Origin of the sequence: Magnetococcus sp. PR-3 (genome assembly GCF_036689865.1) — a bacterium.
Lineage (GTDB): Bacteria > Pseudomonadota > Magnetococcia > Magnetococcales > Magnetococcaceae > Magnetococcus.
Genome location: NZ_JBAHUQ010000003.1, coordinates 115,344 through 230,686 on the forward strand (window position 1 = coordinate 115,344; position 115,343 = coordinate 230,686).

General features: G+C 51.0%; 96 protein-coding genes and 1 pseudogene (2 of these 97 cut by a window edge). 47 read left to right on the forward strand and 50 right to left on the reverse strand.

The genetic code is table 11. The features are described from left to right. From V5T57_RS03450 to V5T57_RS03460, 3 genes are all read left to right on the forward strand, one after another. Positions 1-352: the end of a spore maturation protein gene (locus V5T57_RS03450; RefSeq protein WP_332889763.1), read on the forward strand. The gene continues 932 nt to the left of window position 1, outside the view; 352 of the gene's 1,284 nt are visible here — the last part of the coding sequence; its start codon lies beyond the left edge, outside the window; its stop codon occupies positions 350-352. A gap of 387 nt (positions 353-739) precedes the next feature. Continuing rightward, positions 740-940: a hypothetical protein gene (locus tag V5T57_RS03455; RefSeq protein ID WP_332889764.1), complete on the forward strand. Its 201-nt coding sequence runs from the start codon at positions 740-742 to the stop codon at positions 938-940. A gap of 159 nt (positions 941-1,099) precedes the next feature. Further along, positions 1,100-1,510, forward strand: a complete 411-nt coding sequence (locus V5T57_RS03460; protein ID WP_332889765.1) for a PilZ domain-containing protein — start codon at positions 1,100-1,102, stop codon at positions 1,508-1,510. Between the two features lie 565 nt (positions 1,511-2,075). Here the strand turns inward: V5T57_RS03460 and V5T57_RS03465 are convergent. The 9 genes from V5T57_RS03465 to V5T57_RS03505 form a co-directional block, all read right to left on the reverse strand. Next, positions 2,076-2,351: a hypothetical protein gene (locus V5T57_RS03465; protein WP_332889766.1), complete on the reverse strand. Its 276-nt coding sequence runs from the start codon at positions 2,349-2,351 to the stop codon at positions 2,076-2,078. A 564-nt stretch (positions 2,352-2,915) separates the two neighbouring features. After that, complete coding sequence (locus tag V5T57_RS03470; protein WP_332889767.1) at positions 2,916-3,089, reverse strand: hypothetical protein; 174 nt, start codon at positions 3,087-3,089, stop codon at positions 2,916-2,918. A 56-nt stretch (positions 3,090-3,145) separates the two neighbouring features. After that, on the reverse strand, positions 3,146-3,355 hold the full coding sequence (locus V5T57_RS03475) for a hypothetical protein (protein WP_332889768.1): 210 nt from the start codon (positions 3,353-3,355) through the stop codon (positions 3,146-3,148). A gap of 298 nt (positions 3,356-3,653) precedes the next feature. Next, positions 3,654-4,016 (reverse strand): STAS domain-containing protein, encoded by a 363-nt coding sequence (locus V5T57_RS03480; protein ID WP_332889769.1) that lies wholly within the window; start codon positions 4,014-4,016, stop codon positions 3,654-3,656. A gap of 246 nt (positions 4,017-4,262) precedes the next feature. Beyond that, positions 4,263-5,645, reverse strand: coding sequence for a MaoC/PaaZ C-terminal domain-containing protein (locus V5T57_RS03485; RefSeq protein WP_332889770.1), 1,383 nt, complete (start codon positions 5,643-5,645; stop codon positions 4,263-4,265). 9 nt (positions 5,646-5,654) lie between these two features. Further along, positions 5,655-6,671, reverse strand: a complete 1,017-nt coding sequence (locus V5T57_RS03490; protein ID WP_332889771.1) for a hypothetical protein — start codon at positions 6,669-6,671, stop codon at positions 5,655-5,657. Then, complete coding sequence (locus V5T57_RS03495) at positions 6,658-8,337, reverse strand: HAD-IIIC family phosphatase (RefSeq protein WP_332889772.1); 1,680 nt, start codon at positions 8,335-8,337, stop codon at positions 6,658-6,660. Before V5T57_RS03495 ends, V5T57_RS03490 begins: the two co-directional genes overlap by 14 nt. 11 nt (positions 8,338-8,348) lie before the next feature. Further along, positions 8,349-8,639, reverse strand: a complete 291-nt coding sequence (locus V5T57_RS03500; protein WP_332889773.1) for a hypothetical protein — start codon at positions 8,637-8,639, stop codon at positions 8,349-8,351. A 3-nt stretch (positions 8,640-8,642) separates the two neighbouring features. Beyond that, positions 8,643-9,617: a polysaccharide deacetylase family protein gene (locus V5T57_RS03505; protein WP_332889774.1), complete on the reverse strand. Its 975-nt coding sequence runs from the start codon at positions 9,615-9,617 to the stop codon at positions 8,643-8,645. Between the two features lie 188 nt (positions 9,618-9,805). On the opposite strand from V5T57_RS03505, the gene clpB reads away from it, so the two are divergent. Both clpB and ppk2 read left to right on the forward strand, forming a co-directional pair. Beyond that, the gene (clpB, locus tag V5T57_RS03510; protein WP_332889775.1) at positions 9,806-12,391 is read left to right on the forward strand and encodes an ATP-dependent chaperone ClpB; all 2,586 of its coding nucleotides are present in this window, start codon (positions 9,806-9,808) and stop codon (positions 12,389-12,391) included. Positions 12,392-12,563: 172 nt separating this feature from the next. Continuing rightward, positions 12,564-13,430 (forward strand): polyphosphate kinase 2, encoded by an 867-nt coding sequence (gene ppk2 / locus V5T57_RS03515; RefSeq protein WP_332889776.1) that lies wholly within the window; start codon positions 12,564-12,566, stop codon positions 13,428-13,430. Positions 13,431-13,509: 79 nt separating this feature from the next. Here ppk2 and V5T57_RS03520 read toward each other — a convergent pair whose 3' ends face one another. From V5T57_RS03520 to V5T57_RS03535, 4 genes are all read right to left on the reverse strand, one after another. Continuing rightward, on the reverse strand, positions 13,510-14,253 hold the full coding sequence (locus V5T57_RS03520) for an SDR family NAD(P)-dependent oxidoreductase (protein ID WP_332889777.1): 744 nt from the start codon (positions 14,251-14,253) through the stop codon (positions 13,510-13,512). A gap of 269 nt (positions 14,254-14,522) precedes the next feature. Then, positions 14,523-15,833, reverse strand: a complete 1,311-nt coding sequence (locus V5T57_RS03525) for a class I adenylate-forming enzyme family protein (RefSeq protein ID WP_332889778.1) — start codon at positions 15,831-15,833, stop codon at positions 14,523-14,525. 9 nt (positions 15,834-15,842) lie between these two features. Further along, the gene (locus V5T57_RS03530; protein ID WP_332889779.1) at positions 15,843-16,100 is read right to left on the reverse strand and encodes a hypothetical protein; all 258 of its coding nucleotides are present in this window, start codon (positions 16,098-16,100) and stop codon (positions 15,843-15,845) included. A 72-nt stretch (positions 16,101-16,172) separates the two neighbouring features. Continuing rightward, complete coding sequence (locus tag V5T57_RS03535) at positions 16,173-16,835, reverse strand: LuxR C-terminal-related transcriptional regulator (protein ID WP_332889780.1); 663 nt, start codon at positions 16,833-16,835, stop codon at positions 16,173-16,175. Between the two features lie 313 nt (positions 16,836-17,148). On the opposite strand from V5T57_RS03535, the gene pgl reads away from it, so the two are divergent. Continuing rightward, on the forward strand, positions 17,149-17,883 hold the full coding sequence (gene pgl / locus V5T57_RS03540) for a 6-phosphogluconolactonase (protein ID WP_332889781.1): 735 nt from the start codon (positions 17,149-17,151) through the stop codon (positions 17,881-17,883). 113 nt (positions 17,884-17,996) lie between these two features. On the opposite strand, the gene V5T57_RS03545 is transcribed toward pgl, so the two are convergent. The 3 genes from V5T57_RS03545 to V5T57_RS03555 all read right to left on the reverse strand — a co-directional run bounded on the left by V5T57_RS03545 (position 17,997) and on the right by V5T57_RS03555 (position 19,542). Next, positions 17,997-18,293 (reverse strand): hypothetical protein, encoded by a 297-nt coding sequence (locus V5T57_RS03545; RefSeq protein ID WP_332889782.1) that lies wholly within the window; start codon positions 18,291-18,293, stop codon positions 17,997-17,999. A gap of 339 nt (positions 18,294-18,632) precedes the next feature. Continuing rightward, positions 18,633-19,262 carry an MBL fold metallo-hydrolase gene (locus tag V5T57_RS03550; RefSeq protein ID WP_332889783.1) on the reverse strand — a complete coding sequence of 210 codons (630 nt, stop codon included), beginning with the start codon at positions 19,260-19,262 and terminating at the stop codon, positions 18,633-18,635. Continuing rightward, on the reverse strand, positions 19,246-19,542 hold the full coding sequence (locus V5T57_RS03555; protein WP_332889784.1) for a WGR domain-containing protein: 297 nt from the start codon (positions 19,540-19,542) through the stop codon (positions 19,246-19,248). Before V5T57_RS03555 ends, V5T57_RS03550 begins: the two co-directional genes overlap by 17 nt. A 390-nt stretch (positions 19,543-19,932) precedes the next feature. Here V5T57_RS03555 and V5T57_RS03560 point away from each other — a divergent pair, with 390 nt between their 5' ends. The 4 genes from V5T57_RS03560 (at position 19,933) to V5T57_RS03575 (ending at position 22,767) form a co-directional block, all read left to right on the forward strand. Further along, on the forward strand, positions 19,933-20,334 hold the full coding sequence (locus tag V5T57_RS03560; RefSeq protein ID WP_332889785.1) for a M67 family metallopeptidase: 402 nt from the start codon (positions 19,933-19,935) through the stop codon (positions 20,332-20,334). A gap of 8 nt (positions 20,335-20,342) precedes the next feature. Beyond that, the gene (gene larE / locus V5T57_RS03565) at positions 20,343-21,161 is read left to right on the forward strand and encodes an ATP-dependent sacrificial sulfur transferase LarE (protein ID WP_332889786.1); all 819 of its coding nucleotides are present in this window, start codon (positions 20,343-20,345) and stop codon (positions 21,159-21,161) included. 178 nt (positions 21,162-21,339) lie between these two features. Beyond that, a complete protein-coding gene (locus tag V5T57_RS03570) occupies positions 21,340-21,909 on the forward strand; it encodes an outer membrane beta-barrel protein (RefSeq protein ID WP_332889787.1) in 570 nt (189 codons plus the stop codon). A gap of 24 nt (positions 21,910-21,933) precedes the next feature. Continuing rightward, a complete protein-coding gene (locus V5T57_RS03575) occupies positions 21,934-22,767 on the forward strand; it encodes an SPOR domain-containing protein (RefSeq protein WP_332889788.1) in 834 nt (277 codons plus the stop codon). Positions 22,768-22,951: 184 nt separating this feature from the next. Here the strand turns inward: V5T57_RS03575 and V5T57_RS03580 are convergent, their stop codons facing one another. Further along, positions 22,952-25,051: a thioredoxin domain-containing protein gene (locus V5T57_RS03580; RefSeq protein ID WP_332889789.1), complete on the reverse strand. Its 2,100-nt coding sequence runs from the start codon at positions 25,049-25,051 to the stop codon at positions 22,952-22,954. 176 nt (positions 25,052-25,227) lie between these two features. Here V5T57_RS03580 and V5T57_RS03585 point away from each other — a divergent pair, with 176 nt between their 5' ends. Then, positions 25,228-28,914: an SPOR domain-containing protein gene (locus V5T57_RS03585; protein ID WP_332889790.1), complete on the forward strand. Its 3,687-nt coding sequence runs from the start codon at positions 25,228-25,230 to the stop codon at positions 28,912-28,914. A gap of 471 nt (positions 28,915-29,385) precedes the next feature. Continuing rightward, complete coding sequence (locus V5T57_RS03590; protein WP_332889791.1) at positions 29,386-30,666, forward strand: sensor histidine kinase; 1,281 nt, start codon at positions 29,386-29,388, stop codon at positions 30,664-30,666. Between the two features lie 45 nt (positions 30,667-30,711). On the opposite strand, the gene V5T57_RS03595 is transcribed toward V5T57_RS03590, so the two are convergent. The 5 genes from V5T57_RS03595 to fusA form a co-directional block, all read right to left on the reverse strand. Further along, on the reverse strand, positions 30,712-31,095 hold the full coding sequence (locus V5T57_RS03595; protein ID WP_332889792.1) for a hypothetical protein: 384 nt from the start codon (positions 31,093-31,095) through the stop codon (positions 30,712-30,714). A 261-nt stretch (positions 31,096-31,356) separates the two neighbouring features. Next, positions 31,357-32,214 carry a bifunctional methylenetetrahydrofolate dehydrogenase/methenyltetrahydrofolate cyclohydrolase FolD gene (folD, locus tag V5T57_RS03600; protein ID WP_332889793.1) on the reverse strand — a complete coding sequence of 286 codons (858 nt, stop codon included), beginning with the start codon at positions 32,212-32,214 and terminating at the stop codon, positions 31,357-31,359. Between the two features lie 1,028 nt (positions 32,215-33,242). After that, the gene (locus V5T57_RS03605; protein ID WP_332889794.1) at positions 33,243-33,866 is read right to left on the reverse strand and encodes a DUF5610 domain-containing protein; all 624 of its coding nucleotides are present in this window, start codon (positions 33,864-33,866) and stop codon (positions 33,243-33,245) included. Between the two features lie 75 nt (positions 33,867-33,941). Continuing rightward, the gene (locus V5T57_RS03610; RefSeq protein ID WP_332889795.1) at positions 33,942-34,148 is read right to left on the reverse strand and encodes a hypothetical protein; all 207 of its coding nucleotides are present in this window, start codon (positions 34,146-34,148) and stop codon (positions 33,942-33,944) included. A gap of 200 nt (positions 34,149-34,348) precedes the next feature. Beyond that, positions 34,349-36,424, reverse strand: coding sequence for an elongation factor G (gene fusA / locus V5T57_RS03615; RefSeq protein WP_332889796.1), 2,076 nt, complete (start codon positions 36,422-36,424; stop codon positions 34,349-34,351). A 675-nt stretch (positions 36,425-37,099) separates the two neighbouring features. Between fusA and V5T57_RS03620 the strand changes: the two genes are divergently transcribed. Both V5T57_RS03620 and V5T57_RS03625 read left to right on the forward strand, forming a co-directional pair. Beyond that, the gene (locus V5T57_RS03620; RefSeq protein ID WP_332889797.1) at positions 37,100-38,122 is read left to right on the forward strand and encodes an STELLO glycosyltransferase family protein; all 1,023 of its coding nucleotides are present in this window, start codon (positions 37,100-37,102) and stop codon (positions 38,120-38,122) included. Beyond that, entirely contained in the window at positions 38,119-38,823 is a 705-nt protein-coding gene (locus V5T57_RS03625) for a glycosyltransferase (protein WP_332889798.1), read from the forward strand. The genes V5T57_RS03620 and V5T57_RS03625 overlap by 4 nt, the downstream gene beginning before the upstream one ends. Positions 38,824-38,831: 8 nt before the next feature. Here the strand turns inward: V5T57_RS03625 and V5T57_RS03630 are convergent, their stop codons facing one another. Together V5T57_RS03630 and V5T57_RS03635 are read right to left on the reverse strand one after the other, a co-directional pair. Next, entirely contained in the window at positions 38,832-40,253 is a 1,422-nt protein-coding gene (locus V5T57_RS03630; protein ID WP_332889799.1) for a hypothetical protein, read from the reverse strand. A gap of 136 nt (positions 40,254-40,389) precedes the next feature. Then, positions 40,390-41,064: an NUDIX domain-containing protein gene (locus V5T57_RS03635; protein ID WP_332889800.1), complete on the reverse strand. Its 675-nt coding sequence runs from the start codon at positions 41,062-41,064 to the stop codon at positions 40,390-40,392. Here V5T57_RS03635 and pyrR point away from each other — a divergent pair. The 9 genes from pyrR to V5T57_RS03680 all read left to right on the forward strand — a co-directional run bounded on the left by pyrR (position 41,063) and on the right by V5T57_RS03680 (position 48,895). After that, positions 41,063-41,611, forward strand: coding sequence for a bifunctional pyr operon transcriptional regulator/uracil phosphoribosyltransferase PyrR (gene pyrR, locus V5T57_RS03640; protein ID WP_332889801.1), 549 nt, complete (start codon positions 41,063-41,065; stop codon positions 41,609-41,611). The genes V5T57_RS03635 and pyrR overlap by 2 nt on opposite strands. 44 nt (positions 41,612-41,655) lie before the next feature. Next, positions 41,656-42,645, forward strand: coding sequence for an aspartate carbamoyltransferase catalytic subunit (locus V5T57_RS03645; protein WP_332889802.1), 990 nt, complete (start codon positions 41,656-41,658; stop codon positions 42,643-42,645). Beyond that, complete coding sequence (locus V5T57_RS03650) at positions 42,642-43,928, forward strand: dihydroorotase (protein ID WP_332889803.1); 1,287 nt, start codon at positions 42,642-42,644, stop codon at positions 43,926-43,928. Before V5T57_RS03645 ends, V5T57_RS03650 begins: the two co-directional genes overlap by 4 nt. Positions 43,929-44,101: 173 nt before the next feature. Continuing rightward, complete coding sequence (locus V5T57_RS03655; protein ID WP_332889804.1) at positions 44,102-45,907, forward strand: DUF1538 domain-containing protein; 1,806 nt, start codon at positions 44,102-44,104, stop codon at positions 45,905-45,907. Then, positions 45,904-46,269, forward strand: a complete 366-nt coding sequence (locus V5T57_RS03660) for a P-II family nitrogen regulator (protein WP_332889805.1) — start codon at positions 45,904-45,906, stop codon at positions 46,267-46,269. Before V5T57_RS03655 ends, V5T57_RS03660 begins: the two co-directional genes overlap by 4 nt. 12 nt (positions 46,270-46,281) lie before the next feature. Continuing rightward, entirely contained in the window at positions 46,282-46,638 is a 357-nt protein-coding gene (locus tag V5T57_RS03665) for a hypothetical protein (protein WP_332889806.1), read from the forward strand. A gap of 188 nt (positions 46,639-46,826) precedes the next feature. Beyond that, positions 46,827-47,750, forward strand: a complete 924-nt coding sequence (locus V5T57_RS03670) for a dihydroorotate dehydrogenase electron transfer subunit (protein WP_332889807.1) — start codon at positions 46,827-46,829, stop codon at positions 47,748-47,750. Between the two features lie 37 nt (positions 47,751-47,787). Next, entirely contained in the window at positions 47,788-48,327 is a 540-nt protein-coding gene (locus V5T57_RS03675) for a DUF2059 domain-containing protein (protein WP_332889808.1), read from the forward strand. A 25-nt stretch (positions 48,328-48,352) separates the two neighbouring features. Next, positions 48,353-48,895: a DUF2059 domain-containing protein gene (locus V5T57_RS03680; protein ID WP_332889809.1), complete on the forward strand. Its 543-nt coding sequence runs from the start codon at positions 48,353-48,355 to the stop codon at positions 48,893-48,895. Between the two features lie 49 nt (positions 48,896-48,944). Here the strand turns inward: V5T57_RS03680 and V5T57_RS03685 are convergent, their stop codons facing one another. The 3 genes from V5T57_RS03685 to pyrE are packed head-to-tail and all read right to left on the reverse strand — an operon-like array spanning position 48,945 to position 51,009. After that, positions 48,945-49,229 carry a hypothetical protein gene (locus V5T57_RS03685; RefSeq protein ID WP_332889810.1) on the reverse strand — a complete coding sequence of 95 codons (285 nt, stop codon included), beginning with the start codon at positions 49,227-49,229 and terminating at the stop codon, positions 48,945-48,947. Positions 49,230-49,234: 5 nt separating this feature from the next. Next, entirely contained in the window at positions 49,235-50,305 is a 1,071-nt protein-coding gene (locus V5T57_RS03690) for a class I SAM-dependent methyltransferase (RefSeq protein WP_332889811.1), read from the reverse strand. Positions 50,306-50,361: 56 nt separating this feature from the next. Beyond that, positions 50,362-51,009, reverse strand: coding sequence for an orotate phosphoribosyltransferase (pyrE, locus tag V5T57_RS03695; protein ID WP_332889812.1), 648 nt, complete (start codon positions 51,007-51,009; stop codon positions 50,362-50,364). A 199-nt stretch (positions 51,010-51,208) separates the two neighbouring features. On the opposite strand from pyrE, the gene V5T57_RS03700 reads away from it, so the two are divergent. The 11 genes and pseudogenes from V5T57_RS03700 to V5T57_RS03750 all read left to right on the forward strand — a co-directional run bounded on the left by V5T57_RS03700 (position 51,209) and on the right by V5T57_RS03750 (position 62,911). Continuing rightward, positions 51,209-51,592: an FtsB family cell division protein gene (locus V5T57_RS03700; RefSeq protein WP_332889813.1), complete on the forward strand. Its 384-nt coding sequence runs from the start codon at positions 51,209-51,211 to the stop codon at positions 51,590-51,592. 184 nt (positions 51,593-51,776) lie between these two features. Further along, entirely contained in the window at positions 51,777-52,265 is a 489-nt protein-coding gene (gene rimP, locus V5T57_RS03705) for a ribosome maturation factor RimP (RefSeq protein WP_332889814.1), read from the forward strand. A 19-nt stretch (positions 52,266-52,284) separates the two neighbouring features. After that, entirely contained in the window at positions 52,285-53,805 is a 1,521-nt protein-coding gene (gene nusA / locus V5T57_RS03710; RefSeq protein ID WP_332889815.1) for a transcription termination factor NusA, read from the forward strand. Further along, entirely contained in the window at positions 53,783-54,481 is a 699-nt protein-coding gene (locus tag V5T57_RS03715; protein ID WP_332889816.1) for a DUF448 domain-containing protein, read from the forward strand. Before nusA ends, V5T57_RS03715 begins: the two co-directional genes overlap by 23 nt. Positions 54,482-54,485: 4 nt before the next feature. Continuing rightward, the gene (gene infB, locus V5T57_RS03720; protein WP_332889817.1) at positions 54,486-57,359 is read left to right on the forward strand and encodes a translation initiation factor IF-2; all 2,874 of its coding nucleotides are present in this window, start codon (positions 54,486-54,488) and stop codon (positions 57,357-57,359) included. Between the two features lie 68 nt (positions 57,360-57,427). Beyond that, positions 57,428-57,714 (forward strand): annotated as a pseudogene (locus tag V5T57_RS20855) (DUF503 domain-containing protein). Further along, a complete protein-coding gene (gene rbfA / locus V5T57_RS03730) occupies positions 57,711-58,082 on the forward strand; it encodes a 30S ribosome-binding factor RbfA (RefSeq protein WP_332889818.1) in 372 nt (123 codons plus the stop codon). Before V5T57_RS20855 ends, rbfA begins: the two are co-directional and overlap by 4 nt. Positions 58,083-58,084: 2 nt before the next feature. Then, entirely contained in the window at positions 58,085-59,047 is a 963-nt protein-coding gene (gene truB, locus V5T57_RS03735; protein ID WP_332889819.1) for a tRNA pseudouridine(55) synthase TruB, read from the forward strand. A gap of 28 nt (positions 59,048-59,075) precedes the next feature. Further along, on the forward strand, positions 59,076-59,345 hold the full coding sequence (gene rpsO / locus V5T57_RS03740) for a 30S ribosomal protein S15 (protein ID WP_332889820.1): 270 nt from the start codon (positions 59,076-59,078) through the stop codon (positions 59,343-59,345). A 75-nt stretch (positions 59,346-59,420) separates the two neighbouring features. Next, the gene (gene pnp, locus V5T57_RS03745) at positions 59,421-61,526 is read left to right on the forward strand and encodes a polyribonucleotide nucleotidyltransferase (RefSeq protein WP_332889821.1); all 2,106 of its coding nucleotides are present in this window, start codon (positions 59,421-59,423) and stop codon (positions 61,524-61,526) included. Between the two features lie 149 nt (positions 61,527-61,675). Next, on the forward strand, positions 61,676-62,911 hold the full coding sequence (locus V5T57_RS03750) for an MFS transporter (protein ID WP_332889822.1): 1,236 nt from the start codon (positions 61,676-61,678) through the stop codon (positions 62,909-62,911). On the opposite strand, the gene V5T57_RS03755 is transcribed toward V5T57_RS03750, so the two are convergent. The 4 genes from V5T57_RS03755 to metH all read right to left on the reverse strand — a co-directional run bounded on the left by V5T57_RS03755 (position 62,906) and on the right by metH (position 72,691). After that, positions 62,906-64,801: a tetratricopeptide repeat-containing sulfotransferase family protein gene (locus V5T57_RS03755; protein ID WP_332889823.1), complete on the reverse strand. Its 1,896-nt coding sequence runs from the start codon at positions 64,799-64,801 to the stop codon at positions 62,906-62,908. The genes V5T57_RS03750 and V5T57_RS03755 overlap by 6 nt on opposite strands. Positions 64,802-64,893: 92 nt before the next feature. Continuing rightward, a complete protein-coding gene (locus V5T57_RS03760; protein WP_332889824.1) occupies positions 64,894-65,886 on the reverse strand; it encodes a DUF1835 domain-containing protein in 993 nt (330 codons plus the stop codon). A gap of 123 nt (positions 65,887-66,009) precedes the next feature. Further along, on the reverse strand, positions 66,010-68,310 hold the full coding sequence (ligA, locus tag V5T57_RS03765; protein ID WP_332889825.1) for an NAD-dependent DNA ligase LigA: 2,301 nt from the start codon (positions 68,308-68,310) through the stop codon (positions 66,010-66,012). A 727-nt stretch (positions 68,311-69,037) separates the two neighbouring features. Then, positions 69,038-72,691 (reverse strand): methionine synthase, encoded by a 3,654-nt coding sequence (metH, locus tag V5T57_RS03770; protein WP_332889826.1) that lies wholly within the window; start codon positions 72,689-72,691, stop codon positions 69,038-69,040. Positions 72,692-72,864: 173 nt separating this feature from the next. Here metH and V5T57_RS03775 point away from each other — a divergent pair, with 173 nt between their 5' ends. Next, positions 72,865-73,362, forward strand: a complete 498-nt coding sequence (locus tag V5T57_RS03775; protein WP_332889827.1) for a hypothetical protein — start codon at positions 72,865-72,867, stop codon at positions 73,360-73,362. A gap of 217 nt (positions 73,363-73,579) precedes the next feature. Here the strand turns inward: V5T57_RS03775 and V5T57_RS03780 are convergent, their stop codons facing one another. Further along, positions 73,580-75,568, reverse strand: a complete 1,989-nt coding sequence (locus V5T57_RS03780) for a sulfotransferase (RefSeq protein ID WP_332889828.1) — start codon at positions 75,566-75,568, stop codon at positions 73,580-73,582. A gap of 535 nt (positions 75,569-76,103) precedes the next feature. On the opposite strand from V5T57_RS03780, the gene V5T57_RS03785 reads away from it, so the two are divergent. Beyond that, complete coding sequence (locus V5T57_RS03785) at positions 76,104-77,108, forward strand: ankyrin repeat domain-containing protein (RefSeq protein ID WP_332889829.1); 1,005 nt, start codon at positions 76,104-76,106, stop codon at positions 77,106-77,108. A gap of 278 nt (positions 77,109-77,386) precedes the next feature. On the opposite strand, the gene V5T57_RS03790 is transcribed toward V5T57_RS03785, so the two are convergent. After that, on the reverse strand, positions 77,387-78,493 hold the full coding sequence (locus tag V5T57_RS03790; protein ID WP_332889830.1) for an NAD(P)H-dependent flavin oxidoreductase: 1,107 nt from the start codon (positions 78,491-78,493) through the stop codon (positions 77,387-77,389). Positions 78,494-78,754: 261 nt separating this feature from the next. Continuing rightward, positions 78,755-79,807, reverse strand: a complete 1,053-nt coding sequence (gene ygfZ, locus V5T57_RS03795; protein ID WP_332889831.1) for a CAF17-like 4Fe-4S cluster assembly/insertion protein YgfZ — start codon at positions 79,805-79,807, stop codon at positions 78,755-78,757. 305 nt (positions 79,808-80,112) lie between these two features. Here ygfZ and thiC point away from each other — a divergent pair, with 305 nt between their 5' ends. Then, positions 80,113-81,531, forward strand: coding sequence for a phosphomethylpyrimidine synthase ThiC (thiC, locus tag V5T57_RS03800; protein ID WP_332889832.1), 1,419 nt, complete (start codon positions 80,113-80,115; stop codon positions 81,529-81,531). Positions 81,532-81,755: 224 nt separating this feature from the next. Next, a complete protein-coding gene (locus V5T57_RS03805; RefSeq protein ID WP_332889833.1) occupies positions 81,756-82,739 on the forward strand; it encodes an aspartate aminotransferase family protein in 984 nt (327 codons plus the stop codon). A 3-nt stretch (positions 82,740-82,742) separates the two neighbouring features. Here the strand turns inward: V5T57_RS03805 and V5T57_RS03810 are convergent, their stop codons facing one another. Continuing rightward, positions 82,743-83,369: a hypothetical protein gene (locus tag V5T57_RS03810; protein ID WP_332889834.1), complete on the reverse strand. Its 627-nt coding sequence runs from the start codon at positions 83,367-83,369 to the stop codon at positions 82,743-82,745. A 544-nt stretch (positions 83,370-83,913) separates the two neighbouring features. On the opposite strand from V5T57_RS03810, the gene V5T57_RS03815 reads away from it, so the two are divergent. Beyond that, positions 83,914-84,564, forward strand: coding sequence for a hypothetical protein (locus V5T57_RS03815; RefSeq protein WP_332889835.1), 651 nt, complete (start codon positions 83,914-83,916; stop codon positions 84,562-84,564). On the opposite strand, the gene V5T57_RS03820 is transcribed toward V5T57_RS03815, so the two are convergent. Beyond that, on the reverse strand, positions 84,561-84,827 hold the full coding sequence (locus V5T57_RS03820; RefSeq protein ID WP_332889836.1) for a hypothetical protein: 267 nt from the start codon (positions 84,825-84,827) through the stop codon (positions 84,561-84,563). The genes V5T57_RS03815 and V5T57_RS03820 overlap by 4 nt on opposite strands. Before the next feature lie 206 nt (positions 84,828-85,033). On the opposite strand from V5T57_RS03820, the gene V5T57_RS03825 reads away from it, so the two are divergent. Next, a complete protein-coding gene (locus tag V5T57_RS03825) occupies positions 85,034-85,960 on the forward strand; it encodes an IS110 family RNA-guided transposase (protein ID WP_332889837.1) in 927 nt (308 codons plus the stop codon). Between the two features lie 449 nt (positions 85,961-86,409). Here V5T57_RS03825 and V5T57_RS03830 read toward each other — a convergent pair whose 3' ends face one another. Beyond that, positions 86,410-86,724 carry a hypothetical protein gene (locus V5T57_RS03830; RefSeq protein WP_332889838.1) on the reverse strand — a complete coding sequence of 105 codons (315 nt, stop codon included), beginning with the start codon at positions 86,722-86,724 and terminating at the stop codon, positions 86,410-86,412. Positions 86,725-86,727: 3 nt separating this feature from the next. Continuing rightward, positions 86,728-87,048 (reverse strand): ribosome assembly RNA-binding protein YhbY, encoded by a 321-nt coding sequence (yhbY, locus tag V5T57_RS03835; RefSeq protein WP_332889839.1) that lies wholly within the window; start codon positions 87,046-87,048, stop codon positions 86,728-86,730. Between the two features lie 311 nt (positions 87,049-87,359). On the opposite strand from yhbY, the gene V5T57_RS03840 reads away from it, so the two are divergent. The 3 genes from V5T57_RS03840 to V5T57_RS03850 all read left to right on the forward strand — a co-directional run bounded on the left by V5T57_RS03840 (position 87,360) and on the right by V5T57_RS03850 (position 88,458). Next, positions 87,360-87,593, forward strand: a complete 234-nt coding sequence (locus tag V5T57_RS03840) for a hypothetical protein (protein ID WP_332889840.1) — start codon at positions 87,360-87,362, stop codon at positions 87,591-87,593. Positions 87,594-87,775: 182 nt separating this feature from the next. Then, entirely contained in the window at positions 87,776-88,063 is a 288-nt protein-coding gene (locus V5T57_RS03845; protein ID WP_332889841.1) for a hypothetical protein, read from the forward strand. After that, positions 88,063-88,458, forward strand: a complete 396-nt coding sequence (locus V5T57_RS03850; protein WP_332889842.1) for an RNA-binding S4 domain-containing protein — start codon at positions 88,063-88,065, stop codon at positions 88,456-88,458. The genes V5T57_RS03845 and V5T57_RS03850 overlap by 1 nt, the downstream gene beginning before the upstream one ends. 470 nt (positions 88,459-88,928) lie before the next feature. Here the strand turns inward: V5T57_RS03850 and V5T57_RS03855 are convergent, their stop codons facing one another. From V5T57_RS03855 to V5T57_RS03865, 3 genes are all read right to left on the reverse strand, one after another. After that, the gene (locus tag V5T57_RS03855) at positions 88,929-91,001 is read right to left on the reverse strand and encodes a CHASE2 domain-containing protein (protein ID WP_332889843.1); all 2,073 of its coding nucleotides are present in this window, start codon (positions 90,999-91,001) and stop codon (positions 88,929-88,931) included. 190 nt (positions 91,002-91,191) lie between these two features. Further along, positions 91,192-92,136, reverse strand: a complete 945-nt coding sequence (locus V5T57_RS03860; protein ID WP_332889844.1) for a DUF7354 domain-containing protein — start codon at positions 92,134-92,136, stop codon at positions 91,192-91,194. A 224-nt stretch (positions 92,137-92,360) separates the two neighbouring features. Beyond that, positions 92,361-96,740, reverse strand: coding sequence for a tetratricopeptide repeat protein (locus V5T57_RS03865; protein ID WP_332889845.1), 4,380 nt, complete (start codon positions 96,738-96,740; stop codon positions 92,361-92,363). A 797-nt stretch (positions 96,741-97,537) separates the two neighbouring features. On the opposite strand from V5T57_RS03865, the gene V5T57_RS03870 reads away from it, so the two are divergent. Further along, positions 97,538-98,512: a hypothetical protein gene (locus tag V5T57_RS03870; RefSeq protein WP_442918164.1), complete on the forward strand. Its 975-nt coding sequence runs from the start codon at positions 97,538-97,540 to the stop codon at positions 98,510-98,512. A 415-nt stretch (positions 98,513-98,927) separates the two neighbouring features. Further along, entirely contained in the window at positions 98,928-100,361 is a 1,434-nt protein-coding gene (locus V5T57_RS03875) for an adenylate/guanylate cyclase domain-containing protein (RefSeq protein ID WP_332889847.1), read from the forward strand. A 68-nt stretch (positions 100,362-100,429) separates the two neighbouring features. Here V5T57_RS03875 and V5T57_RS03880 read toward each other — a convergent pair whose 3' ends face one another. Further along, the gene (locus tag V5T57_RS03880; protein ID WP_332889848.1) at positions 100,430-102,040 is read right to left on the reverse strand and encodes a PilZ domain-containing protein; all 1,611 of its coding nucleotides are present in this window, start codon (positions 102,038-102,040) and stop codon (positions 100,430-100,432) included. A 211-nt stretch (positions 102,041-102,251) separates the two neighbouring features. Here V5T57_RS03880 and V5T57_RS03885 point away from each other — a divergent pair, with 211 nt between their 5' ends. After that, complete coding sequence (locus tag V5T57_RS03885) at positions 102,252-103,202, forward strand: MBL fold metallo-hydrolase (protein ID WP_332889849.1); 951 nt, start codon at positions 102,252-102,254, stop codon at positions 103,200-103,202. A gap of 439 nt (positions 103,203-103,641) precedes the next feature. Next, positions 103,642-104,604, forward strand: coding sequence for a sigma-54 interaction domain-containing protein (locus tag V5T57_RS03890; protein WP_332889850.1), 963 nt, complete (start codon positions 103,642-103,644; stop codon positions 104,602-104,604). A 140-nt stretch (positions 104,605-104,744) separates the two neighbouring features. Here the strand turns inward: V5T57_RS03890 and V5T57_RS03895 are convergent, their stop codons facing one another. The 8 genes from V5T57_RS03895 to V5T57_RS03930 form a co-directional block, all read right to left on the reverse strand. After that, positions 104,745-107,321 carry a mechanosensitive ion channel domain-containing protein gene (locus tag V5T57_RS03895; RefSeq protein ID WP_332889851.1) on the reverse strand — a complete coding sequence of 859 codons (2,577 nt, stop codon included), beginning with the start codon at positions 107,319-107,321 and terminating at the stop codon, positions 104,745-104,747. Positions 107,322-107,400: 79 nt separating this feature from the next. After that, positions 107,401-109,176: a hypothetical protein gene (locus V5T57_RS03900; protein WP_332889852.1), complete on the reverse strand. Its 1,776-nt coding sequence runs from the start codon at positions 109,174-109,176 to the stop codon at positions 107,401-107,403. After that, on the reverse strand, positions 109,169-111,562 hold the full coding sequence (locus V5T57_RS03905) for a mechanosensitive ion channel domain-containing protein (RefSeq protein WP_332889853.1): 2,394 nt from the start codon (positions 111,560-111,562) through the stop codon (positions 109,169-109,171). Before V5T57_RS03905 ends, V5T57_RS03900 begins: the two co-directional genes overlap by 8 nt. Positions 111,563-112,016: 454 nt before the next feature. Next, positions 112,017-112,358, reverse strand: coding sequence for a hypothetical protein (locus V5T57_RS03910; RefSeq protein WP_332889854.1), 342 nt, complete (start codon positions 112,356-112,358; stop codon positions 112,017-112,019). A gap of 50 nt (positions 112,359-112,408) precedes the next feature. Continuing rightward, the gene (gene fliS, locus V5T57_RS03915; protein ID WP_332889855.1) at positions 112,409-112,915 is read right to left on the reverse strand and encodes a flagellar export chaperone FliS; all 507 of its coding nucleotides are present in this window, start codon (positions 112,913-112,915) and stop codon (positions 112,409-112,411) included. Between the two features lie 102 nt (positions 112,916-113,017). Then, positions 113,018-113,386 carry a flagellar export chaperone FliS gene (gene fliS / locus V5T57_RS03920; RefSeq protein ID WP_332889856.1) on the reverse strand — a complete coding sequence of 123 codons (369 nt, stop codon included), beginning with the start codon at positions 113,384-113,386 and terminating at the stop codon, positions 113,018-113,020. Positions 113,387-113,489: 103 nt separating this feature from the next. Then, positions 113,490-114,926: a flagellar filament capping protein FliD gene (gene fliD, locus V5T57_RS03925; RefSeq protein ID WP_332889857.1), complete on the reverse strand. Its 1,437-nt coding sequence runs from the start codon at positions 114,924-114,926 to the stop codon at positions 113,490-113,492. Positions 114,927-114,980: 54 nt separating this feature from the next. Next, on the reverse strand, positions 114,981-115,343 hold the 3' portion of the coding sequence (locus V5T57_RS03930; RefSeq protein WP_332889858.1) for a flagellar protein FlaG. 18 nt of this gene lie beyond the right edge of the window; 363 of the gene's 381 nt are visible here — the last part of the coding sequence; the start codon falls outside the window, past its right edge; its stop codon occupies positions 114,981-114,983.

Sequence of the window (115,343 nt, forward strand, 5' to 3'; positions counted from 1 at the left end):
CCGGGCCAGTGGTGCTATGGATCTGTTAATTGGCCTACTCTCCCCCTTTACCAGTTGGATTGGGTTACCGGCTGAAGCCCTACCCATGGCTCTGTTACGCCCACTCTCAGGCTCAGGTGCCTATGGTATTGTGGCGGATACCATTCAAAACCCTGCCATTGGGCCTGACGGCTATGTGGGTATGCTGGTTAGTACCTTGCAAGGTTCTACAGAAACCACCTTTTATGTCCTGGCCGTCTATTTTGGTGCCGTACAGGTTAAGCGGGTACGCCATGCGTTAGCGACCGCTTTAACCGCTGATCTGGCGGGTATTTTAGCGGCCGTCTTTATTTGCAGTATCCTGTTTGCTTAAGGGCGCGAAAAACCCGTGTAGGCCACCGACAAGATACGCCACCGGTGACGGCTCGGTACCCTCTTTCCTAATTTACCAAGGGGGGAATGGTGACCATGTAGATGGATTGTGCAGGGCTCGGTTGCACCTGTATGCCCGTTTGATCGTATGATTGTACGGCATTCACCCTTATTGGGATGAAGGTTGAGCCATAACTGACATGATTGAGACGCCATTCACCCCAAGCTGCAACGGGTTATTGCCTACTTTGTGGGGGATGTGGATGGCACACAACGGCTGGATTGGCATTTGACGTTGGCAGAAAACCCCATCTATCATTCCAACTTCTCCGGTATTGGTGACATGTGCCAAGCCAATATGTGTGCCACACCTCAGCAGATAGCTTAGTTGGATCAACTCAACAAAGAGCGGACGATTGTGACAGGCCGTTGGGCTCTATTGGTCTTTTCACCCCGTGAAGCTGCCCTGACTGCACACTATGAAGCGCTCAAAGGCAACCGTCATCCCATGCACAATTTTTCAACTCTTGAAGCCGCTGAACCGTTCCTGAATATGGATCTCAGTCCTTATATTCCACACACCACCTAAAAATATTTTTCACGAATCACCTGATATCAATAACTTGCGTATATATAAAATGACATACGTATACAAAAAGAAGACAATACGTTACAAATAATCATGTAGGAAGTACGGTTTTTATACGGTAAACCGTTGGTCAGACCTTCAGCACCATATGTGGATACCATGTCATCCGTTACGTTAAGTAAATATCTCTTGATGGAAAAGCAGATTGAAGTTCCTAAGGAACGTCGAACACCCCGAGATGGTTTTTCGGGTGGGCGCCGGGAAAAACCCCGCTTTGTCTGTAGTGATAAGATGACCATTCACCTGGATGGTGAAGAACAGATCATGGTAACCGAGGTCGAGAACATCAGCTTCTCTGGCGTGCCAGACCCTATTGCTGATGGTATCTTTATCCCCTTTGAAACCATCCCCCCCCAGTTTCAACTGGGTAAGCGCGGCACCATTGAAATGACCCTGGCGGATGTGGACTTTATCTGTCCATGTGAAGTGGTGCGTCTACGGGAAACAGGTGTTGCGCTACGCCTGCTCAAACAAAAACACAAAAAACTGAACCATGATCTAACCGCTTAACCAGCTAGACCATGTCATCCATTGTGTCTTTTACAACCCTTAGGATCTCTTTTTTACTCGGGTTGAGTGGCATGCAGGGGTATACGGTTGTGCAGATAGGTGGATAGATCTGCAGGATCACCAACCCCATACATGATTGACCCATGGGTAGCGTATGGCAACGCCATGGTCAGCTCTCTCTAAATGGGTGTACCTATTTGGCCCATGGCACGTGACCTTATGAGGGTGGTGGCAGACGCTACCTTTCATCCACCCCCAAGTCCTAACCCCATTGGCGTAACCCTGAGATCATACAAAGCCATGATCTCTGAGCCATGGGTATGCCCAAACCCACCGGCGAGACAAGACCCATACAAGGTTGCGATCACCCAAAAATCTCCCATCAACACCACAGACTTTGATCACCATACAGATCTGTGGAGGTCAGGTGAGACTGAAGCCGCCATGGGGTGTCGCAAGGCCTCGATCACGCAGAGACACACCATCACTAAGTTGGGGGCTCCCCTCAAACGGATTGAGCATCGGGTACCCCCTTGGAGGGGTGCTTCATGATGCCCAGATGGGGTTATTCCCAATCGTCTTCAAAAGCATCTGCTGGTGGAAAAAGATCCTCATCATCAAACCAGTTGTCAGGACTGTGGCTCATGATTTCACAATCCACGCCTGAAACCCGCGCAGCTTCATCATACAACTTGGCAACAATGCGATCCAAACGACGCATTTCAGCATCTTCCAGTTGACCATTGTTGGCCATTTCCTGAAGCTGAATTAAAGTTGGATCGTTCAGTTGTGCAAAGATTTCACGACGCGCCATGGCATCGACAGTAAAGTCCTGGTGCATAATTTCATCCCCTCGTGCAAAGCGGAAATTTAAGCGAACACCAGACAAGAGAACAAAAAGCGGGCCAATCAATAAATAGCGCTTATGCTACTGTTTTAATTGGATATTTTATAGATACGAGAGAACTTGGTCATGCGGCAGCAACTGCCAGATAGGAAAAAAGAGACACCGCCAACTGGGAAAAAAGGGAACGGACGGTGCGGTGAGGAAGCGGCGGAAACCGCACCGTCCGTAATATGACCTCATGCCATCTGGTTCCTTAAACAGAACCAGCGGAGAAACGATTGAGGCACGAGATCCATCAACAGACTCATTTCGTCAACCTTGCAGCTGACCCCCACAATCCATGGGTCTGTCTGATGCCATGGCTGGTCTTGGACCATCCAGTGGTAGTTGGGTACATCCTTCCTGGATATACCTTGGCCTTCCTTGGCCTAAGCACCGTAGTGCCCGGGGAATCCTCCCCTTGTATGACAACGTTCTACCTAAGCAGCGGGTGGGAATCCTTTCCCGATCCATCCTTGGACCATGCCCTATGGCGTTCCTTCTGCCACATTGGTCTGCTTAAGCGAGTCCGCCGTCTAAAATCCGATAGCTACTTTTCGACCCTTTACGCTGATAGGTCGGCAATTGTGCGCCCGCTAGCCATTTATGCAGATCTTTTTTGGTCAACATAATCAAAGTCTGCGTTGCTGCGTTTTTCTCTGCATCTTGTGCATGATTGGGTATGGGGGACATCACACGCCTCCTTGGCCGAAGATCACGTGTTATGGTGATCTCACGCTTGCCATCTCCTAATCCGTGGAGAATGGACTTTTAAGTTTTGGATGACCAAATGCATCCGGCAAACCCTGATCGGCATCGCTTAGCATCTCCGGTAACTGTGCGCCGGAAATCAATGGTTGTTCACAAGGTTCTGAGATGGCATCTAAATAATCTTCGTATTGAAACAGATCCTTTTCTACTTCACTGGTCCATTCCATACGCTTTGCACGATTAACCATCTTAAACACACCTTTCCAACCTGCCTTTGATCAAGGCCATCCTACTACCTGGATCCAAACAGCATCCTGCTGTAAAAATCCTTAACCTTACCCCCTATACAGCACCATTTGTGCCATATATGAATAAAGCATTATTTACAATATGTTATGAGTATTTGCAGCAGACTTCACCCTGATTGCCAGGGCTCAGGTGTCGGTGTTATGACACCATAAAAGTAGGTGAGAGGTATAAAGCAAACCCCAGACCATAATCCGTATTTTTTAAGCAGAAAGCTGTGGATCAAAAAAAGCCCAATGGTTAGGCCATGACCCGCCCACCACGCATCTCTTTAATGGGGGCATGGATATCGGTTTCAGCAGTATGGCTTGCATGACGAATGGGATACAGGCGATGAAAATTGGCGATTTTTAAAGTGTGGAACACACTGTCGGAAGGATCACATAGGATAACATTTTGAAACCCCTGGGCATGATCGCGCAGCTGCAGCAAAGAGGCCAGCCCAGAACTGTCAATATAGGGCATTTTTTCCATATGGAACATCATAGGCTCACCTTGTGGTTGAGCCTCAATGGCCTTAAGAAAAGGGATTTGGCTTTTTGCATTGAGCGCTTCATCCATATGAATATGGATTTCACCCTTTTCGCTCCATACTTTGATCATAATCTTCTACCTGTGGTGGTCCAAGCCCCAGATCCCAGGATCCACCCCCCTCTCTATATCCTACATCATGACGATTTTATCAGTACTGATCAAGTCTTTTTTTAATGCATAAGTACCTGATATCACATAGTTGTGCAGGATATGACCTATAAACAGAACTAGAAATGACACATACTGACAATAGAGAAATTGTGAAAAAGATATTTTGTACATAGAAGGTATGTGGATTTAGCACTGCCCCTTTACCTAGAGACCATGCATGGTCGCAACCCAGGGCTGTATCACCTCTAAGGGTGGTTGGGGGGCCGGACCTAACAAACTCATATTCTGATCCGTATGTAACTTGGGTAAACGCGGCAGTTGGATATGAAACCGTTTATCGTGTTGATTCAGGTAGTGACACAGTGCTTCCCCCGCCCCTTTGGCCATGGCGTACTCAACCAAGCCTTTGGGTACATCGGTCACATAGATGGTAGAAGGATAAAAAACCTGTAACGGTTCACCATCTGTACGGACCAAACGCTCTAACGTTTGTAAAAAACCGTGTACATAAAACTGCTCAAAATAGGCCAAGCGCTGAGCATCCACCAAACCATGTGCCACACCACGACCAATTGGGGGTGTGGCAAAATAGTAGAGATGGCTGTAGTGCGGGTTTAGATCTTGGGGGGGGTGACACACATCCCATTTTAAGAGATCACAACATCCACCCGCTTGGGTGATCTCCTGGGCCACACGCTGGGCATCTTCTTGACCATGGGCATAGGTAATGGTCACCTGCCCTCCTCCAGCCGCAATCAACTTGGCTGCGACCTCACCCAAACCACGGGCGCCACCAAGCACAAGAGCATGTGTACCGACATAGGCTTGATGACCATAACGTTCCACCATGGCTTGTGCAGAGGGCTGTTCGACAGGTGGGGGTCGGAAAAAGGCCTGAACCGCTCCCTGCATCACGCCACCTTCAACTTCCATTTTAATGGGTGCTCGAGGAGAGCTGGCCCGTTTGACCCGGTAGCGCAACTGTGTTGAATGGGTTGCTTGCGCTTGGCGTTGCAGTTTAAACCCGGAAAAGAGGGAGTGCAGCCCTGGGCAGACCATACCAACCAGTTGGGTTAAGCCCAACAGCACCGCCAAAGCTTGCGGGTCATGGTACACACCCAATGCAGGAAAAAGTGCCTGTAACTGAGGTTGATCCACCGGTAACGGTACGGAGCCGGTCTGGTCTTTACACTGGTTAAAAAGAGGTTGCTGCGGCATAGAGACATGCGCAGGGGCGTGAGGTAAAGGATCGGACCCGTGATCACCCGGTGTGATCCATAAACTCATCCGTGGCCCACCATCATCCACCAGTTGCAGCTTAAGCCGTTCTCCTTCTTGCACCATGGGCGCAACACGAACCGGATCCTGTATAAAAACCGGTTGGGAAAAATGAGCTTCAATGGCAGCCAATGGGGGTAGCTTGCCCTGCTGGGCCAGATCTTCCAACAGAACAAAAACCAGATGCATACCATGCACCACCACTTGACCAAAAGGGGTCCGTCTGGCAGCAATGGTGTCTACATGCATGGGGTTGTAATCCCCGGAAAGCTGAGCAAAAGCCTGTTGATGATCCTGTGTAAAATTCATGGTCTCACTTCAAGGCAGACGGTTGGGACGGTCCTGGTCCCCATCAGCTCGGAAAATACGATGATCCTCCGGCCCCTTAAAGGCGTAGTACATACGTACATTGCGCTGTTCAAACGGTTCAAAATAGTTTGGAACAATCAAAACACCATCTGGATCCACAGCATGAAAACCCGCCTGTTTTAAGGGGGTATGGTCTGCTAAGCGCACCCAAAAATCGGCATATTCACACTGTTGCTGCGCCAACACCTCCAACAGCGCGCCACCACACTGTCCCAAATGCTCGATATCCCCCATATAATCCACCAACCGTAATGCCTTAGCCCCTTCATGTTCCACCTGACGGGTGGCCAGCAAGCCCACCACTTGATCATCCCGGACCACTTGAAACAGTGGATAGTGGTAGTAGGGATGTTCCAAAAAACGGCGGCAAAAATAGTCTCCACTTTTGGCAGGAACAGCAGCACCATTTAGGTTGGGCCATGTGGTCAGTGAGGCTTGATCTACCCTCTGTAATTGGGCATCCCCTTGCTTAACCTGGGGCAGCACAACTCCTTTGGGTACATGGGCCAGTTGCGGCTGGACCTGGGGATTAAACAGCACATATTGGGTCAGTTGGCCCGTATGAAAACGCAGCGCTTTGTACATGGGGGGGTGCGCGGTATTAATACCCACCACACCAATCCAGGCATGGGGCTCCTGCTTCATCACAGCACGCAACAGGCTTAACCCCAAACCTGCCACACCACAATCATCCCGAACTTTCCACAGCGCCAACCAGATCACATTCTGTCCATCCAAATGCGGATCATAACGGGTCAGGTTGATATAACCCAACACCCCCAACAGCTCCTCACCCCGCCATGCCACCATATAGTCATAGCCATCCCGCCCCACAGATTGATGTTGCCAATCAAACAGCCCCGTATGGGTGGCCATGATATGCCCTTTGGACCAGTGGGTATCAATAAAGGCCATAACACGATCCCGCTCGTGCTGGAGACAACGACGAACCTCAACCTTGGGCATGGGGTTGTACCTCTACGGACAAATGGGCGGGTTGGGGATAGGGTTGATGACAGTCCCAGCTAAAAAGATGCTCGGATATTTCCACCAAACCAGAGTGACGAAGATAGGTTAAACAGGGGGCATTACGGGGGGTGGGCAGATAGCGGGCCACCAGCTGTTTGGCGCCCTGAGCAGTAGCCCAGGCTACCGCTTGGGCCATTAACAGGTGCTCAATCTGACGCCCCATAACCCGACAACTGAGGATCAGATCGGTCAACACCGCCTGCTCACCTTCTAGGGCAACCGCCATAATACCGGTCAGGCCAGATGCCCCAAAACGGTCGGAAACCGATGCCGCCAACAGATGGTGATCCGTATGTTCAGCCCACTGGCTGATCTCCTGTTCGGAAAGACGGCGCGTGGCCATGTTCATTTGGTTGGTTTTGTTAAAGAGCTGCTCAATACGGGGCAAATTGGCTTTGGTGATAGGGCTTAATACCACCTGCATATCCAAGGTGCCTAACCAGTCACCATGGGAGCCCACATCCTCTTTAGCTTCCTGTCGGGCCCGTTCAGCCCGGATCATCTCAGCCCGTTTGCGGTCTTCACCACTTAACGCAGGTATTTCAAAACAGTCCATAGCCCGCAAAAAAGTGGCATACTCTGTGGGCTGTTTGGGCCACTCGGGTACCAGTACCTCAGGTAAAGCTTCCCGCACCCGGCCACGTTCAGCGGGGTTATCATCAATAAACACCACCGATTTAAGACCCAGATTGATCTCCTTGGTCAAATCCGCCACATTTTGGGCTTTATCCATCCAGTTTATACGCCAACCAGCCAGATCCGTTTTTTTCAGCACCATCTCCGGGTGGTTATCGAACGCTGCCAGGGCCACCTCTTCAGTATTTTTGCTCACAACCCCTACCAGGATGCCCCGTTTAATCAAACCCTTTAAAGCCCGTTGAAAATCCTGAAAAGCTTCTCCCGCATGATCATGCCCCCCCAGCCGAATGCCCTCCCAGCCAGTTTCCCCAATGATCCCGCCCCACATGGTATCATCCAGATCCACCAAGACCAGTCGCCTAGCGGCCCCTTGCAGGCCATCCACAGCCGCGAGAATATCCTTAGCCGCGGCTTCCAGCACACCATTGCCATAGGGGGTTTTGGTGGCATAACCCATGCGGGGAGAAGCCGCCTTGGGGCCCGCCACCTGTAACCAGGATTGGGCATCTAGAAGATGAATATTGGGGGCTTTGGCCAAACGATCTGCAAGTTGTAGATTGGCCTTGCTCAGCATATATCGCAACCCGATACCTGGTCTCCAATCCAACATGCCGTACCCCCGCTCTGCAGGGGGCATCACCCAACTGGCTACAAACAGGTGTTTAACCTGGGCTGCATGGTTTAGAAGCAACTGGGCAAAGCGATTGACCTCTTTTTCCAAAGCGGCTTCATCAACCGGCTCAAAATCCAAACCATCGGCAAAGCTGGGCAACACCCCTTCTGGGCGGCACCAAACCATCACCAACGCATCCCCTTGTTCCGGGGCTGCCGCTAAGGTTTGATACACTTGGCCAAAGGGGGTGAGTTTGGCTTCCATACAGTTTTGGTTTTGGCCGTGGTTCAGCAATCGGGCCAGGACGCTGGTGTTAAAGTCACTGATAAGCGTCAGAGCTGTCTTGGACATGGATTCATCCATTAGGCGTGCTGCGTGAGCCAGTTGGTTAGATTACCCAGCGTATGAAAATGGTCAGCATTGGCCTCATCGGCAATGGCATCCAACAAAGAGAGGGAGAGATCCAACTGCTCCTCCAACTGCTCTTCAACCGCGACAAAAAGATTGATCAAAGAGAGGGAGTCCAACACCCCACCTTCCCCAACCAAAATGGTCGCGGCCTGATCACCCTGAAGATGGTTCTCTGGGGGGAGCTGCCGGTTTAGTTCCGTAATGGCGTCGGCCAAAATGGTTTCAATGGTCTGTTGATTCATGGTTTATCTCTCTATGGCTTGCGCAACAAAAGTGGCTTGACCACTTCTGGGTAGGGCGTTGGTATCCAGTCTGGGCAGTGTCAGTAGGGTGTCGCGGTTAAAATCCACCGCTAAAGGTTCGGTGGTAACCGCCATGTCAAAACCATACGCCTGCAATACCTGTTGGGTGGTGGCATTATAACCCCCATATGGGTAGCAGAAACTGGCGAGGGATTGGGTCGCCCCCAGGGTATCCAAAAAGGTACGGGTTTTTTTAATATCCGCCCGTTGAGCCGCTTCATCCTGGTGGTTTAACCAATCGTGTTGATCACCATGCCCCCCTACATGCATACCGGCCTCAATCATCACCTTCAATTGGGCAGCATCAACATACAGTTCATTGGCAAAAGCTGCTTCATCGGTGGTCACAAACTGGCTGAACAGGCGGTGGGTGATGCTTTGACGCAGATCTTCTGGCAAAACATGTTGCAACATGCGCTTGAAATAGATCACCTCAGCCGTGTCATAGCGGAACGGCTTTTTCCACGCCGCTTCATAGTGGGCAACGCTCTCTAAGGCATGGGAGGTATGGGCCGCGTTCACGGCATCATTCAACGCACTTACCAGTGCATCTTTATGCTCAACACTGGCGAGAATAAAGTGGATCTTGTTGACATCCAGCACCTCCCGCCGGTCCACCGCACAAACAGGTGGAAAAAACGCACCTGTCAAACCTCGATCCATCAGGTGTGGGAAAACGTGCAGGTAGTGATCCAGATAACCGTCATCAAAGGTCAATAATGCGCTCTGTTCCGGGAGCGGATCCCCCCCCTTCATCGCCTCAGCCACCTGGTGCATACTGACCACATTATAGTGGTTCTGAATATAATCTAACTGACCTAAAAACCCATCCTTTTCAAGACCTTTAATCTCTGGGTACCGACTGTGCTTTAGTGGGCGCACGTAGTGGTACATGACGATATGTAGGGAACGGGACATGGTGTCATCGGCCTATGGCTAAGGGGTCATAAGGGGATATCAACCCCCTTGATCTAGCAATCAAAAAAGCAAACGGTGTACCACTTCCTTACCATCATCCCGAACAAAAACACCACGCCCCCCTTGTAGAATCTTTTCGCCGTACCCATCTGAATGCATGGAAGCACACCCCATAAAAGGATGGAACCATGCAACAGGAACAACTGACCAGCAAATCTGCCGAAGCCCTGAACAGTGCCGTAGGTTTGGCCGCTGAACGTGGCCAACAGTATGTGGAACCAGAACATCTGTTGCTGGCCATGTTGCAGCAAAAAGATGGGTTGATCCCTGCCTTATTAACCAAAATGCAGGCACCTCTACCTGCCTTGTCACAAGCCACCACCGCCACGGTAGATAACCTACCCCGTGTCGGGGGAGATGGTGCGGCACAAACCCTACCCTCCCGTCGTTTACAAAGTTTGTGGCGCGACGCGGAAAAAGAGGCGGCCTCCCTACGGGATGAATACACCTCCACCGAGCACTTCCTGCTGGCCATGAGTGAAATGCAAGAGGGTGCTCTGCCAGGTTTGTTCCGTCAGTTTGCCCTTAACCGCTCAAAAATATTGGATGCCCTTAAGAGCGTACGCAGTGGTCAACGGGTAACCAGCAAAGATCCTGAAGGCACCTTTCAAGCGCTTGAGAAGTATGCCCGTGATCTGACTGAGCTGGCCAAGAGCGGCAAATTGGACCCCGTCATTGGGCGAGATGAAGAGATCCGCCGCACCATTCAGGTTCTTAGCCGTCGTACCAAGAACAACCCCGTGCTGATTGGTGAACCTGGGGTGGGAAAAACCGCCATTGTAGAAGGGTTGGCACTGCGTATTGAACGGGGTGATGTGCCGGAGTCCTTAAAAACCGTACGTATTGTCTCACTGGATATGGGTGCCTTGGTGGCGGGTGCCAAATATCGGGGAGAGTTTGAAGAGCGGTTAAAGGCCGTGCTTAAAGAGGTCCAAGAAGCCGCCGGTCAGATTATTCTATTTATTGATGAGATGCACACCATCGTCGGTGCCGGTAAGACCGAAGGCGCCATGGATGCTGGCAACCTATTAAAACCAGCCTTGGCCCGTGGTGATCTACACTGTGTAGGAGCGACCACGCTGGATGAGTACCGCAAACATGTGGAAAAAGATCCCGCTCTGGAGCGGCGCTTCCAACCCGTCAAGGTGCTGGAGCCTAGTGCAGAGGCCACCATATCTATCCTACGTGGGATCAAGGATAAGTATGAACTCCACCACGGAGTACGGATTACCGATGCCGCCATTGTCGCTGCAGCTACCCTCTCCCACCGTTATATCAACGATCGCTTTCTACCCGATAAAGCCATTGACCTGGTGGATGAAGCCGCCGCCCGTATTCGTATGGAGATTACCTCCAAACCCCAGTTATTGGACACCCTGGATCGACAGATCCTACAGCTACAGATTGAACAGACCGCATTAAGTAAGGAAAAAGATCCTGCTTCCAAAGAGCGCCTATCCAAACTGGAGTCTGAGCTGGCTGATCTTAAGGAGCAGTCTCACACACTTACCATCCGCTGGACCCAGGAACGGGATGTCATTCAGCATGTGGGGCAACTGAAAGAAAAGTTGGAGCAAACCCGTCTACAACTGGAACAGGCGGAGCGCAATGGTCATCTAGAAAAAGCAGGGGAGCTACGTTACAGCACCCTACCCAAGCTGGAAACGGACCTGAATATGGCCGAAGAGGCCGCCGTTCAAGCCAAAGATAGTACCCTGCTTCGGGAGTTGGTGGATGAAGAGGAGATTGCCACCGTCGTGGCCCGCTGGACAGGCATACCCGTGGCCCGCATGTTGGAGGGGGAAAAAGAGAAACTGCTAAAAATGGAAGATCGCCTGCGCCAGCAGGTTGTGGGACAGGATACTGCGCTGGAGGCTATTGCCCGAGCGGTACGTCGCGCCCGAGCAGGTTTGCAGGACCCCAACCGTCCCATTGGTTCTTTCCTATTTCTTGGTCCAACCGGGGTGGGTAAAACAGAGCTGAGCAAAGCACTGGCCCAGTTTTTATTCAATGATAACGGGGCCATGGTCCGACTGGATATGTCGGAGTATATGGAGAAACATGCGGTTTCCCGTTTAATTGGTGCCCCGCCAGGTTACGTGGGTTATGAAGAGGGTGGCCAACTGACCGAACAGGTACGCCGACGCCCCTATAGTGTGGTACTGCTCGATGAAGTGGAAAAAGCCCACCCAGAGGTCTTTAATACCCTGTTGCAGGTGTTGGATGAGGGGCGTTTGACTGACGGTCAGGGTCGCACCGTGGATTTTCGCAATACCGTGTTTATTATGACCTCTAACATCGGCTCCCCCATTATCGCCCAGGGTGGTGACCCTGAGCAGGTGGAAGCTGAGGTCATGGCGATACTGAAACAAGCCTTTCGCCCAGAGTTTCTTAACCGGATTGATGAGACCATTCTGTTCCATGCACTGCAACGTGAGCATATGGACAACATTGTGGAGATCCAGCTTGCCCACCTGTATAAATTGCTGGAGAGCCATAACATCACCCTGGAACTGGATCACCACGTACGCCATACCCTAGCTGAAGAGGGCTATGACCCCATTTATGGCGCCCGCCCCTTAAAACGGGTGATCCAACGCCGGGTGCAAGATCTGTTGGCCGAGGCTATTTTGGCTGGGACCATCCGTGATGGGGACCACCTAACCTTGACTGTAAATGAAGGAAAGATACGCATAAACCCTGTTCACCCTTAATTATTGGACGTAAGGTGGAAGTGATATCGCTTAAAATGTTTCATCTTTGTGAAAAGAGTGACGAAAAGATGAAGTAGGAATAGGCGTCAGCGTCTAATTGACGTACACTGTTTCAAGAGTTCTTAACATCCATCATGTGTTCTGATCGCCACCGATGTGGAGGAAAATGCAGATGTCCAAAAAAGATAAAAAGGCCAAAGCTGAAGCGTTTGCGGCTGAGCCCCTCACCAACACCATTGATGAAAAGCCTACTAAAAGAAAAAAGCTTAAAAAAGAGTTCTATGAAAGTGAACTGGTTAAGCTGCAAGTAGAGCTGGTGAAGTTGCAAGAGTGGATCAAGGCCAAGGGCTTGAAGGTCGTTGTGGTTTTTGAAGGCCGTGACGCAGCTGGTAAGGGTGGCGTGATCAAGCGTATTACAGAACGCTTTAACCCACGTATCTGTAAAGTGGTTGCTTTGGGCACCCCCACCGAGCGTGAAAAAACCCAGTGGTATTTCCAGCGCTATGTGGCCAATTTGCCCGCAGCCGGTGAGATGGTTCTACTGGACCGTAGCTGGTATAACCGTGCTGGTGTTGAGCGGGTTATGGGTTTTTGCTCCGATGAAGAGCATAAAGAGTATTTGCGCTCCTGCCCCGAGTTTGAACGGATGTTGGTCCGTAGTGGCATCATTTTGATCAAATACTGGTTCTCAGTCAGTGATGATGAGCAAGAGCGTCGTTTCCAGGCACGTGTGGAAGATCCTGTTAAGCGTTGGAAGCTGAGCCCCATGGACCTGGAGTCCCGTCAGCGTTGGGTCGAGTACTCTAAAGCCAAAGATGAGATGTTTGCCCACACCGATATCAAGCAGGCTCCTTGGTATGTGGTCAATGGTGAGGACAAAAAGCGGGCACGCCTGAACTGCATCACGCACCTGCTCTCCATGATCCCTTATGAGGATCTGACACCTAAGGCCATTAAGCTGCCCCAGCGAACAGCCAACACATTGGGTTATGTACGTCCACCCAAAGGTGAGCAAACCGCCATTCCTGATAAGTATTAAGTCACATCTTCAGGATCAGGTTATAAAAAAAGGACCGGTTTTTTGCCGGTCCTTTTTTTATGTCATCCTGCTTTCTTAATCAGCAGCTCATACCACCATCAATCACCAGGGTTTGACCGGTAATAAAGCGCGCTTCATCGGAGAGGAAAAAGCGAACTGGGCCAATGATATCCTCCACCTCCCCCAAACGTCCCAAGGGGGTACGGCGGATGATCTGCTGCCGTTGGTTATCCCCCAAACCGGACGACATCTCTGTTTCCAAATAACCTGGAGCAACCGCATTAACCGTAATCCCTGCACGGCCCACTTCCCGAGCCAGGGCACGGGTGGCGCCCTCCATGGCTGCTTTACTGGCTGCATAGGCTACCAAACCAGAAAAACCCCGCTGAGCAATGACCGAGCTGATATTGATGATACGCCCCCGCTTACGTAGCATCATACGGCGAATACACTGCTTGGTCAGGGCCAAGGTACCGGTTACATTAATATCCATGGTCTGTTCCACCATCTCATCACCCATGGTGGCCAGTAGACCATCTGGGGCAACGGCCGCATTGTTGATCAACGCTTCGATGGGGCCAATCTCTTTTTCCACCCGGTCGACCATCGTGGTCATCTCTTCCGGGTTGGAAAGATCACCGGTCAAAAAATGAAAACGCTGAGGGTCGATATTTGCCAGCTCTTTGACCGCATCGGTCTCACGACGGCTAAAGGAGACCACATGCCGGTTATTGATGAGCAGATCCTGCACAATGGCCAGCCCTAAACCACGGCTGCCGCCACTGACCAGCGTCACGGATGCGGGTGATGTATCGGATGTCATGGTTAGGCTCCAAGGCATGAAAAAGTTAATCTTTTAACGGTTCTAAGGGCTTAGACCTCTGCCTATGCCCAGGGCTTTGCAGCCTTTTTACAACCCATAACACAGATGGTGCAGGGGAAAGCTGATCATCCCTAACAGGGTACAAACTATGGATATTACACAGATCCATGGGGGACACCATATGCCATGAAGGCATTGGGATTATGTCATGCCCTATCCCCCCTGCCCCCTATGGATACCCCCAGTAAACAGGGCTTAAGCAGAAGGTTTCATTCGCATGATGGGGTGCGACTCATTTTACCACTCTCTTTGGTGGTTAACTGTTCCACAAATTGGACCAGCCGTGGTCGTTCAAAGGGTTCAAGTTGGCCATGGGCTCTTTTCCTTAACCGTTGTTCCACCTCAGCAGCCTCACCATCGGTGACCACTTCAACCGCCGGGACCACACCGGTTAACTTGGAGGGATGTCCAAAAACCCGTAACTCCACAACCCCCTCCACACCCCGCAGAGCCGACTCTACCCGCTCCGGCCACACCTTGTGCCCTCCCACATTGAGCAGATCCCCTTCCCGCCCTAAAAAGAGAACCCGGTTCTGCTGAATATCAACCAAATCGCCGGTGGCCCGCCAGCCCGCTTCCGTTGGTGCCTCAACCCCTTCATAACGAACCATGCCATGGACCGCCCGGATCCATAACCGATCCTTACGTACCGCCAGCTCTACACCATCGGCCGTGGGTTGATCCAGATAGTGGGTCGGAAATCCCGCCAAACCATCATGCACCGTAAAACAGCGGCCATGTTCACTGGTGGCAAAAATATGGGTAATCCGGGTTTGTGGCCCAACCTGTTCCCGTAAACCGTCCAAAACCGATTGATCTGCAGCTTCTCCCCCTAGGGTAATCTGCTCCACGCTTTGGCCCCAGTCGCCCCCCTGACCAAAGGCCAATAGGCGTCGCCAAAAGGTGGGGGTGCCGGAGGCGTGTGTGACCGCTTTTTGGGCCATCAACCGGGCAATAAGATGCGGTTCCGATCGTGCTGGAACAACCAGTTGAGCGCCATTGAGTAGAACCTGAGAGATCACTTGCAAACCGGCATATAACCAACCGGGGTAGCTCATCAACCAGCGGGTTTGCTTAAAGGCTGGCTGCTGACGAACAGGACCTGTCATGGATTGCCAAGTATGGGTCACCGCTTTGGGCACACCGGTAGAGCCTGATGTGAAGAAGGTAAGATAGGTAGAAGCTGGCTGAGGATCTAATGTCGGTTTAACCAGATCATGGACTTGACCTGATGCACCATCCACCCAGGCAATACAGGCATGCGTTTGTGCCTGTTTTTCAGCATTGGCTTGGGGAGATAACAGAAAAACCCAGGCCCCCACATGATTCAAGGCCACAAGGGTCGGCAACATCAAGCGTGGTTCGGCACAGCGCAAAGCAATGCGTTGCCCGCACCAGTGCTTCCAGCTTGCTGCCAAACGCCGTGCTTCGGTTTTTAAAACACCGTAGGTAAGCACACCTTGGGTATCGTGTAAAAAGGGATCAAGATCCGCAGCAGGCAGCTGTTGCAACAGATTCATAGGGGAGTACTACTCAGCTTCGCTAAAAAGAGCGGCAATATCAGAGACCTTAAAAATCTCTTTGTTCTGAGTACGCATCAGATCAAAAGGATCCTTACCCAGGATCATCTCTAGCTTAATGGCGACTTCAGCCCACTCAAAGGAGTCCAATACAACCTTATCCCGTACAGAGTCTTCACCTTCAATGGTCAAAGGTTTTTCACCCCGTTGGGCCATTACCTGGGCGATGGTTTCGATAACGGTTTTCAAATAGATCTCATAGGTCATGAACTGGGGCTCCTGGCCAACCATGATGAATACGGCCCAAGGGTTCCACCCATGGTACAGCGATGCAAGGTATTAACTTTGATTCCAAAGGTTCATTTCCGCCCAATTGGCAGCATCCATACGGTTGGAGGCATCAATCTTACGGTAAAGATTATAGGTATGGGCTTTGACCGTATGCAGGCTAATACCCAGTTCGTAAGCAATGCGCTTGTTGCTATACCCAGCCGTAATAAGACGTAGTATTTCTGCTTCTCGCGAGGTAATACCATTGGGCCATTGGTTGCGTTTGGGCATACTACCACTTTGGGGGCCACGTTCAATCAAACCACGGGTCAGGGTCTTGCGGGAGAACCATAACTCACCCCGTTCAACCGACTCCAAAGCTTTAATTAACTGCTCAATGGGGGTTTCATACGTGACCACACCACGAATACCCGACTGCAGAGCACGCAGTTCCAGGCTCATATCATCCGGTAGGTTAATCAGCAATACCAGAGGAATGGCACCATCTTGGTTACTCAACAGGGAGAAAATACGCTCTTTATCTCCACTCTGCTGCCAATCCCATATCCATAACACACTACCCAGGCTGGAACGCACCGTAAATGCTGTCGGTGTGGTTCCAGATTGTAGCGTACATTCCCGCCCCACAGCCTGCTCCAGATAGCCAATTAGCAGTTTGGCTTGGATGGTAGGCTGGGTAAACAGTATCAGTTCCATGGCCGTTTTGGACACTTGCTGATCACCTTTGCTCAGTATTGCATGGTTGAAATGGCTTATATGTGCTGCTTGGGGTCTTAAGCTTAATCTAAGACCACCGGTATTATGTTAGAGAAATCAGGGGGGGATTCAAACCTTAAACTTGGTTTTTCTACAGCATATTTTTTTTATGTGCTTCGAGGGTTCTTTCCAGAACCGTCATAAAATGGTAAAACTCCCCCCTTTCCATCTATCAGTTAAGGCAGGAACGGTCTATGGTGGCTTCTTATTACAAAAGAGGCAGCCCCTTTTTTATATGCTTGGAATGCAGAGGCAACAGAAACGGTACATGACTCTACCCACCTGTTTGACAGAACGGCGTTTTCTCACAGCGGACCAAGGTGACGCAGCCTTGGCGGAAACCATTGCCATGCGTTTAAAACGTGGCATTGATCAACGTGGTGTTGCGGGGTTGATTGTACCCGGCGGACGTTCACCCAGAGGTCTGTTTCACCATCTGTGTCAGCAGGATCTACCATGGGAAAAAGTCACCGTTACATTGACGGATGAACGTCTGGTCCCAGCAGACGCCCCTGAAAGTAACATGCGCCAGCTGCGCCAACTTTTTTTGCGCCAAGGTGCGGCTAAAGCCAATCTTCTTCCATTGGTCACCACCATGTGTGATCCAGCCATGGCAGCCTTGCGTGCCTGTGAACAGCTCCAAAAGTTTCCATGGCCCGCAGATGCCACCTTGCTGGGTTTTGGATCTCAAGATCACATGGCTTCCCTTTTTCCAGGGGATGAACAGCCTTTTGAGTTTCCAGACCATGTGCGCTGTGTAGCGACCCGAGGTCCCGAGCCGCCGCGTGCACGCATTAGCCTAACCCCTGCGGCCATGCTGGATAGCCGTTGGGTGGGGGTGATGATTCCCACCCGGGATAAGTTGTGCCGTTTTGAACTGGCCAAACAGCATGGACCTGTCGATGAAATGCCCCTACGGGCCATTCTGCATCAGAATCATATTCCGGTCACAGCATGGATACAGGCAGGCAACGAAACCTACGCACCATCCAACTATGGGTAAGGTGCTCCACAGCTCAAAAAAAAACCCATGCATCTCACTAGGACATGCATGGGTTCCTACCAGTTAGATGTCTGATTCGGTGCCATAAAGGCTGCTGATCAGACGGTTCGGTCCTATTTACTGTCGCTCTCCGAAGCATTGCTGCTCCAGCCATATCCGTAGCCGGGCCAACCGTAACCATAAGCAGGATATCCATAGCCATAGTAGCTTGGATAACCATATCCAGAATAACCTGGGTAACCACCCCAGCCGGGATATCCGCCCCAGCCGGGATAACCACCCCAACCAGGACCATTGAACCAGTTCCCAGGCCACCAATTACCCCACCAAGCATCTGCATCTTTGGGTACCATCATCATACCGCTACCCAGCAGTGCCGCCAATCCTAAAATAGCCAGACCTCGTTTCATCTGCCTTCTCCTTCTTTCATGCCAAAAAAAAGATGGTGAAAGCCCCTTCAAAAGTCGTAGGTAGTAACCATGGCATCCGACCCTAAAAGGAGCGAAAAAATATCAATGGGCTACCAATCATTCTGACCCCTAAACACATGCCCCAATATGGTCTAAATACAGGGCATCACTCAAAGCGATTTATCTTAGATTAAGCCTCTTTTTACACGTGATCAAGCATTTTCTAATAAACTTAATGTAATAAAATCTTTATCGAAACTAAGAAATACTTATAAAAAAAAGACTGTGATTCATCGACCACAGTCTTTTTCCATAATCCAATTGAATAGATGCTTATTTTCAACCGTTTAAGAATGGATTTCCCATACGTTCCTGCCCCACCGTGGTTGAGGGGCCATGACCGGGGTGGCAGACAACGCCATCCTCCAGGTTCATTAAACGGGTTTCGATACTCTTAATGAGCTTACCGTGATCTCCACCGGGTAGATCGGTACGGCCAATCCCCCCTGCAAACAGGGTATCCCCCACCGCCACTTCATCACCCCAACGGATACAGCACCCCCCCGGTGTGTGGCCCGGTGTATGGATAATCTCCAACTTCAAACCACACAGCTCCAGGCTTTGCCCATGTTCCAGGTTATGATCAACCTCTGGCGCTGGGCCAAAAGGCAACCCCCACCGGGCTGCATGGCTGGGTGCATTGTCTACCAGGAACTGATCTTCCGGGTGTAACCAAAACTCACAGCCCGAGGCACGCTTTAACTCATGCACCGCCCCAATATGGTCAAAGTGACCATGGGTGTTAACAATATGGGCCACTTTTAACCCCAAACGGGTTAGATGACGTAGAATTTCCCCGGCATCCCCACCTGGATCAATTAAAAGTGCATCCTCCCCTTCCGATGCCGCCAGAATGTGGCAGTTTACCTGTAAGGGTCCTGTCTCCAGGATCTCATGAATTACCGTCATCGGAACGCTCCGCTTGAATTCGATCAACAATAGGTCCAGACAACCCTTCCTGCATCACAACCTTATAACCACGCTTGGTCAGATCGTCCCGCAGTCGCATAAGGGCTTCGACAGACTCCTGATGGGTCTCATAGGGATTACGGCGCACGGTACCGGGAGAGCCGGTTTTACCCCACTCTCGTATGACATGCCACCGACCCAACAGATCGGGTTGAATCTGGATGGCATAGTACCAGACCACATCGGTTTCTCGATTGATCCGCTGAAGGTAGGCTTTCATGCACAACCCCATGAGTGGCCATTTTTTATTACTTGCCCGTTTACTCCTACGGCCTACTGCCGCATCATGACAGGAAATGGCTTTGGACGCAAAAATCATCGTATACCGTCTATCTGACCCCGACCTATGTGTAAGACCCTTTGATACACCATGGTGTGTACATCGGCATATGGGCAAGATGCGGTATAAGGGTGAGGGATACCATACAACGGTACCCTTATCACTGAACCAGGCACCGGGCCATGCGCTATGTTAAAAGATGATCGATTAAGGGGTATACCCAGGGCATGAAGCAGATACCAGGCCCTTAAACCCCTCGTCTACCTTGTGACTTGTTGACACTTAAAACGACTCTGTACAATCGCCACTTAAACAAGGGTAAAGCAAACCATGTGGGATATCCCTCGACCCATCGTTAACCAGATTCTTAGCCATGCGATGCGCTGCCAACCTGAAGAGTGTGTGGGCATACTCTCCGGCCAGGGTAAAGAGATCCGTCACTGGCACCCCATGACCAATGCACTGGCAGATAGTCGCCGTTTTTTGGCCGACCCCAGTGAACAGATTCAATTGTTTAAAAATTTACGGGAAAAAGGGGAAGAGGTGGTGGCGATCTACCACAGCCACCCCACAGAACCAGCAGAGCCCTCGGCTGTGGACCTGGATCAATCCCACTATCCCGATGCACTCTACCTTATTGTCTCTCTGGCGACCGATGGTCGTTTGGACATGAACGGCTATACCATTAAGGATGGCACGGCTACGCCCCAGGAACTGACCATTCACGATTGAGAAATAAGATGACCATTACACCCCAGCAGATGCAGGCTTTAGAAACGCAACTAAACGGTTTTGATCATCTGCTGGTGGCGTTTTCTGGTGGTGTAGACTCAACACTTCTGTTGGCAGAGGCAGTCCGCCTGTTAGGTAAAGATCGGGTTATTGCGCTCACCGCACTCTCCCCCACCTTACCCGCTCAGGAGCAACAGGAAGCCCAGGCGCTTGCCCAACAGATTGGTGCGACATCGATCATGGAACCCACCCATGAAATGAATAACCCCGCCTTTACCGCCAATGGCCCGGATCGCTGTTATCACTGTAAAACCACCCTGTTTGACCTGTGTGATCAAATCCTTGCCAAACAGGATGATCCTCAGCAATGGGCCATCGCCTATGGGGCCAATCTGGATGATCTAGGTGACCACCGACCGGGTATGGATGCCGCGCGGGAACGGGGTATTTATGCCCCCCTTCTACAAGCGAAGTGGGGGAAAGATCTTATTCGGGCACGCTCCCATCAGTTAGGGCTACCTACGGCGGACAAAGCTGCCATGGCTTGTCTCTCTTCACGTTTTCCTACCCATACCCCCATTACCCTTACCCACCTAAACCGTGTTGAAAAAGCCGAAAATCTGTTACGCAAGGCGGGGTTCAAACTGTTTAGGGTACGCTTTGAGGGTAACCGGGCACGTATTGAACTGGGGCAAGAGGAACTCTACCGTTTAGACGAGGAGCTGGTCCAAACCGAACTGGTTCAAGCCATTAAACACTGTGGCTTTGAGCAGGTCTATTTGGACCCCAAAGGCTATCGTACAGGTGGGGCCAATACACCCCATTAAGAACAGACCGCTCTCATACCACTCCCTATCACCATGCCTTAGGTTAATCCCTAAACTTTTTAGCTTAAACCACATTTCATGCCTTTTGGCTACCCACACAAACTATTTTAGTTGTATCTATGATGATCCGATGAGTAAGGGTGACTATTCCTATACTTTTATATAAAGGAACGTGCCCATGAAAAAACCACTCTTTATCATTTCATGTTCAACACTTCTGCTTGTTGCGCCACCTTTGGCCCATGCTGGTTTTTATCTGGGTGGAGGGGCAGGTATTAGCCAAATACAGAACTACCCCAAAACAACCGGGGCCTCCTATGACGACAGTAATGTGACGGGTAAAGTCTACGCGGGGTACCAATTCCACAAAAATGTCGCCCTTGAAGCTGCCTACCACCACCTGGGCAACATTAAAGGTAACTTTAGCGGTGTGGTGGCCGAGGCCAAAGCGTTTGGGGGCAGTTTACAAGTGGTGGCCAAACTACCAGTGACAGAAAAAACCGCCCTTTTTATCAAAGGTGGTGGCTTGTACACCCGTGTGGTGGCTGAAGCTTCTTACAATGCTTTAAGTGCTTCTGCAAAAGATGCCAGGGTTGCCCCTGTTTTGGGTATTGGGGCTGAAACCGATATTTCCAATCAGATAAAACTTAGAGCCGAAGTGGAACATGTCATTAATGTGGGGAATGCAGGAACCACAGGCCAAGCAGATATTACGACCTTTACAGCCAGCGCTAATTATAATTTCTAACCCATCTACACAAGGAGAAATTCAATGTTAAACCCATGCAAAAAGTGGCTTTTCTCCTTGCTTATGGTGGTCTCCACTATGGGGTTGGCTTTGCATGCGCTGGCCAACCCCATGATGGAGGCCTTTGATGCCATCCCGGACTCTTCTCATATTGGACAAATCTATCAATTAAACAAATTATCACCCAATGATCGGTTGCTCTGCACCATGCAGGAGCAGAACCTGCAACAGGATGAGCTGGCGTTACAACAGTTAAAGGTCTCCCTTTCACGCTTGGAAACGTTAAAGAACAGACTGGAACTGAAACTGTTAACCCACCAACAAGGTAAAAAACCTTTTGCTCAGGATCTGTTTGATCTGCTCACCCATGCAAAAATGCTGGCTGAAGAGAATTTGGAACAGCGCGCATTGCACCATAAGACCAAGAGCCAAACATTTTTAAAGCATGTCACAAAATATGAAAAAAAATGTGTCGGCAAAACCATTGTACAAGCCTCTGACACACCCACTCCCCAGGACCTTTTAACACAACCGGTTGCAACACTGACCGCCCCGAGCCCTTCGGAACCGGTTCTCCCTCTGGATCGACCACCCACGGTAGCAAACCCTCTCGATCAAGCTGTTTTTTATACCTATCTCGGCTCTTATACAGAGCTGCTCCAGGCACAACAGATTGCTGAAAAGGTGATCCACATGACCGGCACCCCCACTTCAACCGTCACCATAACCCCTGTATTTAATGGCCAAATGCAACGTGTGTATGTTGGTCCTTTTAACAAACAGCAGGCAAGCACCATGAAACAACGGATTGAAAAACAACTTCACTTAAATGATCTACAAGTTACAGATCAGATTTAATGCGTATGCAGGGGGAGTGGTGTCGGATGCATAAGGGGGGGTACCCATGCGATAGGGTGCATGGGCCCACAACAAACCCATGCACCATTTAGACATCTTGTCGCACATACGGTGGTGGTTGCCTGATCCCTCTGGCCGTGTCGCCAACCAAGGAGCGAACCTTGGCTGACCCATTGCACGGCTGCTACTTTGTCTTCTCTCTAAGAATATCTGTTTGCATCTGTTTGGCCAGCTCTTTGGGATCGGTAGTTGGCGGTAAGCAACGCAGGGCACGACAGACAAAACCGGTGGCTTTATCCGCTAACATGGGCTTAAACAGCACAGGCCAATCAGCTTCAACATGCTCTGCCGGATCATGGAACGTGAGCACCATACCCACATGGCCCTTTTCTTTGGCCACATCGCGCATCTGCTGCACATCCTTAGCACCCCGTTTTCCAATAATGGCGACCTCCAAACGCTGCTCCGGTGCTTGCCACTGACTGCTGAGCAACGCTGGCGCATGACCATTTTGCACCTGGCTATGGGTTTGTAGTGCTTTAAAAATGGCCGCCGCTCTCTCTTGCCACTTGGTAGTGCCTGTATAGCCAGAGAGCCGATACAACGACTCCACCACCATGGCATTTAAAGAAGGTTCGGGGTCGTCAGTAATAGGATGCCGGGGTGGAAGAGGACTTTTTACAGACAAAGGCCGCTCTTGGATGGGGTGCTGTGGTGTGACTTGGTAGGCGTGTAAAAGCTCTGCGGCCACCTTTTCGGCGGTTAACAACCACTGGGCATGATGATCCCACCCATACATGGCCAATAACGCTTGCAACAGGGCTGCATGATCCTGGGCAAACCCAACATCTCCAGTTTGGTGACCATCATAGATATGGCGCAAACCCTCGCTGGATGCACGGTAGCTGAGCAGTTGATTAAGACACTGTTTGGCAGCCTCTCCATACGCGGGTTGATCCAACCACTGGGCCGCTTCTGCTAACGCGGTAATGGCCATACCATTCCATGTCACATTAAGCTGATCATAGCGCTTAGCTTTGGGGCGGCTTTGACGGCTAAGGCGTAGTTTTTCCCAGGTGGTAAACCAACGTTTTTGTAATTGTGCCACCGTACTTAAACGCTCAATTGGCTGGTAAGCCACCACCAAACGCTCTTCCACTGGTATCTGAAACGGATCCAACCACTGCTCTTTAAACTCATCGGCCTGAGCACCCAATAACAGATCAATCTCTTGTTCTGTCCAGGTGGTAAAGGTGCCTTCCCCCTGCTTGGTCACCGCATCAAAAGAGGCCGCAAAACAGCCATTCGGCAGACGCATATCTCTGAGTAGGGCATCCAAAAGACGCTGGGTTACCCGTTTAGCCGCGGGAGCTTGCAGCGCTTTGGCCGCTCTTAGATAAAGACGTGCCAGCTGGGCATTGTCATACAGCATGATCTCAAAATGGGGGGGGCTCCAACTGGCCTGCACCCCATAGCGATGAAATAACCCCCCTGCGACATCTCGAACACCGGCAATGGCCATATTGGCCAAGGTTTTTTCCACCATGGTTCGGGCTGCGGTATTTTCCGCAAAACGGGCTTCATCCAATAAAAAACGCATCAGAGAAGGACGGGGAAATTTGGATCGATCACCAAAACCACCATGAACACCATCAAAGGCTGCTTGCCACAACTTAAGGGTGCGTTCCCGCAACTGGGTCAAATTACGTTGACCCTTTTGTACCTGTTTATTTTCAATGGTTGAGGCACTTTGACGAAACTGCTGGGCGCCATCCTTCTGCCATACCTTGGCCAAGGTATGCAGGACCTGCGTAAAGGAGGGTTTGCCATAACGGGGTTTGGGGGGAAAGTAGACCCCCCCATAAATAGGCTGCAAATCCGGTGTTAGGAACAGGTTTGCCGGCCAACCGGCAATACCTTGGTTAAGTTGCCGTAACATATCTAAAAAGTGGGCATCCAGATCTGGCCTAAGCTCCCGGTCCACTTTGATACTAATAAAGTGTTCATTCAATATCTTAGCAACAGCAGGATCAGAAAAACTCTCTGCAGCCATGACATGGCACCAGTGGCAGGAGGCATAACCGATGGAGAGAAAGATGGGTTTATTCTCTCTTCTGGCACGTGCCAAGGTTTTTTCATTCCACACCTGCCAATGTACCGGCTGTTGGGCATGGGCACGCAGGTAGGCGCTGGGGGTATCAGCCAACTGGTTAGAAGATGCAAACGCCTGTGAAATCAATAAGATCATAGACAACGTTAGGAATATCGATCTCATGGCATCCATTATGCAACCTCTCAGCTTACGAGAATTTCACCAACCGACTTTTCAACATTTCGATGGTGAACAAAAAGTGCAGGGGTTAAACCCTGTAAATTTACAGCGTATGTAGCGGCGTGGCGCCCGTCAATGTGACACGGTTCCACACCATGGCTAGGCCAACCAGCAATGGATTGCAACTTATGAACATTGGCACCCATATTGTGGATGATCTTTACACCATTCGGGACATGTTGGATCAAGGTCCCCTTGGCCTAACCTTTTTGGCCACAGACCGGCTCACGGATGCCCCAATGGTGATCAAACCGATCCCAGCGGAGTTAACCCGTGATCAAAGTGCTTTGGTTTGGTTCCAACAGCGCTACCAACGACTCAAAAGTCTGAAACATCCAGTACTGCATACCAAGTACAATCATGCTTATGATCAGGCCAGTGCCAGTCAATTTATAACAGCACCCTACGTTCCGGGTGAACACCTGGGTCTGTGGCTTAAGCGTCAAAAAGATGGCCGTGTAGATCCTGGAAAAGCGCTTTCCATGCTCAAACGCGTGGCTGAGGCGCTGGATATGGCCCACAATGCGGGCCTGCCACACCTGAGCTTAAAGCTGGAAAATATTATTATCACCCCGGATGAGTCGGTTATCTTGACCGACCACGCTCTGAGCTATGCCCGCCAGCTGCCCGCATGGCGCCGCTTAGGTAAAGATCTTCAGCCCGCAACACTGATCTCCTGCTATACCGCACCGGAGATTATTCAAACCTTATGGTTGGATCAGCTTCCCAGCCATGATGTGCTGCGCCAAGCGAATGAAGATCTAAAAGCCGATATGCCCGGTGTGGCGGCTGATATCTTCGCATTGGGTGGTGTGCTCTTTACCATGCTCACCGGTCAAGCACCCTTTACCACCGAAGACTACCTGGAAGCACTGGTACATGGAGAGCTACCCAGCCTGCACGTAGATGCACAGCTGCCTTTGGCCATTCATGCTCACTTGGCACGTGCGTTGGAACGTAGCCCAGCTGAGCGTTATGCAAGTACCATTGAACTGGTCGAAGTCCTGACCGGGAGCTGGAAACAGTGGGAACGCCAAAGTGCGGAAGAAAAACAGACTGATGTAACCCAGGCTAGCGCTACCCCAGCAGTGATGGAATTAAGTGACGTAACCGCCAGCAACGATTCCACCTTGGATCTGGCCATTATAGATCCCAACGAAGAGAATCTCTTGGTAGATGCTGAGGATGATCTGATCATCTCCAGCCCCGAAGAGAATCTTCAGGAAGATCATCGTGAAGAGGAGCTACCCATCCTGGATTTGGCATCGATTGAAGCCAAACGTCTTGAGGGTGAGCCAGAGGTTATCTCTACCCATGATGCCTCTTCTGAAGAAGCCATTGAATCTCAGGAGCCTTTACCTGTAGAGATCTCTGTATCTGAGGACTATCAGGACGAGACCACCGCCACGGTGGCAACCGACCTTGAAGTCGAAGCCCACCTGCTTGAAGAAACTGTGCCCGAAGAGGCCACACCCGAAGAGGCCACACCCGAGCACAATGAGAGTGATCTGGAGACAATGGATAACGATGAGGATGGTACGTTACCCGTTGAGATGCATGAAGAAGCTCTACTTGAGCTGCAACATGAGGATCTACTGGATGATCCAGATGGTCACAGTCAAAAAATGGCCGCGACCCATATGGAAGATGAGGCTGTTGAAGAGCAGACCGTTCAACAGCCTGTTGAGGCTATTTTAGTGGATACCTCCATGGATGAACCTGCACAGCATGATGAGCTCTGTGTCGAGCGAACCGACCATATCTCCGATCAGGCCGATGCACTGGAAAGTGATGATCACTCCTATGCCGCCACCTCCCTGGCCCACGCCTTACAGGAGGAGAAAGCTTTTCATGATGAAGAGCAAGGACGTGCCTATGAGACCATTGGCCGTCCGTTGGATCATGTGGATGAAAACAACGACCCTATGGCCCAGGTAACACCTAAAAAGCGTCGTAGTAGTCCACTGCTCCGAGCGGCTGCTGTAGTGGGTATTGTCATGGGTGCTGGCATGAGTTGGTTCCTGTTTACCCAAGCACCTGACTCACCTTTCCAAACCGTTGAGCTACAGCCAGCCCAACCCTTTGTCTTGGAGCAGGAAGCCCCCATTAATACGGTTCCAGAGATTAAAGCCCCTGAAGATCTAACCTTGGTCTCTCCCGCACCGGAGACCCTGCGTAAAAATCCTGCCGAGCGCACTCGAGCGGTTCTGGATCAACTGGACAATGATGCCGCTATGGGTATGTTGCGCCAACAGTTGGCAGAGGTTGCGCAAAAGCATGACCAAGCAACCGCTGCGTTAGGTAGCAAACAGGGTAAGATGCAGAAACTGGAACAGGATCTGAAACAGACCCAGACCGAACTGGTTTCAACACGTCAGGAACTCCGCAATACCAAGCGTGAATTGGCGGAATATGCCAATTCCCGTTTAAAGATTGCCTCTTTGGAAGAGCGGGTACGCATGCTGGTTAAACAGCGCGACTCCGTAACCAAACTTGAGACCACAGAGAAAACCAAACCGGTTACGGTGGCCAAAACGGTGGCCAAAACGGTAGATAAAACCCAAAATGCCAAACGGGTTAGCCGTTTAGAGCAACGTCTACAAGCCAATAAAGAGCGCTACCGCAGTACACAGCTGCGTGCTGACGAAATGTTGCTTAAACCTAATGCTGGCGAGATTATTCCCCATAGGGCATCACCCCAAACAGCATTTCAAAAAGCTACCGCCTCACATGATCTGATCACAGCGACGGCACCTCCTGCCCCAAGAAGTGATGAGATGATTGCTGAAGATGAACAATCCTTTACCACGACTAAGGGTGGATTGATCTTTGTTCAGGTTGCTTCTCATATGAAAGCATCTGTGGCACAAGCCCAGCGTAATATCCTGGCCAAACGCAAGATTGAAGGACGCACATGGCCTGTCGTTACCCAAAAAGCACGGGTTAATGGTCGCCTTTATCATCGGGTACGTTTTGGACCCCTCGCCAGTGCACAAGAGGCCACCGAGCTGACGGAGGCACTGGCCCAAGATCTAAAACTGGATGGGATTATGGTGCGCAAGCGCAGCCATCCCAATGAAATCACCACCACCAAAATGTTAGCCAAACATGTCCCCCCCGTGCGGGATACTGTGGCAACGGCTAAACAGCACCGTAGTTATACAGGCAAACAGCGCCGTGGTTACTCGGTACAGGTTGCTGCTTTCTCCAGCTCGGATGCGGCTGAAGATATGGAGATGAAAATTCAAACCATGGATTGGCCAACCCAGGATATTCCGGTTTTCCGTGAAGCGAAAATGGTGGATGGGCGTCTCTTCCACCGGGTACGTATTGGACCATTTAAGTACAAAAACCAGGCTGCACGTATGAATGCCATGGTGCATGAGATGACCAGTTTGGCCAGTATTGTGGTTAATCACCGCATTGCCACGGCCCAACATGTTCAAGCAACACCCAAAAAGTCCAGAAAGATTGCGAGCACCAAGTACAAGAGATCCACAACACGCCGTGTTAGCAAAAAACGTCAGACCACCCCCATAGCCAACCACCGCGTTGATAGTGGTTATATGGTGCAACTGGGGGCCTTTACCTCCAAAAACGCGGTTAACAGCGCCAAACGTAAACTGGCCGCTCTGCGTGAAGCTGAAGGTAACCTACCCATGGTGCAAGAGACCACGACCCTGGCTGGGCAAGACCTTATTCGCCTAAAGCTCGGCCCCTACTCTTCTAAAACCGAAGCCCAGCAGATGCAGGCGATGGTTAAAGAGAAAGCTGGGATCTCTGGTGGTACCATTGTGGACCATGGAGAGTGGTAATCCACTTGACCGCAGTTATTTAATTAAAACCGGGCTTGCCTATGCAAGCCCGGTTTTTTTTACCCTGTGTGCCATGCCGTTCGGTCAATGGGCTTAAACTTATACAGTCTTCTTATCGACAGTCACGGCCTTGATGGTCAACATTGGGTAATTAGGTCATTGGCGCACCCACCCCCTGCCCGATACAGTATCAACTTCCGCCTATCGTTGTTTTTCCGTACTGGCCCTGATCACCACACCATTTTTGGGGGGTACCAACGCTTGTATAACTTAAGCATTGTCAGCGCTTAGAGTTGGCCCATCTCTATAAAGAACTCAGGAACATCTGTTGGTACATGGTTGTCCTACTATGCATGAGTATGGAGCACGTACATGATATTGTATGCCTCATACCCATTTTATCGTCGGGGTGCGATCCAGACGTGGGTCTGTATGAAGGCCATTTGTAGCCTTTAAAGGACGGAGAGCATTATGCAAAGCGCCAAACCACCAACCGATGAGCTTCATCGTCTTGATGCCCTGTATCGTTATCAAATTTTAGATACCGAGGCGGAACAAATTTTTGATGATTTAACCCAATTGGCAGCCTATATCTGCGATGTACCGATTGCTTTAATCAGCCTTATTGATCCTGAGCGACAGTGGTTCAAATCCAAAGTTGGTGTTGATGTTGACCATACCAGCCGGGAAATTGCCTTTTGTGCCCATGCCATTTTAGAAGAGACTATTTTTGAAGTGGAGGATGCACGTCTGGATCAACGTTTTCATGATAACCCTTTGGTAACACAAGCACCCAACATACGCTTTTATGCCGGTGCACAACTGGTTACCCCCAGTCATCATGCCATTGGGACACTCTGTGTGATCGATGACCAACCCAAACATCTCAACGATGAACAAAAGCTGGCGCTGGAAAGATTAAGCCGCCAGGTTATCTCTAATATGGAACTACGCCTCAATCAACAAAAGCTCATTATCCAAAACCAGTCGTTGACCCAACAGCAAGTTCTACTTAAAGAGGCCCGTCGTATTGCTGAACAGGCCAACCAGACCAAAGATCAGTTTCTTGCCACCATGAGTCATGAATTGCGAACACCGCTTACATCAGTTTTAGGCAGTCTAAAATTGGTCCATGGTGGGGTTGCAGGCAAGCTACCAGACAAAGCGACCAAACTGATTGCTACTGCGGTTAGGAATGGTGATCGCCTTCTCTCTTTGGTGAATGATCTGTTGGATTTTTCTAAAATCAAAGCCGGTAAAATGGAGATGTCTCTACAAGTTGTTGAGAGTCGTCACTTGGTTGAAAAAGCTTTTGAAGCCATCCAGTCTCAAGCTGAAGATAAGGGACTAAAACTTATTGATAAACAGGAACAACCTTGTCTTATTCAGGCCGATCCACAGCGTATTGAACAGGTCTTAATCAACCTGATGGGTAATGCCATAAAATTTACCGAGCAAGGTTCCATTACCCTCTCTATTCAACAAAAACAGGATTATGCGCAGTTTTGCGTCTCAGATAGTGGCTGTGGTATCCCTGAAGATCAGGTTCAGCAGGTTTTTAGACTCTTCAGCCAACTGGATAACTCATCTACCCGAAAAACCAAAGGAACCGGCCTGGGTTTGGCCATTTGTGAAAGTTTTGTGCAGATGCATGGTGGAAAAATTTGGGTGCAAAGCCATGTGGGACAAGGCTCCTCTTTCTTTTTCACCATTCCTTTAGCCAAGCCAATGGCCAATCGGCGTGACCCTTAGGATACGGAGGGTGCTGCTGGGGCGATCTCTGGGATAACACCGCGTTTAAGCATACCCCAAGACAGTCAGCAACAGGCCAAAGCTCCCTGCCCCAATCGCCACCATCAACAGATCATGAGGTTCCGTAAACCAAGATCTGGACAGACGTAGAACAGGTGCAGGATAGAGGATCAGCATGGCACCTTTAAACAGAGCCAGCCAACCTAGGATGGTAATCAACACAGGCCATTGCAGTACCCATACGTTATGGATATTGATTATAACCAGACCAAAACTTAGCGCCACCACCCCCCCCATATAGGTCCATACAGGGCTTTCTAAAAAGATCTCAATCAGTTCCTGATACCGTTTTGGGTCTAGGACCATACCCAATGCCACCATCAGATAGAGTGGACCAATAATTTGCGCGACCCATGTGGCAATGGTCATAACCCTGCTCCTGTTGGTTAATAGGTTGGTGTATGTCTACTTTACCACCAAATCTCCCCTGGCTTTCAAAGTTTACCAAGCTAAGAGAGCGACCATAAAAAACCCCTCACCAAACGGTGAGGGGTTTTTATAATCCACACTTAAACAGAGTATCCCAAGCTAAGATCGATCCATCCAACCTGGGTGGCCAAGGTCGATGAGAAGCGATTTCTCTATTTTAGCAAAACAGAACCTTCTTCAAGCCTTGGCTGGGCTGTTTAATCAGGCGACACCACGGCTACGCTTGGCACCTTCTACAGTATTTTTTAACAACATGGCAATGGTCATGGGGCCGACACCACCAGGGACGGGTGTAATGGCAGAAGCTTGCTCAAAGCAGCTTGCATAATCCACATCACCACACAACTTGCCATCTTCACCACGGTTGATACCCACATCAATCACCACAGCCCCCTCTTTAATCCAGCTTCCTGGGACCATTTTGGCGCGACCAACCGCTGCAACCACAATATCAGCCCGTTTGACGGTGGCTTCCAGATCTGGGGTACGGGAGTGGCAAACCGTAACCGTTGCATGGGCGGCTAATAACATCAGGGCCACAGGCTTACCCACAATATTGGAACGACCAATAACCACCGCATGCTTGCCGTTGGGGTCTACGCCGGTCACCTTCAACATCTCCATCACACCCCAAGGGGTGCAGGGTTGAAAGGTGGGATCACCTGTGGCCAACCGGCCAACGTTATAGGGGTGAAAACCATCGGCATCCTTGGCTGGGGAGATTGCCTCCAACACCTTTTGCTCATCAATATGTTTAGGGAGTGGCAGCTGCACCAAAATACCATGTACCTTGTCATCCCCATTGAGCTGCTCGATGAGGTTCAACAAATCCACTTCAGAGGTGGTATCCGGTAGTTCATGAGAAAAAGAGGCAATACCCGCATTTTCACACGCCTTCTTTTTATTGCGCACATACACCTGAGAGGCTGGATCTTCACCCACCAGCACCACAGCCAAACCAGGGGTAAGTTGATGATCAGCTTGCAGTTGCTCTACCTCAACCTTTAACTGTTCTCGAACCGATAGTGCAATTGCCTTACCGTCAATGACTTGTGCCATGGTGCTGTACTCCGTTCTCTTTGGAAATGAGGTGACATTCCCTATGGTTCACAGCCCCTAAAGGCTGAGCTTTATAAAGATAAGGGCGGCATTATAGCGTGAGTTGGGCAGAGGGTCGAATACTGCATGTGATCTATGGTGCGTTTATTTAGGATTAAACCATTTTATACAAGCTTGGTATGCACAGACTTAGGCACACCCCTGTAAGCCACACATGGTGTCATGCTGTTCTTTTACCATCTACAAGATGATACATAAATTTCGATATATCAGAGATTAAGCAGATCAATGAAGGATAGTATACTGAAGAACTACACGGTCAGAAGGGCTATTTAACAAGGGGTATAACGCGCCCTGTGGGAATGGGCCTGATTGATTCAACATCTTGCCCATTCCCACATGGCGTCATACGCATGCGTGTCAGCCAGACAAGGCATCCACCAGCAATGTGAGGGTTTCCGGTAAAAGATAGAGCGCAAGCGCCCCATACAGTGCAAGGCCCGTCAGGATAGCACCACGAAGGAGAACGAGCAGTGTGTGTTCGCTACGCGAAGCGAGTTCTGCCCGGAGTAGAGGAGTCCGCGGGAAAGTAGAGGCGGGATCTAGCGTATCGGCAGGATTAATCATGTTCGTCATGCTCCTTTGACGGGTCCGGCGCAACCGGATATCACGCGTACCTTTCTCTGTTTGAGAATTGGGGTACGCTTTATCCTAAATCAAAAGACATGCCAAACGTTAATACATTGTTTTATAAGATATTTATAGCTTTATCCATAAAATAGTGCCTGCTTTTTTTTAAGCAGCTTTCATAAATTTGATGAATAAAGAGGCAGAGTGACAACGGGAAAGGCAGGTTCTGCATACATATCATTAACTGCATGTGTAAATTTTGGACAAAAAAAAGGGAGCAACAGGAACATGCCAGTCCTGAAACTCCCCCCAAATGAAGGGAAAAGGGAAACCCTTTGAAGCCCTCTTGGTTTCGCGCATGAGGCGCTTCTTTATCTTTGTTAAGTGTCTATGAACACTTATTCGTCCACCACCGGTTCGTTGGTTGGCGTTTGCTGATCACGCATTTGGACTTCCATGAATTGGTCCAGTTTATGATCAATCTGCTCTCTGGTCTCTTCAAGCATCTCTTCGATACCGTCAAAGACATTCACTGCATCACCCAAGAAATTACGTGCTTGGGAAAATCCTTTATCAATCGCCCCAGAGATGAGAGTTCGGAACCCTTCCAGGTTATCCTCAAAGCTCTCATCGCTGTGGTTATCCAGGTAGTTTCCAAAGAAACTCACCGCTTGGGAGACGATAAAACTGGCGGTCTGTTCTGGATCTGTGACCCCATTCATCTCCTGGAAGGCATTTATAGCCTCACCATTTTTATAGCTGCCCATACCGCGCTGCAGCTCTTTTTGTAGCTCATCCCGCAACCGTTGATTGGCAAAGGCAATCATCTGCTGAGGTGAGGAGAACTCCGCTTCATCACTGGCGATAACACCCATACGCTGGGCCAGTGTTAAAGGATTCATCGACTCAGCTACATCCTCCACCTCCTCACCCTGTTGGGTATTGTTGGAAGCAGAAGATTGGTGTTGTGTCAGAGATGAGATATAGGCCATCTCAGCCTGTGTTACTTGTATATCAGCCATGGTTTGCCCCCCATGTCGCCAATGGGCGCTCCGGTGGGGTCATGCCCTGCACGGTTGCAGTGGTGACACCCTACATTAATCGGAACGTTTTCCGGTTTTGTTTAGCGTTTGCTGAAAAATGCTTTGAAAATCCCCACGAACAGCCCGTGCCGAAGCACGTTGCCCACCCAGGTGCGCCACATGTTGCGTGGCTGCACGGGTCTGTTTAACCCCATCAGCACTGCGACGTTGCGGTGTATCTAAAATCGATACCATACCTGGGTAACTGTCAAAGGGCCTCATCACACATTCCTTCGCGATGTCGAGACGGTAAAAAACTACTCCTGATATACGTATCGGCTATGGCCTAGTCCAAGTTTAGTGAAAAAAGCACTTTTCCCAATCAACGCTCCATACAGAAGCTCATAACACACTGTACAGACATGAAAAAGGCCAACCCATAGGGTTGGCCTTTTTGGTGAACACGTCCGGCAAAGTGATCGCTACGCCTCATTTTTCTCCAACACTTTACGGGCAATATGGCTGGGTACTTCCTGGTAGTTTGCCAGACGCATGGTGTAAATACCTCGCCCTGAGGTCATGGCATTCAAGCTATTGCCATAATCCAGAATCTCAGACATGGGGGTTTCACAATGGATGGTTTGACCATTACCCCGGGGCGTTACACCTGTAATCTTCCCACGGCGGCTGTTCATATCACCAATCACATCGCCCATGACCTCATCGGGTACAGAGATCTCCATACTCATCAATGGCTCCAACAGAACCGCATTTCCCTCATCCATGGCATGACGGAAGGCCACAGAACCTGCGGTCTTAAAGGCGTTATCTGAGGAATCCACAGAGTGGTGGGAGCCATCCACCAAGCGTACCTTAACATCCACCACGGGATACCCCCCCACGGTCCCCTTACCCATCGCTTCAACCACACCTTTTTCTACCGATGGGATAAAGTTACGGGGAATAACGCCCCCAACAATTTTATCTTCAAATTCAAAGCCGCTCCCCCGCTCAAGGGGTTCTACTTCAATCCAGCAATCACCAAACTGACCACGACCACCACTCTGTTTTTTCAATTTACCCTGTACACGGCACGCACGGGATAAGGTCTCCCGATAAGCCACCTTGGGGGTTTTAAGTGCCGCTTTACCCCCATATTTGCGCTCCAGACGCTCCAGGGTAATGGTCAGGTGTGTTTGCCCCATACCTGCCAAAATCATCTCACGGGTATCTTCATCACGATAAAAGCGCAGGGTTGGATCTTCATCACACAGCTTCACAAAACCAGCGGACACCTTATCTTCCATCTTGGTGCCAACCTCTACCGCATAGGAGAAGACCGGCTCTTGATACTGCGCGCGGTGGTAATGGATCGGCGCATTGGTATCACACAAGGTATCCCCCGTATGGGTGTGGGCCAAACGGGCAATGGCCCCAATTTGACCCGCTTTGAGCACGTTCACCTGGGTCATATCATTACCTTCCAGCAGGTAGAGATGGCCCCCCTTCTCTTTGACATCACGCGTACCATTGAGGAAGGCGGAGTCTGCCTTAATCTCACCAGAGAAGATGCGTACCACCGATAATTTACCGGAAAAAGGATCAATGGCTGTTTTAAACACCACGGCTGAGAAAGGATCTTCCGAGCTGGGTGTACGGGCAATTTCCTGCTCCCGGTTATCGGGATTCACCCCAATCAACGGTTTGATTGAGGCTTTATCCACCGGGCTGGGCAGGTAACGGCTGATACCGTTGGCCAAGGCACGCACACCAATATTGGCACCGCCAGAACCACAGAAGATCGGTAACAGACGACGGGTTAAGACCGCCTCTTTTAGGCCATGATGCAGTTGCTCTTCGGTGGGGGGCGTTTCATTTTCCAGATAGGCTTCCAGCAAATCGTCATCGGTCTCAATGATTTTTTCAATCAACTGGGTCCGGTAGTATTCCACATCATCTTTAACCGAATCGGGCATGTCGATCTGAGTGAACTGACCATCCTTGGCGGACCAAGCCGTCATGGGAATAAGATCAACAATGCCTTCAAACGCTTCACCCTGACCAATGGGTACGGTAACCGGAAGGGTGGTCACCTCTAGATCCTGTTCAATCTCACCCAAAACACGGATAAAGTCTGCACGGGGTTTATCCATCTTATTGACGAAACCCACCGCGGGAACCTGGGCATCCTGGATCATGTTCCAAAAACGGGTATTTTCTGTCTTAACCCCTGAAGCGCCGGAATAGACCAGCACCGCCCCCCCAACCACGTTGAGTACAGCACGGGTATGTTCAATAAAATCGATGTATCCAGGGGTATCGATCAGGTTAACATCCACCCCTTTCCACTCAAAATGACCGATCTGTGGTGAGATGGTCAGACCCCGCTCCAACTCTTCGGGCTCGGAACGCAGGACTGTGTTGCCCCCCTCCACGGTGCCACGTTTTGAAATCACACCCGCATTGAAGAACAGGGTCTCTGCCAGGGTGGTTGAACCACCGCCGCCATGAGCCAACAGCGCTACGTTGCGAATTCGGGTGATTTGGGTATCGGTCATGCCCTATTCTCCTTCAACGTCAAAAATGTGATCAATCACGCTTATATGTGTTCATCATTCACCCATCCGTGCGGATCAGCATGCAGGGGAATGCGCACGGTTTTTCAGGTCTTGAAAAACCACGTTATCATATTGTGGAAAGTGTGCAATAGAGATCAGACAGAACGAGACAAGTTTCTGAAAAAAGACAAAAAAAAGGCCGGGCTTAGGTATAGACCGGCTCTTGGGGTCGCCCTTCGATAATGGCAGGCACCCGCCTATTTGTCGCACATATTGAAGTGAGCCATCAAAAACATCTCACACCCCATATTCTACATCTGTAAAAATGTTGGGGCAATGGTTTGTCATCGGCAATCGGTTGGAAAAAAAGGGGGCGCTGAACAGGGATAGACCCCAAGCGATCACCCTTGGCTGCAAGATCTTTCAGCCAAGGCACGGCATCAAAGTTGCATCTGAAAGGCGACTATGATGTTATGGCCTCCGCGTTATGCCATCACATGACTCTTATCACTCCACAGGAAAGGGAACGGATTCCGCCTAACCCAGACTCAAGGATCTGAAAAGATTATCTTTTCAAATGGCTGTGCGTCACTTCATCACCGCCATGGATGGATCCCAAACCAGGGGCGAAACCTGCGGGTTTTTGTCGGAATCTTCGTTGATCTTACATCGATTATGAAAACCACACTCGTTGTTACCTCTATCAATGCCCCAAACCCGGTTATGCAAGCCTTAGCTAAAGGCTGTGCAGATGCAGGATATGATTTTATCCTTGCAGGTGACAGCAAGTCTCCCAGTTCGTTTGCCTTGGATGGGTGTGATTTCCTAAGCTTGGAACAACAACGTGCCAGCCGTTTTCGGTTGGGTCAATCCTGCCCCACCAAGCACTATGCCCGTAAGAATATTGCCTATCTCAAGGCCATCGCCCAAGGTACAGAACGTATTTTGGAAACCGATGATGACAACTGGCCTAGGGCTGAGTTTTTTGCCGACCGCAATCGGCAGGTACAAGCCCCCACCGTGGATCAGCCTGGCTGGCTGAATGTCTACGGTCTGTTCCTGCAAGCCGATGATACGCAAATTCCACTCTGGCCCCGGGGTCTGCCCCTGGATACGGTACGCAATCCCCTGCCCGAACTGGGGCAAACCCTCTCGGCTGATTGCCCCATTCAGCAAGGTTTGGCGGATGATAATCCCGACGTGGATGCCATTTATCGCTTAACACTACCCCTGCCCCGTGTGTTTGAACCCAACCGGCAGGTGGTGTTGAATGATGGGGTCTGGTGCCCCTTTAACAGCCAAAATACCCTCTGGTGGCGGGATGCTTTTCCACTGCTTTATCTTCCCGCAACCTGCTCATTCCGCATGACCGATATCTGGCGTAGTTTTGTAGCCCAACGGTTGGCCTGGAGCTGTGGTTGGAAAGTGCTGTTTTTCAGCCCCACCGTCTGGCAGGAACGTAATGAGCATGATCTGAATCGGGACTTCCGGGATGAAGTACCGGGTTATCTGCACAATGCTGACATTGCCGCCGGTCTGGCAAAGCTGGATCTCCCCCCCGGTACAGCCAACCTAACCGCCAACCTACGCACCTGTTACCAATGGTTGGTTGAGCAACAGCTGATGGAGCCGCTTGAACTGACGCTGGTGGAAGATTGGATCTCTGATCTGGCTGATTGTGGTTGGAAAGCACCATGAGTGATACACCCACCATCACCCTGTGCCTGCTAACCTTTAATGAGTTAGAGGGGTGCCGTCACGATCTACCCAACCTGCCTCTGGACCAATTTGATGCGGTCTATGCCCTGGATGGGGGGTCTCATGATGGGACCGATACTTTTTTGCGGGAACAGGGCATAACGGTCCACACCCAACAGACTCCGGGCTACAATGCGGCCTATCTGGAGGCTTTTGAACACTGTCAGACCGATGTGTTGGTACTGTTTCACCCCAAGGGCAGCATTGATCCCTTGGCCGTTTTACAGTTTAAACCTCTGTTTGAAGCGGGTCATGATCTGGTGGTGGCCAGCCGTCTAGGGTCTGGTGCCCACAATGAAGAAGATGACCAACTGTTAAAACCTCGAAAATGGTTTGTACAGGGTATCTCTATGCTCGCCGCGCTCATCTGGCGCCGGGACAGAGGCGCCCATGTGTGGGATGTACTACACGGTTTGCGTGGTATGCGGGTCGCTGCCTTTAAAGCCATTGCACCACGGGACTATGGGCTCTCCATTGATCTGGAGATGGTTGTACGCAGTTACCGCTTAAAGCTCAAACGGGCTGAGTTCCCAGTACATGAACGGGCACGACTGGCAGGACAGACCCACTTTAAAGCGCTACCAACCGGTTGGAAGCTTTTAAAATATATGGCCAGTGAGCTGGTTCGCCCAAAGACATAAAGGCAGACCTATCCATCTGCCGAGATCTTTTTTGCACCCCACATACGCCACACATCTTCCAGCTTAAGAAAAGCCAACAGGGCCAACAGGCCGGGTAGGAAAGCGGCCGAGTTGTAGAGATAGCGCTCAATGGGGGGGGCGCTGAGAATGATCAACAGGGTGGACATACCCAGATACAGCATGCTCAAGGTAAAGATCACCGAGCTTTCCCATACCGCCTGTGTCGAGCGTACCGGGGGTATACGGTTGTATTGTCTCACCCATATGGCACGACCAGCGTGGTATACCATGGCCGCCAAAAGCCACATAAGGGCGGTTACCTGCATATTAAAGTCCCGTCGCAACAACACCCCTAATGCATCACCAGAAGCTGCCATCAACCATTTGGTATAGAGTGAAAAACGTAGTTTAAAGACCTCAATGGCCAGTTTTTGCATGGCCCGATCCATTTTCACCCAATTACCATTGTTCATGCGCAACGCATGCTGCATCACACCACTGTTAAAATTGTTCCAGTCATATTGACGATACCACTCGCCATAGCGGATCCAACCCAGGGTGCTGAACGGTACCTCATATTGGGTTTTTTTACGATTATCCACCAACGTCTGTGCCAGGGGTTGCACCTCTTCACTCAGCTGAGGCACCAGATCCTGGGTAATCAGTGACCCCGCAATACCCATCAGGGGTATCCCGGTGGCCGAGACCAGACCAAAATGTCCCACCACCAGCAAACGTAGGGTAAAAAAGCCCAACAAGGGTATAAAGCCTGTTGCCGTTAAACGGCCCATCACAGGCCAAAAACCCGGAGCTGTCTCACTACGCTGCCGACCATAGCGGATGAGATATAGCAAACCCCCGATCAAAACCAGAGCTGGAACCAGAACCTGATTGGCCGGCCTGACTTGAAAGGCCACAAACACCATGATACCCAACCCCACCCAGTAGAGGCGGCGTTTGGGATGGGCCAAGGCCAGTAAGAGCAGACCCATGACCCACACCACCAGGCTCAAACCCAGGGCATCGGTTAACAGGGCATGGGTGAAGTAGCGGATCATATTGGCAAACAGCACCGGCAGGGTCACCACAAAAGCTGACCAGGGGCGTAAGCCATAACTTTTTAGGCCATACCAAAACAGCACGGTTGCCATGACGTGGAGGATGGCATGTAGCAGTGGCATGGCATCATAAGTGCCGGTCACACCCTTGAGCAGATAGGCTAGGATGGGATACCCCATGGTGCGGGAGTGAGCCAGTACCTCCGCAAAGGATTGTTGCCCAAAAACCAAATAGCTATCGGTATCTGGGTAGGTTTTAAGCTGCCAACTCTCCAGGCTAAAACCGATATAGACCACACCTAACACCAACAGTATCACTGCAGGTAGCCAGCGGGATGAAGAAGAGGGTGCGGTGGAAGCATCCATGCCCATTATACTTTCCGTTTTTAGAGACAAAGCCCGGCCCAGACAAAAGGGAAACCGGGGCATAATTTATCGGGTTGTTGCCAGTGTGTCACCCCAACACGAAAGAGGGTTGGGGGGTTCATGGTCAAGGCATCCGTAAACGCTAGGGTGTTATGCCCACGGCCGCACGAATACGTGCCCGATGCAGGGTTAACCATTGCAGGGCCAAAATCGCTGGTCCACCATCCATACGCCCATCTGCCACCATCTCCAGTGCCTCAGCATAAGATAAACGGACCCGTTCTATATCCTCTTGCTCTTGAATCAACCCCCCACCTTCCGAGATCGGGTTGTGGATATCAATGGTCATCATATAGAGATAGATACGCTCACTGACAAAGCCAGGATTAACCAAAAAATTCATCACTGTTTCTGTATGAATGGCCGCATAGCCTGTCTCCTCCAACAGTTCACGGCGGGCGGTCTGCTCAGGGTCATGCTCCTGGTCACACAGGCCTGCGGGAAATTCCAAGGTCCAACCCCGCTGCGCATTCTCCATATAGGCACCAATCCGAAATTGCCGGACCAACACCAGCTCATCCTGCACAGGGTCGTAGGGAATCACCACCGCGGCAGGGGGACGATGCACACACTCTAAAGGGTGCGGACCACTGGCACGGCCATCACGACGCGTATAATCCACAACCACACGTACAACCTTTAGAAAGCCAGAGCTAAGGGCTTCCAATTTTAACCGTTTGACCATTTGCTTTTTACCCTTGTTTATGCCCGCATTTTCATTGCAATGCAAAATCCTCTGGGCCACAATACCGCCCATGAACGGCACTCTTGAAAATACCATTATGACATCGGATCAGATCCAGCAAGCCATTGCAGACCTTGCGGAGACCATCCTCCCATCCATCAGCAACCCAACGCAATGGTGCGTGGTCGGTATTCGCCGTGGCGGAGCGGTCATCGCCCAACAGTTGCGGGATCACTTGAGTCAAGCCCTCAAAGTTGATCTACCTATTGGGTTTCTGGATATCACCTTTTACCGTGATGATCTGAGTACCATTGGTCCCCACCCAACCGTGGGTAGCACCGATCTGGGTATGTTGGATGTTGAACATGCACAGGTAATTTTGGTGGATGACGTGCTCTATTCTGGTCGTACGGTACGGGCCGGTATGGATGCCCTGTTTGAGTTTGGTCGGCCCGATATGGTGAAACTGGCTGTGTTGGTTGATCGGGGCCATCGGCAACTCCCCGTTCAGCCCGATTTTTGTGCCAAACAGATGCCAACGGATCTACGGGATAATCTAAAAATGATTACCCATGAGGATCAGAGTTTGACGCTGGTTCACACCCGCGCCTCATCCTAGAAAACCTGTGGGCAGATTGCCCATCATGATCTTAAGGAGTGACGATGGACCCGGAACAGAATGCCTGGACCCGCCGCCACCTGCTTGGAATGGATGGCTTGGCCCGTCATGAGATCGGCGCCATTTTAGATTCTGCCCAAGCGTTTCGCGATGTAAACTACCGCGAAGTCAAGAAGGTCCCCACCCTACGTGGCAAGACCGTTATCAATCTTTTCTACGAAAACTCCACCCGTACCCGTACCTCCTTTGAGTTGGCTGGCAAACGCATGAGCGCGGATGTGATTAACATCTCAGCCTCCAGCAGCTCTGCGGCCAAAGGGGAGACCCTGCTGGATACCATGGCAACCCTACAGGCCATGCGCCCCGATGTGGTGGTCTTACGCCATGGCGATTCCGGTGCCCCGCACTTTTTGACCCGCCATTTGGATGCCGGCATTGTCAACGCGGGGGATGGTCAACATGAACACCCCACTCAGTCACTGTTGGATCTACTGACCATTCAGGATCACCTGGAAGAGATGGGTAAAACCAACTTTGAAGGGATGAATGTGGCCATTTGTGGTGATGTGCTACACAGCCGGGTGGCCCGCTCCAACGCGTTTGCACTGCGTACGCTCGGTGCCAATGTACGTTTTGTTGGCCCCCCTACCCTTATGCCTTCCCAAGCAGAAAAAGTGTTTGATATTAAGGTTCACCACAATATGGAAGAGGGCTTGGAAGAGGTGGATGTCATTATCATGTTGCGTCTGCAACTGGAGCGTATGACCGCAGCCTATCTACCCAGTGTCCGGGAATATTTTGAATATTGGGGTCTGACCCGTGAACGGCTGGAGTTAACACAGCCCCACGCACTGGTTATGCACCCTGGCCCCATCAACCGTGGGGTAGAGATTGCATCTGATGTCGCCGACAACCCCAACCGCTCGGTTATTTTGGAGCAGGTGGCCAATGGCTTGGCGGTACGTATGGCGGTGCTCTATCACCTCTGTACCGGTGCAGCCCGTAACGCGGCTCAGTTAGGGGAGTCAGCATGATGCGCGTAGAATCCCTTTTCATTCGTGGCGCTCGGGTGGTCGATCCAGCCCATGCCCATGACGGTGTGGCGGATATTCTCATTGTCGATGGTGTTATCCGTGAAATTGGTAAACTGGCTGCCCCAGCAGATATACCGGTTATTGAAGCCGATGGCCTGATCGCAGCACCCGGTTTGGTAGACATGCATGTGCACCTGCGTGAACCCGGTTTTGAGTATAAAGAGACCATTGCTGGTGGTACCCGCGCTGCTGCAGCGGGTGGTGTGACCTCCGTTGCCGCCATGCCCAACACCAAACCGGTTAACGATGACCCCAGTGTCACCGGTTATATGCTCGATAAAGCCCGTATGGCTGGTTTTGCCAATCTGTTCCCCATTGGTGCTATCTCCAAAGGGTTACAAGGCAAAGAGCTGACCGAAATAGGGTTGTTGAAAGCAGCCGGATGTGTGGCTTTTTCTGATGATGGCCTACCACTGATGAACAGTGGCATCATGCGCCGTGCCCTGGACTATTCCCGTGCCTTTGGTGCATTGATCATTCAGCACGCAGAAGATAGCGGTCTGGTTGGCTGCGGGTGTATGAACGAAGGAGAGGTCGCCTCCCGCCTGGGCCTGCCCGGTATTCCCAACGCATCAGAAGATATTTTGGTGGAACGGGATATCCGTTTGGTTGAGTTGACTGGGGGACGCTACCATGTGGCCCACATCTCCAGTGGCGGAGCTGTGGCCTCGGTTGCCAAGGCTCAGGAAAAGGGGCTGAAGGTAACCTGTGAAGCTGCACCCCACCATTTGGTACTCAACGATACCGATGTGGGGGATTACGACACCAACGCCAAAATGGCCCCACCCTTGCGGAATAAGCGGGATGTCCATGCCCTGCAAGAGGCCTTGGCCCGTGGTACCATTGGCGTTATTGCCACCGACCACGCCCCCCATGAAGAGGACAGCAAACGGGTACCTTTCTGTCACGCTGCCAATGGTGTGGTAGGTTTGGAGACACTCTTACCCATTACTTTGGAGCTGGTCAACCAAGGGGTCTTACCTCTGAGTAAAGCCTTAGCCGCCATCAGCTGTAACCCTGCCCGTTTGCTGGGCCTGGATCGGGGTACGTTAACCCCAGGTTGTATGGGAGATGTCGTGCTGTTCGATCCTCAAGAACAGTGGACGGTGACCAGCCAAGCGCTACATGGCAGTAGTAAAAATACGGCCTTTGCCGAGCGTGCTGTCAAAGGTCGTGTAAAATATACGGTTCTTGCTGGACGTATTGTCCATCAAGAGGGTTGACCAATAGAGACATCCCAGACATAGTGTTTGGGATGTCTTTTGTTAAACCATTAACATCAGTGCGTTACTAATCAAGCAGCACTCTATATATTAATTACCACTATTTTGGTGGTTCGTATGACTTAATTTAAGAGTGCATTTTAAGTATAACCCCAGCCAAACGGATCGCCACCATGGGGCCAAACTACCGGTACGGTGATTACCAGCGTGAGACGACGATTGAGCGTAACGAGATCAGTTACAACAATCTGACCCCTAAGCTGGAGCAAGATGAACAGGGTAATGTTAAACCCTACTCCCCTCCACCTGTGAAGCTCCGCTCTGTGGATGTCTTCAAACTACTCAAGCCTTATATTTCGGTCCGCTTTTTGGATCAGCTTAAAGCTGTGGTACCCCTGGCCATTTATCTGGCCCTGTTCCAGTTCTTTGTACTGCGCCAGTTGGTGCAGGACTCCTTCTCCATTACCGCAGGCCTGTTCGCTGTATGTATAGGTTTGATGTTCTTTATGGAGGGGTTAAAACTGGGTCTTATGCCCTTTGGTGAGGTGATCGGTAATACCCTACCGAAAAAATCACCCTTGCCGGTTGTGCTACTGATTGCCTTTATGCTGGGTATTGGGGTGACCTTTGCCGAACCAGCCATTGGCGCACTGAAACAGGCAGGACAGATTGTTTCGGTCGAACGGGCACCTTACCTTTATGCACTACTCAACGACTGGTCCGGTATTTTGGTCCTGGTTGTGGGTGGTGGTGTGGGTCTGGCTGCTATTTTGGGAACCTTGCGTTTCCTCTATGGTTGGAGCCTCAAACCCATGGTTTATATGTCCTTGGCACCCGCCTTGGTCTTAACCATTTATGCATCCGGCAACCCCGAACTTTCTAAAATTCTGGGTCTGGCTTGGGACTGCGGTGCAGTAACCACCGGCCCAGTTACGGTACCTTTGGTTCTCTCTTTGGGTATCGGTATCGCAGCAGCAGCGGGTAAAGGGGACTCCGGTCTCTCCGGCTTTGGTATTGTAACCCTGGCTTCTATCTTCCCCATCATTGGTGTGTTGATTCTCTCCTTGGTTTTAGCCGCTACGGTGACCCCAGCTGAGATTATTGAAGCCGCCAAGTTGGCCGCCGCTTCCGCACCCACTGGCCCAGCCCCTTGGTATGAGTCTTCCCCTGGTGGTGAAGTCATTTTGGGTATTCGGGCGATCTTGCCACTGGTGCTGTTCCTTTACCTGGTTCTGCGCTACTTGCTCAAAGAGCAGGTTAAGAACGCAGGTGAGATCACCTATGGTATTACCCTGACTATTGTGGGTATGTGTATCTTCAACCTGGGTCTGACCTACGGTTTGTCAGCGCTGGGCGAACAGTCCGGATCATTGGTTCCTGCCTCCTTCATCGAAATCAAAATGATGATGGGCGATATGGTCACCAACTACGGCCCCATCTACAGTACGGTGGTGGGTTTGATCCTCTCCTTGGGCTTTGCCTGGGTATTGGGCTTTGGTGCAACCTTGGCAGAACCCGCGTTGAACGCCTTGGGTGCCACGGTGGAAAACCTGACCAACGGTGTGTTCAAAAAGCAAACCCTGATGATGGCCGTCTCCATCGGTGTGGCTTTTGGCCTGGCCATCGGTTTGGCTAAGCTGATCTTTGAATTGCCCTTACAGTGGTTGCTGATCCCCGGTTACGGCTTGGGTATTGTCCTGACCTATTTCTCCACGGAAGAGTTTGTCAACGTGGCCTGGGATAGTGCAGGGGTGACCACCGGCCCCATTACGGTACCACTGGTGCTGGCGATGGGCCTGGGCTTTGGTAATGCTGTGGATGCGTTGGAAGGCTTCGGCATTCTCTCCATGGCCTCCATCTGTCCTATTCTCTCTGTATTGATCACAGGTCTGTGGGTGCGTTTCCGCTCCAATGCGCAGACCAAAGCAGCCACCCAGGCGGGTAGTACATCTCCTGATAAAGAGGTCCAAGCGATATGAGCGAACGTAATATCACCTATCTTACCGACGTCTCTCTCATCACCTGCATCGTACAACGTGGCTTGGGCGATGTGATCGTCAAAGCAGCCCGTGAAGCGGGTGCTCAAGGTGCGACCGTTTATTATGCCAAAGGTAGTGGTGTCCGTGAGCGTTTGGGTGCCCTGGGTGTCGCCGTTGAGGTAGAAAAAGAGGTGGTCAACCTGGTGGTCTCCAAAGAGCAGCAGGATCTGGTCTTTAATAGTGCCTACCTAGCCGGTAATCTAGATACACCGGGTATGGGCTTTATGTATGTGACCCCACTGGAAAAAGCGGCTACCTATATCCCGCAGGAGGTCATTCAACGCCTGCAGGAAGCCGGCTAAGGAGAGACGACCATGTCGGGAACTCAGCTGGTTAATAATAAAATGATCACCGCCTATCTTCCAGATGATGGCAGTGATAAAGAGGTTCTCAAAGCTCTGCATGAGCGTGGGGTTAACACCGCCAACTCGGTGGGTTTGCGGGGTATTGCCCAGCTACGCCCAGCCAAGGGTAAAGCGGGACGCCTTCCTGAGTCTGAAGCGGTCAAAATGGTAACCATTATGGTTGCTGGCGAAGAGGCCGATGAGCTTTTTGAGTTCATTTTTGACAAGGGCAACCTTGCCCGTGAGGGGGGTGGTTTAATGTTCATGAACACCCTCAGCGCAACCACACTCTTTACCCTACCTGACGATGTTGGGGAAGAGGGTTAACCCTTAAATTGGGCGGTAATCCTAACCACCATGGATGACACCGCCTGTAAGGGTCAGGTATGAAAAGGGCGGATCCCGATGGATCCGCCCTTTTTTGTATCTTTTTGTATACAGATTCCCCTTAGCCGAAGTGGATAGATCTCGATACAATGGGCCTTCCACTTTCGCCTGTTTTCTGAGGTTGCCCCATGTCCCAAGCATCACGCCCTGCTTTGCACAAGCTATCCGCTAAGGTTCTGTTTAACCGAGCCGAGCCTGGGGATCAGTATGTGATCCGTTTTCACGCACCTCAGTTGGCCCAACGCTGTCAGCCTGGGCACTTTGTTCAGGTCGATTGTGGTCCCACCACCACCCTGCCCCGTCCACTCTCTATTCTGGATGCAGATGCTCAAGCTGGTACGGTGGATATCTTCTACAAAGTGGTGGGCCGTGGGACCGATGTCATGCGCCAGTGGCAGCCCGGTACTGAGGTTGTACTCATGGGACCGATCGGTCGAATTTTTGATCCCATTGAAGCCCCCAAACAAGCGCTGTTAATTGGGGGGGGGGTGGGCGCGGCCCCTGTGGACTTTATGGCCCGCAGCTTGGCCAAGCGTGGGGTAGCAACCACACTCTTTTTGGGTATGGAGAGTGAAAGCCCCTTTCCCCTGGAAACCGCAACCACCCCCCTACCTGGCATTGATCACCAAACCAATATGGCCCTGGCCAAGCTTCAGACACAGGGTATCAACAGCCGTGTTGCCGCTTTAACCCCACGTACCGGTTGGTTCCAAGGCTATGTAACCGACCTCGCCAGTCACTATTTGGCTGCCCTGAGTGATGCAGAGCGCGCACAAACCCTACTCTACACCTGTGGACCAACCCCCATGATGGCCGCGGCTTATAGGGTCGCCAAACAGTTTGGTCTGCGTGGCCAAGCCTCGATGGAGGAGCACATGGCGTGTGGGTTTGGTGGCTGTGCCGGATGCGTCGCCCCCATTCGTGTGGGGGGAGAGATGGGTTGGAACTATCGCCGGGTCTGCGTGGATGGTCCGGTGTTTGATTTAGATGATATCGCCTGGGAAGAGATGGGGTATCCAATCCCTAAAGCCCAGCCCTGTGGCTGCACCTAACCGCATAGCTCTTTTTTACATTGGTAAGGAAATGATGATGTTGAAATCCATGGCTGCTCTTTTTGCCCTTGCGCTCTTTCTCTCTCCATCCGCCATGGCAGCTGATACCCCGCCGAACAAGGCCCAACAGCTGTTTAAGGTGATGCAGGCAGATAAAAGCCAAAACCAAACCTTTAAAATGCTCACCCAGCGTATTACCCCCATGGTCATTCAGGGGTTTGGGCAGGATCTCAAACGTCACTTCCCTCAGGCAACTGAGGCACAACGGCAAGAGACCTCTGAAGCATTTGCCCAGGGGTTTCATGAGATGATGCAAGCCACCATGCCTGAGGTAGAGAAACAGATGGCTGAACTCTACAGCAATGCATTTACCGAACAGGAACTGGACCAGCTGATTGCCTTTTATCAAACCGAAACCGGTCAAAAATTTGTGCAACTGCAAGGCAAGCTGGCCAAACAAGGGGCGATGGTTACCCAACAGCAGATCCAAAAGAACATGCAGCATAAGCTACCCACCATTATGCAAACCATGGTCGATCAGCTGGAAAAACAACTGAATATGCCAAAATCTCCATAATCTATTTGATCACAAGGAATAACACATGTTGAAACATCTACTCTGTGCGGCCCTACTGACCATAACCTTTCATGGGCAAGCCTGGGCACAACCTGTAGACCCCCAGGCACATAAAGAGGCTGTCTCACTGATCAAACGTATGGATATGTCCAACGTGATGGATCAGATGGTTACCTTAATGTTACGCAGCATTGGCCCTATGATGTCGCACTCTCTTCAATCAGAGATCCAGAAACAGTACCCTAAAACACCGGAAGCACTCATTCAGGAGATCTCTACGGATATGATTCAAGCACTGGAAGATGCTTTTTCATCCGTTAAGCCAGAGATGTTGTCTGAATTTGCCAATGTCTATGCCAAAGAGTTTACGGCTTCAGAACTGAAAAGCATGAACCAGTTCTTTGCCTCCCCTGCCGGTCAACAGTTTATTAAGAAACAGGGTAAGTTAATGCAAGAGGGGCAAAAGGTTGGCCAGGAGGTTGCCAAACGCTCTTTAGAAAGCAAGATCCCACAGATTATGCAACGTATGGATGAGAAGTTTAAAGACCGCTTAGAAAGCTACCAATAGGGTTCTTGCGGTACGGGGTACAGGTTGTGGTACGGGACACAGGCCGTTTTCAGGGGGATTTCTGAAAACGGCCTTTGTGTTTAAACCACCAGTTTTCACCAAAACCGTACAGTAAAAAAAAGAGCAGACCTAAGGGCAATGGCGGCAGGAGGAGATAGATCACAGCCACATAACCATTGGGGTGACAACGCCCGGCCTCAAACTGACACAACCCACTGGGTTGTGTACCTTGGCTTACCCACAACAGCACAAAAACCACCATGGCCGTGAGCACAAAGCCAGCCACAAAGCACCACACCAGTTTCTTGCCGATATTATAGTAGGGAAATAGCATGACCTTTACTTTTTGGTTGCCTTCCAAACCACAAACTTGGTATCTCGCAGGGCCACCTCCACCGTTGCAAAAGCCTCTTTAAGCAATGGTCCATAATCCAGAAACCCATTGGCAACCAACCAAAGCGTACCCTTACGCTCTAAAATCTCTGTGGCATGTTGGATAAAACGCTCTGCCACAGCCCGGTTAAGGGATTGCCCCCGATGAAAAGGAGGGTTGGTCACAACCGTATCAAAGCTTTGCCGCTGTAATATGGACCCAATACCATCCTCCAGCACCATATGGCAGCGTTCCGTCACCCCATTGAGCTGGGCTGTCTCCGCACTACATAGGGTTGCCCGTACCATATCATCTGACAGGGTGACCTGTAGGGTGGGCTCCCGTTTGGCCAGGGTGGTTCCGATCAACCCACACCCACAGCCCCAATCCAAAAGATGGTATGCCGCATGACCTTGCAGGGCTTCTAATAACATTAAGGATGCCGGGTCAGGCTCTGCCCAGGAAAAAAGCCCAGGGCGGGTTGCAACGGTGATTTCATCGGTTGAATAGTGATGGAAACAGCCATCATCACTAAGGTCGGGTCGTTTTTGCTGTTTTTTACTGGGTTTTTCCTGCCACTGACTACCGGCTGGAATCTCCACCAGTTTAAGATGACCCTTACTCAGGACATTACGCGCTTGTGCAATTTTTTTAGGAAGCGGCAGGATACCACTCTCCTTATCGCCAAACACCCACAACTTTCCTGTGGGGGGAAGCGCCTTTAAGGCCTCCTCCACCGCCAGTTTTGCGGCCTCCCGCCCTTGGGGTAACTCCATTAGAATATGGGTTGCAGGCTCGTTGGCTGTGGGGTGGTCATGGGCCTGGATGGTTTGGAAGCCATCGGCTTTGGCCATCGCCTGGGTGGAGATACGCGCAATGGTCAGTTTACCCGCAAACCCCATCTCTTTGAGGGTATGACCCACCGGCCATTGATTGAGTGGCCAATGCACCAGATGCAAGTGGCTAATCGTAGAAACATCCAACACCGAAGGAAGGCTTTGGAAGAAGCGTTGGATGGCGCGGGGGTCATGGTGCATAGAGTGATATTCCGTATAAAAGAGTCATCAAAAGGGACTGGGCCAGCGACAAACCGTTAGGCCACGCCATATTCATCCCGATAGGCTTTGATCTGCGGCATATATTCAGCCAGATCAGCCTCCTGCTCCAACAACGCCACCAAATCGGTTAACGAAGCGATGGCAATAACCGGTACATTAAAGTTCTTTTCAATCTCTTGAATGGCCGACAGCGCACCTTGACCCCGCTCTTGTCGATCCAGCGCAACGGTGACACCAGCCAATTGAGCACCTGCCTGCTCGATCATACCCACGGACTCTCGTACAGAAGTCCCAGCACTGACCACATCATCAATGATCATAATACGACCTTTGAGGGGTGACCCCACCAAAACCCCACCCTCACCATGATCCTTAGCCTCTTTACGGTTATAGGCAAAGGGTGTTTCCCGGTTATGGCGGTCTGACAAGGCCATGGCCACAGCTGTAGAAAGGGGAATACCCTTATAGGCTGGGCCAAACAGTACGTCAAAGTCTGGACCATCAGCTGCCAGGGTATCGGCATAAAAGGCGGCCAATTGAGACATCAATGCACCACTGTTGAACAACCCTGCATTAAAGAAGTAAGGGCTCATACGCCCAGCCTTGGTTTTAAAAGAGCCAAAGCGCAAGACCTCTGCGGCCAATGCAAAACGTAAAAAGTCCAACCGACGATCCTGATTCATAACCCGCTCACCCTTTGTAGATTTTCGAAAACCGATCCAACCCACGCCACCCCTTGCCCCACCGCGCCATGGTGCTAATATGAGCAGTGATGCTCACCATGCATCCTGACAAGCAAGGAAGCACAACCGATGTGGGGTCGCCATTGTAGCCCCATCTCCAGTTTCGGGTCGAGCCCCAACAAGGACCGGCAATAAAACGATGTCTGAAACAACCCCACCGACCAAAAGTCAATCCAATGCCATTGCAGCGCGCAATGTGGCGATCTCTCTGCTGCTGTTGCTGCTCATTGTCTGGGCCCAGTATGTCCTGTGGTTTGGTGGACAGGGCATCGTGGCATGGCGTCACACCACCCAGCAACTGGCCGCGACCAATAAAGAGATTGAAAAGGTCTCCGCCCGCATAGAAAAACGTAAGCGGGAAATAATCATGGTAAAAAAAGAGACAACCATCTTAGAAGAAGTGGCCCGCCGTAACCTTGGTTTGGTCTATCCTGATGAGATAATCTTTGTCTTTCCCGACAGTTCCAAAGATCCTTCAAAAAAAAACAAGGTAGAGGAAAAAGCTCCCTTGCAATCCCAGTAAAAAGGGTTATAGTAGCAGATTATTCACCGTGGAATACCGGAGAGTACAAAAAGTCGGCTTAGCCGACTTTTTTTGTTATTTGCGCCAGACAAAGAGCCTGAAACCCTTATGGGTAAACGCTTTTTTGGCCATTAAAGAGCAATCGTGGTCTTGACGACCCACTAGCCCAAACCGATCGCCGCTTATGTCCGACGTAGCACAAAGGGTTGAAGAGCTGGCCATGCAGGCCGCCAAGACCGAAGACTGTGAAGTGGTTGAGGTAATCTACCGCCGTGAAGGTGGTGGTTATGTGGTACGGGTTGCTGCCGATAAACTGCCTGATGATCAAGGCCAAGAGCGTCGCATCTCATTAGATGAGTGCGGGCGTATCAGCCGTCAGATCTCTAGTCTGCTGGATGTCCATGATGTCATCCCTAATGCATACAATTTGGAGGTCTCATCACCAGGTATTGAACGGCCATTGAATAAGGAGGGGGATTTTACCCGCTTCGCTGGCAAGCTGGTTGAGGTTAAAACCTTCCAACCTATGGAGACCGAACAGGGTTCACGTAAGAGATTTCGTGGCACCTTAGTCGGACTACAAGAGGGTATGGTCGTGGTAACCGAAGCCGATGGCGAAGTAAGTATACCCTGGGAGCAAGTCGCGAAGGCCAATCTGACCTTCGACTTTTGAAACGTGGAACGTACCGGCAATGACAGTTGAAATCTTACAGGTAGCCGATCAAGTCGCACGGGAAAAAGGTATCGATCGCATGGTTGTGATCGAAGCCATGGAAAGTGCCATTCAGACCGCCTCCCGGAAAAAATATGGGGCCAACAAAAACATTCAGGCCCGTTTTGATCCCAAGTCCGGCGAATTTCAACTGAACCAGTTGCGTGAAGTCGTGGATCCTGATCAAGACGAAGAGATGCTCTTCGATGAGGATGTACACATCACCCTGGAAAAAGCACTGACCATGAACCCCGAAGCTGCTTTGGGAGATTTCATCGCCGAGCAGCTTCCGCCCATCGAATTTGGCCGTATCGCCGCACAAACCGCCAAACAGGTCATTGTGCAGAAGGTACGTGATGCCGAGCGTGAGCGCATCTACGAAGAGTACTCCGATCGCCAAGGTGAGATGGTTAATGGCCTCGTTAAACGTGTTGAGCGCAACAACATCCACGTTGACCTGGGACGTACCTCCGCCTTTTTGCCCCACGAAGAGCAGCTCCCCCGTGAGCATTATCGTGCCGGCGACCGTATTCGTGCTTACATCAAGGAAGTACGCGAAGTAACCCGCGGCCCACAGATCATCCTCTCCCGCACCCATCCACAAATGGTACTGCGTTTGTTTGAGATGGAGGTCCCTGAGATCTATGACGGTATTGTCGAGATCAAGGCTGTGGCGCGTGATGCTGGTCACCGTAGTAAAATCGCCGTTCGTTCCAACGACCCCCATGTGGATCCTGTCGGTGCCTGTGTTGGCATGCGTGGCTCCCGTGTTCAAGGGGTTGTGACCGAACTTCAGGGTGAGCGTATCGATATCATCGATTGGTCTCCAGACCCTGCCGTCTTTGTCTGCAACGCCCTTGCCCCCGCTGAGGTGGTTAAAGTGGTAGTGGATGAAGAGGACAAGAATATTAAGGTTGTTGTGGATGAAGCAGCCCTCTCCCTGGCCATTGGCCGCCGTGGACAAAATGTCCGTCTGGCATCGGAGTTAACCGGCTGGCGTATCGACATCATTACCGAACAGGAAGAGCGCAGCTTGCGTGAAGAGATGTTCGGTGAACTGCAACAGACCTTTATGAAAGATCTGGACCTGGGCGAAGAGGTTGCTGCTGTTTTGGTTCAAGAGGGCTTCACCTCTTCTGAAGAGGTGGCTTATGTGCCTCTCAATGAGCTGGCCGGTATTGATGGGTTTGATGAAGAGATCGCCCAAGAGTTGCGTAACCGTGCTCGGGATACCCTGTTGCAACAAGCCCTGCAGACCGAAGAACGTAAAGCGGAGCTGCATATTGATGAGCGTCTGGCACAAATGGATATGCTCACCGATGATGCCTTGATTGCACTGGCTGAGAAGAATGTGAACACCCTGGATGATCTGGCCGATCTGGCAACTGATGAGCTGGTCGAAATGTTCGACGGTGATTTGGCAACAGAAGACGCCGAAACCTTGATTCTGGGAGCCCGCCGTGCGGCAGGATGGTTCGATGACGAGGAAGAAACCTCGTAACCATCGGGGCAAGGAACCAGTTTTAACCGGTGATGGTGAGCTACAAGGCAACCATCGTACCTGTATGGTGACCCGCCGTAGTGCGGATCCAGCCCTGTTACTTCGGTTTGTCGCCGATCCAACAGGAATGCTGACAGAGGATCTCTCTGGCCGTCTACCGGGAAGAGGCGTGCATGTCATGCCGGAACCACAAACGGTCAAGCAACTGCTTAAACGCCGTGGTGCGTTAGGCAAGTTGGCAAAGGTTACCATACAGAGCCCAGATGCAGAGATGCTGGTGGCACGCATTGGCCGAGGGTTAGAACGGCGTTTATGCGACGCACTGGGGTTAGGTCTTCGAGCAGGCGGCCTGATACTGGGTTTACGAGAGTTAGAAGAGTCAGTGGCACGTGGTGAACGGCCGTTGATTTTAATGGCCGCGGATACCGCAGCCAATAGTCGGGAAAAAGTGTTGCGTTTGGCGCAACGCCCTGCACGTGAAGGCGGCAAAGCCTTAACTTGTTGGGAAGTCATGGACCGGGACCGCATAGGTTTAGCTTGTGGCAAAGGACCGGTCGCGGTAGCAGGTGTGTTGGGTTCAGGCGTAAGGAAACGCGTCGCCCAGGATGCCTGGCGCTGGCTTGCATGGGCAGGTCACATACCGCAAATGGAAGAACAAACGGACGAGTTGGAGTAGTATCTTGAGCGACAATAAAACCAGCGAAGGCGACAATAAACTGCAGCTAAAAGCGCCACGCCGTATCGTGCTCAAGAAGACGGTGGAAGGCAGCTCCATTAAGCAAAACTTCGCCCACGGGCGGAGCAAAAGCGTTGCAGTTGAAGTACGCCGCAAAAAAACCTTTCTGAAACCTGGTGCCAAAGACGGTACTCTCCTGAAAGATCAGGAGAAGCCTGATGAGGTTGAGGAGAAGAAGGATAACGCAAAGTCCGGCAAGCGTGGCCAGGACGAGCGTCATATTCTTCGCCCCTTGACCCCTGAAGAGATTGAGGCCAAGCAGAAAGAACTGGACGCGAAACGTCTGGCCGATGAGGCAGAGGCCAAGCGTATAGCCGAAGAGGAAGCTGCCCAACGTAAGATCGAAGAGGCAGAGGCCAAGCGTGTAGCCGAAGAAGAGGCTGCCCAACGTAAGGCTGAAGAGGCAGAGGCCAAGCGTGTAGCCGAAGAAGAGGCTAAACGTAAAGCTGAAGAGGCAGCTGTTACGGCTAAACAAGCGGCTGTTGAGGAGACTCCAGTGGCAGAAAAGCCTGCTGCAGAAGCCCCAGCCCCGACGAAGGAAAAGGCACCTGCTGTTGCTAAGGTCGCAGCAGATACCGACAAAAAAGCTTCGAAAAAAGCCGAGAAGCCTGCCAAGACTGAAGCAAAGGCTAACAAGCCTGCTGCTGAAACCGCCCCAGTTGCCAAAGAATCAGCACCCGCTGAAGAAGAAATGGTCGAAGAGAAACCTAAGAAAAAGCTCTCTAAAGCTCAACGCGAAGAGATGGCGCGCCGTAAGACCGAAGATCTGGTCAGCAAGCGGTTGAACCAGCTTGAAGAGTTGCGCGAGCAAAAGCGTATTCAGGACGCCCGTAAAGAGGCCGAAGCGGCGCAAGCTAAAAAAGAGAAGCCTGCGGCTGCGGTGGTACCTGGTCGTACCCCCCGTGAGGCTCCGGCCAATGAAAACTACGGTGGTGGACGTCGTAAGAACAAAAAATACCAGGATAATGAGGACCGTCTGCAGCAACCACGCGGCAAAGGCCGTCGTCGTAAGCAGCAGCGTGCGGAGCCACAACCGCCCCCAGCACCTGTTTTCCGCGAGGTCATTGTACCAGAGACCATTACCGTGGGTGAGCTGGCCAACCGTATGGCGGTTAAATCCTCCGAGGTCATTAAACTGCTGTTTGCTCAGGGCATGATGGTCACCATCAACCAAACCCTGGATCAAGATACCGCGGTTCTGGTTGTAGAGGAGCTGGGTCATACACCCAAGTCCATCTCTGAAGCGGCTGCCATTGAGGCTGAACTGAGTGCAGGTGAAGATGCTGCAGATGATCTGATCACACGTCCACCGGTCATTACCGTTATGGGTCACGTTGACCACGGTAAAACCTCCTTGTTGGATGCGATCCGTTCAACGGATGTCACCTCCCGTGAGCACGGTGGTATTACCCAGCATATTGGTGCCTACCAGGTACAGCTGGCCAGTGGTGACAAGATCACCTTCCTGGATACCCCTGGACACTCCGCCTTTACCGCCATGCGGGCACGTGGTGCACATGTGACCGATATTGTGGTGCTGGTTGTGGCTGCGGATGATGGTGTGATGCCTCAGACCATTGAAGCGATCAACCACGCTAAATCGGCTAAGGTGCCGATTGTGGTTGCTGTGAACAAGATCGATAAGCCAGACGCCAACCCTGACCGGGTTATGCAGCAGCTTTCCGAGCATGAACTGATCCCTGAGGATTGGGGTGGAGATACCATCTTCGTTCCCGTCTCCGCCAAAAGTGGACAGGGCATTGATACCTTAGAAGAGATGCTGTTGTTGCAGGCCGAAGTACTTAACCTGCAAGGCAACCCTGATAAGAAACGTGCACGGGGTACCATTATCGAAGCCAACTTGGATCGTGGACGTGGTGCGGTAGCGACCTGTCTGGTGCAAAACGGAACCCTGCGTGTGGGTGACATCTGTGTTGTTGGTAACGAGTGGTGTCGTGTTCGTGCCATGAACAATGATCGTGGTAAGCAGCTGAATGAAGCACCGCCATCTATGCCTGTTGAGTTGATCGGTCTCTCCGGTGTTCCGCATGCCGGTGATGAGCTGGTTGCGGTGAACGATGAACGTCGGGCCCGTGAGATTGCTGAGTTCCGTCACCAGAAGGATAAAGAGGCCGTACAGGCCAAACAGCAGCCTGCCACCAAGCTTGAAGATATGTTCGAGCATATCGAACAGGGCGAAGTGGAAGAGTTGAATGTGGTGTTGAAAGCCGACGTTCAGGGCTCTGTGGAAGCGGTGGCTGATGCCCTGCGCAAGATCAAGCATGAGCAGATTGAGGTTCGTGTTATCCATACCGGTGTGGGTGGTATTAACGAATCCGACGTCATGCTGGCCGTCGCCTCTGGTGCGATCACGGTTGGCTTTAACGTACGGGCCGATGCCAAAGCACGGGATCTGGCCAAACGTGAACAGATGGACCTGCGCTTCTATAATGTAATCTACGATCTGGTGGATGATATCAAACTGGCCCTAGAAGGTCGTTTGGCACCCACCGTCGAAGAAAAAGTACTTGGACATGCTCAGGTTCGTGAAGTATTCCGCATCTCCAAAATTGGTAATGTCTGCGGCTGTTTGGTGACGGATGGTACCATTCAGCGCAATGCCAATCTGCGTGTCTTACGTCAAAACGTGGTCATCTATGAAGGCCCTGTTTCGGCACTGAAGCGCTTTAAGGATGATGTGAAAGAGGTTCGTGAGGGCTTTGAGTGCGGTATCAGCATCGAGAAATACAACGATGTGAAGGTTGATGACGTGCTGGAGTGCTTCATTGAAGAGGAAGTGAAACAGACCCTTTCTTAAGTGGTTCTGAAATCATTCAGCCCCACCGGCTTTAAGCCCGTGGGGCTTTTTCCGTACTTAAGCCTGCTATGTTGATTGCTATTTTGGAAGCACAGTTAGACCTACCTGGTGTTCACTCCCTCAAACAAAAGCGGGGATTGATCAAAGGGCTGTTGCAGCGCATCCATAAAAAAATCAGGCCGCCGTTGCGGAAGTTGATCATCAGGATCATTGGCAGAGTGCATCCATTGGGTGTGCGCTGGTGGGTAATGAGGCCGCGGCTTTACAACGTCGCATGCAGAAAATACTCGACGCCATCGAACTGGATAGTTCCGGTGTGGTGTTGGTTGATTATCAGGTGGATATTATCTCATGACGATCCGAACCGAGCGTGTTGGTAACGCCATCCGCAAGGAGATCGCAAGTATGCTAACCCGAGGAGAGATCAAAGATCCTCGCTTGGGTGGCTTTGTGAACATTCAGGAAGTACGGGTTAGCCCTGACCTCTCTTACGCCAAAGTCTTCTATACCATCTTTGGTGAGGATGATCCCGCTGGTGTGGCCGATGCCTGGCAACGCGCCACCGGTTTTCTGCGCAATACCTTAGCCAAACGCCTAAAGTTACGCCGTACGCCAGACCTGACCTTTGAGTTGGATAAGGTTGCGGAACATGGCAAACGGATTGACGCGTTGTTGCATGGCTTGGATATTCCTCCTGCAGACGATGAAGACGGGTCCAACTAAAGATGGGACGTCGAAGAAAACGAAAAGGCCTACCTATTCACGGCTGGCTGGCGATCCATAAAGAACCCGGATTAAGCTCCAGTCAAATTGTCGAACGGGTAATCCGCACCACCAAAGCCAACAAAGCTGGTCATGGGGGTACACTGGACCCCTTTTCTGAAGGGCTACTACCCATTGCCCTGGGTGAAGCGACAAAAACCAGTGGCATGGTGTTAAATGGGGATAAAAGTTACCGTTGTTGGCTTAAGTTTGGTCAAGAGACTGACAGCGGTGATTTAACGGGTGAGATCGTGCACGAGGGGGGGAGCATACCTTCTCAAGCAGATTTAGAGGCGGTTTTACCACGTTTTGTGGGGGAGATTGAACAGATTCCCCCCGCTTTCTCTGCCCTGCGGGTAGATGGAGAGCGTGCCTATAAAAAGGCAAGACGTGGAGAAGAGGTGCAACTGGCTGCCCGTTGTGTTAAAATTGACCGTTTGGAACTTGTTGGATTTGAAGAAGATACAGCCATTCTAGATGTAGCATGTGGCAAGGGTACTTACATCCGCTCCTTAGGAGTGGATATCGCCCGTGCACTCGGTAGCCTGGGCCATTTAACCCGGTTGCTACGTACCGGCACTATGGGCTTTGGCCTAAATGATGCTGTTACATTGGATCAATTGCGTGAAACCTGTAGTGAAGGTAGGCTACAGGAGATTTTATACCCTGTTGACCGGGTGCTGGACGACATCCCGGCTCTACGGATGACAGGGAACGCCTGGTACCACCTGCGCCAAGGCCAGGAGGTCGAGGTGGAAGATGCAACAACCCCAGCGGGGATGGTGCGTTTGCAGGATCCTGAAGGGCGGTTTGGCCTTTTGGGGGAGATATCGGCAACAGCCGATCTGCAAGGCCAACGACGGATTAAACCCACACGGCTTTTCCATCTTGATAAACCACCAGGCAGTGACCAAACGGCCCAATGATGGGCCATTAACTATCAAGGAGTGAACGATGTCGATTACTGCCGAGCGCAAACAAGAGCTGATCGCTGAGTACGCCACTAAAGAGGGTGACACCGGTTCCCCCGAAGTTCAGGTGGCTCTACTAACCGAGCGCATCAACAACCTGACCGACCACCTGCGTGGTCACAACAAAGATCACCACAGCCGTCGTGGTCTGCTGAAGATGGTTGGCCTGCGTCGCCGTCTGCTCTCCTACGTACAAAAAGAAGATCGTTCCCGCTATCAGGAGCTGATCAAGCGTCTGAAGCTGCGTAAGTAATCTCGCCTTTGCCGGGTTGTGGAGACACAACCCGGCAATACGTCTCTACCCCCCCGTATAATCGGAAGGTTCTGTATGTTCAACATTCATCGCAAGAGTGTTCAATTCGGCGAGAAGACCCTCACGCTCGAGACAGGTCGTGTGGCCCGTCAGGCCGATGGTGCCGTTATGGTTACCTATGGCGACACCGTTGTGCTGGTAACCGCAGTAGCGGAAACCTCCATGCGCCCCGGTCAGGATTTCTTTCCTCTTAGTGTACATTATCAAGAGAAATTTTGGGCTGCTGGTAAGATCCCTGGTGGCTTTATTAAACGTGAAACCCGTCCTTCAGAGCGTGAGGTTCTTACTTCCCGCCTGATCGACCGCCCCATCCGTCCGCTGTTCCCCAAGGGTTTCATGAACGAAACTCAGGTCGTGGCTCAGGTTCTCTCCTTTGATCCCGAGCACCCTTCTGATATCGCCGCTCTGATCGGTTGTTCCGCAGCTTTGGCGCTGTCTGGTGTACCTTTTGAAGGTCCCATCGGCGGTGCCCGTGTTGGTTTTGTAGACGGCAAGCCCGTTCTCAACCCCACCCCTGCTGAGATGGAAAACAGCCGTTTGGATCTGGTGGTTGCTGGTACCAGAGATGCGGTAACCATGGTGGAATCCGAAGTGGATTTCATGAGCGAAGATGAGATGCTTGATTGCGTCATGTTTGCCCATGAGGCTTTCCAGCCTGTCATTACAGCCATTGAAGAGCTGGCTGCTGAAGCAGGTAAAGAGCGTTGGGTTGTTGAGCCCCCTCAGGTAAACGAAGCGTTGGTTGCAGAGATGGACGCTCAGTATGCGGCCAAAGTTGCTGAGGCTTATGCCATTCCTGAAAAAATGGCCCGTTACGACGCTGTTGGCCAAGTCAAAAAAGCGGCCATTGAAGCTTTGGGTAGCGTTGAAGTGGATGGCGAAACCGTCAACCGCTCTGGCGAAGTTGCCGGCATCTTCAAGAAAATTGAATCTCGTACGCTGCGTCAAAGTGTACTAGATGGTAAGCGTGTGGATGGCCGTGGTTTGGCTGATATCCGCCCCATCGCTTGTGAAGCAGGTATTCTGCCCCGTGTACACGGTACTGCCCTGTTCACCCGTGGCGAAACCCAAGCCATTGCAACGGTTACCCTGGGTACCTCCCGCGATGAGCAGATTGTAGAAACCTTGTCCGGTGAATACCGTGACCGTTTCTACCTCAACTACACCTTCCCTCCCTACTGTGTGGGTGAGACAGGTCGTATGGGTGCCCCTGGTCGTCGTGAAATTGGCCATGGTAAGTTAGCTTCTCGCGCCCTGGCTGCGGTTATTCCTACCGCTGAGGACTTCCCCTACACCATGCGTGTAACCTCAGAGATTACCGAATCCAACGGTTCTTCCTCCATGGCAACCGTCTGTGGCGCTGTTCTGGCCATGCAGGACGCCGGTGTGCCGATCAAGTCCCCTGTTGCTGGTATTGCCATGGGTCTGGTTAAAGAGGGTGAAGATTACGCCGTTCTGTCCGACATTTTGGGTGATGAAGATCACCTGGGTGATATGGACTTTAAAGTGGCTGGTAATGCTGACGGTATCACTGCTCTGCAGATGGATATCAAGATCACCGGGATTACCCGTGAGATCATGGCTAAGGCACTGGATCAAGCCCGTGCCGGTCGCTTGCATATTCTCGGTGAAATGGGTAAAGCCCTGACCACCCATCGTGAAGAGATGTCTGCCTACGCACCACGCATTCACGCTATGAAGATCCACCCTGACAAGATCCGTGACGTCATTGGTGCCGGTGGTAAGGTCATCCGTAGCATTACGGAAGATACCGGCTGTTCCATTGATATTGAAGATGATGGCACCATTCGCATCGCTTCTACCGATCAGGAATCTTCGGATAAGGCCATTAAGATCATCAAGTCCATCGTGGCTGAGGTCGAGAAAGGTCAGATCTATGAGGGTAAAGTGGTTCGCATCACCGACTTTGGTGCTTTTGTGAACATTCTGCCCAACAAGGATGGTCTGGTTCACATCAGCCAGCTGGCCAACCGTCGTGTACAGAGCGTTACCGATGTGGTCAAAGAGGGTGAGATGGTCAAGGTCAAGGTTCTGGACGTTGACCGTCAAGGTCGCGTTAAGTTGACCATGAAAGAGCTGGAAGAGAACGCTGCTGAATAATCCACAAAACGGCACCATGCCGCGTGTTGGTTAAAAAATGAAGGCCCGTCTTAGGACGGGCCTTTTTTTATCGTGGCTCAGGCCCTAAACCAGAATCTTATCCCCCCATCGTGTGCCCCAAGCGCTCATGCACCCCGATGGGGGACATCATGATTTGTCGTATTCCTGCACCATTAACCCTCTGCTACACTGCATGTATGAACCCACTTCAAGCCCGTACCTTGCAACTGGCCGTCTTCACTCTGGTGGCCTCTGCCTTTACCAATATCTACCTCACCCAACCGGTGTTGCCCATCCTTCAACAGGAGTTTGCCGCCTCAGCCTCGCACGTCTCGTGGAGTATCTCTGCGGTTATTTTAGGCATTACCCTGGCTAATATTCCCTTTGGCCTGTTGGCTGACCACTGGCCCATACGACCCATCATTTTACTGGGCGGTACCATGGTTGCCATCGCCGGTCTACTCACCGCCTATGTCGATAGCTTGGCCCTACATACCACTGCCCGTTTTATTCAAGGACTTTTTATACCCGCCCTCACAACCTGCCTAGCCGCGTTCCTGGCCCGTATTCTCCCCACCGAACGGCTTAATGTCGTGATGGGTAGCTACGTAGCTGCCACGGTCCTTGGTGGGCTGGGCGGACGCTTGCTGGGGGGGTGGATACACCCTCCCCTCCATTGGCGTTATGCACTGGTTAGCGCAGCTTTATTAACCCTGATCTCCATTGCTATCGCCTACTTTTTATTGCCCAAAGAGCCCAAACAACCCCCACAGCCTAAACATAGCCGGGTGGGCTTTGGAGATTTGCTGACCCAGTGGCCGATCCTACGTCTTCTGTTTAGTGCCATGGGTGGTTTTTTTGTCTTCTCATCCCTCTTCAACTACCTGCCCTTCCGGCTGGCAGAGACACCCTTTAATCTCTCAACCCATACCATTACCGCCATTTATCTGGTCTACATCATGGGTATTTTCATGGGACCTTTGACCGGTAAGCTGGTTAACCGATGGGGCAGTGGCCGAACGCTCATGAGCGGCTCAGGGGTTACCTTTGCGGCGGTTATACTCTCCGGCAGCCCCTGGTTAGGCGGGGTCATTGCCGCCATGCTTTTACTCTGCGCTGGTTTTTTTACCGTGCATGCTGCTTCAGTGGGGGCACTCAACCACCAAGTCAAATCCGGTCATGGGCGCGCCAACGCCCTGTATGTTCTGTTTTACTATCTGGGGGGATGGATGGGCGTTAGCCTATCGGGTTTGGCTTTTGAAGCATGGGGATGGTTTGGAGTCATGGGTATCTGTGTGGGGATGCTTATTCTGCCATTTATCGCAGGTTGGATGGAGCATAAAACATGCACAGTCAAAGAGAAAACACCCTGTAAACCCTTATGAGAGCTCACTCGAGTTAAGCGCCCCCAAGATCTCTTTTAGTCGGCTTAGTTGTGCTTCATAGTTCCGCCAACGCTGCTTAGAGCTCTTATAAATTGGTTGCCTAACCTGCTGAGCACTGGCTGTTTGTACCGCCCGTTTGTTGGTGTGAAAAGACAAACATCCTTCATGCCACGGTAAGGCCAGATAGTCCAATAGCCGCTCTACCTCAAGGTGTGGATTTTCTACCACATCTTCATAAATAACATCATATATTTTAATAGGTAAGACATTCCGCCAATGGTTCATCAGATTATGATACGCCACATAGTAGTGACCAATCTCTTCAAGAGACTGCATCCAACGCTGGCCACGGGTAAAGTTCTGAAAATAGATGGATAAGCAGGTATCCAATGGATTTCGTACCGTATGTACCACCCGCGCTCCGGGGAAAAGTTCTGCGATCACACCAAGGTATAAATAATTAAACAATAACTTATCGGTCATATGGGTAACGGCTGTATCGGCTGGCCGGTCACTGACTTCGCGCAATGTGTGAAGGTAGGTGGTTGCCAACTCGGCCCCCTCCTGCACACCCATAGAAGTCCAGTATTCAGGATATACCGCCCCAAAGCCCATGCGCTTGGGCTGTTCATCCACCAAATCTGCCAAGATAGAGCGCTCACCTGTGGTCGCAATTTGAGGGTGGCTACCTAGAATTTGCTCCACCAATGTGGAGCCTGAGCGAAACATACCCATAACAAAAATGGGCGTAACTGGATGACAAGAGGCTGTGATCAAAGCTTGAGATGGGTGTTGGAAAGCAACTTTAATGCGCTTAATCACATCCAGATAATGGTTCAGATCACTACAACCTTGGGTGGTATAGCGTAAAGTATTGGCTTGAGTATAAGCTGAAAATGCACGGTCATAGGCTTGCACCTGATCAAGTGCTCGACCTAACCCATACCCTAAATCAATCCGTTTTTGAACAGGCTGATCCGACTGTTGAACCATCTGTTCCATACGCTGTATCAACGGATCATCTACATCATTCAATTTGGTTAACTGTGCGGTACCCAACAGAAAATAGGGATGGTTAGGGTGCTGCTGCATCCCCATTTTAAAGACTTGGCGGGCCCCTTCAAGATCACCGAATGCGCGTAAGGCGTTACCCAAATTGTAGTGTAGTATTTGATTATGGGGCTCTACGGCCAACCCACGACGATAGACTTCAATCGCCCCGGTAACATCATCTTTTTCCATCAAGGCTAGGCCGATCGCATTATCAAACGTCGCCAGCTGCTCACCCAATGCCCTACCCTGGGTATAAACGTGTAGAGCCTCTTCACACCGTCCTTGCTCCAACCACACTTTGCCCAAGCCATACCACACCAACCAGACATCCTCTTTAAGCGACAACGCGGTTTCATAGTGCCGTTGTGCGGCAACCAACTCACCTTGCAGATGCAGCGCTTGAGCGATTTTTTGGTGTAGTGCTGGGTTTTGATTCTGCGCAAAGAGTAATAACCGATAGTGTCGTACCGCTTCCGTCACATCCCCCTGGTCCACCAACCAATCCGCATATGCCTCGCGCAGTGATCCATGGTCTGGATCTTTCTTCACACCCTGCTCAAACAGTTCACCCGCGATGGCATGCTGTCCCGCCTGTATCAACAAGACACCAATACGCCAATACACCTCTCCTTGATCCGGTGCCTGCTGCATGGCCTGTTTTAAAAGCTGCAAGCCCTGTTGCAGCTGCCCCCCTGCACCTAATATCTGCCCAGCAAGAACCCACACCGGCACAGGGGTTGGGGTTTCTTGCAGCAACGGTGCACATAACTGCCAGGCTTCTTGCCACTGCTGGCGATCAATGTACGATTGTATTTTTTGGTAGAGATCAGAAGTCATACAAGCTTTCCAAACAGACGGTTCATCTATCCGTAAAAAGGTGCACAACCAATGCCATGGTGTGAGGCAGAGGGCATGTCATCACCACCCCGCTAAGTTTCAAGGGATTTACCGTTTTCAACCAACTGCTGGCCATCCCACCGCCAATGGTTATTGGCTGTTAAATGACACCCTCCCAGCCATTTATCCAACGGGTTTAACGCGACCCAATCGGCCTGACCCGCCTGAACCAACGTCCCCAACGGGGTCAGGTGTAACTGCTGTTCTTTAAAGGATGCATCTGGTGGATAACAGGTTGGTGCTGTAAAGGGGGTCTCATCCGCACAGTGAATGAGTGCCTGCTTACCCTGGTTCATTGCCTGTAAAATAAGCCATAGGGCGGCATCCCCCATAAACTTTGGGGTATCCTGCTCCAGATAAGCATGAAACAACGGACCCGGTTTATGATGGCCTGCTTGAATAAGCTCCAACAACAGTGACTCTGAACGGTTTAAACCATTTTTAACGGATGGATATTGAGCCAACATGCGTTCGATGGCAGATCGCAGCCAAGGCAAGGCTTGGGTATCACACTGTAGCAGTTGGTGCCAAGGGAGGGGGGTTGGTGCCGTAAAGGCCACCCATGCCTGTTGGGCCAACTGTAATTGTGCCTGGGTGACGGGCTGTTTTTGAGACAACCGTGCAGCGATTTGCTCAGGGGTGTGATGACCTAAATAGTCATCGGTTTGAATGATAAACAGCCGGTCATGGCTTTCTGGTTGCTCGGCGAAGCGGTCTAAAATCTGAATTAACTGTAGTTGATCATACAGGTCATGTTCAAACCAGAGGATGATCTGATCAAACGCGGCCCAGTTTGCAAGGTGTTGATCCCGCTTTTGAAAATCAGCTTCAATATCTTCTTGCTTGCCCCACCCACAGGCTGCGATGTAGGTACTACGCTGTTTGGCCAGTGCGGCTATATTCAACCCACCCGGTACAGGACCATCATGCAGCAGATCCCGCCAGGGCAGCAAAACCCCTTGGATCCCTGCTTCAGCCATCAGTGCGGTTGCTGAGTCACCATTGGTACAGTGTAAATCCGTCATGGGGGCGCACCTTTAATCTCACCGTCGGTTTGGTTTACTCAATCATAGCATGCGTAAAGCGCCTCAAAGCCTGTGTTCCCATCAGGTACATCACCCCTCGTGTGACGTACTTCTCGTGCTTTATTACATTCGGGCTTGAATGGCATCCGGTATCGTTCCACTTAGCAGTTCACCCAATTCAGATTCATTCAACACCGGAACACCCGCTTTTTGGGCTTTGCTCAGTTTAGAGCCAGCATTATCCCCACAAACCAAACAGCCAGTTTTACCAGAGACAGAGCCCACCACTTTGGCCCCCAACGCTTCCAGCTTGGCTTTGGCTTCATCACGGGTCATCACTGAGAGTGTACCGGTAAGCACCACCGATAGACCAACCAGGGTGGTGGCTGTCTCTAAAACCACCCCAACAGGTGCTTCTGCTTGCCATGACTCACTGGCTGCTTTAAGACCCTGCTCTTTGAGCAACTCCAACTCATTTCGGTTATGTTCCTGCTCAAAAAAATGGACCAGTCTGCGTGCCACCACAGCCCCCACATCTTCAATAGCCACCAACTCCTCTTCTGTGGCTGCCATCAGGGCATTTAGGTTTGCAAAGTGATTGGCCAGAGAGGCGCCAATGGTGGCACCAACATCCCGAATACCTAAACCGAACAGAAACCGCCCTGCATCCTGGTTTTTACTCTGCTCAATCGCTTCCAACAGATTGGCGACGGATTTCCCCCCGAGCCGCTCGAGCTTAACCAAGATATGTCGGTGTTCATGCAAGCGATAGAGGTCAGAAACCCGCTCAACCAGTTCGGCTTTCATTAAGAGTTCAACCAGCTTGTCACCCAGACCATCAATATTCATGGCTTTACGGGCGGCAAAATGTTTAACCCCCTCTTTAACCTGGGCCCGGCACGTTAACCCGCCTGAACAGCGCAGTGCCGTCTCATCCCCCTCCCGTTCAGCGGGTGCTTGGCAAACGGGGCATACTTTTGGTTCTTCATAAAGTGGCAATGCCTCATGTTCGGCACTGGGTATAATGCGCACCACTTCAGGAATAACATCGCCAGCTCGGCGTACAATGACACGATCCCCAACCCGAACATCCTTACGGGCCAGTTCCTGAAAATTGTGCAAGGTTGCATTGGTGACCGTTACACCACCAACCGAGACGGGCTCCAAGCGGGCAACAGGGGTGATGGCACCGGTCCGCCCGACTTGCAGGTCAATATCTTGAACCGTGGTGCTCTCTTCTGTCGCGGGAAATTTAAAGGCAATGGCCCAGCGAGGCGCACGGGCGACAAAGCCAAGCCGATCTCTAAATGTTTGGCGGTCAACCTTGAGCACGGCTCCATCAATTTCATAAGGCAGGGCTTCACGTTTTTCACCTAGGGATTCAGTAAATTGAATACACCCTTGTGCCTCTTGTACGGGTTTAGCTTGGGGGGAGATGACAAAACCCCATTGGTGAAGTTTTGTTAACACCTCATGATAACTGTCGGGCAGTTTACCCCCCTCTACATAGCCTGTGCCGTAACAGAACATGCGTAGTCCGCGGGTCGCGGTAATTTTAGGATCCAGTTGGCGGATGCTACCGGCGGCTGCATTACGGGGGTTGGCAAAGGTTTTTTCTCCTTTTTCCCGCGCGTTGGTATTGATGTTCTCAAAGGTTGTTAGGGGCATATAAACTTCGCCACGCACCTCTAGCACATCGGGGTAGTCCTGACCTTGTAGTTTTAGGGGAACATCTTGGATGGTACGGGCGTGGGCGGTGACATCTTCCCCTTCTTGTCCATCCCCTCGGGTTGCAGCACGGACGAGAGTTCCTTGTTCATACGTTAGGCTAAAGGCAAGGCCATCCAGTTTAGGTTCTGCGACATAGGTGATGTTTTGGGGTTGTTCCGCGGCCCAAAGACGTAGGCGACGGTTGATATCGACCTCTTTACGGCCAGAGCTGAGCAGTTGTTTATTATCTGGAGCTTTGATGGTCTGTTCAAAATCCAATGTTTGGTTAAGGTATTGGGTCACGAACCGAGCGGCCCCTTCCAGAGCACCGGGATAGCCAACCAGTTTGGCTAGGTCGGTGATGGTATGTTCTTGTTTATATTTTTCAATTGCTTCAATCACCACAGACTCGGCGAGACCCTCTTGCACACGGCGATGAAATTCCGTGAGGTCTTCATCATTAAAGGCGTTATCCAGAGAGAGCATGGGGATACGGTGGCGTACTTTATCGAAAGCATCCAGGGCGGCTCCACCAACGCGATGGGTAGGAGAGTCTGGGGTGATGAGAGAGGGATCTTTGGCTTCGAGATCTTGGAGTTCTCGAAAGAGCTTATCGTAATCAGCGTCGGTGATCTCCGGGTTATCCAGCACGTAGTAGCAATGTGCGTGGTGGTTGAGTTGTTCACGGAGTTCGGCGGCGCGGGATTTGGGCATGGGAAGATATCACTAGACTGGGGTTGGCAAAGGCACAAAAGTACCGTGAAGCACAGCCTATAAACAAGGTTTAAGCAGAGGATATTTTGTGTTTGGGCTGGTTTAAAGCATGCGTTATAAAAACCGAGCCAAGCTCGACTTTAAGCCTTCTCAGAGTAAAGCATGAAAAGGCGTGGGGAGTAGGAGGGAAGCTCTGTTTACCCCCCAGCGGATCTAGGCCGCACCCAGTATGTTGGGACTTTTTTAGCTGAGCATGCAAACAGCTGGCGGCGTGTAGAGCCGTAGATTTTAACGCTCGTCCTTAGAGAGGTCTTGATGCGAAGCCATGGTTGTAAGGTCTCACCCTGCGAGACGGCGGCATGAATCTTCATCCTTTCAAGCAGACTCAAAACCGTTGCACACCTCCGATACCGCTCAACATACGCACCCTGCCAAGCTGAATGGGGCGACAAGGGACCATAAAAAGGGCGCACATATTGTGCGCCCTTTTTGTCATACTTAGGCTTCAACCCTCAACACGGTTCTCCATCCGGCACGGGGCCATATCACACCCTGCATACCACACCATTGCTATGCTGTGGTCACAGGATTAAAGCCAGATGGAGCAACATCCGCATAAGGGGCAGGGCCTCCCATTAAGTAAGACACCTCAACCCCTTTTATATGAGTCTGCTCAACCTTGGCTTACCATATTCCATAGCCATAGGAGCTAAACCCAATCTAAAACTCACTCATCCAGGTTTGGCGCCAACCACTTTGCGGCTTCCTCAACCGCAATGCCCTTGCGCTTGGCATAATCCTCCAACTGATCAGAACCCATCCGACCAATGGAGAAATAACGCGCCTCAGGATGTGCAAACATATAACCACTGACCGAGGCCGCTGGCAACATCGCAAAACTCTCCGTCAACGCCATACCCGCCTGACCTTCAGCATCCAACAACTTAAACAACAGCGCCTTCTCCGTATGATCCGGACAGGCCGGATAACCAGGAGCCGGGCGAATACCCACATATTTCTCTGCAATCAGATCCGTCTTATCCAACGACTCATCCGACCCATATCCCCAATACTCCACCCGTGCCAGCTCATGAATATGCTCAGCAAACGCCTCCGCCAGGCGGTCCGCCAAGGCCTCGACCATAATGGCCCGGTAATCATCATTGGATGCCTGATATGCCTCCACCAACGCCGATACACCCATACCAGCCGTTACCGCAAACATACCGACCGTATCATCCTGGCCCACAAAATCTGCCAACGCATAACACGGTGCCTCACCCCCATCCCGCTGCTGACGCAACGTATAAATGGTGCCCAAACCATCCGCTAAAACAATATCATCCCCATCACGGGAAGCCGGGAACAGACCCAAAACCCCATTTGCCTTAATAGAGCCCTTGGCAATAATCTCCTCAAGCATCACTTGCGCATCTTTAAACAGCCGGGTTGCTTCCTCCCCCACCTTGGCGTCAGAGAGGATCTCTGGATACCGTCCATGTAACTCCCAAGTATGGAAGAATGGCGTCCAATCAATATACCCCGCCAATGTCGACAGATCATAATCCGCCAACACATGTACCCCTGGTTTAACAGGCTTCGTAACCGCTGCCGACTGCTCAAAACCACGGGTACGTGCCTCTTTTAAACTCAGTAAAGGTTTACGGTTGGCACGGTTTTCATAGGCGGTACGGTACTTATGATGCTCCGCCTGTGTCTCCGCGATAAACCCTGCACGATCCTTTTGACTAAGCAAAGCCGCAGCCACCCCCACCGAACGGGAAGCATCCTTCACCTGCACCACACACCCCTCTGTTGCTGGCGCAATTTTCACGGCGGTGTGCGCCTTGGATGTCGTTGCACCCCCAATCAACAAGGGAATATCCTGCATGCCACGGCGCTGCATCTCCTTGGCAACATTGGTCATTTGCTGTAACGAAGGGGTGATCAAACCGGATAAGCCAATGATATCCGCATTGATCTCCTGGGCTTTATCCAAAATGGTCTCTGCAGCCACCATGACACCCAGATCTTCCACCTCATAGTTGTTACATTGCAAAACCACCTTCACAATATTCTTCCCAATATCGTGAACATCCCCCTTCACGGTGGCCAAAAGGATTTTCCCCGCACCAGAGCGCTTAGCATCTTCCCCAGCATGACGGTTGGCCTCTTCAATATATGGCACCAAATAGGCCACAGCCTGCTTCATGACACGGGCACTCTTCACCACCTGAGGCAGGAACATCTTCCCCTCCCCAAACAGATCACCCACAGCGTTCATACCCGCCATTAAAGGTCCTTCGACCACCTCAAGTGGATGTGTAGCTGCTGCACGCGCCTCCTCCACATCGGCATCGATAAATTCCGTAATGCCCTTGATCATAGCGTGACGCAGACGGTCCATGACCGGTTCACTACGCCAAGCGGCATCGGCTTTGTCTTCTGCTGCCCCACTGTCACGGTATTGATCGGCAACCTCCAACAGACGATCTGTAGCATCCTCACGACGGTTAAGGATCACATCCTCCACCCGCTCACGAAGGTCTGTGGGGATCTCTGCATAAACCGCCAACTGGCCCGCATTGACAATACCCATATCCATACCCGCCGTAATGGCGTGATACAGAAAGACCGCATGCATCGCCTCCCGCACCGGATTATTACCCCGGAAGGAGAAGGAGACATTACTCACCCCACCACTGATCCGTGCACCCGGCAGGTTCTGCTTGATCCAGCGCGTGGCCTCAATAAAGTCCACCGCATAGCTGTTGTGCTCTTCAATCCCTGTAGCGACCGCAAAAATGTTGGGATCGAAGATAATATCGTTGGGGTCCATGCCCACATCATCAACCAACTGATCATAGGCGCGTTTGCAGATATCGATACGACGTTGATAGGTATCCGCCTGCCCCTTTTCATCAAAGGCCATGACAATGACCGCCGCCCCATACCGACGGGCCAGCTTAGCCTGTTCCAAAAAGGGTACTTCCCCCTCTTTTAAACTTAGAGAGTTGATAATGCCCTTACCCTGTACGCACTTCAGACCAGCCTCCAAAACCGCCCACTCAGAGGAGTCAATCATCACCGGTACCCGGCTGATTTCCGGTTCAGCCGCCATAAGGTTTAGAAAGGTCACCATGGCAGACTGAGCGTCCAACATGGCATCATCCATATTGACATCAACAATCTGAGCACCGTTCTCTACCTGCTGACGGGCAACATCCAGGGCTGTTTCATACTGCTCTTCACGGATCAGCCGAGCAAAGCGGGCACTACCAGCAACATTGGTCCGTTCCCCCACATTGACGAACAGGGTATCGGCCTCAATGGTTAAAGGCTCCAGACCACTTAGATGACAGGCCTGTTTTAACACCGGTGTCTGGCGCGGTGGCTTGCTTGCAACCTGTTCTGCAATGGCACGGATATGATCCGGGCTGGTACCGCAGCACCCCCCCACAATGTTCATTAAACCCGCTTCAGCAAAGGCCACAACTTTGCCCGCCATAATCTCTGGTGTCTCATCATACTCACCAAAGGCATTGGGCAAACCTGCATTGGGATGGATGGAGATACCAGTGCCTGAAATTTCAGAGAGTGTCTCGAGGTGGGGACGCAGTTGGTCAGCCCCCAACGCGCAGTTCATGCCGATGGTATCGGGGCGGGCATGGGAGACAGAGTTCCAGAACGCCTCGACCGTTTGGCCCGTCAATGTTCGACCAGACTGATCGGTGATGGTAAAAGAGATCATCAACGGTATATCCAGATCCCGCTCTTCCAAAACCTGACGGACAGCAAACAGGGCCGCCTTGCAGTTCAGCGTATCAAAAACCGTCTCAACCAATAAAATATCTGACCCACCGTCCAGCAAACCACGGGTGCCATTGGCGTAATCCTCAACCAAAGTGTCAAAATCAATGTTACGGAATCCCGGATTGTTCACATCGGGTGAAATACTACAGGTCCGGTTGGTGGGGCCCAAAACCCCCGCCACAAAGCAGGTCCGGTCAGGGTTTTCCGCCATCACCGCTGCACACGCTTCACGGGCGACACGGGCCCCCTCACGGTTGACCTCATAAACCAGTTCTTCCAGACCATAATCCCCCAAAGAGGGTGCATTACCATTAAAGGTATTGGTCTCTACAATATCCGCGCCCGCCTCCAAATAGGCACGGTGGATATCGCGGATCACCTCAGGCTTGGTCAAAACCAACAGATCGTTGGCACCATGCAGCTCCCCATCATGGTCAGCAAAACGATGACCACGGTAGTCTTCCTCCTCCAACCCCAGACGCTGGATCATGGTACCCATGGCACCATCCAGGATCAAAATACGTTGTTGAAGAAGGCTGCGAAACTGCTTGGTACGTTGGTTTGACATGGCGCTCATTGCTTTTTTTAAGGATTTTTTACCGTGGACCGTTGCCCCACACCCAACATAATCACATACTAGGGGCTTGCTTGTTCATGGTGAGGGATTACCATGTCCGTTGCGACAACGCAAGAAAAGCACCAGATTGCCAGATGTGTAAAGCTTAATAAGGAGATTAGTTTATGCGATTCCTACTCGTTCCGCTATTGATGTTGATGCTGATTCCAACTCAGGCCGCGGCACGCGTGGACTATGAGGATGGTCCTTTCGCTGTTCGTGAGGTCAAAGACGGTAAAAAAACCGTCTGTAAGTTGGAGATCTCCTTGTATAAGGATGGTCGCATCGCCGCTTATTTGGCGTTGTTTAACAGTGAGAACTACTACGGGGAGCTTTTCACCGAGCGCCGCCGTATTGGTAAAGCCCGCAACAAAGTAACCGTACAGTTTGATGATGAGCCACAACAGACCATCAAGTTTGTTGAAGAGGCCCCTGGTATGGATACGGACTGGCGCTGGCAATACCTAGAGCTTAACCAGCCCAAAACCATGGTGGATAATGTCGCCCGCAAGCGTAAGATGAAGATCTCCTTCTTTAACGGTAAAGAGACCTTCAAATTTAATATCCCCCTTAAGGGTAGCTCTAAAGCGGTTAAACGTCTTAAGCGTTGTAACCGCCGCTAAGTTAAGCACCCCGATGGGTTGTTATAAAAAAACGGCAGACGTTTTCGTCTGCCGTTTTTTTATGGGTTAAGCACCGGCCCCTCTTACAGACCCAAGCAGGGGCAACAGGCCATAAATATGGGGTTAGCCTGGATGTTATGAAACATGACCGGAAGAGGGCCCCAGGCAAGTCATGGCTGCGTGACCACATGGGGCCGCCTAATGGTGTGATGCCAGGTTAGGCCAACAGGGTATGCAACCGCTCTTTTAAGGGTTGTAGCTGCTGTTCAAAGCGCTTCCAACCCCCGACAGAGCTTTGGTAAATCGGTTGGCGAACCTGGACAGAGCTGGCTGTCAGAACCGGCTGTTGGGTGTTATGAAAATCCAGACACACTGGGTCAAAGGGCAAATCACACATCGCCAGTAACTGTTTAATCCCTGTCTCCCCATCGGCAACCAGGGCCTCGTACTCGATCTCATGCACAAAATCTGGCAAGAGCTGGCGCCAATGGGCCATTAAATCGGCATACAAACCATATTGATGCGCCAGATCCTGTACATTCCCACCATAACCATGACCTTGGCTGAAATAGTTTTTGTAGATGGACAGACAGGTATCCATAGGATCTCGCCGACAATGGATAACAATGGCTTTGGGAAAAAGCCGCCGGATCATACCTATAAAACGGAAATTATGGGGCATTTTGTCAATAATATGGGCTGTGGAGCCATCCTCTTTGGCCACCCGCGCCACCGCCTGTAGATACACCCGGCGGATCTGTCCCAAGGCCGCTTCATCCAAGGTAGAAGCCTGCTGGGCAAAAATCTCATCAGGCTTGAACAGCGATCGATGGTGCAGTAACTGAAAGAGTGCGGTGGACTCCCCCGCCGTGGCGACACGGGGATGGCTGGCCAAAATCTGTTCCACCAAAGTTGTGCCGGAGCGGGGCATACCCACAATAAAAATGGGCGCCGCCTGCTCTTCATCATCTGGCCTCTCCTCTACCCAGGGGCCAAAACCTGCTTTGAGCATTTCGAAGTAGCGCGCTTCAACATCGGCATGGTAGGGGTGACGCTGCTGAAAGATCTCATTGGCCTGGGTCATCGCATCCCAGGCACGGTCATACTGTTTAAGATCCTCATACGCTTTGGCAAGCCCATACCCCAAAAACATCCGGTTCTCGTCCCCACAGGAGGGATCGGCATAACGGCTCTCCATCAATGCCAAATCCGCATCCTCCGCCCCAAAGGTATGTACACGGCTAAGCTGATGGTAGGCCTCCCCCAAATCTGGATTCAACGTGATGGCCTGCCGGTAGTATTGGGCTGCTTTTTCCATATGACCTGCCCCACGCAACACATTGGCCATATTGTTGTGGGCTGCCGCGAGATCAGGGTTGAGCTGTAGCGCCTGTTTCAGATGCAGCTCCGCCTCATCCAACCGTCCAAGATCATAAAAAATACTACCCAAATTGTTATAGGCACCACTGTTGGTGGGATCCAGCTCCGCCGCTTTTAGACCATACTTTACCGCCTCACCTGGCCGCCCCCGTCGCTTTAAGAGATGGGATAGACTCACCAAGGCATCCACATGGCTCGGTGCCAGCTCCAGTACCTTTTTAAAACTGGCTTCTGCATGCTCCAAACGATCCAGACTCATCAACACCAAAGCCAGATTGTTGTGGACCCCTGGATCTTTGGGACTTAACGCAACACCCCGCTCCCCATAGGCCAGGGCCTCTTCCAACGCTCCCGCTTCTTTCAGCAAAAAACAGAGGTTACCCTGATAACTGCCCTGTTTAGGATCCAACTCAACCGCTTTTTCAATCTGGGTCTGTGCTTCATCCAATCGCCCAAGCTGCATCAATGGCACACTCAGGTGTTGGCGTAACGGCGCATGCTCAGGCGCGGCATGTACCGCTTTTTGTAAATGAGGAACCGCTGCCTCCGCTTGCCCCATCTGTACATAAGCCAGACCCATTAAATGGTTGGCGACAGGCTGGTTGGGTTGGCTCTCCAAGACATGGGTACAAATTTTAGCCGCTGCCTGAGGCTCCCCCGACTTGATCATGGTATTGGCCCGCTCCAGAAGCGGTTTAACCTCCAACCGTACTTTCCCTGGGGAGGGGTTTGCCGGTGTTTCAGGCGCTAACAGGGTGGTATCGACACTTTGACCACCTTTTTTCTTGGCCAGTTTTTTCTGTTTACGACGCTGAGCTCGGTTCAAGGTAGGGGCCTTTTCAACAGAGGGGAAAATAAAACCGTGGCGTATTGTACCCCCACACCACCCGTTTGGGCAGGGGCAGGGCCAGAAACTTACACGTGTGGCGTTTAACCATACGGACGATCGCTGTCATGCCCCCTCTCCCAGCACTCTTCAAACAACAGGATCGCCCCTGCTCAAAAACAGACCATACGCCTTCTAATCGAGCAGCAGTCTGCCTTTTTTTCATGCATATTCATATTCACCCCCCACCATAATAACCACACGGAACACCCTAAAAAAAGATTTATTATCGCTATTTATCATACACTTATATATTATTAAACATACAAAAACATCCATGATCACCCGCCAAAAATCAGGGGGAAAAGGTTGGCCTTAGGGTTGCTATGTACGCGTAGTGGGTATTTCCAATTTGTCAATTTAAAAATATACTTACACCCACCTTTTCACCTTACCGTCACCAAAGATGGTTCACACGAAGCACGTGAAGAGGTTAACCAACCCTTTTCATGGAACGAAAAAGTGGGAGCACAAGATGTTCAATAGCAGATGGATACTGTTAAAGCGTAAAAGCCGTGCAAGCATGCTCTGCATGACCGTGATGATGTTAAGTCTCACCGTTGCCCACCCAAGTGAGGCCACAGAGCTAGGCCAAGACACACTGCGTTATGCTGCCATGCAAGGTGATCAACAACAGGTCCGCGCCTTACTAAGCCAGAAGGTGGATGTCAACCAAGCCAGTCAAGTGGGGCAAACTGCACTGATGTGGGCAGCCCAAGAGGGGCATACCGCCATAGTACACGCCCTATTGCACGCAGGTGCTAACCCCAACCAACAAGATCAGTCTGGTATGACGGCCTTGATGCTTGCGGCTCAACAGGGTCATGTCAACGCACTCTCCGCCTTATTACGCACACCCCATATCGCCATAAATACCACCAGCCATACCGGACGAAGTGCCGTCACAGAAGCTGCCCGCTATGGTCAGGCTGCCATAATGGCCAAACTGGCCCCCTACAAACCCGATGTAAACCATCTGGATAAAAAGGGGTTCACTCCCCTGATGTTAGCAGCCAAAGGCGGGCACAGTGCCATGATCGGTCTACTGATTGCGGCAGGTGCTGATGTGGATGCGGTGGGGAAGCAAGGGATGACCGCCCTGATGATTGCGGTTGATGCGGGCTATGAAGGTATTGTCAGCCATTTAATCAACCAGCGTGCTCACGTAAACCAACAGACACACGATGGCTGGAGCGCACTAAGTTTTGCAGCTCACCAGGGATATGCCACCATTGCCACCCGGCTGTTAAAAGCAGATGCATTGGTAGATAGCCGTGATGAAGAAGGGCAAACCCCACTGATGCTCGCCACCCGTGGTAATTATCTGGATACCGTAAAAAATCTGCTCACCTATGGTGCCGATCAATCCCTGACCGACCATAAAGGGCAACGTGCGGCGGATCTACGCCGTGGCCACTCCGGTATCGAGAAATTACTCAGCCAAGCCAGCCATACAGATCAACTGGCCGCTTTGCATTAACCCCGGTGGCATCCCCTGTTTAAAAAAAGCCACCCGCGTTCTCCACGGGTGGCTTTTTGCTATCCAAGCGCCTCCTCCTGTAAAGCGATCTTAACCTTCTACCCTACAGCGTGGCCATTGACCTCAACCCACGGTGGACCTGCTCCATGCCACTCTGCTGGAGAGAACTAACACCAGCCATACGGCCCAACCGGTCCCTGATCCAGACCCATTAAAAAAGCCACCCGCGTTCTCCACGGGTGGCTTTTTGCGATCCAAGTACTTCCTGTAAAGCGATCTTAGCCTTCTGCCCGATAGGGCCGACCATTGATCTCTTCAAAGATCTCATGCACGTGCATAATACGATCGTGGCGGGTTGCATTGGTGCCGGTAAAGACCAGACCCTTTTGCATATCCCCCTGCTGTGCGTGGTGGAGTGCCTCAGCAATACAGAAGGTCTCTTTTTCATCCCGACAACGGCAGTGTTCCAAACAGGTGGCAATACACTTCATGCCAACCTCTTCACCACGGAACAGATCATTGGTGAAGTTGGTACTCAATGCGCGTCCAGGCAAACCCGCAGGAGAGTCGATGATCACGACATCGCCCTCTTTGGAGTCAATAAAGGACTGTTTGAAGCTATCTGCGGCGTCACACTCATGGGTACAGATAAAGCGACTGGCCATCTGCACACCTTTGGCGCCCAGGGCAAACATATCGTCGATATCCTTACGGTCCCACACACCACCCGCGACGATGATAGGAATATCGCCACCAAACTCTTTTTCTGACCATTCAGCCAGCTGGGGTACCACAACCTCAGAGCCGTGTTCTGCCCCATAGAGCTGGTCCCGCGAAACGCCTAGATGACCCCCTGCTTTATTGGGGTCTTCAAACACAAAGGCATCCGGCAGCCGCTTATAGGTCTTCAGCCAGCGCTTGGCCAGCAGCTTACCCGCCCGCAAGGATGAAACAATCGGTACCAGCGCCGTCTTGGGGTAGTCCGCCGCAAACTCGGGTAGGCGTAGCGGTAAGCCAGCCCCAGAGATAATCATGTCGGCGCCACACTCCACCGAGGTGCGTACCATCGCTTCATAGTCGCGAATGGCCACCATGCAATTGGTCCCGATCACACCTTGGGGGGATTTCTCCCGTGCCCATTCGATCTCATCGGACAATGCCTTGATGTTGGCTTTATAGTAGTCCCGTCCCTTTTTGTAATACTTGGAAGCCAGGGAAAGTGCCACAGTGGCAATGATGCCACCACCGCCAGAGTTGGCGACTGCAGCGGCCAGATTGTGCGCAGAAACACGCACACCCATGCCACCCTGGATAATGGGAACGGGTAAGGAATGTTCGCCGATCTGAAGAGATGGCAAAGGGGAAACAGTCGTAGGTGCGTTCATGGACCCAATTTATACCGGAATAACCGTAGCCACACAACTGCTTACGGCAGTGACAGATTGGGAAAAGCCCAACACCCCCTAAAAGTAGGGATTAGGCCGTATAAAATATGCCCTAACGACTTAATCGCACATACACAGAAGGTGGTATAGGTAAGTTTGAGATATACAAAGGGCTTGCCCCCCCAACACCTTTGACCTACAAACCCACCTTAGGGTTGCAGTAGGGGTGGTCTTTTTTATGTGACCACCCCTACCCGACCTCTATTCCCAGGTTGCCCAGGCTGGTTTACTCACCTCTACGGTCTCACTCCCCAAGGTCAGGGGCTTATCCGATGCCCAGTCTGAAACCCGCACAATAGCCAAGGCTGTACCACCCGCTGGATCCACACTGGTGATGTGACCCGCCTCCTTCTGACCACCCACATGGATGACATCCCCCAGCTTAGGCAGGGTTGTTCCTGACCATGTGATCTGGAACAGGCGCTTTTTTAAGGTCCCCCGGTGATAGGTACGGGCTGTGGTCTCCTGCCCCACATAACACCCCTTATTAAAATCCACCCCCTGCATTTCCAGAAAACCCGCCTCTAAAGGCAGTGTGGCATCAGCCTCCAGTTCATTGCCACCACGGGGTAAAGCTTGCGTGACCCGGTACCCTTCCCAAGCCTGATACCCCACTGGAGTAGCCTGGGCTGCAAGGCGGTCCCATAAACCGGGTAGGGCATCCCCATCGGCAACCACACGCCAGCCAAAAGCCGCATGACGGGGATCCTTGATCACCACCACCCCTGCTTCCGGTGCCACACTTTGGCCCGCTTCCTGAGCGGAGAAATCCACGCCAGAAAAAACCGCCGATAGCGCTTGTGCCGCCTGGGGGCCCGCCATGATCAGTGTCCCCATTTGGTCACTGGCATCCATCAGTTTGGCCTTGGCCCTGAGTAGATACATACTCAGCCGTTGCACCAGATTACCGATACCCGGCTCTGTAAAAAGTAATAGGCGATCTTCATCACCCATATTTTGTTCGGCGATGATAAAATCCCACAGATAACGCCCTTGGGGGGAGAGCAAAGCCGCATAAATGGCTTTTTCTGGTGAAACATTTTTGATCTGGTTGGTAATCAGCCCGGAGAGAAATGTCTTACGATCCTCACCTGTTACGGTCGCTATGCCGGTGTGGCTCCAATCCACCAGGGCGGCACCTTTGGCCAAAGCTTCACGCTCTTGTGTGGCGGCACCAAAGGCCAAAACCACACGGCAACCACGGTCCTCACCCCACTGAGAAATTCCATTAAAATGCTGTTCAAGCAGGCTCACAACAAAAACTCCCTTGTCAATATCCTCACACCATCCTCACAATGCAGACTTATGGAACTCTACAAGGTTCCCGACTCTCAAAGCGAGACTTCCTGAAAAATGGGGTGCATAATTCCCCAGGAAAGTGTCGGGCCAAACCCTGCCCTGTCGGTTTCAGGTGCAGTGTTGGAGATACCCTAAAATTGAGCATGCCCAGGTTGTAACCATAATGGTAGAACCTGTGCCGGACAGCGATAGCGGAATCCGCCTTACCCCATGGATGGCAGGTTACCGGTTGCTAAAAAACGCAGATGGAGAAAAACTTTATGAGCGCATTTCGTGCCCAATGGGTCAAAGGTCGCAGCGGCAACGTCACCCAAATGCATTATGCCCGCAAGGGTGAGATCACGCCGGAGATGGAGCATGTGGCCCAGGTTGAGGGGATCAGCCCCGAAACCGTGCGTGATGAGGTGGCCCGGGGTCGTATGGTGATCCCTGCCAACATCAATCACCCAGAAGTTAAGCCAATGGCCATTGGTATTGCTTCTCGTTGTAAGATTAATTCCAATATTGGTAACTCACAGATCTCTTCCGGCCTGGATGAGGAGGTGAAAAAACTCACCGACTCCATCAAGTACGGTGCCGATACAGTCATGGATTTGAGTACCGGTAAAGATATCAAGCCCATCCGTAACGCCATTTTACGTAACTCATCGGTGCCTATCGGTACGGTGCCCATTTATGAAGTGATCGAGCGGGTACCCGACGTAAAAGACCTGACCCCAGAGATCATCCTTGAGGTGATTGAGGAGCAGGCTAAAGAGGGTGTGGACTACATGACTGTACACTGTGGTGTACTGATGCATGTTCTGCCCATGGTCACTTCACGGATCACCAAAATTGTCTCCCGTGGTGGGGCGTTGATGGCGCAGTGGATGCTGCACCACCAGAAAGAGAATCCCCTTTATACCCACTTTGATCAGCTGCTGGAGATTTGCAAAAAGTATGATGTCACGCTCTCTCTGGGTGATGGCCTACGCCCCGGTTGCTTGCATGATGCCTCTGACGAAGCCCAATTTGCGGAGTTGAGTGTACTGGGTGAACTGACCAAGCGTGCTTGGGAACAGGATGTTCAGGTTATGATCGAAGGTCCTGGCCATGTGCCCATGGACCAGATCGCCATGAACATGAAAAAAGAGCGCGAAGTGTGCCACGAAGCTCCCTTCTACGTCTTAGGCCCCTTGGTAACCGATATCGCTGCAGGTTATGACCATATTGCCTCAGCCATTGGTGGTGCTATTGCGGCTTGGGAAGGTGCTTCCATGCTCTGCTATGTCACCCCCAAAGAGCATTTGGGTCTGCCCAATGCAGAAGATGTACGAGCCGGGATCATTGCCTACAAAATCGCAGCCCATGCTGCGGATATTGCCCGTCACCGCCCCGGTGCCCGGGATCAGGATGATGAGATGAGCCGTGCCCGCTACGGTTTTGATTGGAACCGCCAGTTCGAGTTGGCTTTAGACCCTGAACGCGCCCGTGAGTACCACGACGAAACCCTGCCAGAGGATGCCCACAAAACGGCAGAGTTCTGCTCCATGTGTGGTCCACGCTTCTGCGCCTACAAGCTCTCTCAGGAAGTGGATGCCAAATCCAAAGAGATTGCGGAGAAGTTTGTCCCCGGTTTCTGTCCCGGTGATGATGCCGCCAACCAAGGCAAAGAGTTGCCCGAAGTGGTCGGTAAGTAAAAAAGAAAAGGCTGGGGGTCGCCCCCCAGCCTTTTTTTTGTCCAAACACACCCGACAGCATCAATCCAGGCCCCATAAAGAGGCTGTACACGTCGTTACCACACACCATCGGCAGACCTGCCAACCCCATGGTAAGGTACGGCACACATACCCGGGGGTTGGGTCTTACCTGACTGGCTACGCCCTCCTCTACCCCACTCCTTTAGCCCCATGAAATATCGCCCATGTCTGCTCCCCCGATCCCCCTCTACCACCCTGATTTAACGCAACAGGACCGTGATCGGGTACTGCAAGCCCTGACCCCACCGTGGCAGGATGAGGCAGCCTGCCAACAGTTGGAACAGGCCTGGCACAATCATTGGCAACGACCGGTGGTGGCCTTTGCCCACCCTACCGCGGCTATCCAGGCTTTGGCTGAGCTGTTCTCATGGCGTATGGGTGATGCTATAGCCCTCTCCCCCCTGGCCAACCCAGAGTGGTCTGAAGCCTTGCAGCATGCAGGTCTATACCCTGCATGGCTGGATCTGGAGATACCCCACGGTTTGGGAAGTGGCCAACCCATGGGCTTGGCATGTTGTGCGGGTCAACTACAGGGGTGGATGCGTTTTGGGTTTGCCGGGCAGCAAGATACAACCCCACTGCCCCCCCACGTTACCCCTTTGGAGGTTTTGGATCATTGCTTAATCCCGGCTTCTCCCATGGCGACGTCCAGTATTGGCTTATTGCATTTGGGTGCTAACGGCCCTCTGCAAGGGGGGGAGATTACCCTGGTCTCCATGGCCCATGCGTCAGAGGTGGAGCAGTTGCGTACCTGTCGTCAACAACTGCCCTCGCGCAGTGCCCTGGCCCTGGCCTTAAGCCAGACCAGCCAATACCAGAGTTTGATGGCAAGCCGGGCGCAGCGGGCACAGCGCTATCTGGACCTACTCCGGCCCCGCAACAGGTTTAGCGTACCAACGGCACGTCAACACTGGAGTCGCTTTACACTGTGGATGACCGATCACCAGCAGGCTCAGGAGCTGTATACCTTTCTACACAGTGCACAGATTGGTTGTTGCCTGGGGCACCCGCTCCCTCCCCCACATGAAGGGGCTGGGTTACACCACTGGTACCAACATGCCTTGCAGGTTCCACTCTATGCAGCGCTAAAAGATGGGGACCAAAAGCGTATTATCAACCGTATTCACCGCTGGGTAGAGCGCGGGTAATCTCTACTTAAGACGCTGAACAAACTGCTCCATATTCTTCCACTTATCTCGATTATGGTTTTTCTCTTCATACATGTAACGCACCAAATGACCCATGACAGGATGATCCTCTTCCCACTGCATAAAGCTTATGGGGTCCTCTTGTAGTGCGGTACCCAGCTCTTGGACTTGATGGGTCATCCAGAGGGTACCCATGGCGATGCAGGTCACGATTAGTGGAATCAAGCTGGCATGTAGCTTTCGCTGTTGTATGAGACGGTGTTGCGCGCGGGCTTGCAGCTTTTGTGCAGTGATCACCCGCTCTTGTGATGCCAGAGGATCAGGTTCTTTCCACAGGTTGCCTGCATCAAATGCTTTGATATTGGCCCGGTGGGTCTCCTGAGCACGTTTTTGTCGTTGTGCCTTGCTTTCATAACGCATGACGACCTGTTGCAGACGGGCCAGACGCTTGGCTGCAAATTGCGCTAAACGGCTGGCATGTACTTTGGCAACCATCGCTTTACTTAACAGGCCAGATGCTGGCAAACGAAGATGTTGGCCCAAAATGGCAAATTTACGTTGTTCAACATGGGTCACACGCTGTTCAAACGCCTGTGCAATACGCTCCTTACGCTCTTTATTACTCATCATGGTTAACGCTCCTATGCACACCATTGAGCACAGGTAGGTTGGGTAAGAACCGCTATTGTGCCCATATGGCTAAAATGATTAAAAAAATATTCTTAAGGCTCTGATCAAAAATAGAGATCATTAACGCTCATCACCATGTAGGTATCTTTATGGTACTAATAGAACACTATCTTGTCAACACAAACAGGACTAGACCAAGTACTAGCAACATACTATATAATACCAAAGCATTACTTGTGAGTTTTTATTGCATGGGCATAATAATGATAATATACTGTATTTATGAGTATATTTCTTGATGCCATTGAACCTTATAAAATAGCTCCGCCCACACACAAAGAGTACCTTTTTTGTTCTGTTTTGGCTGCATATAAACCCTTCCACCCCTTCTGTTACAAAAATTTACCTCATTATTTTTCCTCTATATACTTTTTATAATTTTACGGTCAACACGCGCTCACTGTGAAGGTCTTGTTGTCTGCTCTTGACCATGTCATGGTGGCGGAAAGAAAGAGGTTCGTACACATTAAGGAGTGGTTACCCAATGGCTAAAATAGCGGACTATCCCATTGTCATTAAACAAAAAGGTGATCTGTTCTACCTACACCAACCTGAGCTGGGTATTCTACTGCAAGACCCAAACATCACCACACTCTACAGCCGCTACCAACAAGAGGCCGAAGCACGTTTGACCTGCTATCAAGCCCTGGCCATGGCAGCCCCCGAACCTGACACCCCCATGACCCGCAAACAGCAGAGGCGCAACCACTGGCAACGCCATGGGCTTCTGGCACTGGCTTTGTTAATACCGACCATTCTCTTGGCATCCACCCTCTATCAACTCCCCCGTCAGGTGGCCTTGTACCTACCCGAAGCCGCCCAACAGATGATCACCCTGGGCAAAGAGAGCCTAACCGAAACAGCCCATACCATTCGCACCATGCCACCTACGGAGCGTGAAGCCCTACGTCAGGAGGTTAGAGCAACCGTACAGGGTTTAGTCCCGGTGGTGGATGAGGTAACAGGGCTATTTCAAGAACATCTGTTTGCCTCGACAGCGGCTTTTACCCAAATGACCCCAGAAAAAGAGGAAGCACTACGCAAACGGGTTCGTGCAGTCGCCCGAGGTTTGGCCCCTGTGGTACAGGAGTTAAGACCGCTTTGTGAAGCAAAACCGCAGCCGAAGCACCCTTAGCCAGGTATTTCGGGAGGGGTATCTTCAGGCACCAGCCGAAAACCGGCGATCTCCCCACGGGATGAGATAAAATCGATTCGGTAGCGGTTACCCTCGGCATCCTCGGGCGGCTCGGTTTCACTCATGGGCCCCCCACAATGGCAAAGGCGCTCTCCACACAGCACCTTCCAGGTCTTGCGGGCGGCTTTAAAAGGGAGTGTACCATCCAGACTCTCCACCCAGGCCTCTGTACCATGTACACGGTTGATCAGTCGATATTTCATCGGATCCTTTGCCTGCCAAACATCCATAGGGGCCAACGACTTGCGCCCACGCCATACATAAGCACCTAAGCCCCCTCTTATAAGGGGGTCGGCTGGGTTAAAAACGATCTCTATCCCTGGAACTTGGCACAGGCACCTATAACATACCATGTCGGTATCTCTGTTAATCTGGTGTTGAGTATGAATCCAGAACAGGCGGTACCGACATGGCTAACGACATACTCAGTGTAGCCAAATTTGAACGATTTTTGGCCGGTTTTGAAAACAGTTTGGTCTACATCGGTCTGGATGTTCACAAGCAGAGTTGGCGTGTGGCACTACTCAGGCCAGATGGGGAGCTGACCGACCTGACCATGCCCCCGGAACCAACCACTCTGATCCAAATGCTGCAATCCCTGCCGGTGATGGTGGGCATGTTTGCCCAGGAGGCTGAACCAACCGGTTACGGTTTGGCCCGTGCACTTCAATCGGCAGGACTGCCCATCACCGTAGCTGCCCCAAGCCGTATTCCTCGACCTGTCGCTCCAACCCATAAAACCGACCGGCTTGATTGCCGTAAGCTGGCTGAATTCGCCGCTTCCGGTCTGCTACGTCCCATCGCCATCCCTTCCGAGCATGAAGAGGCATTCCGCACCTTGGTGCGACACCGTCATCAGCTGACCGATGGCCTGCGCCGCTGTAAACAGCGAATGCGTGGCCTGCTTTTAAGCAACAGCGCCATTGAACCTGAACATCTCGATCATTGGAGCAAAGCAGCCATTGAGCAGTTGCATCAACTTGAGCTTGCGGCTGCTACCCGCCAAACACTCAACAGCCACCTGCGGGAATGGGCCTTTCTCACTGAAGAACAGCAATCGATCGATAAACAGATCAAAGCCCAGGCTATAACTTGCGGTCAACAAAACCGCATCGAACGCTTGAAAACCGCTGATGGTGTCGGACATGTGGTCGCTGCCACATGTGCTGCCGAACTCTTCCACCCCGAACGATTTAGCCGTTCAGAACAGGTCACCGCCTATCAGGGGCTGGCTCCCATGGTTCGGGAGAGTGGCGGCAAGCATGACCGGGGACATCTACGCCCTGTTGGACAACAGCGTCTGCGTAGCCTATTAATCGAAGCCGCTTGGATCTGACGGGCCAAAGATGAACAAGCCAAAGCGTTTTATGATCGACTGGTCAGCCGTAGCTCCATAACGCAAAAGGCCATTGCAGCATTGGCTCGGAAACTTGCTATCAAGTTGTGGCGACTGAGTTTAGATCCTGCCACAGCCTGAACTTAAATTGGGTTGCGAGGGCTTTTTGGTCACCCCGGTGACGTCACAAAATGGCAACCCATTTCAAACAGGGTAGCGAATGGTACTTGGTGCGTTGCGCACGAAAAAGAAAAGGTTACTTCAACACCACATTCCCAACCGGGCTATTTTCCACAATCCCACAGCCCCATCAAAGGAATGTGTTGGGTTCCTGCGGGCTATGGAAGCGTGGAAAACAGCCCTGTGAGGATTCTGCGTGACAGAGATACCCATAAGAAAAAAGCCCTATGGAAAAATCCATAGAGCTTTTTTATTTGATCACAACAGGGTTACCCCCACCAGGTGACATCCGGGTCAATTCTGGGAGTAAAGGTTAGAGGTTGCTTACCAGCCTCTTCCATTTTATCCCCACCCTCATCCTCCTGGCGCTTGAGTAGTGCCTGACGCAACAGATAGTCAGCCATGTGCTGCACCCACTCATGCTGCTTCTCTTTAAGGGGCTTACCCGACAGTTGTTGCATCTGACGGGTAACCAGATCCACCCGAATTTTCTGTCCCTTATTCAGGGTCATGGTCAAAGCAATGGGAATACGCTCATCCCACTCAATTTCCGACTCGGTAATCCCGCGAAAACGCTCCTGCATGAATCAGTTGTCCTTCTTTTTCTTCTTTTTGGGCAGCTGAATACGACGATGCTCCGGCTCAGGATGCATGCGGTAAAGAATGGCCAAATGGCCAATCATACCCACAAACTCACTCTTGCTATCCTTGGCCAGATCTTTCGCCAGATCCTTCCGCTGCTCTTTAAAATCCAGAAAGCGCACCTTAATCAGTTCATGGATGAGTAGCGCCTCTTCAATGGCTGCTTGAACCGATTCAGTCACCCCCTCTTTTCCCACAAACACAACAGGTTTAAGGGAATGGGCAAGACCTTTAAGATGTTTGCGCTGAAAACCCGCAAGTGACACGTTCGTAAACTCCAATAAGCCAACCTGCCGCTCTTGGAGGGGATCTCATGGGTGCTTGTTCCCAAAAAAACCCTCAAAAGAGAGACATGGGCAATGTGATGTACCAGAACACCACGCTGCTCAACAGCATTATACTGTTGAAAATGAATATGTTAACCCACATAGAGGGCCAACGTTTTTAAACTAAAAAAGAGCGCGTACTCTCGCTCAATCTTTCATTTTAACCTATTTATGGTCATCTCACCACCATCACCCATGGAACCTGGACCTTGAGCCGATTATCATAGAGCGTACATGGAGGAGTATATGTGATGAATGAAGCCAAACCAGCCCGTCAACCAAAGATGTTACGTAAAAAAGCAGGGCGTAGCTATGGCCCCTGTGTCGCCTGTAAAGACGATAAGCTACCTTTTGCCTGGAATTGTAGTTGTGGTTTTATGATGTGCCAAACCTGTATGCAGGATAATCTCTGGGGTATGACCTGTAACAACCTTACCTGGACCTGCCCAGATTGTGGAAAAGAGAACAATTTTGGTAACCGCTAACGGTTATGGATGGATATCAACCAGCCATAACCTGTATGACGATGTGTCAACCATGCCAGCACATCCCTTTTTCCAAAGTGGAAACAGCAGGAAAGCCGGTATCCTTTACCTACCCAGGTTTGGGCCTACCTGCCTGTTGGGTTGATCTGTTTTGACATCGCATTTAATGAATGGAAATGATTATGCCTGATCTATCAGACCCCAGTGTCGTCGCGTGGATTATCATTGCTGTTAGTGCTGTTGCCGTGGTCGTTGGCGCCTTAAAGATCATCAGTAACGGTATTACCATGCTTTTATGGCTCATGCTGGCTGTTGGGGGGGTATTGGGGTTGGATTATGGGCTAAAAGCTGGAGATGGTGAGGTCACCAAAGGCCTACCAGAATCGGTTCAAACGGTCTTGGGCGAGGGTAGTACGCTGTCCAAACAGGCACTACAGGCCATCTGCCGTGAAGTGGAAAGCAAACCCTAATGAAAAACCATTTCACAGAAGAAAAACTGCGGGTCGATAAATGGTTGTGGGCTGCCCGTTTTTTTAAAACCCGTGCCATCGCCACCGATGCCGTTAATGGTGGCCATGTACACCTGAACGGACAACGGGTCAAACCCAGCCGTGTGGTCAAGGTGGGGGATGAACTAGAGATCACCAAAGGTCCCTACCGGTTTATGGTGACTGTTGAGGGACTTAATGATAAACGAGGCCCGGCCCCTGAGGCCCAAAAGCTCTACACCGAAAAGCCAGAGAGCCAAGAGGCCCGCCAGGAGATCTCCGCCCAAAAACGTGCCGAACGAAACAGCCGACCAGACTATGGCTCCACACGCCCCACCAAACGGGACCGACGTGCTCTGGATCGCTTAAAGTTCTAACCTCCCCAGTCAATACCCTTCTTTTGAGGGGGTATCATCCTTATACCCAAGCCTATTCTTATATTCTTACCAGACTAAGCTTTAGGGCAAACCTTGATAAACCACACTTAGGCATCCCCCCAAGATCCCCCCTTTTTAGTCACCTGCCCCCATGGATCGTACCATATGCCTAGGGTGCCTCTACCTGTAGACCAACCATCCACAACGGTGGAAAACGGATCCCTCCCATCAACCAAGAGGTCTCTCCCGCACGTCTCTCTTCTTAGCTTTCAAGATACGACCCCCTTTTACCCCTTGCTCACACACATGGATCTCACATTACGGTCGCCCACCAAAAAAAGGACGAACCTAGGGTGCTATGGGGAGAAATGGGTCGATGGAAGATCAACAACAGCTATGTTTCTTCTTAAAAAAAACATCTCCCTACAAAAAAGGGCGGCTCCAAAGAGCCGCCCTTTTGCATACTGCCTTTACCCTTTTGAGGTAAAGTTAAAGACACCATCCCAGTCATCCGGTGGTGGATTCTCCAAGTAGAGCTGACAACGGTCTACATAGGTACGGCTGGGACCATCATCTTCCACAATCTTCAGCGCCTTCTCAAACGCCTCAATCGCCATTTTAAAGTCCCGCCCCTTGTAGATATCCAAGGCTTTATAATAGGCCTCCAGCAGGTCTGCTTGGCGGTCTCTAAGCTGACCCTTGCGCTGTAACACCTCATAAATGGTAATGGGCTCTTTTTTACCCACCACTCGAACCGTATCCAACTCACGGCACTCCACGGTATCTTTCACATGTTCGTGGGTAAACTCAGAGATCATGGTATAGGTATTGTAGAACTTATTGGCACCTTCCAGACGTGCCGCTAAGTTTACGGCATCCCCCATAATGGTGTAGTCCATACGCTGCTTAGAGCCCATGTTCCCTACAACCATAGGACCCGTGTTCACACCCATCCGCACGTTAAGCAGGGGACGCCCCTCCTCCGTGAGCTGTTTGCGCATATCCACCATTAAGTTCTGCATATCAATGGAGGCATGGCAGGCCCGAATAGCATGATCAGGTTGATCCAGTGGCGCCCCCCAGAAGGCGATAATGGCATCCCCTTCAAACTTATCCACCGTGCCTTCCTGATCGGCGATGATATTACACATCTCTGTCAGGTATTCATTGAGCAGATGTACCAGCTCTTCCGGTGTCAGCTTCTCACTAATGGAGGAGAAGCCTGCGACATCTGAGAAGTAAGCGGTCATCTCACGCTGCTGACCACCCAACTGCAGCTTGCTGGGATCCTTAACCAAAATCTCTACCACCTTGGGTGACAGATAGTGGCCAAAGGTGTCCTTGATCATCGCCTTTTGATTACGCTCAGCCAGGTACTCCTTAAGGTTGATCACCAAATAGGAGACAAAGCCAGCCAAGAGCACATAGCTCATGGAGAAGACCACACCGTTACTAATATAGATCCACGTTGTAAAGCCAATGAACGTGGCAAACAGGGCTGCCACCAACACAGCCCGTAAAGCGGGATGCGCCAACCAGAAGTTTACATTAACCAAGATCAGCATAAACAGCAGTGCCGAGATCACCTCAGCCACCGTTGAGGCGGGGTGTAATGTTCCCTGGGCCATCAGTGTACTGATGGTATCGGCAATAATCTCGACCCCATAGACCATACCAACCGGTGTATCAAACCAGTCATGAGAGACCTCAGAGGTATCCCCCAACAGGACAATCTTATCTTTCACCAAGAAGGAATAATCTTCGTATTCATCCTCATCCAGCTCCAAAATCTCCATCGCGGAGATTCCTCTAACCTCACTAAGGAAGCGCGCACCCTGCTGGAGCTTGGGGAAATCGATGTAGAAGCTGTTGAACTGATCCAGCTGAATATTCAAATCACCAATGGTCAGTACGCGGGTCTTCTCATCAAAGCTTGGCTCAACCCCCTTGAACATGGCCAGAGCCTGTACGGCAAAAGGCCAACCATCCTCCTCCTTCATAATCTGAGGGAACAGATTTAAGCGAGAGAGCATGGTCACCAACGAACTGGAGGAGCTGATGTTGGTGTAGCCACTACGAGTGACCTCTTTGAGTACTGGGGTCGGATAGTTCAAACCGGTAAATTTGTTTTCCCGGTTAAACTGCCCTTGGGACACCACCAGGACATTTCCGACCTCTTTAAACACTTCAGCCGCAGGCTCGTCTTCCCCATACGAACTGGGAAAGTCCATCAATAAGTCGACTGCGACAACTTTCGCGCCGAGCTCTCGTAGGGTTGCGGTAATCTGGGCAATATCCGTACGACGCAGCGGAAAGCTTTTATACTCTTCAAAAAACTGTTCATCCGTATTAACGATGAAAATGTTGTCATTCAGCTTGGTCTGCTCAGGCGGACCATACTCCATACGAAGAATTTGTCGAAAAGAGAGGGTTTGGTCCTCAATAAATGAAAAAGGCTCCTTAACCTCCAATGGAATGACAATAAGGAACAGGACAATGGTGACCCAAATGTCCCACCGTTGGGAAAATGATTGTTTTTTCACCGTTCAAGCCTCTCGTTTGGGCTTTGGTTTATAAAATAGATGGTAGGTATCCCTACCATTTCCCAACCATAGCATAAGCTTGGGGGGTGGGTGCACCCAGTGCAGACAAAAAAACCCACTTGGCTTAGCTCCAAGTGGGTTTTTTTTCATTCACAACCGGGTGGCTACCGTTGGCAGCCGCTGGTTAAGCTTAGTCTTCCATCATCTGGTTGTAGATCAGGGCCTCTTTCATCTTCAGCTTCTTCAGCTTCAGATCGTGGTAGGCTTTGATCAGCAGAGGACGCATGTCATTGTCGTCTGGATAATCTGAAAAGTGCTTCTTGTAGTGCTCCATCGCAGCAACAGTCAGCCCTTTTTCATCCAGGAAGCTGGCCAGCACAAAGTCATCACCAGGGGCAGCAGCTTGGATGTCAGCAATGGTCTTCTTCAGCTTGGCATCTTCAGAGTCGCTCAGCCATACAACGGTGCTGGGCTTTTTGGGGCTGTAGAGTACATCAGCACCCTGCATGACACTGACTTGGTACTTATGCTTACCGGGTACCAGGGTCAGAGCATGGCTAACCATGGCCTCTTTGCTGTTGAAGGTACCAACAGACTTGCCATCTACCATCAGCTTGTAGCTAAACTCATCGCCCAAGTTCTCCCACACCAGTGTGGGGAAAGAAGCTGACAAGGTGAGCTTTTTAGCGGTGCGCAGCTTAACATCCTTCGGCGCGTTGGTCTTATGCACACCACGACGTACGGTGGTGTAACGCTGAGCCTTAGCAAAGCGGTTTTGCAAACCGGCCATTAAAGAAGCGCCAGCTTCACGAGGAGCTGCCAAGGTACCTGCCAGTGCCTTAGCACCCTCTTTAGAAACCTGTACCACAGTGTTGGCACCAACATCCTGGGCCTGACCTGTAGCTTGGTTTACCAGCATACCTTTGCCATCGGCACCGGTACGGATCTGGTAGTTCTCAAACAAGAACTTGGTGCGGCGTACTTTTTTCCACTTGGTACCGTTTTTACTGTACTCAACTTTACCTTTGGGCTGCATGAACATGGCAACGGGGGTCTTAGCCTCCACGGGCATACTCACCATCAGCATCGCAAAAGCGACCAATACGGCAAAAAAGGATAGGAATCTGGTTTTCATCGGTCAATGCTCCCTGATACGCGTAAGAATCTCTTTAAAGCTCCATCCTGGAGCGTGTGACTTAAGCCGGAAGTCCAGGGCAACCCCTGGAGCAGCTAAATAATCTACATAAAGAATAGAGGCATTTCTACATGCTTTTATTCCCTTAACTCTACTGGTTGGTGACCAAAACAGCAGAAAGGATGCATCTTTTTACACCCTTCTGCTGTTTTTATCACATTTTTTTAGCGACCAATGCTCATGAATGCCGACCAGATGTAAGGGTAACCCCACTGACCTGACTTCATCAGCTCAATTTGTGAGTCCCGTAAAGCCTGATGGGGGGTCATACCTTCACCCAGACGTTTGTATAGTCCGGTCATGAGTGCCTGGGTACCTGCATCACTCACTTCCCAAAGAGAAGCGATCACTTCCTGAGCACCCGCCTCCTGGAACGCACGACGCAGACCATAGACCCCTTCCCCTTCATGGATCTCACCCAACCCTGTTTCACAAGCAGATAAAACCGCCAACTGTGTACCCGTCAGGTTAAGGTCCAACACCTCCAGTGCGGTAAGAATACCATCATTCTTGGTATCAATCTCACCCAGGAAAGGTGCATTGGCGTTCACCCCAGCAAAGGCCAAACCAGAACGCAGCATGGGGTTATCCCCTGGAGGAGGTGTGGTATTGAGCTCCACACTCCGGGCCATGCTCTTCAGCCGCTTACGCAACCCTTCATCTGCCTTAAGGAAGAACCCGTGGGTCGCAATGTGCAAGACATTGGGTGGCACTTCAATATCCTTAACCACCTCTTCTTGAGCTTCATTTTGTAACTTAAGATTGGACTTACCACCCTCTGTCGCGATGGTATTGGTGATCAACTGACCCTCTTTTTCAGCACCGGGCAGAGGATCAAAGCGCAGCCCCCGCATACCCCGTGAGAGTGCACGTAAACCCGCACGCATGGTTGCTGCACGGGTTGCACGGGTGCCCCCCTTCGCCTCCTCTTTACTCACCATAACAGCGGCACGGTTGGCACTACGGCGACCTCTAACCGCAGCCAGCACCTGGGTGCCGGTTACCTCTTCGGTATCATAGTTGGGGCCTGCCAGCGTCAACTGAGGACCTTTAGCAGCGGCCAGCAGTGAGGGCATAAGATCCCGGCTGGAGGTCAGCATGTGCAGATCTGCCTTCTCCAACAGATAGATCTCTTCTTCAGAGTCAACCATGGCGACAAATGGCAGGATATTGAGGATACCGTCAGGCACGACATAAACGGTCTCTTTCTCAGCCAGTAGTTCAGATACCGGCCCCCACACCATGTCGTAGATCTCCATGCTCAGATCCAGCAAGTCATCTTCATCCATATCTTCATCCTGGATGCTGCCACGCAAATTGATGACCTGCTTTTCCAACTCCTTCATGGTGGGCTCGTACTTCACCAGCTCATACTGAACGTTGCCATCCTCCTTGACCATCACACCAGCCAATAGGCGGGAGACATCTTTATGGTCCTTATACGCCACAAAATCCACCATTGCGGCACCCTCTGGAAGAGCTTTTTCCAGATCTTTCAGACTAATGGCGCGCTTGTTTTGCTTAAACTTAAGACTGGCCCGACCCAACTCACCATCCAGCGTACTGATGCGCTCTTCCAACGCATTCATGGTATGTAGATGCTGCTCAGGTGTTTGATCTTCTGCGGGACCCGACAAGGTCTTGGCTGCCAGTTTTTTACGACCGGCTTTCAGCTCATCAGCAATAGATCTTAGAGCAGGATCATCCGACAAACGGGCAATCTGGTGGATCTCTGAGGTGATTTTAAAGAGCATGCCTTTACGCTGCAGCCCCACCTCCATCACACCACGTCCTGCCAACTGCTTGTTAACATGAGGCAGAAGCATCATGAACCTGTTGAGTTCAGGACGGTGAAGACGTACATACCCTTCACGGGCGTTATCACTGGTTACCCACATCATACGGTTGAGAAACTCGGTACGACGCTGAAAGGCGGTATAACGGATCTCGTACGCTTGGGGCAGCTGGAAGTTGGTTTCCAAAATTCTCGCCAGCGCATCCAGGGTTTCAAAGGTATAAGGATGCTGAGGGCCCAAGGTTTTTTCATTGAGCTTAAGGGTCTTTTTCAGCAGCTTCTCAGCTGGGATAGAGCGCCCTGTCTTAAGCATCAGCACACCCATATCCAACATGGAACGCTGGGTATCCACATGGGTTTCACCCAAGGCCTCACGTCGGCCATCCCACGCTTCCTGGAGCAGCTTTTCTGCCTCTTTGTACTTTTTCTGAGCGGTACGGACACGGCCTAGGTTATTGATACTTTTAAGGGTGCGTTGGTGACGTACCCCCAGGCTTTTACGCCAGCTCTCCGTCACCTCTGTCAGCAGTTCCGCTGCATCATCATAGCGCTCGGACTTCATGTAGAGATAGCCAAGGTTATTGATGAAGGCGATGGTATCTGCGTGATCATCCCCCAAAGACTTCCGGTTGGCCGTAATGGCCGTGGCGTAGAGTGGCTCAGCCTTCTCAAAGTTACCCTGGACTTCATAGAGCAACGCCAAACTGTTGGTGGCGGCCAGGGTTGTGGGGTGGGTCTCACCCAAGGTTGCGCGGGATGTATCCAGCGCTTCACGGAACAAGGGCTCAGCCCGGTCATACAGGCCCTGGGTCTCATAGACCAAGCCCAGGTTGTTTAGAATGGCCACGGTCGTGGGATGAGTTTTACCCAACCCTTTCTGTGAAGCAACCAGCGCCTCATCATAGAGCACTTCAGCTTCTGCCAAGCGGCTCTGCAGGCGCATTAAACCAGCCAGTTCGGTACGTGATGCAATGGTATTGGCGTGGGTCTCACCCAAAGTTTTGGCTTCAAACGCCACCACTTCACGCAATAATTTTTCCGCTTCCAGATAGTCCCCCATATCCCGCAAGGTCAGGGCCATGGTGTTTTTGGCCTGGAAGTGGGCAATACGTAAAGAAGCCTTACGCCCTGTCAGCTTGATCATGGGGTTCAGGCGCAACTTAGCCAGTTTGTAGTTACCCATACGGCGCTGGATATCAGCCAGGGCAATACTGGTTTTCAACAACTCTGGATTATCCAGGCCAGAAGCAGCAGCCTGATGTTTAAGGGCCAGTTGATACTGTGCCTCAGCCGCTTTTAGGTCACCCTTTTCAGATAGGGTAAAGGCCATTTGGTTACTACAACGGGCGCTCTGAGGGTGGTGTACACCAAAGTTGGCATCAAAGCGGGTACATAGGGCGCGGAATAGCCCAACAGCTTCATTATACTGACCAGCATTAGAGAGCATGGTCGCCTGACTACGGGCAGGATTAAGCGCCGCCAGATGCCCATCACCCATCTGCTGCTGAGCACGTAGGGTAATGCGTTCATACTGCTTAGCCGCTTCAATAAATGACCCTTTGGCTGCCAGAGCATCGGCCAAAACCGTCTGATAGGAGAGTACCTCTGGATGTCCGGCACCCAGAACTTCCGTACCGATGGTATCCGCCTCTTTATACAGTGTCTGAGCTTTTTCCACTTTACCGGCCAGCAACAGTGTTTGGGCCAGTAATGCTTGGCTACGCAGGGTAATCAGATGTTTTTTGCCAAACTTCTTATTGGCATTCTTTAACAACCCTTGGGCCTGAGCCTTGGCTTGGGCTGTTTTACCCTCACCCAGAGTGGTTTCAATTTTTTTATACTGCTTCAACCAGGAGGTCATAGCCTTCGCCTTAACCCCACGGGGCAGGCGAGAAGCCTTTTTAATCGCTTTTTGTGCGGATTGTGGCAGTGATGAAAGTGCCTGGGTAATCCCCGCGTTGTATCCCCCCATACGTTTGAGGGCAGCAACACGCTTTTTATCTTTCAAGGCTACCAAAACGGCATCCCGGTAGAGTGCAGCGGCCCGTACATGGCGCCCTAACTTGGTATTAAGTTTGGCGGCCTTGGACAAGGTCTGCTCATCATCGGGGTTGGTTTTCAGCTGGGCCATCAACTGGTTGAGGGCTTGTACCTCGGCGGGGCCTTTTTTAACGGCTTTGCTGCTACGCTGCTTGGCCCGTTGCTGGGCTGTCGCCACCAACTGTTGGCGTACCGTGGCATTTTTAGCCAATACCGACTTCACCTCAGCCGGATCCATATCCTTAACCAGCGCGGCCTTACGTTTGCCGGCCAAACGGTGGCGTTGGGCCTCCGCATAGTCATACCACTTCACAGCACGGGACGTACTGGCTGTGGTACCAATTCCTTTTTCATACAGAAAGCCGAGATGGTATTGGGCATCGGCACTGTTCTTCAATGCGGCCTTCTGCAACCATTTAAAGGCCAGGGTATTATCTTCACTAACCCCCATACCTGCATAGTACATGACCCCCAATTTGGCCATGGCTTCAACATGTCCGTTCTCAGCCGCCTTTAAATACCACTGGGCCGCACTCTCGACATGTTCTGTTTTTCGCCCACGGATGTAGATCTCCCCCAGTTTGTACTGGGCTTTTAGATCTCCCCCCTCCGCAGCTTGCAGGTAGGGCTCAACGGGCTCCGGCAGGTCCGGTATAGGATTCTCTTGTGCCCACGCACTGCCCATACCCAACATGAGCACCAAAGCCATGAAAGAATAGCGTAAAAAAACGCCACCGCAGTGTCTGTATGATCTATCCATGGTTCATCAAAACCTTGCTGGTACTATCCGTGTGGGTTAACAAAAGGGCCACACAGATCCTTTGATCCATCCATGACCACGCCATTTACCCTCGTATCTGAAGCAACCCTTACCAACGTGTGGTCACCTAATAGATATCCAGAGTATGCGGGGCACGATCCTAAGGGTAAAAACAGAATCATCCACCTTCTATGTGTCTTCTAAAATCGGTTTGGGTGCAGGTTGTTTCATCTACACCCCCCTCCACGTTATATATTAACATGAATACCGGGGGATGCTCTCGGTGTTTTATGCGGAAAAAAAGTAAAAAAACAGGGCTAAAACCGGCTTTTTTCTTCCAATCGTGCCAAATTCAAATTTAAGAGTACCTAACCGAAATAAAAAATAACTTGTGCGATAAAATGATCGATTAAAAAAATCATCCTTTTCACAGGCCCAAACCATACCATCCCAGATTTCCCAGATAAAAGCGAAAATCTGATGTCATTCAATCCATTTATTCGTATTCATTCGGTACTTGGTGGATCACTCGTTGGGTGAAAGAAATCAGTGTGAGAATGAGAAGGATGTCAGGGCAGGTGTGTCCAAAACTAGGGAATAAGCCTACAATCGGAGCACATTTGAGGCTTATTAAACCCTGACTCGGACTAAAGGGTGCTGCCAGCCCTCACAGATGTAGATTGTGAGGCTGTTGGTGGTCAAATGGGAAGCTCATGGTGAGCGACTTGGAAAATATTGGCTTATCAATGATCACCACAAAATATCATATCATCACCCTTTCATCCGTCATCTTACTGGCTACAGGGTGTTCCGCATCACCCTCTATGAGTCACATCAGCGATTACAGGGGCTCAGCAAGCATAACACAAGGCAATGCCCAAACGGTTAAGTCGAATATTTTTGAGTGTAAAAACGGACGCCGTCGAGTGGCAGGCATGGGTGAAATGACAGATTCAGAAGGGAATATTTGGACCGTTCCTGCAAAAAACAACTTTACCACGGGGCCTAAGGCTGTCGATTTATATGAAGAGTGCGCAAATATCACGCCCCAAAGTCTCGCGAATGTAGATGAAGCCTCAGTACCTGTCGCTATTGTCGATCCAGATGGTGAAGAAATCACGGGTTATATTTTTGCAGATAATTACTTTGAATTGTATATCAATGGCTCCCTGGTTGCCGTAGATACCGTACCGTTTACACCATTTAATTCTAGTATCGTGAAGTTTAAGGTCAAGAAGCCTTATACGATTGCTGTCAAAGTCATTGACTGGGAAGAACACTTAGGTCTAGGAACAGAGAATAACCGTGGAAAGGACTATCATGCTGGTGATGGTGGTTTTATTGCTAGCTTTAGCGATGGGACAGTCACGGGTTCACATTGGCAAGCACAAACATTCTATACATCACCCATTTATGATCTTACTTGCCTAAAGGAGGTTGAAGGACGGCGCCTGTCTGAAACATGTACCACTGAAGGTACGGATCATGGACAAAAGGCTTATGCGGCGCACTGGAAAACCCCAAACAACTGGATGGGGAAAGAGTTTGATCCAACATCTTGGCCTCAAGCAACGCTATATACAGAAGAGGATATTGGTGTAAACAATAAAAAGGCGTATATGAATTTCATTAAAAAATTTAGCGGTTCAGGAGCAAGCTTTATTTGGTCGACAAATGTCGTGCTTGATAATGAAGTACTACTAAGATACGAGGTTAAGTAGGGCCGCCTCTAAGTTTTTTGTGGTCTTACTTAGAATACATAGAGATCAGCTTTACTATCTCAAAATTTGTTTGGGAAATACGCCGTTATATTGTGAAACACCTGGGAAATATGGGGCCATAACCTGGGACCTGACAAAGCCAAGATGAATGACATAGACCCTGAGCAATCAGGGTTTTCATCCCCCCTCTTCAGCACCCAACCTACCCCACGTATGGTATGGATAAAAGACATACTCTGCCCCAATAACCATCGATACCATGACCACATCGACCTATTGCACAGGAAAGCGCACCACAGTCACATCCAACCACCCATGAAAATGGATTGGCCTTGGTGTTGATTTTTCATCGACCTGTTCATGGATTTAAACCATACCTGAAGGGGCGCATTGACCTATATTCAGGAGATGACCCATGCCCCCCTCCTTTCAGGAAAAGTTTGAACAGGCTGCCACCCTCAGTGATCTTACCCAGGATCAGACCCGGCAGGCCTTGCAAACCTATCAACAGTTAGAACCCGTACAACGTGCCAGGCTTAACCCCGTCGCCTTTGCCCGTGAGACAGGGCTGACGGTGGAGCGTAGTATCGACCTGTTTGTCCATGGGGTCCGTTTTGGCCTTTTTGAATTTGGCTGGGACAGCGTTTGCCCCTTGTGTGGTGCCATCACCTGTAACCATGAAAAACTCGACGCACTGCCCGAAGAGCATTTTTACTGCGCCTTCTGTGATCAGGATGCCAGTACTACCCTGGATGAGACCATTGAGGTCACCTTCTCCCCCCACCCAGCCCAGGGGGAAACCCCATTTAATCCCCATCAAAACCTGGATGAACATCTGCGCTACTACACCTCCTCAGGTTTTCAGCTTTGGGACCATATTCAGTCGTATCAAGGGCGCAATACCCACGCGCACCGCCTACTAAAACCAGGGGAGCGCGGTACACTGACCTTTGATGCCACACCCGGTGAGCTCTACCGGTTGGTCTGTTTTGATACCCACAGTTCGGTCACCCTATCGATTACCCAACAGGGGGCGACCTCCCCCCACACACTCTCCATACAACTGGATGATCAAGGCTTTTCCCCTCTCCCCGAACCCGTACCTGCAGGTACGGTAACCTTGACCCTGCTAAACCGCAGTGCGTCCACCAACTGGATCCGGCTGATACAGATCCACCCTGATGAACTGCAGGATTTTATTCAAAACCGTGTCGAACCCGTTTTTGAAGAGCGCCTCACCGCCTCTATGCTATTAAGCAATCAAACCTTTCGTGAGGTGTACGACATTGGCCAGTTGATTCCCGATCTCAAACTAAAAATTCGCCATTTAACCGTTCTGTTCACCGACCTCAAAGGGTCTACCGACCTGTATGAGCGCACCGGTGATCTGGAGGCTTACCGACTGGTCCGTAACCATTTTAGCTACCTAAAACAAGCTGTACACAACCATGGAGGAGCCGTGGTTAAAACCATGGGGGATGCCATTATGGCTACATTTCATGAACCCGCACACAGTGTGGCAGCGGCCTTGGAAATGATGGCGTTGATGCAGCGTTATACCCAGGAGATTCACCCCGAAGAGTTGGGGCTGAAAATTGGTATTCACACAGGCCCAGCTTTAACCGTCAATGCCGGCGGGGTGTTGGATTACTTCGGCCGTACAGTCAACATTGCCGCACGGTTACAGGGCTTAGCCCAATCTGGTGAGATCTGCATTACCCAAGTTATCCATAGCCTGCATGACATACCTGATCAATTTGAAAAAGCAGGCTATCGTGGAGAGACAGAAACCGTCTCTTTAAAAGGCATTACCGGAAGTCGCCCCATCACCCGCTACGGAAAACCTTGATCTGACATTCCACAAAAAAAGGCTATCCAATGCTGGATAGCCTTTTTGGGGGGATCCCTACCGGGTGCTTACCACACCTCATCATCCTCAGCATACGCTTTACGGCGCTCATCAAGCTGTTTGCTGTGGGTGGCGGCAATCAGGGCTTGTACATCATCTTCATCAATCAGGGTAAACTCTACGGCCACGCGGCGAGGGGGGAGAATACCACCATGCTTGTCCATATGGGCACTGGCCCGACGCGAGAGAGATTTGACCATAACTACGGTGCCATAGGCAAAGATCCAACGCCATGGATCGGCATGTAACCCCACCCGTGCGACCACATGGTCCCCACGTTTTAGGGGAATAATCTCGCTGCCATCTCCCCCTTTATCCTTACGCTTGAGCAGGGTCTGACCTGTGGACTTAACCGCCTCTTCAACAAAAGCGATCCCACCACCACTGAGATTAAGATCCTGAGGACTATGACCAAACACATGGTCGTAACCAAAAATATTGATCTTATCAATCACATCCGTCAGACGCTCAAAGAGCTCTGGGATACCATCAGACATACTGGTACCGGTACGTTTGAGGTTACGAACATCATCCCGTACCCGTTTGATCAACTCCCGGCGCTGTTTGCGGCTCTCCACCGTGGCACGACCATGGTCCGAAACCACATCAGCCAAAATGTTTTCAATACGGCTCAGGGTATCCGTCTGTCCAGCGTTGACCATATTATGGTTAACCAACAAGTTTGTGGTTTGAACCAACTGGTCACGCAAAGGTACAAACAGATTAACCTTTTTATTGGCCGAAACCTGGGCACAGAGACTATCTACCCGTTCCCACAGTTTCTCCAGATTGAGCGCAGCTCCTGGGCTTTGTACCTGAATAACCGTCCAACACCGTTTTAACGGTTTAACATCAATGGGCTGGTAGCCTGTTTTAAAAGCCTGGGGCAAAGGCTGCCCAGCGTTAAACTGCTCTTCAGCCTCTGCATACTCTTCTGGTGTAATTTTTCGCCAAACAAATGGGATGACCTCATCAACCCGATCAAAAGCCCGCTCCTTACGAGGGGGCGCTTTGGGGCCATCATCCTTCTTCTCTACCGCCACGGTGGGTAGGGCTTGGCCAAAACGGAACTTCTTTTTCTTTTTCCGCTTGGGCGCCTCATCATCTTCCGTGACCTGAACCATATCATCATCCAGATCCTCAGGCAGGTCCTGCTCTTCCCACGCATTGGCCTGGGCTTCCCATTCGGCATCTTCTTCCCAGGTTTTTTCGGTCTCCTCCAGCAACTGTGTCCGCTGGCGGTTCTGGATATGCCGCGCTAGGGTTTCTGCCTCATGGGGACGCATACTGTCAAATTTACAGAAGTAGCGGTGAGCACCAAACTTATCATGACTACGTCCACCAACAATGACAGAGCGTAGCTGCATAGGGGAGACATCCCCGACCTCAGCCAGGGCGATACGCGACTCAATTTTATCCCCAGATCGAAGACTATCCTCAGGAAATACAAAGGAGTAACCACCTGCACTGATATCCCACAGGGTAACCTGCTGCCACTTCCCCTCCAGTGCGCCCCCCTCTCCCCGTTTGAGAGAAACAGCCCGTTTAGAGGAGAGCAAACGCCGGACATGGGTAAGGATGGAGGTATCATGAAGGCGAAAATGGTTGCGCTGGTTCATGGTGGGTAAGGCTCCCAAAGCGAACGAAATCCAATTTAAAACAATCACTCAAAGGTTAGCACAGGATGTGCCAGAGATCCTATTGCTCTCATCGCCAAGCTACCATGTCAGGCTTTCACCGGATAGGCAACCCATCCACGAGGGTTTAAACTACGCATCCTGGGAAAGCTTTCCCTCTTCATCCACACTCGCTACCCGTCTGTGAGACCCTATGCGCACCTTACTGCTTGTATTGCTCCCTTTTCTTACCCTCTTTTCTGCCCAGGCTATGGAAAAAGTTCGAGCCTACCCCCCAGAACAGGTGGCAGATGGTGTCTATGTCATTCATGGCCCCTTGGGTATTCCTTCCGTCGCCAACCAGGGCTTTATGAATAACCCAGCCTTTATCATCACCGAAACCGGTGTGGTGGTGGTTGACCCCGGTTCCAGTCTTCAGGCTGGGCGCATGGTGTTGGACCAGATCCGCACCATCACCTCTAAACCCATCACCCATGTTTTGAATACCCATGTCCATGGGGATCACTGGTTAGGCAACCACGGTATTGCAGAAGCCTACCCGGAGGTCAAAATTCTGGCCCATCCCGCAATGATTGAAGAAGCCCGTGCCAGCCAAGCTGACCGCTGGCTAACCTATATGGCTAAAGCCACCGAGGGCTTTACCCAAGGTACAGAAGCGATTATTCCCACCCAAGCGATTGAAGATGATGCCACACTCCATATTGGTGGTTTAACACTGGAGATCCTAGCACCAGCCAAAGCACATAGTGGCACCGATATTATGATCTATCTGCCCCAACAGCAGCTGATCATAACTGGTGATAATATGACCTCAAAACGCTTTGGACGTTTGGATGATGGCACCTACATGGGTAACATCGCCGCGTGTGACCGGGCGCTGGAAAAACCACTGGCTGTGGTGATACCAGGTCATGGCCCAACCGGGGGAGCTGAGGTGATCTCCACCTATCGCATGTACCTGGATACACTCTATAACCGCGTGAAAGACCTTTATGAAGAGGGTGAGTTAGATACACCCCATGCCATGAAACCTGTGGTGGTTAAAGCGTTATCCGCTTTTCACAACTGGGCGGATTTTAAAGAGATGGTTGGTCGCCATATCAGTGTGGCTTTTCAACAGGTCGAAGCGGCCGAGTTTGAGTAAAAAATTCGTGTGAAAAACCCGATAGATCTGCATGGAAGAGGTTGAGCCCCCAGGAAAGTGCGCAACAGAAAAAACCCGCAGAGGGAAAGGGGTCCCCCTCTGCGGGCTGGAAACGGTGCGGGCCTTGGGTTTTCACGGGTTTAGGACAACCAACGTGCTTACCCACACCGTGCCCATATCCACCTGTTCCTGGCTACCTACTGACAGGTGTTGGGTCCCACCCCCTTAAGGCAACTGCAATGCCATGTCTGTTTTTCTTTACTTACAAACACTTAGCAAAAACCCCAACCAAAGAATAACGCCATATCCCACACTTAACAGGGGATACCACCCACTTCTACAGGGTCAAACCGGTTAAAAACATTGTTTCAGGAACCCAGGTCAGGGAGAATGGACTTTAAACTAACGGAATTTTGCAAACGGAGTGATGTACAGGCCCATGACCCCCCATGATGCCCAACAAGAGATCCTGACCCGTACCCCGGAGATGGAATCGGTCATGCGCGCTGCAACCCTTGTGGCCCAAACCGATGTGACCGTGCTCATTACCGGTGAAAGCGGTACGGGTAAGGAGCGCATTGGTCACCTTGTTCATGCAGAGAGCCGAAGGAATACTGGCCCATGGGTCCCTGTTAACTGTGCGGCCCTCCAAGACAACTTGGCGGAATCTGAGCTTTTTGGTCATGTCCGGGGTGCCTTTACCGGCGCTACAGAGGCCCACCAAGGGCGGGTACGTGCAGCCTCTGGCGGCACCCTGTTCCTTGATGAGGTTGGGGAGCTCACCTTACCGTTACAAGCCAAACTGTTGCGTCTGTTGGAAAATCGGGAGTGCCAAGTGGTGGGACAGGCGCAACCTGTACAAGTTGATACCCGTATTGTCGCCGCAACCAATGTGGATTTGGCCCAGCGGGTTAAAGATGGTCGCTTTCGTGAAGATCTTTTCTACCGTCTCAATATTGCCCCTTTAACCCTTCCCCCCCTAAGAAACCGTCCTCGGGATATTCCCTTGTTGATGGACCATTTTTTGGTGGAAGCTGCGGCCCGTTTTGAGCGGACCCCGCCCCGTTTTACCCCCAAGGCCATGCAGCAGATTCAGCACCACCGTTGGCCAGGAAACATACGGGAGCTGCTCAACTTCTGCACCCGTATGGTGATCTACCATGGTGGGGAAGAGGTCGATCTCGCTGAGCTCCCCCCTGAACTTAAAGATGGAGAAGAGATTCCAGCCAAGGGGGCTCCCTTTGATCTTCCCACCCAAGGGGTGGATCTGGCTGCGGTTGAACGCGGCTTGATTAAACAAGCCCTTGAACGTTCAACAGGCAATAAATCCAAGGCTGCACGGCTACTTGGTTTAACCCGTGATACCCTGCTCTACCGGCTAAAAAAACACACATTGGATTAATTCCCCCCCAGTATCTCCCTTGAGGTTCTGCCTTTTCCCAAAGTGGCCATCATGCGTCCAGCCTGATCAAATACAACGACAGCCCCTGGCTGCCCTGGAGAGACGTTCCAGAAGGTCACCCGCCTTGTATAGGCACCACGTTATGATGGACTATCCTCTAAGTACGCGTCTGCCCCCTTTTTTGTTTCATTCTGCGGTTCGGTGTTTTGCTCTCCCCCCTGGGGCATACTTTTGAGATAGAGATCCCGTTGAGGCAACGGCATGATGATATTGGCATTGGAGAGCCGCTCAGCAATGCGTAGGCGGATCTGGGTATAGGTATTATAGGGGCGTAGATAGCGCTCCATACGCACATTATCCACATAGAATTTCATGGTCATCTCAATCCCGTTTTCCCCAAAGCCTTCAACGGGGGCTAGGGGATATTTCCAGGCGGGGTGTGGATCCTTAAACCCTTCACGCATCCAGGTTGCCAACTCCCGAAGACGGGTATCGATGGTACTTGAACGGGCTTTTTTCAAGGCATCATGGATATGTTTGGTTTTATTCATCAGGGTAAAGACCTTATCCCCCCACACCTGGAAAATGGCGGTTAGATCCCGTTTTTCATCATCATCCAATAACCGCCCACAGTAGGCTTCATTAAGGGGGTGGTTGAGCACATGTTCACTGGCGCGCTGACTAATAAACAGGTCCTCCTCCCGGTTACGGCACAGTAGAATGTTAAACCCATGCTCGTTTGGGCTCTGGGTAAAGCAGTTATGGAACTCTTCTTTCTGTGCCTCACGGATAAAAGGTCTGGCCAACCTCTCTTCTTTAACCATATGCTCAGCCAGATCCTGCAACAGCTCCCCATAGGCCTCCCCTAACTGGGAGTAACGTTCCAAAATGGTCTCAACGGCATCACTGGCGGTTTCATACTCCTCCTTGTTTTCAATGGTCTCTGGAGGTATTGCCACAATCTTGGAGAGGCGGTGCGCGACGGCAAAGGCATAATGCACCGCTTGGTAGGTTTTACTCATATCCTTAAACTCAAAAAACCAATGCATCCGCTTTTTCGTTAACTTGGCCCCCCGTGAATATGTACAGGTGCGGGTAAAACCACGCATGGGATTTTCCACACTCCCCTCTGTCTGTTCCTGACCATGCCCTTTACCAATAATTTTCTCTCGCCGTTTATCGGTTAGAGAAACGGGGTAAAATTTGACACTGAAAATCTCATCATTGCCCCAATTTTCAGAATCACCCATTACCCCTGAGAACAGGTCAGAGATCGTCAACGAGAGTTCATCAAGCAACAAAGCCAACCACTCTAGCTTTTCACGAATATGTTTGGATCGTTTCTGCTCCGTCTCTTTGCTGGTCGCACCTTGATTTTTATTCAACAAAAACTGAATGGTCTCATCAGAACACTTCCCTGGTACCTCTTCACCATCCCACGCTTTTAGATCCAGAGAACAGATCATAGCATCCACAACCTTGGGGTCTGGCTTCCAACCAGTTTGCTCGGGCTGGTTATGGATAAACTTTGGAATATTGGCCCCTTTGGCTTGGCAGTTACGGAACAGAATTTGCCATTGGGTGGTCATATTGGCGATATGCAGCGTCTCTGCCTGCAACTCCTCAGCAATCTGATCCATCCACTTTTTCTCTTCTGCATCAAAACCATCCTGCTCAGCCTGATCCACAAACTCACTCCAGTTCTCTACCTTACGAATAAAGCTCTGGATCTCATGATTGAGCAAACTCTCCTGACGAAGCCGCGCCAACTCAATAAAGTGCCAAGTACACTCTTCAAAAACCTGCCGTATATATAGGCGGAAAACTTTGTTGTGTATGGCTTTTTGCTTTTTCTTCAGGTCACCAATAACATGCGGGTGGCCATGAGCAATATCTGTCAAAACAGACCGAACCACCCGTAAATTGGAGTCATAACGAACCCGCAGATCAATGACCGAGCGCAGATCATCGGTGGGCCTTGTAATATCAACCAAAACCTCTTCGGTCATTGATCGATTGGGGAGATAGACCGTCTCATGGCTGGCAATATCTTTGGCGACCGTAATCCGTAACCCACGTTTGATTACCTGATAGATCTGCTTGCCCTGCCCGACCTTAATCAAGTCGTTTTGACTAAAGGGTGTATCCAAAGCCAGGGATAAGCCCGCAAAGATATTGGTTAAGACAGACTGTAAGGCAAAGGCAACGGCAACCGACATACCACCAAAGGTCACGAGGTAACCCGCCAAATCCATACCCGATAGCAGAAACAACACACCGATGATGATGATGATTAACAAAGGCTTGGCCAGATACATCAAGACCAAAGAGATATTACGTTCTCGATGCCGCCCATAGCTGTTGTAGCTACGCTCAGTAAACTCTACAAAGAACAGATCAATCACTGGACTAAACGCCTGCCAAGCCAACCAGCCAATGAGAATTCTCAAAGGCCAAAGCAGTACCTGGATCAAGCTCACCACAAAGGGGTGTACCTGCTCAAACTGCACCACATCAAGACCAAGAAAATGTAGAGAACAGGCGATCAAAAAGTAGAGAACGGGGTACTGAGTAATGTGGGGAATTTCTGCAAAACGCTGCCACTTGGGACCACGACGAAGGCACCACCACCAACCAAACCATGTCATAGGCCACCACAGTAGAGTCAACAGTACGATGGCAAGAGAGCCTCTTCCGATCTCCGTTATCTCAAACATGACATCTTCCCTTTACGCAGGTTTTTTCCTTGGTCGTTTCCAACCCTCACAAACACCCAATTTCTGATGCTTGAGGAGACTAAATATTGATCTGACGCTCTTCTTCAATCGCAATTTCCAGCAACCCACCATCGGGTGCTACGGTCACCAAAGCGCGCTTTTTCAAGGATCGCTGCCGCCATTTAGGTTGGTAGTCCAGGTTTTTCAGCTCTTTCACAAAACGATCAACTTGTTCCAGGCTTGTTTCCTCTCCTGGCTTATGAGCAAAGGAGGGCAAAGAGAGATGAACCGCCAAATCATGGAGATATTTATCCCAATCCTGCCCTTCCAGATAATCGGACCGTAGCTCGGAGATGTTGTGAACCAGAACATATTCAGACACCAAGCCCCGTTTGCTCCAGGTACGGTTAAGCAATTGGATACGCCGGGGTGGTACATTGAGCCCACGCATCTGGGAAATTTTTAGATAGAGATGGGACAGGTGGGGCAGATAATCTGGATGGTACAAATTGGCAATATTTCCAAATACAGACCGTAGTGGCTGGATACTCTCCTCAAAATAGCTGAGGTTCTCCCCCATTTTTGTCAGCAGTTCTGCACGCATGAACAGCGGAATCCCTCGATCCAAGATTTGATCATGCTCAAGAGGTCGAAAACGGGAGCGCGGCCACTCTGAGACCACATCTTTAATGGCATTTTTCTCTTTCATCTCCTTACGCCGGTCCAGGCAAACCTGCCGACGTGTCTCTGGTGTCATCTCCTGTGTATCCATAGCGCCATCTACTTGTATATTTGGGCGCTTATCCTCACGAGGATCCAACCCCAACTCCTGCTGAAAGGAGATCCACCGACCCGTAAACGTAATGGAGGAGACCAGCCCCTCCTGGCGCATCAACCGGGAAATGGTGCCGTCAATGCGGAAAAAATCCACAAAATGAAAAATTTGCACGGCGGCAAAAACATAGAAAAATCCAAGGACATGATCATTAAGCTGGGGAATAAAACTGAGTATCTCTCTCAGTGGTGTAATGTTTTCAGAGATTTGAGCCAGCACAATCGCGGCCGTACCAAAAGAGGCGATTAAAAACATGGGGGTTTCCACAAAGGGTACCCCTGCTAATGCATAGAGACGGCGGATCTCGATCAGCTTTTTTCGCATCATCAGGTAGAGCAGTGTGAGCATGCATAAGAAAATAAGGTCCTGCTGAAAAAAGGTCATACTCTGATCCAACCAAGTGCCTGGGGAGACCACCCCTCCCCCATCACTCAACACAGCATCTTGACCTGTATCCACCATTGGGGCCTCAGCTACAGTCCCACTTTTCTCGACCGTTTCAGCTGCTGCCGTACGTTCTTTACCCTCTAAACTCTTTCCGGAAAACAGATGGATCGACCAACGGACTATCTGATGAATAACCCCAATGCCGCCCAAGCACAGGGCATAGTATTTAAAAATTTCAAACCATCGCTGCCTATCTGTCAGCATGGGCTTACCAGATACCTGTCCGCTCCCCCCGACCTGGTCCTCATCTGGGGCTGAGCTTGGTGGTGTTCCACCCTCAACAGGCTGCTCCGGCTGGAAAGTCTCTTCATCCTGATGAGGTTCACCCTGTGGTGAGCTTGGTGGTGTTCCACCCTCAACAGACTGCTGTGATCCTAAATCCGCTTGGGGCACTTCCTCATGACTACCTGCTAAGTGACTAAGCTCCTCACCAACCTCCACATCATGGCTCTCCATCCCTTGCGTTGAGCTCTCGCCATCCCCTACAGCCTGATCTGGGGGCGCACGGTCCAGACCCTCATCATCTTGAAGTTGGTGCTCTGCATCAGGCTGAAGCAACGTTTGATCAGACATTGTTCTCCCCCTCTTTTCTCATATCCAGCCCAGCCTGAAAGGTTGGATAGGCATCCACACCTCCACCAGGCCCTGTGGGTGAAAGTTCAAATGCAGTAAGCAGTTGTTGGATCAAGGTGTTGAGATGGTGGATGATTTCATCGGACTGTTCTGTAAGCTGAGCATAGGCCAGTAATTCGACCTCCCAAATACTCTGGCCATCCTCAGTAAGCACCTGTTTGGAGCGGGTGGAAGGGGCACGTAAAATCTCTAGGTGAAGATGCTCCAAATCAGGGCGAATCGCTGGGTATGAGGCACTGAGTGTGTAAAAGCACATGGCCAGCCGATAAAAATTGTGCCCAGTCTCACGGGCCATATCCGCCTCTTTCAGGATCTCTTCTCGTAACTGCTGGTCCTGTGCAACACGTAGCTTGCCTGCATCCGTTTGGGCGAGCTCTACCCGCTCTTGGGATGACAGAAAGTTCAGCTTGGGCCGGCCGGTATTAGAGTCCCAACGCCGTTCGCGCTTTTTTTTGTTGAGGATCTGTACATTGTTGGAAATGCGATAGCTGGTGGTGGCAACAATTTCATTTACCGAACGCAACTGCCCCTGAAATTTAATGCGGGCATTGGTGATCTCATCAAAACGCGCCTGTAAGGTTTGAAACTCCGGCACAATCCCCTTACGGTTTTTATGGAACTGAGACTTTTCTGTCTCTTGATCAACAATGGTGGGAATATCCACCCCTTCCACCGAAAAAGCCGCCAAAATCATTAGGGACTCTGCCAACAAAAGGGACTCTGGTTTATCATCACGAATGAAATAGCTAATGCTGCGCCGGAACTGTCGATCTGGCCGGGAGAGGTTGGTAACGGTTTGGCGGGAAAGCTCAGTGTTGGGAATAAAGAGATCGGAGTTTTCGGTAATGTTGTAGAAGTGGGTGCTGCGCATACCGACCGTACGCACTTCACACACCTCCCCATTCTCCAAGACAATGCGCTCCCCTTTCTCAAAGGGTTTATCGATCTGTAGAGAGATACCAGCAAAAAAGTTTTCCAACAGATCTTTAGAACCCACCCCCAGGATAGCCCCAGTCACAGCAACCAAAATGGCATAGGGCATCAGGGCGTTAGAACCATCCCCCAATGATATGGCAGTAACCACCTCACCAAACTGGGCGAAAAAGACCAACAACAGCCAACCAAACCCCATGGCCCCCAAAATGAAGGTACCGAAGATACGGATAATCTCCACCGCCATATCATCCTGCTTCTGCTGCGTGCGTGCTGCAATCTGCCGAAAAACCTTTACACAGAAAGAGTGCAACATCTGAATCAGCATGCCAGAGACCCATAGCACCACAAATGCCCGTAGACCAAACAGCTGCATGTTGCTCAGATCGTGGGGTAAAAAAGTCCCCATCAAGGTGTCATCACACAGCTTGGTTGGCGCCACCAACACCACCACAGTATTCCAAAACTCTTGAAAAGGGAGTGGCCATGCCTCCATGGAAAAAGTGAGGGAGACCATCACCAACCCCACCAAACCAGCCACACCCCAGGAGAATAAAATCCATAAGATATCATCCACCTGAGTCTCTGATCGTTTACCCAGGTTCCAAGTCAGGAGATAGAGGACTTTCCCCGTGACATAGATAATGGTTGGCGAGAGCAACAGCAGCAGGGAACTGCGCAAAATCATCTGCGCAGGCTCCAAAGAACCCAGGTTCGGAAAAAGGGTGTGCAAAGGACCCATCATCAAGGGTGGGATAAACCACAAGACCAGAGCCGGTACCCCTAGGGTATAGGTCAGATCCAGTAACTGACGGTAGTTATAAGAGTGTGCAAACCGGTACACCAAAGAACGCATCTCATGCACAATTTGCTGGAGCTCCTTCTCATCCTGCTGCTCCAGTTCATCCTCCAAGGAACCCAAGACAGCCGTAATACGCTCAATGAGATCCACATCTTCAGGTCGGGGTATGGGAACCTGACCATCCAGACCCAGTGTTAAAAACTCACGGCGGATATCAGCCAGCTTGGTGTAGCGAAGACTCTCCAATAAGCGCCGCCCTGGCCATTTTTGCTGACGACGAAAATGCACCAAACGCAGGTTTAAACCAGCTTGGTAGTTATTAAAGGTATGGAAGAAGAGCGGTTTAAATGTTGTCGCCAGTGTATGCCCAACCAACACCCCAAACAGCGTTGTCCCCAACAAAAAAGCGGTGTAGCGACAAAACTCAAATAAGGTTGGGTCTATCTCCCAATACCTAACAAGGAAGGCTTCTGGGGTATATATTTGGTTGGCACCATAGAACAACACCCCACCAATGGCCGCACTCACAAACAGGGAATGAACCAACTTAACGATGGCATAACGGGTAAGAAAACCTTGTTTTTGGTGCATAAGAGATCACTTCCATTGCACAGATTTTCATAGGATCAGGGAACCCATACTTTTTAATCATCCATCAAATACTTTTATTATCATGCTTAACCCAACCTAAAACCTCAAACACTTTATTGGTCTACAGGTTATTTTCATGCACATACTACAGACACATCACAACAACCATGTTCTTAATTCATAATATAATAAACTTATCTTATTATTTCATAACTCAGCGTGCTTTAGAGATGTCGTACTGTTTGGGATGAACCCTGGATGAGCAAAGAACAGAGGGAGATATTGGGGGGTATACCAGTCGCCGACCAAGCGTAGGACCAGCGAGGTTGTGGATCTGAATGCCTTACCCCTGTTAAGGGAGAGCAACCAAGGTTTAATAACCAGACCCATAACAAAAGGCCCCTCCAAAATTGAAGGGGCCTTTCGTGAGATCACACCATAAATAGGTTTGCTATCAGGCTGTTCGGCCAATTACCCTATTATGTACTGCCACATTACTTCGTGATTCATGCATCCGTTGCACACGGCGGTTTTCATTCATCATCTGTTTGGAAATACGGCCACGCTCAACCAGCAAACGGGCTTGTATAGCAGGCATACGCTTAACCTGCTCCTGTAACCGATCCCCCCACTTTTTACGTTGGGCTTCTGGCCAGGGTAGTTTGGCCGCTTCAACAATGGCCGCTTCCACCTGCTTCATCTGTAGCTCCAACGCATGGATCGTCTCAGAATCAATCTCACCGGGAGATTCCAAGGCATCCAGGATACGTTTCAGCTCTTTGATATGGTTTTCCATATCGAACCCCTATCCTATTTAAAAGTCACCACCATACACCTGCGCTGTTACTACAGCACCTGAGGACGGGAGAGACGAGGACGTGGTGCCTTTTGCTGGGGGCGTGGCGCCGCCGGCTTTCTGGCACTAACCGTATCAACCGGGTCGGAGGTTGCCGTACCACCATTGGCCACCAGAGCAGAGATCCCCCCCTGGCGCTTGACCTGATCCACGGCTTGACGCCAACCATCCAGCAGAACATTGAGATGTTCAATAACCTCTGCAATGGCGTCCTTATCCCGATTAATGTTCGCTTTAGTCAGTCGATCCAACATGTAGTTGTACAGATCGAACAACTGCATGGCCAGATCACCACCCTTTTCAAAGTCCAGGGTGTTCTGAAGCTCACTGATGATGGCCATTGCCCGCTGCAACATCATCTTATGCTCGGAGATACTGCTCGCCTGGATTGATTTTTCCAGGAAGCGGATGGCTCCCTCATAGAGCAGGATTAGAAGATCCTCCCGCGATGCGGTGTTGGCTCGGGAACTCTTATAGCTGCGAAGACCGTATGACATAGTGATCTCACTCTACCTAACCGCCCAATGGGGCACAATTATCTCAGCCGACCGCCTGCCAGTACGACCGGTGTAGGGACAAACATTGCCCTTAAGGGACCTTTACAGCATGGGTACCACACCCCGCCAACCATCCAGCAAGGTTGCCAAGTGACCCATTACTTGCTTCACCGGGGCGGTTTCACCGGTGAGGTCCGCCTCATTCAAGGTATCGACCATGAACTGATACAGATCATTAAGCTGATTGGGCACATCCCCTCCATGTTGAGGATTCAATGTGCGCTGGAACTCCTGGATGATCCGGCGAGATTTCGCAACTTTATGCCGAAACTCTTCGGTATCCCCATTCTGGTTAGCCTCAATCGCCTGCTCTAGAAAGCTGATAGCACCCTCATACAGTTCAATGAGAAGACCCAGCTGTTCCTGAGACGGTTGTGCAACCGGCTCCTGCTTAACCTGTATCGCTTCCATGATATATCGAACCTTTCCCTAGTTCGGTTTAATGCTATTTTCAGACTTGCCCTATCTTTTTCACTTAGACCAAGCCCGATACCATCTTATCCTTAGGTGGTATTTATAGCCCAGACAGAGCTGAAGTCAGCGATGACTGGGTTGCCTGCATCTGGGACATCAGCTGTTCCAGACTGGCAAACTGCTTACTTAAACGATCCCGAACCTTCTCTAACCGATACTCCTCCCGCTCAATAGAGTTCGCCATGCTGTCCAAACGGGCTTGCAGGCTGTCACTCTTAGCGTCATAGGGGTTATCGGTATCGGTGGTCAAGGAGTAGACCAGATCTTCAATGCGGTGGGAGAGACCCTCACTCGCACCGGCTGTCTCAAAATCCGACTCATCCGCAGAAGAGGGCTTTGAGGTGAAAATTTCAGCGATCTTGTTATAACCCAGGTCCATTGCATCCGAAAAATCAGAGGAATCAATGGAGAGCAGACCCGTTGATGAGTCCGTCTTAATACCGATAGAAGAGAGTGTCGAATAGGTCGACAACTCATCAAAAGGGCTATCACTATCGTGGGTTGCGGTGTTGATCTCATCCCGCAGCATACCAATGGTGTTTCGCGCCAATGAGTCACCACTAAACTGGGACTTATTATTATTGATAAAGGAGATAACCCCGTTAAAGCTGTCCACAAATGTCTGGACATTGGTTTTTAGGGTCTCTTCATCATTGGCCACGGTCACCGTAAAGGTACCGGTATCTTTTAGCGTGAGCTCAATACCACTCAGTACGTTATCCACCACATTGGAGGTCGACGTCACCGCAATGTTATCAACCGTCAAACTGGCATCCTGAGCCGCGACTGAGTTCCACCATCCGGTGTCATCATCTGCAGCTGTTTCCCCTCCAAGGATGGTATCACCACTGTCAAAAACCATATTGCCCGCAGAGGTCAGGTCAATCCGAGCGGCTCCACTGTTTTGACCACTATCCTTGGCATTGAGCAATAGACGGTAGTTGGTACCATCATAGAGCACACTTGCGGTCACCCCTTCACCATCATCCTCATTGGTATACTCTTCATTGGTAATGGCATCAGCAATATCCGCCAAGGTATCGCCTGAAGAGAGGCTGACGTTGTAGGTGTCCCCATTATAATCAAAGGTGAAGGTGGTATCGGCGGTTAAACCAGCCGATGTATCCGTCACAACACCAGGGGAAACAAATGTGTCATAGGTTGCCAATTGGGTGACCGTAACAGCGTGGTTACCCTCTTGGGCATCACTATCCGCAGTTACGGTCGAGACATCTTCATCACTACTGGTCGCGGTATGCGGGCGGAAAAAGTCCGCATCCTGCATATCCTCAGCTTTGCTCTTCAATGAAAGCAGCTGCGACTCTAATGAGCTATAGGTACTCTTGGAGGAACTAACACTGGAGCGCTCCTGCGTCATTTTTGTCAGGCGCGCATTCTCCGCCTGCATCATCTGATCGACGATGTCGGCAGGCAGGCCACTGGCCAATCCCCCAAATGTAATGCTTCCGGTTGCCATGATTCACTCCCTTATCATTATCTACGCCTGCCAAGAGGCTGCGTAGTGACGGTGCTAAGCATTGGCATCCAACAGAATGCCCTGGGCGCTTTGCAACCGTTTATTCAGCGATACAATCTCTTCACTAGGAATCTGCCTGACCACTTCGTTGGTTTGCCGGTTTACAACGCGGACAACCAGTTCCTCAGTATCCTTATCGACAGAAAACCGCAAAGAGGTAAATGCTGAAAGCACCTTTTCCAGTTTTTTTACATTTTCCTCCCAAAGCGCCTGAGCACTCTCACCGAGGTCGGCAGATTTTGCCACCTCTTGAGACCTTTCCACATCGGCACGACCCGAAGGTATACCAGGATGAGGGGCTGCTTGGGTACCTCGACGCCCAAACTGAGCGGAACCGAGGTAAAGCTGTTGTGAAAT

What these genes read in the sequence shown, in the direction of transcription:
- V5T57_RS03480 (WP_332889769.1), bottom strand. Translation starts at nt 4,016, where the DNA reads ATGATCAAAGTATGGAGCGAAAAGGGTGAAATCCATATTCATATGGAT.
- V5T57_RS03820 (WP_332889836.1), bottom strand. Translation starts at nt 84,827, where the DNA reads ATGAAATATCGACTGATCAACCGTGTACATGGTACAGAGGCCTGGGTG.
- V5T57_RS03700 (WP_332889813.1), top strand. Translation starts at nt 51,209, where the DNA reads ATGTCTGAAACAACCCCACCGACCAAAAGTCAATCCAATGCCATTGCA.
- ppk2 (WP_332889776.1), top strand. Translation starts at nt 12,564, where the DNA reads ATGTCCAAAAAAGATAAAAAGGCCAAAGCTGAAGCGTTTGCGGCTGAG.
- larE (WP_332889786.1), top strand. Translation starts at nt 20,343, where the DNA reads ATGACCATTACACCCCAGCAGATGCAGGCTTTAGAAACGCAACTAAAC.
- V5T57_RS03900 (WP_332889852.1), bottom strand. Translation starts at nt 109,176, where the DNA reads ATGTCTGATCAAACGTTGCTTCAGCCTGATGCAGAGCACCAACTTCAA.
- V5T57_RS03815 (WP_332889835.1), top strand. Translation starts at nt 83,914, where the DNA reads ATGGCTAAAATAGCGGACTATCCCATTGTCATTAAACAAAAAGGTGAT.
- V5T57_RS03605 (WP_332889794.1), bottom strand. Translation starts at nt 33,866, where the DNA reads ATGGCTGATATACAAGTAACACAGGCTGAGATGGCCTATATCTCATCT.
- V5T57_RS03555 (WP_332889784.1), bottom strand. Translation starts at nt 19,542, where the DNA reads ATGAAAGCCTACCTTCAGCGGATCAATCGAGAAACCGATGTGGTCTGG.
- V5T57_RS03690 (WP_332889811.1), bottom strand. Translation starts at nt 50,305, where the DNA reads ATGCACCATGACCCCCGCGCCATCCAACGCTTCTTCCAAAGCCTTCCT.
- V5T57_RS03575 (WP_332889788.1), top strand. Translation starts at nt 21,934, where the DNA reads ATGTTAAACCCATGCAAAAAGTGGCTTTTCTCCTTGCTTATGGTGGTC.
- V5T57_RS03910 (WP_332889854.1), bottom strand. Translation starts at nt 112,358, where the DNA reads ATGGAAAACCATATCAAAGAGCTGAAACGTATCCTGGATGCCTTGGAA.
- folD (WP_332889793.1), bottom strand. Translation starts at nt 32,214, where the DNA reads ATGGCACAAGTCATTGACGGTAAGGCAATTGCACTATCGGTTCGAGAA.
- V5T57_RS03760 (WP_332889824.1), bottom strand. Translation starts at nt 65,886, where the DNA reads ATGACGGATTTACACTGTACCAATGGTGACTCAGCAACCGCACTGATG.
- V5T57_RS03680 (WP_332889809.1), top strand. Translation starts at nt 48,353, where the DNA reads ATGTTGAAACATCTACTCTGTGCGGCCCTACTGACCATAACCTTTCAT.
- V5T57_RS03525 (WP_332889778.1), bottom strand. Translation starts at nt 15,833, where the DNA reads ATGAATCTGTTGCAACAGCTGCCTGCTGCGGATCTTGATCCCTTTTTA.
- V5T57_RS03890 (WP_332889850.1), top strand. Translation starts at nt 103,642, where the DNA reads ATGACCCCCCATGATGCCCAACAAGAGATCCTGACCCGTACCCCGGAG.
- V5T57_RS03630 (WP_332889799.1), bottom strand. Translation starts at nt 40,253, where the DNA reads ATGGGCATGGATGCTTCCACCGCACCCTCTTCTTCATCCCGCTGGCTA.
- V5T57_RS03880 (WP_332889848.1), bottom strand. Translation starts at nt 102,040, where the DNA reads ATGAACCAGCGCAACCATTTTCGCCTTCATGATACCTCCATCCTTACC.
- V5T57_RS03495 (WP_332889772.1), bottom strand. Translation starts at nt 8,337, where the DNA reads ATGTCCAAGACAGCTCTGACGCTTATCAGTGACTTTAACACCAGCGTC.
- thiC (WP_332889832.1), top strand. Translation starts at nt 80,113, where the DNA reads ATGAGCGCATTTCGTGCCCAATGGGTCAAAGGTCGCAGCGGCAACGTC.
- V5T57_RS03905 (WP_332889853.1), bottom strand. Translation starts at nt 111,562, where the DNA reads ATGCACCAAAAACAAGGTTTTCTTACCCGTTATGCCATCGTTAAGTTG.
- V5T57_RS03850 (WP_332889842.1), top strand. Translation starts at nt 88,063, where the DNA reads ATGAAAAACCATTTCACAGAAGAAAAACTGCGGGTCGATAAATGGTTG.
- V5T57_RS03785 (WP_332889829.1), top strand. Translation starts at nt 76,104, where the DNA reads ATGTTCAATAGCAGATGGATACTGTTAAAGCGTAAAAGCCGTGCAAGC.
- V5T57_RS03860 (WP_332889844.1), bottom strand. Translation starts at nt 92,136, where the DNA reads ATGAAAACCAGATTCCTATCCTTTTTTGCCGTATTGGTCGCTTTTGCG.
- V5T57_RS03460 (WP_332889765.1), top strand. Translation starts at nt 1,100, where the DNA reads ATGTCATCCGTTACGTTAAGTAAATATCTCTTGATGGAAAAGCAGATT.
- V5T57_RS03645 (WP_332889802.1), top strand. Translation starts at nt 41,656, where the DNA reads ATGGACCCGGAACAGAATGCCTGGACCCGCCGCCACCTGCTTGGAATG.
- V5T57_RS03550 (WP_332889783.1), bottom strand. Translation starts at nt 19,262, where the DNA reads ATGACGGTAATTCATGAGATCCTGGAGACAGGACCCTTACAGGTAAAC.
- pnp (WP_332889821.1), top strand. Translation starts at nt 59,421, where the DNA reads ATGTTCAACATTCATCGCAAGAGTGTTCAATTCGGCGAGAAGACCCTC.
- V5T57_RS03665 (WP_332889806.1), top strand. Translation starts at nt 46,282, where the DNA reads ATGTCGGGAACTCAGCTGGTTAATAATAAAATGATCACCGCCTATCTT.
- V5T57_RS03750 (WP_332889822.1), top strand. Translation starts at nt 61,676, where the DNA reads ATGATTTGTCGTATTCCTGCACCATTAACCCTCTGCTACACTGCATGT.
- V5T57_RS03810 (WP_332889834.1), bottom strand. Translation starts at nt 83,369, where the DNA reads ATGATGAGTAATAAAGAGCGTAAGGAGCGTATTGCACAGGCGTTTGAA.
- nusA (WP_332889815.1), top strand. Translation starts at nt 52,285, where the DNA reads ATGACAGTTGAAATCTTACAGGTAGCCGATCAAGTCGCACGGGAAAAA.
- V5T57_RS03570 (WP_332889787.1), top strand. Translation starts at nt 21,340, where the DNA reads ATGAAAAAACCACTCTTTATCATTTCATGTTCAACACTTCTGCTTGTT.
- V5T57_RS03545 (WP_332889782.1), bottom strand. Translation starts at nt 18,293, where the DNA reads ATGAAACGAGGTCTGGCTATTTTAGGATTGGCGGCACTGCTGGGTAGC.
- V5T57_RS03865 (WP_332889845.1), bottom strand. Translation starts at nt 96,740, where the DNA reads ATGGCTTTGGTGCTCATGTTGGGTATGGGCAGTGCGTGGGCACAAGAG.
- rpsO (WP_332889820.1), top strand. Translation starts at nt 59,076, where the DNA reads ATGTCGATTACTGCCGAGCGCAAACAAGAGCTGATCGCTGAGTACGCC.
- fliS (WP_332889856.1), bottom strand. Translation starts at nt 113,386, where the DNA reads ATGGAAGCGATACAGGTTAAGCAGGAGCCGGTTGCACAACCGTCTCAG.
- rbfA (WP_332889818.1), top strand. Translation starts at nt 57,711, where the DNA reads ATGACGATCCGAACCGAGCGTGTTGGTAACGCCATCCGCAAGGAGATC.
- V5T57_RS03590 (WP_332889791.1), top strand. Translation starts at nt 29,386, where the DNA reads ATGCAAAGCGCCAAACCACCAACCGATGAGCTTCATCGTCTTGATGCC.
- V5T57_RS03490 (WP_332889771.1), bottom strand. Translation starts at nt 6,671, where the DNA reads ATGCCCAAGGTTGAGGTTCGTCGTTGTCTCCAGCACGAGCGGGATCGT.
- V5T57_RS03870 (WP_442918164.1), top strand. Translation starts at nt 97,538, where the DNA reads ATGATCACCACAAAATATCATATCATCACCCTTTCATCCGTCATCTTA.
- pyrR (WP_332889801.1), top strand. Translation starts at nt 41,063, where the DNA reads ATGAACGGCACTCTTGAAAATACCATTATGACATCGGATCAGATCCAG.
- V5T57_RS03485 (WP_332889770.1), bottom strand. Translation starts at nt 5,645, where the DNA reads ATGAATTTTACACAGGATCATCAACAGGCTTTTGCTCAGCTTTCCGGG.
- metH (WP_332889826.1), bottom strand. Translation starts at nt 72,691, where the DNA reads ATGTCAAACCAACGTACCAAGCAGTTTCGCAGCCTTCTTCAACAACGT.
- V5T57_RS03845 (WP_332889841.1), top strand. Translation starts at nt 87,776, where the DNA reads ATGCCTGATCTATCAGACCCCAGTGTCGTCGCGTGGATTATCATTGCT.
- V5T57_RS03775 (WP_332889827.1), top strand. Translation starts at nt 72,865, where the DNA reads ATGCGATTCCTACTCGTTCCGCTATTGATGTTGATGCTGATTCCAACT.
- V5T57_RS03470 (WP_332889767.1), bottom strand. Translation starts at nt 3,089, where the DNA reads ATGTCCCCCATACCCAATCATGCACAAGATGCAGAGAAAAACGCAGCA.
- V5T57_RS03635 (WP_332889800.1), bottom strand. Translation starts at nt 41,064, where the DNA reads ATGGGCGGTATTGTGGCCCAGAGGATTTTGCATTGCAATGAAAATGCG.
- V5T57_RS03805 (WP_332889833.1), top strand. Translation starts at nt 81,756, where the DNA reads ATGTCTGCTCCCCCGATCCCCCTCTACCACCCTGATTTAACGCAACAG.
- V5T57_RS03475 (WP_332889768.1), bottom strand. Translation starts at nt 3,355, where the DNA reads ATGGTTAATCGTGCAAAGCGTATGGAATGGACCAGTGAAGTAGAAAAG.
- V5T57_RS03885 (WP_332889849.1), top strand. Translation starts at nt 102,252, where the DNA reads ATGCGCACCTTACTGCTTGTATTGCTCCCTTTTCTTACCCTCTTTTCT.
- V5T57_RS03505 (WP_332889774.1), bottom strand. Translation starts at nt 9,617, where the DNA reads ATGTCCCGTTCCCTACATATCGTCATGTACCACTACGTGCGCCCACTA.
- V5T57_RS03625 (WP_332889798.1), top strand. Translation starts at nt 38,119, where the DNA reads ATGAGTGATACACCCACCATCACCCTGTGCCTGCTAACCTTTAATGAG.
- V5T57_RS03595 (WP_332889792.1), bottom strand. Translation starts at nt 31,095, where the DNA reads ATGACCATTGCCACATGGGTCGCGCAAATTATTGGTCCACTCTATCTG.
- clpB (WP_332889775.1), top strand. Translation starts at nt 9,806, where the DNA reads ATGCAACAGGAACAACTGACCAGCAAATCTGCCGAAGCCCTGAACAGT.
- V5T57_RS03715 (WP_332889816.1), top strand. Translation starts at nt 53,783, where the DNA reads ATGACGAGGAAGAAACCTCGTAACCATCGGGGCAAGGAACCAGTTTTA.
- V5T57_RS03580 (WP_332889789.1), bottom strand. Translation starts at nt 25,051, where the DNA reads ATGGATGCCATGAGATCGATATTCCTAACGTTGTCTATGATCTTATTG.
- V5T57_RS03670 (WP_332889807.1), top strand. Translation starts at nt 46,827, where the DNA reads ATGTCCCAAGCATCACGCCCTGCTTTGCACAAGCTATCCGCTAAGGTT.
- truB (WP_332889819.1), top strand. Translation starts at nt 58,085, where the DNA reads ATGGGACGTCGAAGAAAACGAAAAGGCCTACCTATTCACGGCTGGCTG.
- V5T57_RS03620 (WP_332889797.1), top strand. Translation starts at nt 37,100, where the DNA reads ATGAAAACCACACTCGTTGTTACCTCTATCAATGCCCCAAACCCGGTT.
- V5T57_RS03895 (WP_332889851.1), bottom strand. Translation starts at nt 107,321, where the DNA reads ATGTTTGAGATAACGGAGATCGGAAGAGGCTCTCTTGCCATCGTACTG.
- V5T57_RS03520 (WP_332889777.1), bottom strand. Translation starts at nt 14,253, where the DNA reads ATGACATCCGATACATCACCCGCATCCGTGACGCTGGTCAGTGGCGGC.
- V5T57_RS03650 (WP_332889803.1), top strand. Translation starts at nt 42,642, where the DNA reads ATGATGCGCGTAGAATCCCTTTTCATTCGTGGCGCTCGGGTGGTCGAT.
- fusA (WP_332889796.1), bottom strand. Translation starts at nt 36,424, where the DNA reads ATGACCGATACCCAAATCACCCGAATTCGCAACGTAGCGCTGTTGGCT.
- V5T57_RS03790 (WP_332889830.1), bottom strand. Translation starts at nt 78,493, where the DNA reads ATGAACGCACCTACGACTGTTTCCCCTTTGCCATCTCTTCAGATCGGC.
- V5T57_RS03660 (WP_332889805.1), top strand. Translation starts at nt 45,904, where the DNA reads ATGAGCGAACGTAATATCACCTATCTTACCGACGTCTCTCTCATCACC.
- V5T57_RS03755 (WP_332889823.1), bottom strand. Translation starts at nt 64,801, where the DNA reads ATGACTTCTGATCTCTACCAAAAAATACAATCGTACATTGATCGCCAG.
- V5T57_RS03610 (WP_332889795.1), bottom strand. Translation starts at nt 34,148, where the DNA reads ATGAGGCCCTTTGACAGTTACCCAGGTATGGTATCGATTTTAGATACA.
- V5T57_RS03825 (WP_332889837.1), top strand. Translation starts at nt 85,034, where the DNA reads ATGGCTAACGACATACTCAGTGTAGCCAAATTTGAACGATTTTTGGCC.
- V5T57_RS03830 (WP_332889838.1), bottom strand. Translation starts at nt 86,724, where the DNA reads ATGCAGGAGCGTTTTCGCGGGATTACCGAGTCGGAAATTGAGTGGGAT.
- V5T57_RS03560 (WP_332889785.1), top strand. Translation starts at nt 19,933, where the DNA reads ATGTGGGATATCCCTCGACCCATCGTTAACCAGATTCTTAGCCATGCG.
- V5T57_RS03675 (WP_332889808.1), top strand. Translation starts at nt 47,788, where the DNA reads ATGTTGAAATCCATGGCTGCTCTTTTTGCCCTTGCGCTCTTTCTCTCT.
- V5T57_RS03530 (WP_332889779.1), bottom strand. Translation starts at nt 16,100, where the DNA reads ATGACCTATGAGATCTATTTGAAAACCGTTATCGAAACCATCGCCCAG.
- V5T57_RS03655 (WP_332889804.1), top strand. Translation starts at nt 44,102, where the DNA reads ATGGGGCCAAACTACCGGTACGGTGATTACCAGCGTGAGACGACGATT.
- V5T57_RS03465 (WP_332889766.1), bottom strand. Translation starts at nt 2,351, where the DNA reads ATGCACCAGGACTTTACTGTCGATGCCATGGCGCGTCGTGAAATCTTT.
- pgl (WP_332889781.1), top strand. Translation starts at nt 17,149, where the DNA reads ATGACTCTACCCACCTGTTTGACAGAACGGCGTTTTCTCACAGCGGAC.
- pyrE (WP_332889812.1), bottom strand. Translation starts at nt 51,009, where the DNA reads ATGAATCAGGATCGTCGGTTGGACTTTTTACGTTTTGCATTGGCCGCA.
- V5T57_RS03585 (WP_332889790.1), top strand. Translation starts at nt 25,228, where the DNA reads ATGAACATTGGCACCCATATTGTGGATGATCTTTACACCATTCGGGAC.
- fliD (WP_332889857.1), bottom strand. Translation starts at nt 114,926, where the DNA reads ATGGCAACCGGAAGCATTACATTTGGGGGATTGGCCAGTGGCCTGCCT.
- fliS (WP_332889855.1), bottom strand. Translation starts at nt 112,915, where the DNA reads ATGTCATACGGTCTTCGCAGCTATAAGAGTTCCCGAGCCAACACCGCA.
- V5T57_RS03840 (WP_332889840.1), top strand. Translation starts at nt 87,360, where the DNA reads ATGAATGAAGCCAAACCAGCCCGTCAACCAAAGATGTTACGTAAAAAA.
- rimP (WP_332889814.1), top strand. Translation starts at nt 51,777, where the DNA reads ATGTCCGACGTAGCACAAAGGGTTGAAGAGCTGGCCATGCAGGCCGCC.
- ligA (WP_332889825.1), bottom strand. Translation starts at nt 68,310, where the DNA reads ATGCCCAAATCCCGCGCCGCCGAACTCCGTGAACAACTCAACCACCAC.
- V5T57_RS03875 (WP_332889847.1), top strand. Translation starts at nt 98,928, where the DNA reads ATGCCCCCCTCCTTTCAGGAAAAGTTTGAACAGGCTGCCACCCTCAGT.
- V5T57_RS03500 (WP_332889773.1), bottom strand. Translation starts at nt 8,639, where the DNA reads ATGAATCAACAGACCATTGAAACCATTTTGGCCGACGCCATTACGGAA.
- V5T57_RS03685 (WP_332889810.1), bottom strand. Translation starts at nt 49,229, where the DNA reads ATGCTATTTCCCTACTATAATATCGGCAAGAAACTGGTGTGGTGCTTT.